111 protein-coding genes, 4 tRNA genes, 1 other RNA gene and 1 pseudogene (3 of these 117 only partly in view) are annotated in these 111568 nt (G+C 68.2%); 80 read left to right on the forward strand and 37 right to left on the reverse strand.

Going from position 1 to position 111568, the window contains the following annotated elements:
* Window positions 1-43 carry the final stretch of a PepSY-associated TM helix domain-containing protein gene (locus tag P7L68_RS08315; protein ID WP_372004105.1) on the forward strand. Its footprint begins 1412 nt before the window's first position, so the window shows 43 of its 1455 coding nt (coding positions 1413-1455); the start codon falls outside the window, past its left edge; its stop codon occupies window positions 41-43.
* On the opposite strand, the gene truA is transcribed toward P7L68_RS08315, so the two are convergent.
* The 3 genes in view from truA to def are tightly spaced (at most 39 nt apart) and all read right to left on the reverse strand, a layout consistent with a single transcriptional unit that may run on beyond the window.
* Window positions 1-774, reverse strand: the 5' portion of a protein-coding gene (gene truA / locus P7L68_RS08320) for a tRNA pseudouridine(38-40) synthase TruA (RefSeq protein ID WP_372004107.1). It extends 42 nt beyond the left edge of the window; the window shows 774 of its 816 coding nt (coding positions 1-774); it begins with the start codon at window positions 772-774; the stop codon falls past the left edge of the window. The genes P7L68_RS08315 and truA overlap by 85 nt on opposite strands.
* The gene (fmt, locus tag P7L68_RS08325) at window positions 774-1742 is read right to left on the reverse strand and encodes a methionyl-tRNA formyltransferase (RefSeq protein ID WP_372004109.1); all 969 of its coding nucleotides are present in this window, start codon (window positions 1740-1742) and stop codon (window positions 774-776) included. The genes truA and fmt overlap by 1 nt, the downstream gene beginning before the upstream one ends.
* Window positions 1743-1781: 39 nt before the next feature.
* Window positions 1782-2351, reverse strand: a complete 570-nt coding sequence (gene def, locus P7L68_RS08330) for a peptide deformylase (protein WP_372004111.1) — start codon at window positions 2349-2351, stop codon at window positions 1782-1784.
* 189 nt (window positions 2352-2540) lie between these two features.
* On the opposite strand from def, the gene P7L68_RS08335 reads away from it, so the two are divergent.
* The 3 genes from P7L68_RS08335 to P7L68_RS08345 all read left to right on the forward strand — a co-directional run bounded on the left by P7L68_RS08335 (window position 2541) and on the right by P7L68_RS08345 (window position 6960).
* Window positions 2541-3698: a DNA recombination protein RmuC gene (locus tag P7L68_RS08335; protein WP_372004113.1), complete on the forward strand. Its 1158-nt coding sequence runs from the start codon at window positions 2541-2543 to the stop codon at window positions 3696-3698.
* Between the two features lie 125 nt (window positions 3699-3823).
* Window positions 3824-5467, forward strand: a complete 1644-nt coding sequence (locus P7L68_RS08340; protein ID WP_372004115.1) for a hypothetical protein — start codon at window positions 3824-3826, stop codon at window positions 5465-5467.
* A gap of 362 nt (window positions 5468-5829) precedes the next feature.
* Window positions 5830-6960 carry a hypothetical protein gene (locus P7L68_RS08345; RefSeq protein ID WP_372004117.1) on the forward strand — a complete coding sequence of 377 codons (1131 nt, stop codon included), beginning with the start codon at window positions 5830-5832 and terminating at the stop codon, window positions 6958-6960.
* Between the two features lie 18 nt (window positions 6961-6978).
* Here the strand turns inward: P7L68_RS08345 and P7L68_RS08350 are convergent, their stop codons facing one another.
* Window positions 6979-8271 (reverse strand): glycosyltransferase, encoded by a 1293-nt coding sequence (locus P7L68_RS08350; RefSeq protein ID WP_372004118.1) that lies wholly within the window; start codon window positions 8269-8271, stop codon window positions 6979-6981.
* Window positions 8272-8287: 16 nt separating this feature from the next.
* On the reverse strand, window positions 8288-8887 hold the full coding sequence (recR, locus tag P7L68_RS08355; RefSeq protein WP_372004120.1) for a recombination mediator RecR: 600 nt from the start codon (window positions 8885-8887) through the stop codon (window positions 8288-8290).
* 135 nt (window positions 8888-9022) lie between these two features.
* On the opposite strand from recR, the gene P7L68_RS08360 reads away from it, so the two are divergent.
* Complete coding sequence (locus tag P7L68_RS08360) at window positions 9023-9556, forward strand: DUF4269 domain-containing protein (RefSeq protein ID WP_372004122.1); 534 nt, start codon at window positions 9023-9025, stop codon at window positions 9554-9556.
* Between the two features lie 7 nt (window positions 9557-9563).
* Here the strand turns inward: P7L68_RS08360 and P7L68_RS08365 are convergent, their stop codons facing one another.
* The 7 genes from P7L68_RS08365 to ffs all read right to left on the reverse strand — a co-directional run bounded on the left by P7L68_RS08365 (window position 9564) and on the right by ffs (window position 15474).
* Window positions 9564-10067: a Dps family protein gene (locus P7L68_RS08365; protein ID WP_014746206.1), complete on the reverse strand. Its 504-nt coding sequence runs from the start codon at window positions 10065-10067 to the stop codon at window positions 9564-9566.
* Between the two features lie 180 nt (window positions 10068-10247).
* Window positions 10248-11387 (reverse strand): AAA family ATPase, encoded by a 1140-nt coding sequence (locus P7L68_RS08370; RefSeq protein WP_372004124.1) that lies wholly within the window; start codon window positions 11385-11387, stop codon window positions 10248-10250.
* An 80-nt stretch (window positions 11388-11467) separates the two neighbouring features.
* Complete coding sequence (locus P7L68_RS08375) at window positions 11468-11869, reverse strand: VOC family protein (protein ID WP_372004126.1); 402 nt, start codon at window positions 11867-11869, stop codon at window positions 11468-11470.
* A gap of 27 nt (window positions 11870-11896) precedes the next feature.
* Complete coding sequence (locus P7L68_RS08380) at window positions 11897-12703, reverse strand: helix-turn-helix domain-containing protein (RefSeq protein ID WP_372004128.1); 807 nt, start codon at window positions 12701-12703, stop codon at window positions 11897-11899.
* Window positions 12704-12719: 16 nt separating this feature from the next.
* Window positions 12720-13043, reverse strand: coding sequence for a YbaB/EbfC family nucleoid-associated protein (locus tag P7L68_RS08385; protein WP_014746202.1), 324 nt, complete (start codon window positions 13041-13043; stop codon window positions 12720-12722).
* 98 nt (window positions 13044-13141) lie between these two features.
* Window positions 13142-15274, reverse strand: coding sequence for a DNA polymerase III subunit gamma/tau (locus tag P7L68_RS08390; protein WP_372004130.1), 2133 nt, complete (start codon window positions 15272-15274; stop codon window positions 13142-13144).
* 101 nt (window positions 15275-15375) lie between these two features.
* Window positions 15376-15474, reverse strand: an RNA gene (gene ffs, locus P7L68_RS08395) — signal recognition particle sRNA small type.
* 179 nt (window positions 15475-15653) lie between these two features.
* Between ffs and nudC the strand changes: the two genes are divergently transcribed.
* The 6 genes from nudC to P7L68_RS08425 all read left to right on the forward strand — a co-directional run bounded on the left by nudC (window position 15654) and on the right by P7L68_RS08425 (window position 21849).
* Entirely contained in the window at window positions 15654-16619 is a 966-nt protein-coding gene (gene nudC / locus P7L68_RS08400) for an NAD(+) diphosphatase (RefSeq protein WP_372004132.1), read from the forward strand.
* A gap of 50 nt (window positions 16620-16669) precedes the next feature.
* Complete coding sequence (locus P7L68_RS08405; RefSeq protein ID WP_372004134.1) at window positions 16670-17362, forward strand: response regulator; 693 nt, start codon at window positions 16670-16672, stop codon at window positions 17360-17362.
* A complete protein-coding gene (locus P7L68_RS08410; protein WP_372004136.1) occupies window positions 17349-18818 on the forward strand; it encodes a sensor histidine kinase in 1470 nt (489 codons plus the stop codon). The genes P7L68_RS08405 and P7L68_RS08410 overlap by 14 nt, the downstream gene beginning before the upstream one ends.
* A gap of 105 nt (window positions 18819-18923) precedes the next feature.
* Entirely contained in the window at window positions 18924-19853 is a 930-nt protein-coding gene (locus P7L68_RS08415) for a glycosyltransferase (RefSeq protein ID WP_372004138.1), read from the forward strand.
* Window positions 19850-20194, forward strand: coding sequence for a lipid-A-disaccharide synthase N-terminal domain-containing protein (locus P7L68_RS08420; protein ID WP_372004140.1), 345 nt, complete (start codon window positions 19850-19852; stop codon window positions 20192-20194). Before P7L68_RS08415 ends, P7L68_RS08420 begins: the two co-directional genes overlap by 4 nt.
* Window positions 20191-21849 carry an ArnT family glycosyltransferase gene (locus P7L68_RS08425; protein ID WP_372004142.1) on the forward strand — a complete coding sequence of 553 codons (1659 nt, stop codon included), beginning with the start codon at window positions 20191-20193 and terminating at the stop codon, window positions 21847-21849. The genes P7L68_RS08420 and P7L68_RS08425 overlap by 4 nt, the downstream gene beginning before the upstream one ends.
* A gap of 7 nt (window positions 21850-21856) precedes the next feature.
* Here the strand turns inward: P7L68_RS08425 and P7L68_RS08430 are convergent, their stop codons facing one another.
* The 7 genes from P7L68_RS08430 to P7L68_RS08460 all read right to left on the reverse strand — a co-directional run bounded on the left by P7L68_RS08430 (window position 21857) and on the right by P7L68_RS08460 (window position 29203).
* Window positions 21857-23047 carry a PA0069 family radical SAM protein gene (locus tag P7L68_RS08430; RefSeq protein WP_372004144.1) on the reverse strand — a complete coding sequence of 397 codons (1191 nt, stop codon included), beginning with the start codon at window positions 23045-23047 and terminating at the stop codon, window positions 21857-21859.
* Window positions 23048-23122: 75 nt separating this feature from the next.
* Window positions 23123-23662, reverse strand: coding sequence for a molybdenum cofactor biosynthesis protein B (gene moaB, locus P7L68_RS08435; RefSeq protein WP_372004146.1), 540 nt, complete (start codon window positions 23660-23662; stop codon window positions 23123-23125).
* Between the two features lie 111 nt (window positions 23663-23773).
* A complete protein-coding gene (locus P7L68_RS08440) occupies window positions 23774-24613 on the reverse strand; it encodes an energy transducer TonB (protein ID WP_372004148.1) in 840 nt (279 codons plus the stop codon).
* A complete protein-coding gene (gene exbD, locus P7L68_RS08445) occupies window positions 24610-25068 on the reverse strand; it encodes a TonB system transport protein ExbD (RefSeq protein WP_372004150.1) in 459 nt (152 codons plus the stop codon). The genes P7L68_RS08440 and exbD overlap by 4 nt, the downstream gene beginning before the upstream one ends.
* Window positions 25069-25072: 4 nt before the next feature.
* Complete coding sequence (exbB, locus tag P7L68_RS08450; RefSeq protein ID WP_372004152.1) at window positions 25073-26056, reverse strand: tonB-system energizer ExbB; 984 nt, start codon at window positions 26054-26056, stop codon at window positions 25073-25075.
* Window positions 26057-26300: 244 nt separating this feature from the next.
* Complete coding sequence (locus P7L68_RS08455; protein ID WP_372004154.1) at window positions 26301-28049, reverse strand: transglycosylase SLT domain-containing protein; 1749 nt, start codon at window positions 28047-28049, stop codon at window positions 26301-26303.
* A 260-nt stretch (window positions 28050-28309) separates the two neighbouring features.
* Window positions 28310-29203, reverse strand: coding sequence for a uracil-DNA glycosylase family protein (locus tag P7L68_RS08460; protein WP_372004155.1), 894 nt, complete (start codon window positions 29201-29203; stop codon window positions 28310-28312).
* A gap of 219 nt (window positions 29204-29422) precedes the next feature.
* Here P7L68_RS08460 and P7L68_RS08465 point away from each other — a divergent pair, with 219 nt between their 5' ends.
* From P7L68_RS08465 to P7L68_RS08475, 3 genes are all read left to right on the forward strand, one after another.
* A complete protein-coding gene (locus tag P7L68_RS08465) occupies window positions 29423-31051 on the forward strand; it encodes an electron transfer flavoprotein-ubiquinone oxidoreductase (protein WP_372004157.1) in 1629 nt (542 codons plus the stop codon).
* A 205-nt stretch (window positions 31052-31256) separates the two neighbouring features.
* Complete coding sequence (locus P7L68_RS08470; RefSeq protein WP_062762008.1) at window positions 31257-31592, forward strand: helix-turn-helix transcriptional regulator; 336 nt, start codon at window positions 31257-31259, stop codon at window positions 31590-31592.
* Window positions 31582-32871, forward strand: coding sequence for a type II toxin-antitoxin system HipA family toxin (locus P7L68_RS08475; protein ID WP_372004159.1), 1290 nt, complete (start codon window positions 31582-31584; stop codon window positions 32869-32871). Before P7L68_RS08470 ends, P7L68_RS08475 begins: the two co-directional genes overlap by 11 nt.
* Window positions 32872-32879: 8 nt before the next feature.
* Here the strand turns inward: P7L68_RS08475 and P7L68_RS08480 are convergent, their stop codons facing one another.
* The 5 genes and pseudogenes from P7L68_RS08480 to P7L68_RS08500 all read right to left on the reverse strand — a co-directional run bounded on the left by P7L68_RS08480 (window position 32880) and on the right by P7L68_RS08500 (window position 36664).
* Window positions 32880-33248 carry a winged helix-turn-helix transcriptional regulator gene (locus P7L68_RS08480; protein ID WP_372004161.1) on the reverse strand — a complete coding sequence of 123 codons (369 nt, stop codon included), beginning with the start codon at window positions 33246-33248 and terminating at the stop codon, window positions 32880-32882.
* 68 nt (window positions 33249-33316) lie between these two features.
* Window positions 33317-34064: pseudogene (locus P7L68_RS08485) on the reverse strand (IS5 family transposase).
* Between the two features lie 73 nt (window positions 34065-34137).
* Window positions 34138-35175 (reverse strand): nucleotidyl transferase AbiEii/AbiGii toxin family protein, encoded by a 1038-nt coding sequence (locus P7L68_RS08490; RefSeq protein ID WP_372004163.1) that lies wholly within the window; start codon window positions 35173-35175, stop codon window positions 34138-34140.
* Window positions 35168-35761 carry a DUF6088 family protein gene (locus P7L68_RS08495; protein WP_372006800.1) on the reverse strand — a complete coding sequence of 198 codons (594 nt, stop codon included), beginning with the start codon at window positions 35759-35761 and terminating at the stop codon, window positions 35168-35170. Before P7L68_RS08495 ends, P7L68_RS08490 begins: the two co-directional genes overlap by 8 nt.
* Before the next feature lie 207 nt (window positions 35762-35968).
* Window positions 35969-36664: a TetR family transcriptional regulator gene (locus P7L68_RS08500; RefSeq protein ID WP_372004165.1), complete on the reverse strand. Its 696-nt coding sequence runs from the start codon at window positions 36662-36664 to the stop codon at window positions 35969-35971.
* Between the two features lie 283 nt (window positions 36665-36947).
* On the opposite strand from P7L68_RS08500, the gene P7L68_RS08505 reads away from it, so the two are divergent.
* The 6 genes from P7L68_RS08505 to P7L68_RS08530 all read left to right on the forward strand — a co-directional run bounded on the left by P7L68_RS08505 (window position 36948) and on the right by P7L68_RS08530 (window position 45793).
* Window positions 36948-38144 (forward strand): efflux RND transporter periplasmic adaptor subunit, encoded by a 1197-nt coding sequence (locus P7L68_RS08505; RefSeq protein ID WP_372004167.1) that lies wholly within the window; start codon window positions 36948-36950, stop codon window positions 38142-38144.
* Window positions 38141-41293: an efflux RND transporter permease subunit gene (locus P7L68_RS08510; RefSeq protein ID WP_372004169.1), complete on the forward strand. Its 3153-nt coding sequence runs from the start codon at window positions 38141-38143 to the stop codon at window positions 41291-41293. The genes P7L68_RS08505 and P7L68_RS08510 overlap by 4 nt, the downstream gene beginning before the upstream one ends.
* The gene (locus P7L68_RS08515) at window positions 41280-42821 is read left to right on the forward strand and encodes an efflux transporter outer membrane subunit (protein WP_372004171.1); all 1542 of its coding nucleotides are present in this window, start codon (window positions 41280-41282) and stop codon (window positions 42819-42821) included. Before P7L68_RS08510 ends, P7L68_RS08515 begins: the two co-directional genes overlap by 14 nt.
* Window positions 42822-42983: 162 nt before the next feature.
* Window positions 42984-43739 carry an SDR family NAD(P)-dependent oxidoreductase gene (locus P7L68_RS08520; protein WP_372004173.1) on the forward strand — a complete coding sequence of 252 codons (756 nt, stop codon included), beginning with the start codon at window positions 42984-42986 and terminating at the stop codon, window positions 43737-43739.
* A gap of 6 nt (window positions 43740-43745) precedes the next feature.
* The gene (locus P7L68_RS08525) at window positions 43746-45356 is read left to right on the forward strand and encodes a cryptochrome/photolyase family protein (RefSeq protein WP_372004175.1); all 1611 of its coding nucleotides are present in this window, start codon (window positions 43746-43748) and stop codon (window positions 45354-45356) included.
* Window positions 45353-45793, forward strand: a complete 441-nt coding sequence (locus P7L68_RS08530; protein ID WP_372004176.1) for a nuclear transport factor 2 family protein — start codon at window positions 45353-45355, stop codon at window positions 45791-45793. Before P7L68_RS08525 ends, P7L68_RS08530 begins: the two co-directional genes overlap by 4 nt.
* 19 nt (window positions 45794-45812) lie before the next feature.
* Here the strand turns inward: P7L68_RS08530 and P7L68_RS08535 are convergent, their stop codons facing one another.
* The 11 genes from P7L68_RS08535 to P7L68_RS08585 all read right to left on the reverse strand — a co-directional run bounded on the left by P7L68_RS08535 (window position 45813) and on the right by P7L68_RS08585 (window position 58728).
* A complete protein-coding gene (locus P7L68_RS08535; RefSeq protein WP_372004178.1) occupies window positions 45813-46613 on the reverse strand; it encodes an SDR family NAD(P)-dependent oxidoreductase in 801 nt (266 codons plus the stop codon).
* Window positions 46603-47853: a class I SAM-dependent methyltransferase gene (locus P7L68_RS08540; protein ID WP_372004180.1), complete on the reverse strand. Its 1251-nt coding sequence runs from the start codon at window positions 47851-47853 to the stop codon at window positions 46603-46605. Before P7L68_RS08540 ends, P7L68_RS08535 begins: the two co-directional genes overlap by 11 nt.
* Window positions 47850-48617: a DUF1365 domain-containing protein gene (locus tag P7L68_RS08545; RefSeq protein ID WP_372004182.1), complete on the reverse strand. Its 768-nt coding sequence runs from the start codon at window positions 48615-48617 to the stop codon at window positions 47850-47852. Before P7L68_RS08545 ends, P7L68_RS08540 begins: the two co-directional genes overlap by 4 nt.
* Window positions 48618-48712: 95 nt before the next feature.
* A complete protein-coding gene (locus P7L68_RS08550; protein ID WP_372004184.1) occupies window positions 48713-50119 on the reverse strand; it encodes an NAD(P)/FAD-dependent oxidoreductase in 1407 nt (468 codons plus the stop codon).
* Window positions 50120-50124: 5 nt separating this feature from the next.
* A complete protein-coding gene (locus tag P7L68_RS08555) occupies window positions 50125-51594 on the reverse strand; it encodes a deoxyribodipyrimidine photo-lyase (protein ID WP_372004185.1) in 1470 nt (489 codons plus the stop codon).
* Between the two features lie 114 nt (window positions 51595-51708).
* Window positions 51709-52653 (reverse strand): DMT family transporter, encoded by a 945-nt coding sequence (locus tag P7L68_RS08560; RefSeq protein ID WP_372004187.1) that lies wholly within the window; start codon window positions 52651-52653, stop codon window positions 51709-51711.
* 200 nt (window positions 52654-52853) lie between these two features.
* Complete coding sequence (locus tag P7L68_RS08565; RefSeq protein ID WP_372004189.1) at window positions 52854-53030, reverse strand: RSP_7527 family protein; 177 nt, start codon at window positions 53028-53030, stop codon at window positions 52854-52856.
* A gap of 167 nt (window positions 53031-53197) precedes the next feature.
* Entirely contained in the window at window positions 53198-53785 is a 588-nt protein-coding gene (locus tag P7L68_RS08570) for a hypothetical protein (protein WP_372004191.1), read from the reverse strand.
* Window positions 53782-55686: an ABC transporter ATP-binding protein/permease gene (locus tag P7L68_RS08575; protein ID WP_372004193.1), complete on the reverse strand. Its 1905-nt coding sequence runs from the start codon at window positions 55684-55686 to the stop codon at window positions 53782-53784. The genes P7L68_RS08570 and P7L68_RS08575 overlap by 4 nt, the downstream gene beginning before the upstream one ends.
* On the reverse strand, window positions 55683-58106 hold the full coding sequence (locus P7L68_RS08580; protein ID WP_372004195.1) for a molybdopterin-dependent oxidoreductase: 2424 nt from the start codon (window positions 58104-58106) through the stop codon (window positions 55683-55685). The genes P7L68_RS08575 and P7L68_RS08580 overlap by 4 nt, the downstream gene beginning before the upstream one ends.
* Before the next feature lie 546 nt (window positions 58107-58652).
* A tRNA-Thr gene (locus P7L68_RS08585) sits at window positions 58653-58728 on the reverse strand.
* 267 nt (window positions 58729-58995) lie between these two features.
* Between P7L68_RS08585 and P7L68_RS08590 the strand changes: the two genes are divergently transcribed.
* The 3 genes from P7L68_RS08590 (at window position 58996) to P7L68_RS08600 (ending at window position 63005) form a co-directional block, all read left to right on the forward strand.
* Complete coding sequence (locus P7L68_RS08590) at window positions 58996-60552, forward strand: DegQ family serine endoprotease (RefSeq protein WP_372004197.1); 1557 nt, start codon at window positions 58996-58998, stop codon at window positions 60550-60552.
* A 232-nt stretch (window positions 60553-60784) separates the two neighbouring features.
* The gene (locus P7L68_RS08595) at window positions 60785-61507 is read left to right on the forward strand and encodes a winged helix-turn-helix domain-containing protein (RefSeq protein WP_372004199.1); all 723 of its coding nucleotides are present in this window, start codon (window positions 60785-60787) and stop codon (window positions 61505-61507) included.
* Window positions 61497-63005 (forward strand): ATP-binding protein, encoded by a 1509-nt coding sequence (locus P7L68_RS08600; protein WP_372004201.1) that lies wholly within the window; start codon window positions 61497-61499, stop codon window positions 63003-63005. The genes P7L68_RS08595 and P7L68_RS08600 overlap by 11 nt, the downstream gene beginning before the upstream one ends.
* Here the strand turns inward: P7L68_RS08600 and rlmB are convergent.
* Window positions 62951-63820: a 23S rRNA (guanosine(2251)-2'-O)-methyltransferase RlmB gene (rlmB, locus tag P7L68_RS08605; RefSeq protein WP_372004203.1), complete on the reverse strand. Its 870-nt coding sequence runs from the start codon at window positions 63818-63820 to the stop codon at window positions 62951-62953. The two genes, P7L68_RS08600 and rlmB, sit on opposite strands and share 55 nt — an antisense overlap.
* A 225-nt stretch (window positions 63821-64045) precedes the next feature.
* Between rlmB and P7L68_RS08610 the strand changes: the two genes are divergently transcribed.
* The 57 genes from P7L68_RS08610 to P7L68_RS08890 all read left to right on the forward strand — a co-directional run bounded on the left by P7L68_RS08610 (window position 64046) and on the right by P7L68_RS08890 (window position 111157).
* Window positions 64046-64131 (forward strand) — tRNA-Tyr (locus P7L68_RS08610).
* 82 nt (window positions 64132-64213) lie between these two features.
* A tRNA-Gly gene (locus P7L68_RS08615) sits at window positions 64214-64287 on the forward strand.
* A gap of 90 nt (window positions 64288-64377) precedes the next feature.
* The gene (tuf, locus tag P7L68_RS08620) at window positions 64378-65568 is read left to right on the forward strand and encodes an elongation factor Tu (RefSeq protein ID WP_372004205.1); all 1191 of its coding nucleotides are present in this window, start codon (window positions 64378-64380) and stop codon (window positions 65566-65568) included.
* A gap of 345 nt (window positions 65569-65913) precedes the next feature.
* Window positions 65914-65988 (forward strand) — tRNA-Trp (locus P7L68_RS08625).
* 77 nt (window positions 65989-66065) lie between these two features.
* Window positions 66066-66263, forward strand: a complete 198-nt coding sequence (gene secE, locus P7L68_RS08630) for a preprotein translocase subunit SecE (RefSeq protein ID WP_014746161.1) — start codon at window positions 66066-66068, stop codon at window positions 66261-66263.
* Window positions 66264-66284: 21 nt separating this feature from the next.
* A complete protein-coding gene (nusG, locus tag P7L68_RS08635) occupies window positions 66285-66818 on the forward strand; it encodes a transcription termination/antitermination protein NusG (RefSeq protein ID WP_014746160.1) in 534 nt (177 codons plus the stop codon).
* A 189-nt stretch (window positions 66819-67007) separates the two neighbouring features.
* Window positions 67008-67436, forward strand: a complete 429-nt coding sequence (gene rplK / locus P7L68_RS08640) for a 50S ribosomal protein L11 (RefSeq protein WP_372004208.1) — start codon at window positions 67008-67010, stop codon at window positions 67434-67436.
* 4 nt (window positions 67437-67440) lie between these two features.
* The gene (gene rplA, locus P7L68_RS08645) at window positions 67441-68160 is read left to right on the forward strand and encodes a 50S ribosomal protein L1 (RefSeq protein ID WP_372004210.1); all 720 of its coding nucleotides are present in this window, start codon (window positions 67441-67443) and stop codon (window positions 68158-68160) included.
* A gap of 331 nt (window positions 68161-68491) precedes the next feature.
* Window positions 68492-69010 carry a 50S ribosomal protein L10 gene (gene rplJ / locus P7L68_RS08650; protein WP_372006801.1) on the forward strand — a complete coding sequence of 173 codons (519 nt, stop codon included), beginning with the start codon at window positions 68492-68494 and terminating at the stop codon, window positions 69008-69010.
* Between the two features lie 141 nt (window positions 69011-69151).
* Window positions 69152-69529: a 50S ribosomal protein L7/L12 gene (gene rplL, locus P7L68_RS08655; protein WP_372004212.1), complete on the forward strand. Its 378-nt coding sequence runs from the start codon at window positions 69152-69154 to the stop codon at window positions 69527-69529.
* Window positions 69530-69960: 431 nt separating this feature from the next.
* Window positions 69961-70146, forward strand: a complete 186-nt coding sequence (locus P7L68_RS08660; RefSeq protein ID WP_372004213.1) for a hypothetical protein — start codon at window positions 69961-69963, stop codon at window positions 70144-70146.
* Between the two features lie 118 nt (window positions 70147-70264).
* The gene (rpoB, locus tag P7L68_RS08665; RefSeq protein ID WP_372004215.1) at window positions 70265-74353 is read left to right on the forward strand and encodes a DNA-directed RNA polymerase subunit beta; all 4089 of its coding nucleotides are present in this window, start codon (window positions 70265-70267) and stop codon (window positions 74351-74353) included.
* Window positions 74354-74472: 119 nt separating this feature from the next.
* On the forward strand, window positions 74473-78714 hold the full coding sequence (gene rpoC / locus P7L68_RS08670; protein WP_372004217.1) for a DNA-directed RNA polymerase subunit beta': 4242 nt from the start codon (window positions 74473-74475) through the stop codon (window positions 78712-78714).
* A 518-nt stretch (window positions 78715-79232) separates the two neighbouring features.
* The gene (gene rpsL, locus P7L68_RS08675; protein ID WP_014746152.1) at window positions 79233-79604 is read left to right on the forward strand and encodes a 30S ribosomal protein S12; all 372 of its coding nucleotides are present in this window, start codon (window positions 79233-79235) and stop codon (window positions 79602-79604) included.
* A gap of 26 nt (window positions 79605-79630) precedes the next feature.
* Entirely contained in the window at window positions 79631-80101 is a 471-nt protein-coding gene (gene rpsG / locus P7L68_RS08680; protein ID WP_014746151.1) for a 30S ribosomal protein S7, read from the forward strand.
* A gap of 44 nt (window positions 80102-80145) precedes the next feature.
* On the forward strand, window positions 80146-82227 hold the full coding sequence (fusA, locus tag P7L68_RS08685; RefSeq protein ID WP_372004219.1) for an elongation factor G: 2082 nt from the start codon (window positions 80146-80148) through the stop codon (window positions 82225-82227).
* Window positions 82228-82281: 54 nt separating this feature from the next.
* Window positions 82282-83472 (forward strand): elongation factor Tu, encoded by a 1191-nt coding sequence (tuf, locus tag P7L68_RS08690; protein ID WP_372004221.1) that lies wholly within the window; start codon window positions 82282-82284, stop codon window positions 83470-83472.
* A 191-nt stretch (window positions 83473-83663) separates the two neighbouring features.
* Complete coding sequence (gene rpsJ / locus P7L68_RS08695) at window positions 83664-83972, forward strand: 30S ribosomal protein S10 (RefSeq protein ID WP_041606294.1); 309 nt, start codon at window positions 83664-83666, stop codon at window positions 83970-83972.
* 14 nt (window positions 83973-83986) lie between these two features.
* Window positions 83987-84697 carry a 50S ribosomal protein L3 gene (gene rplC / locus P7L68_RS08700; protein ID WP_372004223.1) on the forward strand — a complete coding sequence of 237 codons (711 nt, stop codon included), beginning with the start codon at window positions 83987-83989 and terminating at the stop codon, window positions 84695-84697.
* A 10-nt stretch (window positions 84698-84707) separates the two neighbouring features.
* The gene (gene rplD / locus P7L68_RS08705) at window positions 84708-85331 is read left to right on the forward strand and encodes a 50S ribosomal protein L4 (protein ID WP_372004224.1); all 624 of its coding nucleotides are present in this window, start codon (window positions 84708-84710) and stop codon (window positions 85329-85331) included.
* Window positions 85328-85621 (forward strand): 50S ribosomal protein L23, encoded by a 294-nt coding sequence (locus P7L68_RS08710; protein WP_014746145.1) that lies wholly within the window; start codon window positions 85328-85330, stop codon window positions 85619-85621. Before rplD ends, P7L68_RS08710 begins: the two co-directional genes overlap by 4 nt.
* A gap of 4 nt (window positions 85622-85625) precedes the next feature.
* The gene (gene rplB, locus P7L68_RS08715; RefSeq protein ID WP_372004226.1) at window positions 85626-86450 is read left to right on the forward strand and encodes a 50S ribosomal protein L2; all 825 of its coding nucleotides are present in this window, start codon (window positions 85626-85628) and stop codon (window positions 86448-86450) included.
* Window positions 86451-86468: 18 nt separating this feature from the next.
* The gene (gene rpsS / locus P7L68_RS08720) at window positions 86469-86747 is read left to right on the forward strand and encodes a 30S ribosomal protein S19 (RefSeq protein WP_014746143.1); all 279 of its coding nucleotides are present in this window, start codon (window positions 86469-86471) and stop codon (window positions 86745-86747) included.
* 2 nt (window positions 86748-86749) lie between these two features.
* Window positions 86750-87130, forward strand: coding sequence for a 50S ribosomal protein L22 (gene rplV / locus P7L68_RS08725; RefSeq protein ID WP_014746142.1), 381 nt, complete (start codon window positions 86750-86752; stop codon window positions 87128-87130).
* Window positions 87130-87807, forward strand: a complete 678-nt coding sequence (gene rpsC / locus P7L68_RS08730; protein WP_014746141.1) for a 30S ribosomal protein S3 — start codon at window positions 87130-87132, stop codon at window positions 87805-87807. The genes rplV and rpsC overlap by 1 nt, the downstream gene beginning before the upstream one ends.
* A 38-nt stretch (window positions 87808-87845) precedes the next feature.
* Window positions 87846-88265 carry a 50S ribosomal protein L16 gene (gene rplP / locus P7L68_RS08735; RefSeq protein WP_372004229.1) on the forward strand — a complete coding sequence of 140 codons (420 nt, stop codon included), beginning with the start codon at window positions 87846-87848 and terminating at the stop codon, window positions 88263-88265.
* A gap of 4 nt (window positions 88266-88269) precedes the next feature.
* A complete protein-coding gene (rpmC, locus tag P7L68_RS08740) occupies window positions 88270-88473 on the forward strand; it encodes a 50S ribosomal protein L29 (protein ID WP_014746139.1) in 204 nt (67 codons plus the stop codon).
* Window positions 88474-88477: 4 nt separating this feature from the next.
* The gene (gene rpsQ / locus P7L68_RS08745) at window positions 88478-88714 is read left to right on the forward strand and encodes a 30S ribosomal protein S17 (protein ID WP_014746138.1); all 237 of its coding nucleotides are present in this window, start codon (window positions 88478-88480) and stop codon (window positions 88712-88714) included.
* A gap of 32 nt (window positions 88715-88746) precedes the next feature.
* On the forward strand, window positions 88747-89115 hold the full coding sequence (gene rplN / locus P7L68_RS08750; RefSeq protein ID WP_014746137.1) for a 50S ribosomal protein L14: 369 nt from the start codon (window positions 88747-88749) through the stop codon (window positions 89113-89115).
* The gene (gene rplX / locus P7L68_RS08755; RefSeq protein WP_228382325.1) at window positions 89112-89432 is read left to right on the forward strand and encodes a 50S ribosomal protein L24; all 321 of its coding nucleotides are present in this window, start codon (window positions 89112-89114) and stop codon (window positions 89430-89432) included. The genes rplN and rplX overlap by 4 nt, the downstream gene beginning before the upstream one ends.
* Before the next feature lie 17 nt (window positions 89433-89449).
* On the forward strand, window positions 89450-89989 hold the full coding sequence (gene rplE / locus P7L68_RS08760; RefSeq protein ID WP_372004231.1) for a 50S ribosomal protein L5: 540 nt from the start codon (window positions 89450-89452) through the stop codon (window positions 89987-89989).
* A 21-nt stretch (window positions 89990-90010) separates the two neighbouring features.
* Window positions 90011-90316: a 30S ribosomal protein S14 gene (rpsN, locus tag P7L68_RS08765; protein ID WP_296714401.1), complete on the forward strand. Its 306-nt coding sequence runs from the start codon at window positions 90011-90013 to the stop codon at window positions 90314-90316.
* A gap of 16 nt (window positions 90317-90332) precedes the next feature.
* Window positions 90333-90731, forward strand: coding sequence for a 30S ribosomal protein S8 (rpsH, locus tag P7L68_RS08770; protein ID WP_014746133.1), 399 nt, complete (start codon window positions 90333-90335; stop codon window positions 90729-90731).
* An 11-nt stretch (window positions 90732-90742) separates the two neighbouring features.
* Window positions 90743-91276: a 50S ribosomal protein L6 gene (rplF, locus tag P7L68_RS08775; RefSeq protein WP_372004234.1), complete on the forward strand. Its 534-nt coding sequence runs from the start codon at window positions 90743-90745 to the stop codon at window positions 91274-91276.
* A gap of 14 nt (window positions 91277-91290) precedes the next feature.
* Window positions 91291-91650 carry a 50S ribosomal protein L18 gene (gene rplR / locus P7L68_RS08780; protein ID WP_062762260.1) on the forward strand — a complete coding sequence of 120 codons (360 nt, stop codon included), beginning with the start codon at window positions 91291-91293 and terminating at the stop codon, window positions 91648-91650.
* A gap of 13 nt (window positions 91651-91663) precedes the next feature.
* Entirely contained in the window at window positions 91664-92227 is a 564-nt protein-coding gene (gene rpsE, locus P7L68_RS08785; protein ID WP_014746130.1) for a 30S ribosomal protein S5, read from the forward strand.
* A 5-nt stretch (window positions 92228-92232) separates the two neighbouring features.
* Window positions 92233-92427 carry a 50S ribosomal protein L30 gene (rpmD, locus tag P7L68_RS08790; RefSeq protein ID WP_014746129.1) on the forward strand — a complete coding sequence of 65 codons (195 nt, stop codon included), beginning with the start codon at window positions 92233-92235 and terminating at the stop codon, window positions 92425-92427.
* Between the two features lie 56 nt (window positions 92428-92483).
* Complete coding sequence (rplO, locus tag P7L68_RS08795) at window positions 92484-92966, forward strand: 50S ribosomal protein L15 (protein WP_372004237.1); 483 nt, start codon at window positions 92484-92486, stop codon at window positions 92964-92966.
* A 229-nt stretch (window positions 92967-93195) separates the two neighbouring features.
* The gene (gene secY / locus P7L68_RS08800; protein WP_372004239.1) at window positions 93196-94542 is read left to right on the forward strand and encodes a preprotein translocase subunit SecY; all 1347 of its coding nucleotides are present in this window, start codon (window positions 93196-93198) and stop codon (window positions 94540-94542) included.
* Window positions 94539-95192 carry an adenylate kinase gene (locus tag P7L68_RS08805; protein WP_372004241.1) on the forward strand — a complete coding sequence of 218 codons (654 nt, stop codon included), beginning with the start codon at window positions 94539-94541 and terminating at the stop codon, window positions 95190-95192. The genes secY and P7L68_RS08805 overlap by 4 nt, the downstream gene beginning before the upstream one ends.
* 104 nt (window positions 95193-95296) lie before the next feature.
* On the forward strand, window positions 95297-95665 hold the full coding sequence (gene rpsM / locus P7L68_RS08810; protein WP_062762257.1) for a 30S ribosomal protein S13: 369 nt from the start codon (window positions 95297-95299) through the stop codon (window positions 95663-95665).
* Window positions 95666-95674: 9 nt separating this feature from the next.
* Window positions 95675-96067 carry a 30S ribosomal protein S11 gene (gene rpsK / locus P7L68_RS08815; RefSeq protein ID WP_014746124.1) on the forward strand — a complete coding sequence of 131 codons (393 nt, stop codon included), beginning with the start codon at window positions 95675-95677 and terminating at the stop codon, window positions 96065-96067.
* Window positions 96068-96262: 195 nt separating this feature from the next.
* Window positions 96263-97279 carry a DNA-directed RNA polymerase subunit alpha gene (locus P7L68_RS08820; protein WP_372004244.1) on the forward strand — a complete coding sequence of 339 codons (1017 nt, stop codon included), beginning with the start codon at window positions 96263-96265 and terminating at the stop codon, window positions 97277-97279.
* A gap of 159 nt (window positions 97280-97438) precedes the next feature.
* Entirely contained in the window at window positions 97439-97858 is a 420-nt protein-coding gene (gene rplQ, locus P7L68_RS08825; protein ID WP_062767756.1) for a 50S ribosomal protein L17, read from the forward strand.
* A gap of 192 nt (window positions 97859-98050) precedes the next feature.
* Window positions 98051-99523: a DegQ family serine endoprotease gene (locus tag P7L68_RS08830; RefSeq protein ID WP_372004246.1), complete on the forward strand. Its 1473-nt coding sequence runs from the start codon at window positions 98051-98053 to the stop codon at window positions 99521-99523.
* Window positions 99524-99569: 46 nt separating this feature from the next.
* The gene (locus tag P7L68_RS08835) at window positions 99570-100907 is read left to right on the forward strand and encodes a replication-associated recombination protein A (protein WP_372004247.1); all 1338 of its coding nucleotides are present in this window, start codon (window positions 99570-99572) and stop codon (window positions 100905-100907) included.
* A complete protein-coding gene (crcB, locus tag P7L68_RS08840; protein WP_372004249.1) occupies window positions 100904-101299 on the forward strand; it encodes a fluoride efflux transporter CrcB in 396 nt (131 codons plus the stop codon). The genes P7L68_RS08835 and crcB overlap by 4 nt, the downstream gene beginning before the upstream one ends.
* Complete coding sequence (locus tag P7L68_RS08845; protein ID WP_372004251.1) at window positions 101296-102276, forward strand: RluA family pseudouridine synthase; 981 nt, start codon at window positions 101296-101298, stop codon at window positions 102274-102276. The genes crcB and P7L68_RS08845 overlap by 4 nt, the downstream gene beginning before the upstream one ends.
* Entirely contained in the window at window positions 102273-102989 is a 717-nt protein-coding gene (locus P7L68_RS08850) for an HAD-IA family hydrolase (RefSeq protein ID WP_372004253.1), read from the forward strand. The genes P7L68_RS08845 and P7L68_RS08850 overlap by 4 nt, the downstream gene beginning before the upstream one ends.
* Window positions 102986-103723: an ATP12 family chaperone protein gene (locus P7L68_RS08855; RefSeq protein ID WP_372004255.1), complete on the forward strand. Its 738-nt coding sequence runs from the start codon at window positions 102986-102988 to the stop codon at window positions 103721-103723. The genes P7L68_RS08850 and P7L68_RS08855 overlap by 4 nt, the downstream gene beginning before the upstream one ends.
* Window positions 103724-103998: 275 nt before the next feature.
* Window positions 103999-105531, forward strand: coding sequence for an acyl-CoA carboxylase subunit beta (locus P7L68_RS08860; RefSeq protein WP_372004257.1), 1533 nt, complete (start codon window positions 103999-104001; stop codon window positions 105529-105531).
* 40 nt (window positions 105532-105571) lie between these two features.
* Entirely contained in the window at window positions 105572-105838 is a 267-nt protein-coding gene (locus P7L68_RS08865) for a hypothetical protein (RefSeq protein WP_372004258.1), read from the forward strand.
* A gap of 22 nt (window positions 105839-105860) precedes the next feature.
* The gene (locus tag P7L68_RS08870; protein ID WP_372004260.1) at window positions 105861-107843 is read left to right on the forward strand and encodes an acetyl-CoA carboxylase biotin carboxylase subunit; all 1983 of its coding nucleotides are present in this window, start codon (window positions 105861-105863) and stop codon (window positions 107841-107843) included.
* Window positions 107844-108067: 224 nt separating this feature from the next.
* Window positions 108068-109507, forward strand: coding sequence for an FAD-binding oxidoreductase (locus P7L68_RS08875; RefSeq protein WP_372004262.1), 1440 nt, complete (start codon window positions 108068-108070; stop codon window positions 109505-109507).
* A 174-nt stretch (window positions 109508-109681) separates the two neighbouring features.
* The gene (locus P7L68_RS08880) at window positions 109682-109948 is read left to right on the forward strand and encodes an acylphosphatase (protein ID WP_372006802.1); all 267 of its coding nucleotides are present in this window, start codon (window positions 109682-109684) and stop codon (window positions 109946-109948) included.
* Between the two features lie 38 nt (window positions 109949-109986).
* Window positions 109987-110463 (forward strand): DUF2937 family protein, encoded by a 477-nt coding sequence (locus P7L68_RS08885; protein ID WP_372004264.1) that lies wholly within the window; start codon window positions 109987-109989, stop codon window positions 110461-110463.
* A 145-nt stretch (window positions 110464-110608) separates the two neighbouring features.
* Window positions 110609-111157: a biotin transporter BioY gene (locus P7L68_RS08890; RefSeq protein ID WP_372004266.1), complete on the forward strand. Its 549-nt coding sequence runs from the start codon at window positions 110609-110611 to the stop codon at window positions 111155-111157.
* On the opposite strand, the gene lipB is transcribed toward P7L68_RS08890, so the two are convergent.
* On the reverse strand, window positions 111158-111568 hold the 3' portion of the coding sequence (lipB, locus tag P7L68_RS08895) for a lipoyl(octanoyl) transferase LipB (protein WP_372004268.1). 285 nt of this gene lie beyond the right edge of the window; the window shows 411 of its 696 coding nt (coding positions 286-696); the start codon falls outside the window, past its right edge — the gene reads right to left on this strand; it ends in the stop codon at window positions 111158-111160. It lies immediately after the preceding gene.

Below are 111568 nucleotides of genomic sequence, written 5' to 3' on the forward strand. Positions count from 1 at the left end.
GCGGCGCGCGGCCATTTCCGCCCAAAGCTCCGGCGGCGGATAGGCGACCAGATCCAGGCACAGCCCCTGGGGCGGGGCGGTCTGGCCGGCAGCGGCGCGGTTTCGGGCTTCCAGCGCCCGGGTGACGTCGTCGGGCGTCCAGCGGCCGCGGCCGACCATGGCCAGCGTGCCGACCATGATCCGCACCTGGTTGTGCAGGAAGGCCTGGGCCCGGGTGCGGATCAGCACCTCGTCGCCTTCGCGCCGGATGGTCAGCTCGTCGAGCGTGCGCATCGGCGATTTCGCCTGGCAGTCGGTCGATCGGAAGCTGGAGAAATCGTGATGACCCAGCAGCCGGGCGGCGGCGGCGGTCATCGCCTCCAGATCCAGCGGCCAGGGCACGTGCCACAGCCGGTTGCGGTCCAGCGCCGGCTGTGCCCGGCGGTTCAGGATCCGGTAGGTGTAGCCGCGGCCGATGGCGGTGAAACGGGCATCGAAACTGTCCGGCACCGCTTCGGCATCCACCACCGCCACCGCTTCCGGCTTCAGGAAGTGGTTGATTGCCGACATGGTGGTGAAGGGGCTGTCGGCGCGGGGCAGATCCACATGCACCACCTGGGCCGAGGCATGGACGCCGGCATCGGTGCGCCCCGCCGCGCGGAGCGTGCAGGGGCTGCCTGTATAGGCTTCGATCGCCTCTTCCAGCACCTGCTGAACCGAAGGCAGGCCATCCTGGCGCTGCCAGCCGACATAGCCCGTGCCGTCATACTCGACGGTGAACTTCCAGCGCTGCATCAGCCGAGCCGGGCACCGGCGGCGAGCGCCGGGAAACCGCGGGCCAGATCATCCAGGGTCATCGGCTTGCGGCCGGCGCGCTGGGCGCGGATCAGCCGGAGCGCCCGGCCGTCGCCGCAGGCGACCGACCGGGCGTCGGCAAGCAATGTGCCGGGCAGGGTGCCGGCCGGCACCGGGAGATCCGAGGGGATGGCCTCGATCAGCCGCAGGCTCTCCCCCTCCAGTTCGAAAAAGGCGCCGGGCCAGGGGGTGAAGGCGCGCACCAGCCGGTCGATCCGTGCGGCATCGGCCGTCCAGTCGATCCGGCCTTCGGCCTTTTCCAGCTTTTTCGCATAGGTCACGCCGTCTTCCGGCTGCGGTTCGGCGGTGATGCTGCCGTCCAGAACCCCCGGCAGGGTGCGGGCCAGAAGGGCCGCGCCATCGGCCGCCAGCCGGTCGTGCAGCTCCTGCGCCGTCATCCGCGGGCCGATCGGCACCCGGCAGGTGGCGAGCATCGGCCCGGTATCGAGCCCGGCTTCCATCTGCATGATGGTGACGCCGGTTTCCGCATCGCCTTCCAGCAGCGCGCGGTGAATGGGCGCGGCACCGCGCCAGCGCGGCAGCAGAGAGGCATGGACGTTGATGCAGCCATGGGCCGGCGCATCCAGCACCGGCCGTGGCAGGATCAGCCCATAGGCGGCGACCACCGCGACATCGGCGCCAAGATCGGCGAAAGCGGCCCGGTCGGCCGGATCGCGCAGCGTTGCCGGCGTGCGCACCGGAATGCCCAGCGCCTCCGCCCGGGCTGCCACGGGGGTGGGCTGCAGCTTCTGGCCGCGCCCGGCCGGCCGGGCCGGCTGGGTATAGACGCAGATCACGTCATGCCCGGCGGTAACCAGTGCGTCGAGCGAGGGGACGGCGAAATCGGGCGTGCCCATGAAGACGACGCGCGCCCGATGCGGGGCGCGGGCGGGGGTGTCGGTGCTCATCGGGCGCGCAGATCCGGTTCGGTGAGAGAGGTGGTGTTCTCAGACGGCGGCGGCGGCCGGCGTCTTTTCGGGCTTGGTCTTCTCGGGCTTGTCGTTGCCCAGGCGGCGGGCCTTCAGCAGCTTGCGCAGGATCATATTGCGCTTGATCGACGACAGATGGTCGACGAACAGCACCCCGTCCAGATGGTCGATCTCGTGCTGGACGCAGACCGCCAGCAGGCCGTCATCCTCGATTTCCTGCACAGTGCCGTCGCGGTCCAGATAGCGCACCCGCACGGCGGCCGGCCGGACCACATCGGCATAATGGCTGGGCAGCGACAGGCAGCCCTCTTCATAGGTCTTGTCCTCGTCCGAGACCCAGACGATCTCGGGGTTGGCCATGAAGAGCGGCGTCGGCTCCTTGCCCTCGCGGCCCCAGCAGACATCGATCACGATCACCCGCTGCAGCACGCCCACCTGCGGCGCCGCGAGCCCGATCCCCTCGGCGGCATACATGGTTTCGAGCATGTCGTCCATCAGCCGGCGCACGTCGTCGTCGACGCGCGCGACCGGGGTCGCGGTCTTGGTCAGGCGCGGATCGGGCGCGGTGAGGATGGGCATGATGGCCATGAGAGGTCACGACTCCAATTCTGTTCAAGGGTTAGGTATTACGGCGACATCGCGGGGTCAAGATCGCCCGGCGCCTGCCAGCCCTGCACGGGAGACGGCGCATCGCTTGTGCCGGTGGCCGTGCCGGCGCATGATCCCCGCCCCCGGCGACCCGTCCGGGCCCTGTTTCACCCGGGAGACGACCCGCCGATGCCTGATTTCGCCAGCCTCGATCCCGTTCCGCTCGCTATTGCGGCCCTGCTGCTGGTGGTGCTGGTCGCCGGCGGCTGGGTTGCGGCGGCGGCCGCCCGCCGGGCGCGTGCAGCCGAGGATGCCGCTCTCGACCAGGCGGAGATCCTGGAACGGCTGGCAGGGGATCTGGCCCGTGCCCAGGCCCAGCAGGCGGGGCGGATGGAACAGGTGGTGGCGGCCCTTGCCGCCCAGCAGGCGCAGGTGGATGCCCGGCTTCAGACCCAGGAGCGGATGATCGCCGAAACGGTAGATGCCCGCCTGACCACGCTTTCGGCCCGGCTGGAGCATCGCTTCGATCTGGAAGGCACCCGTGCCGCCCAGGCGGCGGCGGATCTGCGCGCCCGGCTGGCGGTGATCGATCAGGCCCAGCGCAACATCGCCGATCTGGGACAGAAGGTGGTCGGGTTGCAGGACATCCTGGCCAACAAACAGGCCCGCGGCGCCTTCGGCGAGGTCCAGCTTGCCGATCTGGTCGGCCAGATGCTGCCGCCCGGCGCCTATGCGATGCAGGCCACCCTGTCCAACGGCCGCCGTGCCGACTGCCTGATCCATCTGCCGCATCCGCCGGGGCCGATCGTCGTCGACGCCAAATTTCCGCTGGAAAGCTTCCATCTGCTCCGCCAGGCCGATAGCGATGCCCGGCGGACCGAGGCGGCGCGCGCCTTCCGCACGGCGGTCATGGCCCATGTGAAGGCGATTTCGGACCGCTATCTGATCCCCGGCGAAACGGCGGACGGCGCGGTGATGTTCCTGCCCTCGGAAGCCGTCTATGCCGAGCTGCACGGCAATTTTCAGGACGTGGTGGAAAAGGCCTTCCGCGCCCGGGTCTGGATCGTTTCTCCCACCACGCTGATGGCGACGCTGACCACCATCCGGGCGGTGCTCAAGGATGTGCGGGTGCGCGAGCAGGCGGCCGAGATCCGTGCCCAGGTCACCGCCCTGCTCGACGATCTCGCCCGGCTCGACGACCGGGCGGCGAAGCTGGTCCGCCATTTCGAACAGGCGGCAGAGGATCTGCGCGGCGTCCGTCTGTCGGCCGACCGGGCCGCCCGCCGGGCGGAGCGCATCGACGCCCTGCAGCTGGGCGACCGGGGCACGGAGGACGAGGCCGGCTGAGGGCGCGCCGGTCTGTTGCAACATGCTGCAACAGAAGACGAATCGGGAAGGCGGACGCCGCTTGCCATGCGGGGCGATGCCGAAGGTGCCGACGGGGCGCCTTCCATCCCAGGACCAAGAGGCCCATGGCCATCTTCACCTATCAGACCGTCGCCGCGATGCAGCAGCCGCCTGTGGGGGCCCTGCCGAGCCCGGGCGACACGGCGATCGTCGCCGGCTACCACATCTACGACGATGATGGCGGCGGTACCTTCCGTCTTGAAGTTCCGACCGGCCCGTATGCCGACAGGATCGACGAGGGCATGGTCCTCGACTGCGTCCGGTCCGACACCAACACGCGGATCGGGGTCTGGCGCCGGATCGATCAGGGGCCGGTGCGGACGGCCTGGTACGGCATCGGCAATGTCAGGGCGAATGGCGCCACGACGGTGACGGTCTCACAAACGGCGGCGCAGATCGAGCGGGCGATCAATGCCGCGGGATTCGGTGGTGTCGTCGTCTTCAGCGGGACGATCACGCTGGACCGGACCGTTCACATCCCGACAACCACGCAGCTGAAGGGGGAAGGCGAGGGTTGGGACCGGCCGCTGATCAAGGCGGGGGAGAATCTCAAGGTCATGTTCACCCGCGCGTCATCCACGCGCATCTGGGTCACGGGCATCAGTTTCGAAGGCTGGATCGATGGCAATGCGTCTCTGCCTGGCGACATCACGACCTCGGTGAACGGCTATGGGGCGCGGACCATCGGTTTCCTGCTCTACAACACCACTGGTCGGGCAGATCTGGACAGCGAGTTCGCCTTCTGTCGCTTCTACAATATGCGCATGGGCATTGTCGGCTTCGGCCGCAACTTTCTTGTGACCCGGACGCATTTCAGTTCGTGCCGCTACGGGATCGTGATTCATCGCGCGGCGAATTCGACGACCACCGATGTCACGATCCGCGGGTTCAATTTCATCGCCAACCGTTTCCACGGATGTGGCGGTCCCCGGCAGCAGGTCGACGTGGTGCTGAGGTCGTCGGTGACGGCCCAGAACACGGGGCTCGGTGCGTTCGAGGTGGGGGACATCGTCGTCTACCGGGCCGGAACTGCCCCAACCGGTCTTCGTGATAATATGCTCTACGTTGTCGGGGCGGACGGGGGTCTCTATGACCGTGCGGCACCAGGCCTGTATCATGAGCCGGCGACCGTCGCAGAGTGTGAGGCAATCAGCCCCACCAGCTGGGGCGCAACTGCTCAGACGGTTCAAAGGGTAAATGGTGGCGGGCTTTTCGACCGTTCGTCGACCTGCATCATGGTTGCAGGGCTGTCCAGCGCCCTGAAGGGCGGGCTGATCGCCGACTGCTATGTTGACGATTGCGGCCGCTTCTATCACGGCCCGATGGGCGATATGCGCATCACCGGCGTCACCGGCTACCGAGGCTATGAAACGCTCGTGGAAGCCGTGCCCGAGGGCGTGTCCCCGGAAGGCGAGGCGGTCAACGGCGCGATCACCAACTGCCAGTGGACCTGCGATCTCGCCAGCGCCACCACCTACAGACAGGGTCCGGCCATGCTGATCCACGGCGCCGGGGTGCAGGTTTCGAACAACCTGATCAGTGATGCCGTGACCGAGGGCATCCAGGTGCGGGCCGATCATTGCCTGATCACCGGCAACGTCGTTCGCAGGTCGGGTGCGCCTCAGGGGATCACTGTGTCGAGTAAGCACTGCCTCATCGAAGGCAACCTCGTCGAATCTTCGGCATCGGACGGCCTCCTTGTGATCTGACCAACAATACGGTCGGGACCAACGGCGTGACGATCGTCTAGTGAGGCTGGGCCGATCGATGACATTCCCATTACGGTTGCACATGATAATTATGATTCTTTTATGAGTTGAATGGGTCCGTCTCCCATGAAACCATGAAGTCGACCGGATGGATGGGGTCCTCCGGTCTCTCAACCAAGGGAGACGTATCATGCAGAACCGTAAGAAGAACGCCGACTATCTCGGCAGCCTGCTGGGCTGATCCAGCGGCCTTCTCATCCGTTGATTGACGGATGCGGGGTGGCGTGGTGCGCGCACGCAGCGTGTCGCACCACGCCACTTGATGAAAACTTGCGTGTCATGTGATCAGGCAAGAGGTGGCAATGGACCGGATCATCATCGACCCGACCGCAATGCGGCAGTTCGGCGACCCGGAGGGCGCCACCTTCGTTTTCGTCACCAACCGGTCGGCAGCCGATCGCTTCGAGGTCCGGCTGGGGCGGGGGGGCGGCGGCTATGCCGGTGACATGACGCTGTTCTACGAGAAGGGGCAGTCCTTCTCCGAGATTCTGGACCAGATGCCCGAGACGGCGCATATCCTGGTCATTTCTCCCGACGTCTATTACAAGTCGCCGCCGGCCGGTACGATCGGCGCCCGGCGCAAGCTTCTGGCGCTGGCCTGCAATTCGACGCCGACCGACATGGACAAGCTGGCCCATGGCATCCGGATGATCGAGGCGACGGACCCGGCCGCCCAGCAGGAGCTGGTCGATCAGTTCTTCGCGACGGCCGAGCAGTCGGCGTTCATGGAGATCGTCGATCCGCGCTACGGCACCCGTGCCCGCTTCGACCACATGTCCGACAAGTATGTCTGGAACGAACAGGCCGGTTTCCTCGGCTGGGGAGAGCAGCAGCTGGCGCCGTCGGGTGAAGTCAGCGCTCTGCCGCTGGATGTCTACGACTACAGCGCCGATCTCTCGCTCGGCATCGACGGGCAGATGGTGATCGAGGGCTATCCGATCCTGCACAACGGCGCGCCCAGCTATCATCCGGCCGATCAGGCGCGGATCCACAGCCGGTTGGCGGCCATGCAGCGCGGGCCGATGCTCGCCACCATCGAACGCGGCCATATCGTCCGGCTCGAAGCCCTGACGCCCGAAGCGGCGCCGGCGGTGGATATGCTGGAGCGGATGTTCGATGTCGACAGCCGCTACCGGATCATGTGGGAGTTCGGCTTCGCGGTGAACTGCACGCTGGAACTCTACGATGCCAACACCGCGATCAACGAACTCTATGGTGGTCGGACCGGCACCATTCATATCGGCCTGGGGCTGACGCCGCACACCCAGTATCATCTGGACATCGTCTGCCCGGCGACCACGATTCTGGGCGATCGCGGCCAGCATATCTTCGGGCCGCGTGCGGAAGAGATCATCGCAGGCACGGCCGCCACCGGCCGCGCGGGCTCTCTGGTCCGCATCCGCAGCGCCGCCTGCGGCTGCGTCGCCGCCTGACGGGCGACGCGTTCACGATCACCCGCCGCGCAACATGTCCTCGATCGCCAGCATGGCCGCATGCGCGCCGTCTTCGGCGCGCAGCCTGCGGCCGATCCGGCGGGCGGTGTCGGTCAGCGGGCCGTGGCGGAGCGCGCGGCGGATCGTGCGGCCCAGCCGGTCGCCGGTGCCGAGGCCGCCCGCCGCCAGCTGGCGCAGCCCCGGGCCCCGCAGGCCATAGCCGCCCGCCACGGCCCGGGCGGCCCAGAAGGGCTGGTCGGCGCCCCAGGGGCAGATCACCGCGGCGCGGCCGGCCATCAGCCCGGTCGCCAGCGTGCCCACCCCGCCGTGATGAACCACCAGATCGACATGCGGGAAGACCCGGGCATGGGGCATGCGGTCCAGCACCAGCACCCGGTCGCCGGCCAGGCGGTCCAGCGCCCGGCCGTCGATGCCGCCCCAGCCGGTGGTGACCAGCGCCGCCACATCGGCGCGCTCGATCGCGCGGGCCAGCGAACGTGCGACGCCGTTGCCGTCCACCCCGCTCATGCTGCCGAACCCGATATGGATCAGCGGTCGCCTGCGGGCGGTTGCGCGGGTGGCGAAGGCCGCCGCCTCGATCGGCAGGCCGGTATCGGCCGTCTCGTCGTCTTCAGCGCGCCAGAAGCCGGTGGTTGCGACCTCGGGCCCCCAGTCGTCGATGCGTGGCAACAGGGCGGTTGAAAAGGCGTTGAGCACCAGCCGCGCCGCAGGGGGCGGCGCCTTGCGACGTGGTGGCAGACCCAGGATTTCCGCGCGCCAGCGATCGGTGCGGCCGGCCAGCGGTCGGGCGAGCAGGGGGGTGAGGCAATAGCTCGCCCGGTTCGCCCAGGGGCCCATATCGCGGGCGAACAGGGCGGCATTCGGCACCACGGCCGTGGGGGCGATGCAGGGCAGCAGCGCCACCTGCGCCCAGGGCACGTGCAGTGCCTGGGCCAGATCGGCGGCACCGGTGTATTTCGGATGGGCGATGATCGCATCGGGCCGGAAGCTGCGTCCGCGGGCGGTGGTCTCGAACAGCGCGTCGGCGACGCGGGTCAGCGTGCCGGCCCGGGCCAGCCGGTCGATCAGCCCGGGCAGGCCGGCGGCATGGGCTTGCCCCTGCCGGGCCATGTCGCGGAAATCGATGGCGAGTTTCAGATGCCGGGCGCCGCTTTCGGCGACCATTCCCGCATCGCCTGCGGGGGCGGCCAGCCCCACCTCGTGACCGCGTGCCACCAGCCGCGCCGCCAGATTGACGAAGGGGCGGACATCCCCCTCGGTACCGGCGGTGAGCAGCAGCAGGCGGGCCATCGGCGGGGGCGTTCCCTCAGACCGGCCGCCGCGCCTTGAGCGCGGCCTGAATGGTACCGTCATCCATATAGTCGAGCGCGCCGCCCACCGGCATGCCATGGGCGAGGCGGGTGATATTGGCCTCGGGTGCCGCCTCTGTCAGGCGGTCGGCGATGTAATGGGCGGTGGTCTGGCCGTCGACGGTGGCGGGCAGGGCCATCACCACTTCGGTGATGCCGCCTTCCGCCACCCGCGCCGCCAGTTTCGGGATGCCCAGCTCGTCGGGGCCGATGCCGTCGAGGGCCGAGAGCGTGCCGCCCAGCACGTGATAGCGGCCCCGGAAGGCGCCGGCCCGCTCCATCGCCCAGAGATCCGCCACCTGTTCCACCACGCAGAGCTGGGCGGGGTCGCGCCGCTCGTCCGCGCAGACCCCGCAAGGGTCGCGGGCGTCCAGATTGCCGCAGATCGTGCAGCTTTTGACCTCGGCCGCCGCCTTGGCCAGTGCGTCCGCCAGCGGCATCATCAGCGCCTCGCGCCGTCTCAACAGGGTCAGTGCCGCGCGCCTGGCCGAGCGCGGGCCCAGACCCGGCAGGCGGGCGAGCAGGGTCACGAGCTTCTCGATCTCGGGTGCGGCCATGGGGTCTCGTGGTCCGGAATGGGCTTGGTGCGGGCAGACGGATGCCGACTATAGGTCAGTCGCCCGTCGCTTCCTAGGCCTGGGGCAGTGCGGCGATGCTGGACGGCGGCAGTGAAGGGTTGCAGGATCAGGGGCATGACCCCACGCGTGCCCTACCAGGAAGCCCTGCGCCGGATCGGTTATCCCGGGCGGCTTGCGGGTTTCGATCCGCATCCGGCCGGCACGCCGCCGCTCGGTCTCGACCGGCCGGAGAGCGATATCGACCTGCTGTGCCATGCCCCCGATCCCGAGGCGCTGGCGGCGGTGGCCTGGGCCGATTTCCGCTACCTGCCCGGCTTTTCGATGCATCGCTGGTGTGGCGACGGCCGGCCGGTGGTGGTGCGCTTCGTCTCGGCCGGCTGGCCGGTCGAAATCTTCGGCAGCCCGCTGCCGGTGGCGGAGCAGCCGGGCTGGCGCCATTTCGAGGTCGAGCGCCGGCTGCTCGCCCTCGGCGGGCCGGGCCTGCGACGGCAGGTGATCGCTGCGCGCGACCGGGGCCTCAAGACCGAGCCCGCCTTCGCGGCGGTGCTCGGTCTGGACGGCGACCCTTATGCGGCGATGCTGGCGGTGGCGGATCTGGACGATGACGGGCTCCGCCGCCTGCTCCGGCGGGCGAAGGTCAGCGTCTGAGCCGGGCTCAGCCCTCGCGCGCGGCCTCGAACAGGAACCAGGCGCGCTGCTCGGCAAGATCGGTCCACTCGTCCAGGATGCCGGAGGTGGCGTTGTCCTTCGCCTCGTCGACGATCTCCTTGGCCTCGCGCAGCTGCTTCACCAGGGCCAGATTGTCCTCGCGCAGCTCCGTCAGCATGTCGCGGGCCGACACGAACTCGGCGTCGTTGTCCTTGATCGACTGCAGTTTCGAGATGTGGCCGATCGAGCGCAGCGTGGTGTGGCCGATCTTGCGGACCCGCTCGGCGATCTGGTCGGTGGTGCCCAGGATCTGGGTCGCCTGCTCGTCGAGCAGCAGGTGATAGTCCCGGAAATGCGGGCCCGACACGTGCCAGTGGAAATTCTTGGTCTTGAGGTAGAGCGCGAAGCTGTCGGCCAGAATGGCGTTCAGCACCTCGGCCACTCCGCGGGCATTCTTGCCGCCGAGATCGGACGGGGTGGCGAGGTCGGCGGCGGGCGTTTTCTTCGGCATGATGCTCGGGCTCCGTGTTCCGGGTCTGGAGGGGAAATCCGCCGGGACATGGGCCGGTTCCGGCCTGTCCCGCCCCTGACATGTCGGGCGGCCACGGCTGCCGTACAAGCCCGGAGGATGAATGGCTGGGCGGCATGAATGTCATGACACGGGGCCGGCGGTATATGCATCTGCCACCGGTCAGCGCAGCACGACCGCGACCTCATGAGCTTCCGTCTGGTCCGGCACCTCCCACCGGCCGATCATCCGGTCGATCACGGCATCAGGTACCCGGGCTGCCCGCTTGCGGTTGCCGTGGCGCAGGCCGGGTTCGTCGGTCTCGACATAGACGATGCGGACCCGGGCGCCATAGGCGCGGAACATGCCGATCCACTGGCTGCGCGATTCGCGGCCGAGATTGGTGCCGCTCCAGGCAAAGTCGGTGCCGGCCCGCAGATGGGCCTTGGCCCGCGCCTTGGCCTCCTGAAGGACCCGGCCCTCGATCTCACCATGCCCTACGCCGAAGCTGGTGCGGATCTCGTCCAATCCCACAACCGGAAGTTCAGGTTGCGCTGTCTTCAGCCAGCTGGTCTTGCCCGCGCCGGGCAGGCCTGCAAGCATCGTGACGGTGAGGCGGGTATCGTCGTGCTGAGGATGGGCAGGATCAGTACGCCGGGTTTCAAAGAAGCGCATCCGGCTGTGATCGTCCGGGAAGTTGAAGGCGGTGTCGAAACAGTCTGCTTCCGCACAGAGGTCGCGGAACAGCTCGATATTGTCGAGCAGGCGTTGCGGATTGTCGCAGATCCGGCCCCGGGCATCGGCTTCGGCCAGCATCGCCAGCAGATGATTGGGGGCGCCAAGGCTGATCTCGATCGCCCGCCGCCGCGCTTCGATCGGATCCTTCTCGATCAGGAAAAGCGGGATCTGGTGGTGCAGGATCAGGGTGCAGATCCGCTCGCGGAGTGCAAAAGGTATGCCCATCCGCCAGAGGATTGCCCGCGCCATGATGGCGCCCTTGCGGGAGTGGCCCGGCTGCGACACGCGGCCGTCGGCAGTGATGCGCGTGGTCGCAGGCTTGGCGACATCGTGGAGCAGAGCGGCAGCGAAGACGCAGAGACGATCCGCTTCCGGCAGCCGCATCCAGGCCTCGGATGCGGTCAGCGCCTCCACCACCATACGGGTATGAACCAGAACATCGCCCTCGGCATGGTGTACGGGGTCGTGCGGGCAACCGGCGAGGTCGTTCAGCCACGGCAGTTCGGACTCAAGCGCGATCCAGTCCGGCGCGGCGGCGGGCGCAGGCATGAGGTCGATCAATGACGCATTCGCCGCGGCAGGCATGACACAGGCTCCAGAAAACGGGCAGCCCATCAGAATACAGGTTTCAGTACGTCTTTGTCATGCCTGTTCGCGCAGATGGTTCACCCGCCCACCGGGCCGCAGACCTCGATCAGCAGGCCGTCGGGGTCGTGGAGGAAGGCGACCAGCTGGCCCCAGGGCTGGCGGACGGGGGCGACGGCGAGTGTGGCGCCGGACGAGACGGCGCGGGCGACGGTGGCCTCGACCTCGGCATCGGGGACCACGAAGGCCAGTTCGGTGCCGAAGGGCGGGGTCTGGCCCGCGGTGCCGGGGTCGACGCCCAACTCGCGGATCAGCCCGGGGGTTGCGAAGGCGAGGGTGGTGGTGCCGGTGTCGAGTTCGATATAGCTGCCGCTTTCATGGATCAGCCGGGCCGTGAGGCCGAAGACGGCTTCGTAGAAGCGGGCGCTGCGGGCGACGTCGGGGACGTGGCGGATGACATAGCCGAGCGTGGCGGGGGTCATGGTCTCTCTCCGGGGTTGGATACCGGATCAGTCTGCCCCCCGGACGGGGTCGGCGTCTTGAAGCTTTCGGACACCCAGCTCCGCCAGCAGCCGGCCGGTGGAGAGGCCGGTGAGGGCACGGGTCTCGCGGGTCATGTGCGGCTGGTCGGCGAAATTAGCCGAAACGGCTAATTCGGCGAGAGAAATAGCCGGATCGGCTACTACGGTGGCGAGCAGCCGCTGCAGCCGGAAGATCCGGGCGAGGTGGCGGGGGGAGAGGCCGGTGGCGCGGCGGATGGCGCGGTCGAAGCGGCGCTGCCCGAAGCCATGGGCGGCTGCGGTCTTGCCGACCAGTGCCGGCGCGTCAAGAGCCGCCAGTGCGGCCGCAAGCGCCGGGTCGGGCAGATGGCGGCGGCGGGTTTCGGCCAGGCCCGCGAGTGCTGCGGCGAGTGCCTGGCGGGACCGGGCATCCCGGGGCCGGTCGAGCAGGCGCCGGGCGGCGTCGCGCAGGGGCTGCGGCAGCAATGGGGCCGCATCGGGCGACTGGCCGAGAAGATCGCGGGGGGTACAGTCGATCAGGGCGCCGAGACAGCCGGGGCGGAAGCGCAGGCCCAGGCGCTGCCGGCCGGGCCGGTGGTCCACCATCCGGGCGACGGGATCGGTGCCGGCCAGGATGAGTTCGGGATCGGCACCGCCACCCCAGGCCAGGATCAGATCCATGCAGCCATCAGGCAGAACCAGGAACGGGGCCGCGGGCCCGGCGGCGGCCCGCGACGACCACACCGCCCGAACCAGCCCGCCAAGGGCCGGGGGCGGCGGGGTCTCGACATAGGCGGCCCCGCCGGTATCGGTCATGGGACTGCCGACGGGATCAGAAGGGCAGGTTGCCCATGCCGGGGATGTTCAGCCCGCCGGTCATCTTCTGCATCTCGTCGTTGACATAGGTCTCGACCTTCTTCTTCGCGTCGTTCACCGCCGCGACGATCAGGTCTTCCAGCATCTCGACCTCTTCCGGATCGACCAGCTTGGGGTCGATCTTCAGGCTGCGCAGCTCGGACTTGCCGGTCATCACCGCAGTGACCATGCCGCCGCCCGACTGGCCGGAGATCTCGACCTTGGCGAGCTGCTCCTGCATCTCGGCCATCTTCGACTGCATCTTCTGGGCCTGCTTCATCAACTGGCCGATGTTGCGCATCACAAGGGCTCCTCGGGTCGGGATCGGATGTTGGCTGCTATATAAAGGCGGGGGGCGGCCGGCGCCAGCCCTGCACCGCCCCGGCGGGCGATGCGCGGTCAGAAATCCGCAAACCGCGCATCGTAATCGGCCCCGGCGGCATCCTCGTCGCCGGCACCATAGGCCTCTTCGTCGAAGATGCCGTCGAACATCTCGGCATCCAGCCGCTCGATCTCGGTCTGGCCGCCGCCTTGTTCGGCAGCAGTGCCGGCGGCGAAGATCGGGGTGACGGCTTCGAGCGTCGCCCCGGGGAAGGCCGCGAACACGGCCTCGACCATCGGATGGCGGCGGGCCAGCGCCAGCATGCGCCGGTTGCGCATCTCGTCGTACTGCACCAGCGTCGGCGTCGCCCGTGCGGCGGCGGCCAGCGCCGGATCGTTGAGGGCGCCGGCCGCCAGCACCTGCCAGGGGGCGTCGTCGATCCGGCTCAGCAGATCCTGAAGCTTCGTGGCGAGCCCGCCATCGGTCCCCGGCTCGAAGGCCAGCACCAGCCGGCGTTCGGCAGCCGTAACCGTAATTTCGGCGACATGGGCCGCGGCGCGCAGTTCCGGCACGATCCGGATCTCCCGATGCCGGCGCAGCAGGTCGATGATCTCGCGCCAGCGATCGAGCCTGGTGCGGATCTCGTCGGGCAGCAGCTGCTCGGGTTCGGCGGCCGGTTCGGGCCTGGTTGTCGGCTCGGATCTGGTTGTCGGCCCGGATTTTGGGGCCGGCACGGGTTTGGGGGCCGCGGGTGCAGGCTTCGGGGCCTCGACCGGACGTGATGTCTCGATCTGACGTGATATCTCGACGGGGCGCGGGGCCTCGATCGGACGTGGAGAAGGGGCCGCGCGGGGCGGTTCGAGGGGGCGCCGGTTTGGCGCCGCCGGGGTCGGCGCTTGAGACGCCCCGGCGGCCGGGCTAGGGCGGGGCGGGGGCCCTCCGGAGCCACCACCCGCAGGGCCGCCCGTCCCGGCATCCTTCAGCATCCGGGCAAGCTCGGCCGGGTCGGGCAGGTCGGCGGCATGGGCCAGACGGATCACCACCATCTCGGCCGCAGCCTGGGGCACGGGGGCGAGGCGCACCTCTCCCAGACCCTTGAGCAGCATCTGCCAGGCGCGGCCCAGATGGGCCATGCCAAGGCGCTGGGCGATGCGATGGGCGGCATCGCGCTCGGCCGCGGTCAACACCGGGCCCTTGCCCTCGGCACCGGCCAGCTTGACGCGGGTCATCAGGTGCACCAGCGCCAGCATGTCTTCCACGATCACCGCCGGATCGGCACCGGCACGGGCCTGATCATCCATGATCGCGAGCGCAGCGGCGACATCGCCCGACAATGTCCGGTCCAAGAGGTCGACCACGATCGCACGGTCCGCGAGGCCCAGCATGTCGCGGACCTGATGTTCGGTGACGCGGCCGGCGCCATGGGCGATGGCCTGGTCGAGCAAAGAGAGGCCGTCGCGCACCGACCCGTCGGCGGCCCGCGCGATCAGCGCCATGGCCGCATCGTCGATCTCTGCCCCCTCGATCCCGGCAATGCGGGAGAAATGGGCGGAGAGCACCTCGGGCTCGACCCGTTTCAGATCGAAGCGCTGGCAGCGCGACAGCACCGTCACCGGCACCTTGCGCAGTTCGGTGGTGGCGAAGATGAACTTCACATGCGCCGGCGGTTCCTCAAGCGTCTTGAGCAGCGCGTTGAACGCGCTGGTCGAGAGCATGTGGACCTCGTCGATGATGTAGATCTTGAACCGCGCACCGACCGGGCGATAGCGCACGCCCTCGATGATCTCGCGGATGTCGTTGACGCCGGTGCGGCTGGCCGCGTCCATCTCCAGCACGTCGACATGGCGGTCCTCGACGATCATGCGGCAGTTCTCGCACACCCCGCAGGGCGCGGGTGTCGGCCCGCCGGTGCCGTCGGGGCCGGTGCAGTTCAGCGCCCGGGCGATGATACGGGCGGTCGAGGTCTTGCCCACGCCGCGCACGCCGGTCAGCAGGAAGGCATGGGCCAGGCGGCCGGTCTCGATCGCATTGGTCAGCGTGCGGACCAGCGCATCCTGGCCGATCAGCTCAGCGAAGGTGCGGGGGCGGTATTTGCGGGCGAGAACGCGGTATTCGACGGGCGTCCCCGTTGCGGCTGATCCCGTCGCCGTGGCGCCGCCGGCCGCATCTGCGGTCGGGGCTGGCTCTGCGGCGATGTCGGATGCGGTCATGCCGGGTTCCGGTCGGGATCTCTGGGAAGAGGGCGGCGCGGCCCGGAAGAGGGATCGAGGCAGGCAGGCGAGGACAAGTGAGGTGGAAGGCTGGCAAATGAGGTGGAAGGCTGGACAGCGACCCGGATCGCAACTCGTTACGGCTGCTGCCTTCCGGCCCTGACCGGGTTGGCGAGGCTCTCCGTCCGCGCCAGCCTTCCGCGGGTCACTATGGGGATGAGGCCCCCGGTTTGCAAGCCCGCTGTGCAGCCTCCGCGGGAGGCGGGCCGGCGGATGCGGCGGCGTGCCGGCGGCGGGACAGCCCCGGGCGATGGTGCTATCGTTCCCGCCATTGCCGTGAAGAGCCGCGAAGTTCCGCCAAAGTCCGAGGACGACCCCGATGTACGACCCGCATGATCCCGACCGCCCCAATGTGCTCGCCGGCCTGCGCATCGATCGCGCCGGACGCCACCGCCGGGATCCGGACTGGATCGCCGCCCGCGCCGCCGCCCCGGAAGCGCGCAGCGTGCTGATCTGGCGCGATCAGACGATCGTGGCCCCCACGGCCGGCGGTATGACCATGGCGCTGCTGGCGGAACTTGGCCGGCTGATCGATGCCGCCGGCGACCTGCTGGAGGATCCGCCGGTCTTTCTGGGCGATATGGACGGCCGGCCGGTCTTTGCCGTGGACGTCACCCGCGTCGAGGATCTGCCCGGGCTGATCGGCCGCCTGCCCATGGACGATCCCGCCATGGAGGCGGCCGCCGCGATCCCGATCGATCTGCGCCAGGCGGCCGCGACGCTGGACCCGCAGCAGGCATCCCTGGTCGCCTATGGCAGGGCGATGGCCTATTGGCACAGCCGCCACCGGTTCTGCGGCGTCTGCGGCGCACCCACCCGGTCGGAGCAGGGGGGACATGTCCGCCGCTGCACCGGCTGCGGTGCCGACCATTTCCCGCGCACCGACCCGGCGGTGATCATGCTGGCGCACAAGGACGACTGGTGCGTGCTGGGCCGCCAGCCGCGCTTTCCGGCCGGCATGTATTCCACGCTGGCGGGGTTCGTGGAGCCGGGCGAGAGCCTTGAGGAATGCGTCCGCCGGGAAATCGCCGAGGAGGTCGGCCTCAAGATCGGCAAGGTGACCTATCGCCACAGTCAGCCCTGGCCCTTCCCCGCCTCGCTGATGGTCGGCTTCCGGGCCGAAATCCTGGAAGGCGGGCCGCTGGATGTCGATCGCCACGAGCTGGAAGACGCGATCTGGGTGCAGCGCGACGAGTTGAAGGATCCGGAACTGTCGCCGGTCAGCCTGCCCAACCGGATCTCGATCGCCCGCCGGCTGATCGATGAATGGCTGGCCGAAGGCTGACGGCGCAGGGGGCGGAAGGAGGCGGGAACGGGGAGGCGACGGGAACCGCCATGCGGGTGCTGCTGGTCGAGGATGACGATCGCCTGTCGGAAGGCGTGGTGATGGGCCTGACCTCGGCCGGATTCGCGGTCGACCGGGTCGAGGACGGCGAGGGGGCCGAGGCGGCCCTCGCCGTCGCCGGCTTCGATGTGGTGGTGCTGGATCTGGGCCTGCCGGATGTCGACGGGCTGGAGCTGGTCCGCCGCTGGCGGGGGCGGGGGCTGACCGTGCCGGTGCTGATCCTGACCGCCCGCGACGGCATCAGAGACCGTGTGGCGGGGCTGGATGGCGGGGCGGACGACTATCTGCCCAAGCCCTTCGCCATGCCCGAACTGGTGGCACGGGTTCGGGCGCTGATGCGCAGGCCGGGCGGGGCGCTGGGCCTGACGATCACCTGCGGCGACCTTACCTTCGACACGGTCGGGCGCGAAACCAGGGTCGGCGGGCGGCTGGTGCCGCTGGGCCGGCGCGAGACCGCGCTGCTGGAGGTGCTGCTGCGCCGGCAGGGCCGGGTGGTGCCGAAGGATTCGGCCGAAGCCGCGGTCTATGGCTTCGACGATGCCGCAAGCGCCAACACGCTGGAGGTGCTGGTCCACCGGCTGCGCAAGCGGCTGGAGGGCGCCGGCTCGGCCGTGCGCATCCATACGCTGCGTGGTCTGGGCTATCTGCTGGACGGCGGCGAGGGCGTCGATGGCGGGGCCTGAAGCGTATGATCGGGGGCGGCATGATCGCGGCTGGTCGCTGAGCCGGAGGGTTGCGGTTCGCGCGGTGCTGGCGGCCCTGTTGGTTCTGGCGGCCATGCTGACGGCGCTGGTGCTGGAACTGCAGGATGTCCGGGGTGATCTGGACGACCAGTCGCTTCAGACCCAGGCCCGCCAGGTGCTGCGCCATCTGACCATCGGCGCGGGAGGAGACCCGGTCTTCGATCCGCCGGCCGCGATCGCGGCGCTTTATGCCGATCCGGCGGGGAACGAGGCCTTCGCGCTGCTCGACGAGGCCGGAGGTTTCCTGCTGGGCTCAGCCGGGGTCCGCGGACCGCTGAGCGAGCTGCTGCCGGCCGCAGGCAGCCGCACCGCCGCCGATGCCGACCCGCACGGGCTGGGTGATCTGGGACACCCCTTCCGCGGCGAGGCCGCCGGGCGCCCGGTCACCGGCACCGGCTTCCGGGTGCAGGTCGACGGCCGGCCGCTGATCCTGCAGGTGGGCCAGGGAGATGACCATCCGGATGTGCTGGCCGACAGCCTGATCGAGGAATTCCTGGAGACGGCCGCCTGGTGGGTGATCGGATCCTTCACCATGCTGATCGGGGTGACGTTGTGGACGATCCGCGCGGGTCTGGCGCCGTTGCGGCGGCTTTCCGCCAGCGCAGCCCGGATCGGACCCGCAACCAGCGGCGTGCGCCTGGGCCGCGGGCCGGAGGGCGGCAACCTGCCGCGGGAGGTGGTACCGCTGGTCGCCGCCATCGATGGTGCGCTCGACCGGCTGGACGGGGCGCTGGAGAACCAGCGGGTGTTCGTGGCCGATGCGGCGCATGAGCTGCGCACCCCGATCGCCGCGCTGAGGGCGCGGATCGAGGCGACCCTGCCGCCGGATCAGGCCGCGCGGGTCACACCGGATTTCGACCGGCTGTCGCGGCTTGCCGACCAGCTGTTGCGGCTGGCCGAGGTCGACACACTGGCGGTGACGCCGGCGGATCGGGCCGATCTGGCCGCGGTGGCGCGTGACGTGCTGGCCGAACTGGCGCCACTTGCCGTGCAGCATGGCCGCAGCCTGGCGCTGGACGGCGCCGAGCGGCCGGTACCGGTGCAGGGGCGGGCCGAACCGCTGGCCCGCCTGCTGCGCAATCTGGTGGAAAACGCCCTGGCCCACAGTCCTGAAGGCGGCACCGTGGCCGTCCGGCTGGTGCCGGCGCCGGCCGGCGGTGCCGAGGGGCCGGAGTTGCTGGTGGACGATAACGGCCCCGGCATTCCGCCCGATCGCCGGGCCCGGATCTTCGAGCGGTTCTGGCGGGCCGACCGCCGGCGTGGCGACGGCGCCGGTCTGGGGCTTGCGATCGTGCAGCGGATCGCCGATGCCCATGGGGCGGGGATCACCGTCGAGGATGCGCCCGAAGGCGGGGCGCGCTTCCGCCTGCGCTTTCCGCCGCCGGTGCGGGGATGAGGCGGGGGCCGGCGTAAGCGACGGGTAAGGCCGCGGGCCTAGGGTCATGCGGACCAGGATGCCGTGCCGGCATCGATCCGAACCCATAGCGAGCGAGGCCCTGCCATGCTCTCCACGCTTTCCACCCGTGATCCGGTTTCTGCCGATCCGCTGATCAGCGTGGTGATGCCGGTCCGCGACGAGGCGGCCGCGATCCTGCCCCTGATCGCCGAGATCCATCGGGCGTTCACCATGCCGGACATCCTGGCCGGCGGCTACGAGATCATCGCCGTCGACGATGGCAGCAGCGACGGATCCGACCGCCTGCTGGCCGCGGCGGCCCTGGCCGATCCGCGGCTGGTTGCGATCGCCCATGATCGCGGTCGCGGCCAGAGTGCGGCGATGACCACCGGCTTCCGGGCGGCGCGCGGGCGGGTGATCGCCACGCTGGATGCCGACGGCCAGAACGACCCGGCCGATCTTGCCCGGCTGATCCGGCGCTGGATGATCGAGGCGGGCGGGCCCGCGCGCGGCGTGATGGTGGCCGGCCATCGCCGGGGCCGGGCCGACGGCGCCTGGCGCAAGCTGGTGTCGCGGGTCGCCAACGGCATCCGCAGCCGGGTGCTGCAGGACGGCACCCCCGACAGCGGCTGCGGGCTGCGCGTGATCGCCCGCGACGACCTGCTGGCGCTGCCGCTGTTCGACCATGCCCATCGCTTCATGCCGAGCCTGGTGACCGCCGCCGGCGGCCGGGTGGTGTCGGTGGAGGTGACGGATCGCCGCCGCCGGGGTGGGCGATCGAAATACCGCACCCTGACCCGCGCCCTGCAGGGCATCGTGGATCTGGCCGGGGTCGCCTGGCTGCAGCACCGGCTGCGGCCGCTGGACCCGATCGGCTGCGCGCTGGCCATGCCCGCCCCCTCTGCCATGCCAGCCCCCTCTGCCATGCCAGCCCTGTCTGCCGGGCCGGCCGGATTTGCCCTTCAGAAGCCGTCTGCGGCCGCCGGACCGGCGGCATCCCGGGCGGCGATCAGCAGCGGAGAAGCCGCAGCATGACCCTGTTTGGCGCAATCCTTGATGCCATCACCCCTTCGGATGACCGGCTCGACCTGTGGCTGATCCTGGGCTTTGCCGGCCAGGCGCTGTTTTCCGCCCGGTTCGTCGTTCAGTGGGTGGCGAGTGAACGCCGCCGGCGCAGCTATATCCCGGTGCTGTTCTGGTATTTCAGCCTGGGCGGCGGCGCGCTGCTGTTCGTTTATGCGGTGAAGCGGGGCGACCCGGTGTTCATCGCCGGCCAGGGCATGGGGCTGCTTGTCTATCTGCGCAATCTGGCGCTGATCCGGAAAGAAGCGGCGGCGTCGCGCCGGCCGGCCGATATCGCGGTATCTGCCGGATGACCACCACCACGACGGGACATGCCGCCCGCCCGGGCCTGGCCCGCACGGCTGCGGCCGATCTTGTGCTTGCAGCGGCCATGCTGCTGGTGCTGGGCGTGACCGCCATTCTGTTCCGCCCGCCGCTGCCGGTGGACGAGACCCGCTATCTGAGCGTGGCCTGGGACATGGCCCGCGCCGGCAACCTGCTGGTGCCGCATCTGGATGGCCAGGGCTATACCCATAAGCCGCCGCTGCTGTTCTGGGCGATCCGCCTGGTCTGGGCGGTGGCGGGCGTTTCGGAAACCGCCGCACGCCTGGTGCCGGTGGGGTTTACCGCCGGTCTGCTGTGGGCGACCCACGCGCTTGGCCGCCGGCTGTGGCCCGACCGGCCCGGGGTGGCGTCGCTTGCCCTGCCGCTGCTGGTGGGCATGGGGCCGGTCACGCTGTTCGCCACCATGGTGATGTTCGACGTACCGGTGGCGCTGGGGGTGACGATCGCGCTGATCGGCCTGCATGATCTGGCCCGTCGCGGCCGGCCGCGGGATATGGTGGTGGCCGGCCTGGGGCTGGGTATCGGCCTGCTGGCCAAGGGGCCGGTGGCGGCGGTGTTCGTGCTGCCGGCGCTGATCGCGGCCCCGCTCTGGGCGGGCCGGGTGCCGCCCGGGGGGTGGACGCGCTTCGCCCTCAAAGGGCTGGGGGCCGTGGCGATCGGCATCGCCATGATCCTGGGCTGGGCCCTGCCGGCGGCGCTGGCGGGCGGGCCCGAATTCGCCCGGATGCTGCTCTGGGGCCAGACCGCCGGCCGGGTGGTGCAGGCCTTCGACCATGCCCGGCCCTGGTGGTTCTATCCGGCCATCCTGCCCGCGATGCTGCTACCCTTCCTGGTGGTGCCCGCCTTCTGGCTGCGGCTGCGCGACAGCCTCTCCGGCCGGCCCGATGCGGGCAGCCGCTTCTGTCTGGTCGTCGCCGGTGGTGCCTTTCTGGTGATGAGCTTCGTCAGCGCCAAACAGATCCACTACCTGCTGCCGGCGCTGGGGCCGGTGGCGCTGCTGCTGGCCCGCATGGCCGACGGTGCGCCGATGCCGCCGCTGAGCTGCCGGCTGCGCCGGATCTGGCTGCTGCCGGCGGCACTGGTGGCGGTGGCGGGCATCGTCGCCGCCCTGCCGCCGCTGGTCGGGCGGCTGCCCGGCATGTCCGGGACGTTCATCGCCTGGGGGCCGCTGGTGGTGGCGCTGGTGGCGGGGTTTCTGGTGGTGGTGGCCGCGATCCATGCCTCGCCGGATCTCGACCCGGCCGCGGCCTTCAAGCGCGCGGCGCTGGCCTGGGTGGCGGTGCTGGTGATGCTGAACCTCTATGGCGGGTCCGGCCTCTTCCGGGCCTTCGACATCCGGCCCGCGGGGCGCGAGGTCGCCCGGCTGGTGGCGGCGGATGGCGGGCCGGTGGTGTTCGTCGGCGGCAGCCATGACGGCCTGCTCGATTTCCAGGGCCGGCTGACGGCACCGGTGGCGGAATTCCCGGCCGGAGCCGACATCACCCGCTGGGCGTCGGACAACCCCGGCGGCATCATCGCCGGACGCATCGATGCCTGGGGTGTGCCCGACTGGCCCCCCGCCTGTGTCCAGCCTTTCCGCGGCCGCCGGATGGCGGTCTGGCGGGCGGCGGACCGACCGCAGTGACGGGGAGTTACCCCCGCCCGAACAGATCCATCTGGCCCGCACGCTCCGCTCTTGTGGGGCGGGCCGGCGGGGTGAACAGGGACGTGGTGAGCTTGTATGAGCGCTCGTTCAGGCCAAGCCTGCGGCAGGCGAGGCGGAAGCGGTCGGCGATCAGCTTCGCCTCGGTGCCGGTGCCGGTCATCCGCCGGCCGAAGCCGCTGTCGTAGAGCGCGCCGCCGCGGGTGGCGCGCACGGCGGCCAGAACCCGCTCGGCCCGGGCCGGGCGTTCCAGGCGCAGCCATTCCTCGAACAGGCCGGCGATTTCCCGCGGCAGGCGTAGCATGATCCAGCCGGCGCGCACCGCGCCCGCCTCTGCCGCGGCGGCGAGAATGCCCTCCAATTCGTGATCGGTGAGGCCGGGCACCAGCGGGGCCGCCATCACCGTCACCGGCACGCCGGCCGCGGCCAGGCCGCGGATCGCCTCAATCCGGCGGGCGGGGGTGGCGGCGCGGGGTTCCATGGCGCGGGCAAGGCCGGCATCCAGCGTCGTGACCGAGACGGCCACCTGGGCGAGGCCGGCGGCGGCGGCCGGCGCGATCAGATCCAGGTCGCGGAGCACCAGGGCCGATTTGGTGATGATCGCGAAGGGGTGGCGATGGCGGGTCAGCACCTCGATCGCGGCCCGGGTCAGCCCTTCGGTCTTTTCGGCCGGCTGATAGGGATCGGTATTGCCGCCGATGGTGATGGTGGAGGGGACATAGCCGGGCTTCGACAGGTCGCGGATCAGCGCCTCGGCCAGGCCGCGCTTCACCTCGATCACCGTTTCGAAATCGAGCCCCGGCGACAGGCCGAGATAGGCGTGGCTCGGCCGGGCATAGCAGTAGATGCAGCCATGCTCGCAGCCCCGATAGGGGTTGATCGAGGCGTCGAAGGGGATGTCGGGGCTGTCGTTGCGGGCCAGCGCCGTGCGGGCGGCGACGCTGCGCAGCTCGGTTCTGCGGCGCGCCCCGGCCGGCGCGGCGGACGCCGCCTCGGCCTCGGCCTGGCCCCAGCCGTCATCGGCGGCCTGATGGCGGAAGCGTTCGAACCGGCCGTCGCGATTGCTGACCGCACCCCGGCCGCGATGCGGGTCGAGACCGAGCCGTGCCGCGGCGGCCGCACGATCGGCCTCGGCCTGGCGCTGGCCGGGCCGTCGGGTCAGGGGCTTGAAGGGATCCATGGGCGACCTCCCCGCGAACATAACGGGAACATCGCCGCACTATACGGGGTCGTGGCCCGGCTGTGAAGCCCGCGATCAGGCTTCGTGTTCGCGCAGCCGGGGCATCAGTTCGACGAAATTGCACGGGCGGTGACGGTTGTCGAGCTGCAGGACCAGGATCTCGTCCCAGGCATCGCGGCAGGCCGACGTCGAGCCGGGCACGGCGAAGAAATAGGTGCCCTTCGCCACGCCGGCGAGGGCGCGGGACTGGACGGTGGAGGTGCCGATCTTGGCGAAGGACAGCCAGCGGAACAGCTCGCCGAAGCCCTCGATCGGCTTCTCGATCACCCGGCGCAGGGCTTCCGGGGTGACGTCGCGGCCGGTGACGCCGGTGCCGCCCGTTGAGATGACGACGTCGATTTCGGGATGGTCGGCCCAGGCTGCGAATTGCGCGGCCAGCTGGTCTTCGTCGTCGGGCAGGATCAGCCGGGCGGCGAGATTATGGCCGGCTGCGGCGATGCGGCCGGCGAGCAGGTCGCCGGAGGTATCGGTCTCGGGCGTGCGGCTGTCGGAAACCGTCAGCAGGGCGATGTTGACGGCCAGAAACGGGCGGCTCTCGTCGATGCGGCCGGGCATGGGGGATCCTCCGCCGGTGGTCGGGTGGGGCTGAAGGCTAGCCCGACCGGGGGCGGAGGTCCAGGACGGCGAGGGTGCGGCCGCCCCCTCAGCGCAGCGAGAAGATGAGTCTCAGCGCAGCGAGAAGATGACGGGGACCACGAAGGTGAGTTCCGTCGACGGGATGTCGGCCGGCGGCGGCGGCAGCGGATCGGCGCGCTTCATCATGGCCAGCGTCTCGCGGTCGAAGAGCGCATTGCCCGACGGCCGCTCGATCGACGAGGCGAGCACATGGCCCTCGCGGTCGATGCTGAAGCGCAGCGTCACCTGGCCCTGCTGGTTGCGCAGCTGGGCCTGGCGCGGATAGCGGCGATGGCGTTCCAGATGGGCGAACATCTCCGCCTGCCAGCTGCGCGCGGCATCGGTGGTCATGTAGGAGGCGGGCGCCGAGGGCGCGGGCGGACCGGCCGGGGCCGAGGACTGTGTCGGTGCGGCGGGGGCGCCCGATGCCTGGGCGGTCGCGTTCTCGGGCACCGTCTCCGGCGGCTGTTCGACCGGCTTCTGCACCTTGGGCGGCACGGGCCTGGGCGGCGTGCGGACCTGCACCTTGGGCGGCGCCGGCGGCTTGGGTTTCGGCTTCGGCGCCACCTGCAGGGGCTCCGGGTCCGGCACCGGCACGGGCGGCGGTGGCGGCAGATCGGGCAGGTCGGGCTCCACCACCTCGGGCTCGGGGGCCGGTGCCGGGTCGGGCGCGGCTTCCTGGGGCGGGGTGGGCGCGGGCGAGGGCGGTGCGGCCGGCAGCGGGGCGAGGTCGATCATCACCGCCGCTTCCGGCAGCGGCGGCGGCGGGGTCATCTCCCAGGGCGCCGCTGCGACGAGCAGCGCGCCGCCGTGCAGCGCCAGGATCACCAGCCCGGCAGCCCCCCAGCGAACGGCGCCGGGGGTGCGCAGCATGTCGGCGCCGGCGCTCATCTGGCGGCGGCCTGCTGCTGCCCGGCGGCCGCGGCCGCCGCGGTGGCGGATTCAAGGCCGACCAGGCCGATCTTGAGATAGCCGGCCGTCCGGAGCTCGTTCATCACCCCCATCAACTGGCCGTAATCGACGCTCTGATCCGCGCGGAGCAGGATGCGCTCATCGGGATTGTTCTGCGTCGCCTTGTCCAGCGCCGCCCTCAGCTGGTCGCGCGGCACCGCCTCTTCGCCGAGCGCCAGGCTCAGATCCTGTTTGATGGTCAGGAAGACCGGCTTGGCGGGGCGCGGCTGGGGCGTGGCGGTGGAGGTGGGCAGGTTGACCGGCACATCGACGGTGGCGAGCGGGGCTGCGACCATGAAGATGATCAGCAGCACCAGCATCACGTCGATGAAGGGGGTGACGTTGATTTCGTGCGATTCGGTCAGATCGTCGCCGTCGTCGAGCCTGGCTGCCATGGGATCAGCCTCCGATCGTCTGGGCGGGGACGACCGCGATGCCGCCGCGGTCCAGATCGCGTGAGACGAGACGTGCGACCGCTGCCGAGGCATCGGCCAGCTCGGCGCGGTAGCCGGTGATGGCGCGGGCGAAGATGTTGTAGATGATCACCGCCGGGATCGCGGCGACCAGGCCGATGGCGGTGGCGAGCAGCGCCTCGGCGATGCCGGGGGCGACCACGGCCAGATTGGTGGTCTGGCTTTCGCTGATGCCGATGAAGCTGTTCATGATGCCCCAGACCGTGCCGAACAGGCCGACGAAGGGGGCGGTGGAACCGATGGTCGCCAGGATGCCGGTGCCGCGGGCGATCATCCGCCCGGCGCGCGCCTCGATCCGCGCCAGGCGCGAGGCCACGCGGGATTCAAGGCCGGCACCGGATGCCGGCGGCCGGCCGGCGGTCACCTCGCGGGTGATGCGGGTCTCGGCCACGGCCGCGCGGACCAGGGCGGCGGCGGGGCCGCGCTGGCCGTCCATCTCGGCCACGGCTTCGGCCAGGCTGCGGACCTCGTCGAGCGTCGCCAGATCGCGGCGGACCCGGCGGCGGGCGGCGGCAAGTTCCAGGCTCTTCACCAGCCAGACCGTCCAGGTTGCGACCGAGGCGAGGGCAAGACCGGTCATCACCGCCTTCACCACGATGTCGGCGGCCATGAACATGCCGATCGGCGACAGGTCGTGGGGCAGGGTGCCGGTCATGGCCTCATCATCGGTCATGGCCTCATCATCGGCCATGTCCTCGGCGTCCGCGGCTGCGGCCGCTGCCTGATCGTTGGTTGCGTCGGCCGGCAGGACTTCACCGCCCGCGGGCTGCGAGGGCGTGGCCGCCGGGCGGGCCGCCCCGGCTGTCGCCGGGGCGGCCGTGATCGTCGGGCTTTGGGCCATCGCCGGGGCCGCAACCGTCATCGCAAGCAGGATGGCGGCGGTGAGGTGTCTGAAAGCCGTGTGGCGCATCGGGTGGGCACTGCCTCGAGCAGGGGACCGGCACACATGGAGGCATGTGAGATCGGCCGCTTGTTGTTTGCAATTGCGAGTCGTTTGCAAACTACGCCTGCGATGGCCGGGAAGGCAAGTGCGATGCCTGCAAGGCGGTTCTCCGCAAATTGCGGCACCGCCAATGAAAAACCGGGATCATCCGCCTGAACGACCCCGGCTTCAGGCTTCGCACCACCCCTGTCGGGGGCGGCGGGCCGGCTGGTCAGCGGCGCGAGGCGATGGCGGCGTTGTCGCTGCCGACATTGCCGTCGATCGTCTCGTAGGACGGCCAGTCGCCCTCTGCCAGGGCTGCGAGCGACGGCGAGGTCTGGCCCAGCCGGCTGCGGTAGATCCAGAGATTGGTCAGCACCTGCTCAAGGAAATCGCGGGTCTCGGCAACCGGAATGGTCTCGACGAAGAACAGCGGATCCTCGTCGGCGGAGATGCCGCGGCTTTCCTGCCAGCGGCGCAGATTGCCCGGGCCGGCGTTATAGGCGACCAGCACGTTGACCAGGTTGTTGCCGATATAGGATTCGTCCATCAGCCGGCGGAGATAGGCCTGGCCCAGCTGAAGGTTCACGTCCGGACGGCTGAGCGACAGCCCCCCGCCCAGCCCCAGGCTGTTGGCCACCAGCTGCGCCGTGCCCGGCATCAGCTGCATCAGGCCGCGGGCCCCGGCAGGGCTGACGGCATGCGGGTTGAAGTTGCTTTCCTTGCGGGCCAGCGCATAGAGCAGGGCCCGGTCGACCGAAAAGCCGCCGCGTGGGGTGTAATCGGGCACCGGGAAGATCGAGGCGACATCCGGCATGCCCGAGGCCGCGGCGACCTTGCGGCCGATGACGATGGCGGCTTCGGGCGCGTTCACCTGTTCGGCCAGTTCGACCACCGCCGGCGCCTCTTCGGGGGAGGCGGCAGCCGCCACCAGTTCCACCTCTCCGGCGGCGCGATCATATTCGCCGATCTGGCCGAGCGCCAGGGCGCGGCGGGCGGCTTCGCTCTGCAGCAGCGCCCGGCGCTGGCCCGGGGTCACCCCACCGGAAAGCGAGGGCTGCCAGACGTCGCCGGTCGGCGCCCCGACCATGGCGCGCGCGATCTGGCCATAGAAGGTGAGCGGCTGACGGGCGGCGCGGTCGAGCCAGGTCTGCGCGGTGTCGAAATCACCCAGCGCCATATTGGCCCGCGCTGCCCAGAAGGCACCGGCCGCCTCGTTCCAGGCCGAGAGGCCGGCCGTGCGGGCGAAGAGTTCGAAGTGGCGGCGGGCGGTTTCCGCCCGGCCGAGCTTCCAGGCGGCGAGGCCTGCGGTCCAGTGGCCATAGGGCACGATCGCGGCCGACCGGTCGGCCGCGGGGCCGGCAAGTTCATAGGCCCGGGCGATCTGCCCCTGGACGAGATGCAGCGCGGCGACGCGGATCCGGGCCTGATCGAGGGCCGGTCGGTCGAAAAGCTTCTGGACCTCGGCCGAGTTGACCAGCTTCTCGGCGGCATCGGCCTCACCCTTGCGGATGCGGGCGGCGATCTGGGCTTCGAGGGCCCGTGCCCGCCTGGCCTGGGCGCCCTTCAGCCCGTCGGCGGCCGAGTAGCTGTCCAGCTGATCGACGGTGCTGGGCTGGCGGCTGGCAACGGGGATCACCGTCTCCTCGGGCCGCTCCGGCTCGCGCGGGCGGGCCTCGTTGCCCGGGCGGCGCTTCATCGCCAGCGCATAGATCCGTTCGGCATCGGGGTGATCGCCATAGAACGCCATCCAGTCCCGCAGCTCGTCATAGCTTGCGGTATAGGCGGTCGGATGCATCAGTCGCTGTTCGGTCACATGGCCCATCAGCAGCCGGTCGCCAAGGCGCGCGATCAGCCTGTCCGCCTCGTCGAAGCGGCCATCCGACTGCAGTGCAAAAATCCGGGCATAGCGCTCGGCATCCGCATCAGAGAGGACCTGAGGCCACTCTTCGAACGAATCGACCAGACCGAATCCCGCCATTCCGAAGTCGGCGTCCTCCGCCGTCTCCAGGCCGGTCGGCAGGGAGGTCTCTGCATGCGCTCGCGTGACAAATGCACCCGAAGCGACAGGACCGCCGAGCAAGAGGGCCAGCGTCACCGCAGGCACCACGATCGCACGCGCGAAGCTACGTGCCGACCGCGATTGGTGACGCGCGTCGTTGCTTTCCGAAGCCATGATGGCAACGTTTATAGGGGAGGATGTGGTGTCCCGGCAAGCCCCAGCTGCACGACACGACATTGTCACGGAACCGGGGATGATTGCTTTTCAAGGATTTCCGCGATTCTGAGCCAGTCGCCCCAGGCCAGACGCTTCTGCGCCGGCTGGCGGAGAAGATAGGCGGGATGGAAGGTCGCAAAGACCGGCAGCGGCCCCGCCAGCCCCGGAAGATCGAGGGTTGCGGAGCGTCCGCGCAGTCGGGTGATGCCCTCGGGGCGGTCGAGCAGAGCCTTGGCGGAAACCCCGCCCACGGCCACGACCAGCTTCGGGCGGACCAGAGCGATATGCCGCAGGGCAAAGGGCAGGCAGGCGGCAATCTCCGCCGGGGTGGGCGTGCGGTTGCCCGGCGGGCGCCAGGGCAGCACATTGGTGATATAGACACTGCCGCGATCGCGGCCGATCGCCTTCAGCATGCGGTCGAGCAGACGGCCCGACTGGCCGACGAAGGGCAGGCCGCGCCGGTCCTCTTCGGCGCCCGGCGCCTCGCCCACCAGCATGAGATCGGCTTCGGGGTTGCCGTCGGCGAAGACGGTGTTCGACGCGGTGGCCTTGAGAGCGCAGCCGTCGAAAGCGCGGATCGCCTGTTCCAGCTCGGCCAGGCTTCGGGCGGCACCCGCATGGCTGCGGGCAAGGGCCGCGGCGCTTTCGGGCGAGAGCGGGTCGACGGCGGCCGGATCCGCCCGCGGCACGGCCGGCGCCGGCGCCCTGGCGCCGCGCATGCGTGCCCCTTCGCCCGCCGGGGCGGGGGCGCCATCGGCTGCCCTGGGCCGGTCGCGCAGCAGCCTGTCCCGGGCGGCCGCGGCGGCGGCATACCAGTCGGCCGGGCTATCGGTGGTGGCGGTCTCTACCCCCCACTCCATATACCACGTGGCGAGTGCGGAGATGGCCGCTGCCGGTGTCGGATCGATCGTCGTCATGGCCTGGACTGTAGCAATTTCACGGCGGCGCTGATAGATAACCTTACTGAATCGCGATTCGCGTCTCGTATCAGGCGACCCCTGTAACGGGCACGGATCGGGTCCATATCCGAGGAGCGAGGGCCGAACGTAGCGAGGGGGACGCGAGCGGCGCCGCGTGACGAGCGAGAACGAGATCACCCGGCCGCACTGCAGGACGAGGCGGCTTGAGGAGGGGTCATGGAACGGGAAGTGATGGAATTTGACGTGGTCATCGTTGGCGCCGGCCCTGCCGGCCTGTCGGCGGCGATCCGTCTGAAACAGCTCGCCGCCGAGAACGACCACGACGTCTCCGTCTGCGTCATCGAAAAAGGGTCGGAGGTCGGCGCGCATATCCTGGCCGGCGCCTGCTTCGAGCCGCGGGCGCTCAACGAACTGATCCCCGACTGGAAGGAGAAGGGCGCGCCCCTGAACCAGCCGGCCGACGAGGATCGGTTCCTGCTGCTGACGGAGTCCAACCACATCCGGCTGCCGACGCCGCCGCAGATGAACAATCACGGCAACTACGTCATCAGCCTGGGCAATCTGGCCCGCTGGCTGGCGGAGCAGGCCGAGGCGCTGGAGGTCGAGGTCTATCCCGGCTTCGCGGCGGCCGAGGTGCTCTATGACGAGCAGGGCCGGGTGAAGGGCGTCGCCACCGGCGATCTGGGCATCGGCCGCGACGGCGAGCAGAAGTCGGGCTATACCCCGGGTGTCGAGCTGCATGCGAAATACACCCTGTTCGCCGAAGGCGCCCGCGGCTCGCTGACCCGCATGCTGACCGACAAGTTCGGCCTGCGCGACAATTGCGACCCGCAGACCTATGGCATCGGCATCAAGGAGCTGTGGGAGATCGATCCGGCCAAGCACAAGCCGGGCCTGGTCATCCACACCATCGGCTGGCCGCTGGACACCAAGACCTATTCGGGGTCGTTCCTCTATCACATGGAGAACAACCAGGTCGCCGTGGGCCTGGTGATCGGCCTCGACTATCAGAACCCGCATATCTCGCCCTTCGACGAGTTCCAGCGGCTGAAGCAGCATCCGGCGCTGCGCGACTATTTCGAGGGCGCCAAGCGCATCGCCTATGGCGCCCGCGCACTGACCGAGGGCGGCTTCCAGTCGGTCCCGCAGCTGGCCTTCCCGGGCGGCGTGCTGATCGGCTGCACGGCGGGCTTCATGAACGTGCCCAAGGTCAAGGGCAGCCACACGGCGATGAAGACCGGCATGCTGGCCGCCGAAGCCGCCTTCGAGGCGCTGAAGGACGGCCGGGCGAACGACGTGCTCGACGCCTATCCGGCGCTCTATGAACAGAGCTGGGTGTATCAGGAACTGAAGAAGGTGCGGAACATCCGCCCCTCCTTCAACAAAGGCCTGCTGGCCGGCCTCGCCTATTCGGCGCTGGACACCTATCTGTTCCGCGGCAATGCGCCCTGGACCTTCCACCACCACGAAGACCACAAGTCGCTGAAGCCGGCCTCGGCCTGCAAGAAGATCGTCTATCCCAAGCCCGACGGAAAGATCAGCTTCGACAAGCTGTCCTCGGTGTTCCTGTCGAACACCAATCACGAGGAGGATCAGCCGATCCATCTGCGGCTGAAGGATCCGTCGGTGCCGGTGACGGTGAACCTGCCCACATATGACGCCCCCGAGCAGCGCTATTGCCCGGCCGGCGTGTACGAGATCGTGCAGGAAGACGCCGGCCCGCGGCTGCAGATCAACGCGCAGAACTGCGTGCACTGCAAGACCTGCGACATCAAGGACCCGACCCAGAACATCGTCTGGACGGTGCCCGAGGGCGCGGGCGGCCCCAACTATCCCAACATGTGACGACGGCAACGCCCGCCCCGATCAGGGGCGGGCGGCCTGACGACCGGGAGGCGGCATCTCTGAGAGGGGGGCCGCCTTTTGCGTGTCTGCGGCCAGCCGGCACCGGTGGTGGATTGACATCCGGGTGCGCCGGCACGATATGACCGTTTTAACGAGCGTAAAAGCCCTTTGCGACCGGCATGCACGCCAAAATCGGGAGGACGACATGGCGGCGCATCTGCGTACCTATTCGCGGGCGACCCGGGATGCGCTCACCCTGATGGGCGGACAGATCCGGCTTGCCCGCAAGCAGCGCCGACTGTCGGAAGCAGAGCTTGCCGCCCGCATCGGCATCGCGCGCAGCACCCTGCAACTGATCGAGAAGGGCCATCCGAAGGCCGAAATCGGCCTGGTCTTCGAAGCTGCCCATCTGGTCGGCATTCCGCTGTTCGTGGCCGACCCGTCGGACCTGCCCGACCGCATCGCCCGCGTCGAGGACAAGCTCGCCCTGCTGCCGCGGTCGATCCGGCAGCGGCGGACGGAGGTGGTCGATGACTTCTGATCCCGGAGAGGCTGCGCCCGGCATGCCGATGGAGGCCTATGTCTGGATCTGGCTGCCCGGACGCACGGAGCCCGTTGTCGCCGGCCGCCTGGCCCGTGACGGCAGCGGTCATGTCTTCAACTATGGCCGATCCTATCTCGATCGGCCGGATGCCATCCCGATCTATCTGCCGGAACTGCCGCTGAGGCGGGGTGCGATCCGCCCTGCCCCCCCACTGGAGATGGCGGGAGCCCTGCGTGACGGTGCGCCCGATGCCTGGGGGCGTCGGGTCATCATCAATCGTCTGACCGGCCTGAAAGGGATGGCGGCCGGTGCGGTGGATCTCGACGACCTCACCTTCATGCTGAATGCCGGCTCCGACCGGATCGGCGCGCTCGACTTTCAGGCGGCGCCGGACCGGTATCGGCCCCGCGAGGCGGATCAGACGGTGACGATCGAGGATCTGCACGCCGCTGCCGGACATGTGGAACGTGGGGAGCCTGTGCCGCCGGCCCTGGACAAGGCGCTCTTCCATGGCAGTTCCATCGGCGGCGCCCGCCCGAAGGCCCTGATCGACGACGGCCGGACGAAGCTGATCGCCAAGTTTTCGGCCACGAACGATACCTATGCGGTGGTGAAGGCGGAGTACGTCGCGATGCGACTTGCCCGGGATGCGGCCGGTCTTGATGTTGCGCCGGTCCGGCTCGCCAGAGCGAATGGCAAGGATGTGCTTCTGGTCGAGCGTTTTGATCGGGTGTGGACGGAGCGCGGCTGGACACGGCGTGCCATGGTGTCCGCACTGACCATGCTTGGCCTGCACGAAATGGAGGCGCGCTATGCCAGTTACCGGGATCTTGCCGACCTCGTTCGGGCGCGCTTCACCCGGCCGCGGGAGACATTGAGGGAACTGTTCGGACGGGTGGTCTTCAACGTCCTGTCAGGCAATACCGACGATCACGCCCGCAATCATGCCGCCTTCTGGGACGGCGCCTCGCTGACCCTGACGCCCGCCTATGACATCTGCCCGCAGCTTCGCAGCGGCCGGGACGCCAATCAGGCGATGCTGATCGGGGAGACCGACCGCCGCAGCCGTCTTGAAACCTGCCGCATGGCCGCCCACGCCTTTCTGCTCGGCGATGCGGAGGCGCGTGCCATCATTGCGGCGCAGATCGCAGGCATTCGCGCGCACTGGGCACGCATATGCGATGAGGCGGAGCTGAGCGCGACCGACCGCGCCCTGCTGTGGCGGCGCCAGTTTCTGAACGACTATGCCTTCGAGGATTTTGACGACAGAGACTGAATGAACGGCTACTCGGGATTCACCCGAGCATCGTATTGAAGACGATTATCCTGGATGATCTTTTGATGAGCAGTCGCCCATTCGGCCAGCTGCTTCACACTGTGCGCCAACGAGTGCCCCAACGGCGTCAATGCATATTCGACTCGAGGTGGCGTGTCGGGATGCACCGTCCTCTCGACCATTCCGTCGCGTTCCAGGGCCTTGAGCGTCCTGGTCAGCATCTGCTGGGAAATGCCACTGACGTGCCTCTTGATCGCATTGAAACGCTGGGGAGCGTGCCGGAGCGCTACGATTACCTGAATGGTCCACTTGTCACCGATCCGACCGAGAACCTCACTGACGCCCTGGCAACTGTCACCCGCAGCAGTCCTATCCATATGACCTGCTCCCCAAAATATGCTTTTGACGGTCGATCGTCGGTCAAATAACCAGGCTCCAGACTCAATCACACCCAGAATGCGATGATGGCCGCAAGGGCCACGGCTGATAGGAAATTGGCTGCGAGCTTGTCATAGCGTGTCGCAACACGCCTGAAGTCCTTGAGGCGACAGAAAGCGTTCTCAACGACGATTGCGATAACGCTTCCGGTCATACGCAACCTTCCGTTTTCGGTTGGTCCGCCCCGGGATCACCGGAACGGTACCGCGGTCGCGCAGGGACGCGCGGAGCCTGTCGGCGTCATAGCTCTTGTCCGCGATGAGGTAACGAGTTTTCGGAATCCTGGACAGCAACAGATCCGCTCCTGTCATGTCGGACGCATTTCCAGGCCTGAGCACGAGCGTATGAGGTCGTCCAAGAGTATCCGTCAGGAGGTGGACTTTGGTTGTCTGCCCGCCGCGCGATTTGCCGATCGCCTGAGAGTTCGCCCCCCTTTCCCCATGTGCTGACCGATGGGCTTTCACATAGGTGGAGTCGATCGCCATTGACTTCGTCACGGCTCCGGATGCTACCAAAGCCTCCACTAGGCCCGTCCAGAAACGACGCCCGGACCATCGGTGGAAGCGGTTGTAGATGGTTGTCGACGGCCCGTATTCCGCGGGGCAGTCACACCATCGACATCCGGTCCGCAGCACATGGATGATCCCGGAAATCACTCATCGGTCATCCACACGCCGGGCACCCGGCTGGTTCTTGGGCAGGTGCGGCTCAAGCTGAGCCCACTGTTCGTCCGACAACCAGAAAAGCTGAGACATCGTGTTCCTCGTGGTTACAGACCACTGGAATTACAGAATGATCTCATTATCAAGAGGTTGGTTGGGTTTGACCCTAGCTATTAATGGCGTCTTGGAGCGCAGCAACTTTTTCTAGTATATCGCCGAACGGCGGCGGTGTCTGGTCGAACATCATCGGCGCCATCGCCCGATAATCCGCTTTCAGGTCTTTGACGCGCGCGTCGTCCGGTGTCAGCCGGAGCGTGCCTGGCCGGGCCGTATCGTAGCTGGCCCAGCTTGAACGGAAGAAGGTGGCTTTGTGTCTTGCCACCTGCGCCAGCAAGTTAAGGTCGGCGATGGCGGCCTGGCCCTCGTCCGTGTCGAGAAGCATGGCGAGGTCGTAGTAGTGCCGAGAAAAATACTGCGGCGTCGGTGACGCCGCCGGGCGATGCGCCTCCGCATGGAGCGCGGTCGCCTTCTCCCAGAAGGTGCGCCGCGCTGACAGCACCGTCACGCGGGTGTCGGGATCGGCGAAGTAGTTCGGATAGTCGTCGGCGGCGTAGGGACGGATGACCTTCTCTTCGGTCGGCCAGGGATCGCCGCGCGCGCCCAGTTCGAATTTCACGCGCGGGGTGATGTAGGCCATGCCCTCGTATCCGGTGGCAGGTAGCGCGGTCGGATAGTGGAAGTTGATCGTTTGGGCGTCGCCGGCATCTGTCTCCAGCGACCACGCGCCGTTGGTCGGTTCGCCGAGTTGTTCGACGATCGCGGCGCGAAGCGCCGGGAGAAGTTTCCCGGCGATGTGCCGCTCGACGTCGCTGACCAGATCGTCGATAAGCCGGGCTGCCTGCTTCCTGCTGATCCCTTCCTTCTCGGGATCGCGCTCGTCGGTGTATCCAAGTTCGGCCCGGTTGAACGACAGGTCGATGTCCTCGGAGAACCGGCGGATGGCATTGAACGCCTTGGAAAGCGAGGTGCCGCCCTTAAAGACGAGGGTGGTCGTGGTGCCCTTGGGGAGACCGAACAGGCGCCGCAGGCTCCAGCAGACCCAAAAGTCCTTTTCGATGATCGTGTCGGCGACGCCCCGGCCGGCGCCAGCCTCCCCGAAGAGAGCTGCGCGATCGCGAGCGGGGAGGCGGGCGACATCATCCATCGTTATCGGCCGCGGCTGCGTTGGCGATCGAAACGAGTGTGGGCCGCATCCAGGCAGGCGCGTGACGCGCGGTTGACGCCAGCCTTTTCTTGTCGTTGGCCGAAAGCTGGCGCGCCGCGATCTGCGCGACGTCAGCCGCCCGAACGGGGCCGACATGGCGAAGGGCCTGAAACACCGTTCCGGCGGGGCTGCCCGGCGCGATCAGATGTTTGGGCGAGGCGTGACGAAGATCCACGACGCGCTTTCCCAGCACGACGCGCCGCGACGGACCATCGGTGAGATAGGTGCTTTGCGCCGGGACCTGCGTCGAAAGGCCGAGCGCGTTCGCTGCCCGTGCGCCGGCGATCTGCACCCGCGAGCCGGTCTCCCGGGCCAGCGCCTGAGCGACTTCGTCGGGAGCGGGCGACAGCGCCCCGAGCTTCGGGTGCAGCTTGGGAAAGTCGTAGAGCCCGCGTGCCAGCCGACGAAGCTGCCCGCTTTTCACCAGCCGGGAGAGGGCCTGATCGACAGACGGGCGAGCGGCAACCGTGAGGAAGTCGCTGGGCGTAAAGACGCTGCCGCGTCCGCGGGCGCGGACGCGCTTCATGATCCGGTCGGGAACAGAGGCGGCAATCGTCGTCATGCGTCAGAAAATAGGCGGTCTTTTTCTGACGTTCAAGGGCGGCCTCCCGGTGGCGCGGCCGGTCGGATTACGTCCCACCCCGTGGTGTGGCCGCGGCAGTTGCCGGGTCAGGTCATTCCAGCCGGCGACGCCCGGTGTCAGACGGGCAACGCGCCCCTCAGCGGCTGGGGATCACCCCTCATCCACCGGCAGCGCCGGCCGCAGCAGGCAGCCCTGGCCGCCGTTGAGGCCGGGGTCGTAGCGGCTGCCGAGGGCGTGCATCAGAGTGTCGACGGCGTCGAGGTAGAAGGTGAGTTCGCCGACGACCTTTGCTTCGTCGAGCACCAGCAGGTCGGACACCGCGCCGTGGAACATGGCGTGGGTGACCCGCATCGCCGTTTCGGGCGTCCAGCCGGGGGCGAGGTGATCTGCGGCGGCGGCCCGGGCCATGATCTGGCGGACCAGCGTCATGAAATGCGCCCGGTCCGCCTGCTGGCGTTCATGCAGCGGCGAGCGGTCATGGGCCTGATCGATGCGGGTGAAGATGATCCGGAAAATCAGGCGCCGGCGCTCGTCGTTGACGATCATGCTGAGGGCGTCGCGGCTCGATTCATGGAAGAGGTCGAGCGGCCGCCGGTCGGTGATCCGGCCGGCGGCCAGATCTTCCATCACCTGTTCCTGAGGCAGGCGCACCCGTTCGAGCATGGCGTCGAGCAGGTCGGACTTGTTCTTGAAATGCCAGTAGATCGCCCCGCGGGTGACGCCGGCCAGACGTGCCACATGTTCCAGGGCACAGGCCGCGACACCTTCGGCATCGAAGGCGGCAGCCGCAGCATCCAGGATCTGCTGGCGGGTCTTTTCGGCATCTTCCTTGGTGCGTCTGGCCACGATCGGTCTCGGTTCCCTCAGGCAGGGGGTGATTCAGGGGCGCCCCGGCTCGCCCCGAGCGGTTTGCGCCCCGGGTGCATATAACACGTTCCCGCAAAAATAACGGATCCCGCGGCGAATGCCGTGATGGACGTCACTTTACATACATTCATGCACGTATATTACTTGTGCAGTGCACTCGCCTCCACCCCCTTCGTGACGGCGTTAGATCCACGCCGCGGCGGCAGCCCACCCTCCGGGGGAGCGGCAGGCGGCGGGTCTCGACAGGAATTGAGGAAGATCCATGGTCCGGTACCGTTTCGGGCGGCGCGACAGACGCGCCGGCCCCGCTGTCGTTCTGTCGACGATCGCCGCTCTCGCCCTTGCTGCGTGTGATGCGGCGGAGTCGAATGCGCCCGCACAGCAGCAGGGCGGGCAGATGCCGCCGGCACAGGTGAGTGTCGTCGAGGCGACGCCGCGCAATCTGCCGCTGTCTTATGAATATGCCGGCCGGGTCGCCGGTTCGAAGTCGGTCGAGGTGCGCGCCCGGGTCCAGGGGATCCTGCTTGAGCGGACCTATGTGGAAGGCGCGCGCGTCGAAGCGGGCGACCTGCTGTTCCGCATCGACCCCGATACCTACAAGGCGGCGGTTGCCGAAGCCGAGGCTTCGGTGGCCGAATCGAGGGCCAGCCTCGCCAAGGCCGATCGCGACTGGGCGCGCGGAGCGAAGCTGTTCCAGCAGAACGCGATCAGCGCGTCGGAACGCGACCAGCTGCTTTCGGCCCGCGATCTTGCCCGGGCATCTCTGGCCTCGGCGGAAGCGCGGCTCGACACCGCCAAGATCAACCTGGCCTATACCGAAGTGCGCGCACCGATCGCCGGCGTGACCAGCATCGAGGAAGTGTCCGAAGGCAGCCTGGTCGGCACCGGTTCGACCGACAGCCTGCTGACCACGATCACCCGGCTCGACCCGGTCTATATCAACTTCTCGGTGCCCGACAGCGAACGTCAGCGTCAGCTTCGGCTGGTTGCGGCGACGCCGGGCAAGGAGCAGAAGCTCGACGTTGCGGTGAAGGTCGAGGGGCGTGACGAGGTGGTGCGCGGCCAGGTGAACTTTGCCGACAGCACCATCGACCCCTCCACCGGCACCGTGCGGCTGCGCGCCGAGGTCTCTAATCCGGACGAGGCGCTGATGCCCGGCCAGTTCGTGCGGGTGTCGCTGCAGGGCCTGACCCTGCCCAATGCCATCGCGGTGCCGCAGGAAGCCGTGCAGCAGGGGCCGAACGGCACCTTCGTCTATGTCGTGGAAGAGGGCGGCAAGGCCGGCGTGCGGCCGGTGGTGCTGGGCCCGACGGTCGGCAAGGAGTGGGTGGTCGAGCAGGGCCTGGCATCGGGCGACGACGTGATCGTCGGCGGTACGATCAAGGTCCGCCCGGGCGCCCCGGTGCAGGTTGCCAAGGGCGGTGATGCCGCCCCGGCACGCCCGGAGGGTGGTGCATGATCTCGCGCTTCTTCATCGACCGCCCGGTTTTTGCGGCGGTCATCTCGATCGTGATCGTGCTGGCCGGTTTCATGGCCATGCGCGCCCTGCCGATCGAGCAGTATCCCGAAATCGTCCCGCCCCAGGTGGTGGTGAGCGCGAGCTATCCGGGCGCCAGCCCGGAGGTGCTGGCGGAATCGGTGGCCTCCCCCATCGAGCAGGAGATCAACGGCGTCGAGGGCATGCTCTACATGACCTCCAACGCCTCGGCCGCGGGCTCGCTTGAGATCACCGTCACCTTCGAGATCGGCACCGACCCCGATCAGGCGACCATCAACATCAACAACCGCGTGCAGGCGGCCGAACCGCTGTTGCCCGAGACGGTGCGCCAGCAGGGCGTGCGCGTGGAAAAGCGGTCGTCTTCGATCCTGCAGGTGGTGACCATGCAGGCCCCGGTCGACCGCTACGACCCGATCTATGTCAGCAACTACGCGCTGCTGAACGTGATCGACGAGCTGAAGCGGGTGCCCGGCGTGGGCGACGCCTCGCTGTTCGGCGCCAAGGACTATTCGATGCGCATCTGGCTGAAGCCGGATGAGCTGGCGCGCTATGATATGACCCCCTCGGATGTGGCCGGCGCCATCGAGGAGCAGAACGACAATTTCGCGGCCGGCAAATTCGGCCAGGAGCCGGATGCCGGCGGCCAGGCCTTCACCTATACCGTCCAGACCCCGGGCCGGCTGCCCGATGCCGAAGCCTTCGGCAACATCATCCTGCGCTCTGATTCCAACGGTGCCGTGCTGAGGCTGCGCGACGTGGCGCGGGTGGAGCTGGGGGCCAAGGACTATGCCTTCCAGTCCTATTACAACGGCCAGCCCTCGGTCGCGATCGGCATCTATCTGCAGCCGGGCGCCAATGCGCTGTCGACCGCCCAGGCGATCAGCACGCGGATGAGCGAGCTTTCGCAGCGCTTCCCCGAAGGCATCTCTTACGCGCTGCCCTATGACACGACCAAATTCGTCCAGGTGTCGATCGAGGAGGTGATCAAGACCTTCGCCGAGGCGATCGCGCTGGTGATCGTGGTGGTGTTCCTGTTCCTGCAGAGCTTCCGTGCGACGCTGATCCCGATCATCGCGGTGCCGGTGTCGCTGGTCGGCACCTTTGCCGGCATGTATCTGCTGGGCTTCTCGATCAACCTGCTTACACTCTTCGGCATGGTGCTGGCCATCGGCATCGTGGTCGACGACGCCATCGTCGTGCTGGAGAATGTGGAACGCGTGATGCGCGAAAAGGGCCTGCATCCGCGCGAAGCCGCCATTCAGGCCATGGAGGAAGTGTCGGGCGCGGTCATCGCGATCGTGCTGGTGCTGTGCGCGGTGTTCGTGCCCGTGGGCTTCCTGGGCGGCCTGACCGGCCAGATGTACAAGCAGTTCGCGATCACCATCGCGATGTCGGTGTTCATTTCCGGCATCGTGGCGCTGACCCTGTCGCCGGCGCTGTGTGCGCTGATGCTGAAAGAGGGCGAGCACAAGCCCTGGGCCTTCTTCCGCTGGTTCAACCGCAATTTCGATCGCCTGACCCGCGGCTATGTCTATGGCGTGTCGGTGATCGTGAAGCGGGCTTTCCTGGCCATTCTGGTTCTGGCGGCGGTCGGCTTCGCGTCCTGGACGCTGTTCCAGAAGATCCCGGGCTCCCTGCTGCCGAACGAGGACCAGGGCTATATCATCGCCCAGACCTATCTGCCGCCGGCCGCGTCGCTGTCGCGGACCGAGGACAGTGCGCTGGGCCTGACCGAGAAGTTCATGCAGCATCCGGCCGTGAACGAGGTGGTGACGCTGTCGGGCTTCGACCTTCTGTCCTCGGCGCAGAAGACCAATGCCGCCGCCTATTTCCTGCCGCTGAAGGACTGGAGCGAGCGCAGCGATCCGTCGCTGGATGCCCGCAACCTGCCCGGCCCGATGATGGGCATCGGCATGAGCGACCCGAACTCGTTCACGCTGGCCTTCAACCCGCCGCCCATTCAGGGCATCAGCATGACCGGCGGTTTCGAGGCCTATGTCCAGGACCGCACCGGCGGCACCGTCACCGATCTTCAGGCTGCCGTGCAGAGCCTGATCCAGGCGGCGTCGCAGCGGCCGGAACTGACCGGGCTGTCGACCACCTTCTCGGCCGCGGTGCCGCAGTATGACGTGTCGGTCGACCGCGAGAAGGCCAAGGCGCTGGGCGTACCCATCGCGGATGTCTACACCACCATGCAGGCGACCTTCGGGTCGGTCTATGTCAACGACTTCACCCTGTTCGGCCGCACCTTCCAGGTGAACCTGCAGTCGGAAGGCGACTTCCGCCGCACGCCGGACGATATGCGCTATGTCTTCGTGCGCTCCAATTCGGGCGAGATGATCCCGCTCGACGTGCTGGTGACGGCGAAGCGCATCGTCGGCCCCGATATGCTGGAACGCTTCAACCTGTTCACCGGCGCCAAGATCATGGGCCAGCCCGCCCCGGGCTTCAGCTCGGGTCAGGCGCTCTCGGTCATGGAGCAGGTGGCGGCGGAAACCCTGCCCGAGGGTTATACGCTGAGCTGGACCGGGTCGGCCTATCAGGAAAAGGCGGCCGCCGGATCGAGCATGCTGGCCTTCGGCTTCGGCATCGTGATGGTGGTGCTGATCCTGGCCGCACAGTATGAACGCTGGACGATGCCGCTGGCGGTGGTGGCCGCCGTGCCCTTCGCGGTTCTGGGCGCGCTGCTCGCAATCTGGCTGCGCGGCATCGAGAACGACGTGTATTTCCAGATCGGTCTGGTTACCCTGATCGGCCTGTCGGCGAAAAACGCCATCCTGATCGTGGAGTTCGCCATGCAGCAGCGCCGGGCGGGGCGGAGCATCATCGATGCGGCGGACGAGGCGGCACGCCTCCGCTTCCGTCCGATCGTGATGACCTCGCTCGCCTTCATCCTGGGCGTCGTGCCGCTGGCGATCAGCACCGGTGCCGGCTCTGCCAGCCGTCACTCGATCGGGACCGGCGTCATCGGCGGCATGCTGGCGGCCACTTTCATCGCGATGTTCTTCGTGCCGGCCTTCTATACACTGGCGGCGAAGCTGTCGCGGAAGGACCGCCACCAGGCATCAGCCCCGACCGAAACTGCGGAGAGTGCCCATGTCCGTAGCTGACCCGAGCCTCGCGGCACCCGTGATCCGGGGTGATCTGCCCCGCCGCGCGGCCCGGCCCCTCGTTGCCGTTCTTGCCGCGGCCCTGATGTCCGCCTGTGCACTGGCCCCGGCCGGGGATCCCCCGGCCACCCGGACCGGTGCCAGCTGGGGCGAACGCGGCCAGGCCGCTGCCGAGGCGCGCGCGGCCGAACTGCCGGCCGCCCGGGTCGACGCGACCTGGTGGCGCAATTTCGGCGACCCGGCCCTCACCCGCCTGGTCGAGGAAGCGCTGGTCGCCAATGACGACCTGTTGCTGGCGGTGGAGCGGGTGAACGAGGCGCGGGCGCTGGCCCGCGGTACCTCGGCCGACCGGCTGCCGTCGCTGAATGCCAATGGCAGCGCCGAGCGCAACCAGGCGTCGGGTTTCGGCGCGTCTGGCGGGCAGCTGGCCAATACCTTCTCCGCCTCGGCGGCGCTATCCTACGAACTGGATCTCTGGGACCGGCTCAGCAATACCGATCGGGCTCAGCGCGCCCAGTTGCTGCAGACGGTGGCCAATCGCGATGCGGTGCGCCTGACGGTCGCTGCCGATACCGCCAACGCCTATCTCCAGCTGCGGGCGCTGGACCTGCAGCTGGAGATCGCGCGCCGCACGCTGGCCGCGCGCGAACAGACCCTTGAGCTGCAGCGCGCCCAGTATGACGCGGGCACGATCGATGCGCTCGACCTGGCCCAGGCGCGGTCGGAACGGGAATCGACCCGCGCCCGGATTCCCGAGCTGGAAGGTTCCCGCGATCAGGCCGCCAATGCGTTGGGCGTGCTGCTGGGCCGCACCCCGGCGGAGCTGATCGGCAAGGATGTCGAGCGTGGTGTGGCCCTGGACGTCCTGCCGGATGCGCCGGTGCCGCCGCTGGGCCTGCCGTCGGAACTGCTGCTGCGCCGCCCTGACGTGGCGGTGGCCGAACAGCAGATCGCGGCTGCGGCGGCGAATGTCGGCGTCGCCCGGGCGGGTTACTTCCCGCAGATCAGCCTGACGGCTTCTGCCGGCCGGCAGAGCACGCAGCTGGCCGATTTCCTGTCGAACGGCGCCGGCATCTGGGGCCTCGCCCTGGCGCTGACCGGCCCGATCTTCGATTTCGGGCGCACCGATGCCGAGGTCGAGGCGGCGAAATCGCGCTATGAACAGACGGCGATCAGCTACCGCCAGACGGTGCGTACCGCCTTCCAGGATGTCCTGGATGCGCTGGCGTCCCGCACGGCGGCCATGGGCCAGCTGGAAGCCCAGGATGCCCAGGTGGCAGAGCTGCAGAGGACGGTGGAGCTGGCGCGGCTGCGCTACGACGCCGGCTATGCCGCCTATCTGGACGTGCTGGATGCCGAACGCAGCCTGCTCGACGTCGAGCTGTCGCGGGTGACCACCCGCCAGAACCTCTATGTCGCCTCGGTGAACCTGTACAAGGCGCTGGGCGGCGGTTGGGAGGGCCTGCCCCAGGGGGCGGACGATCCCGGCCCGGTGCTGGCCGACCCCTATGGCGGGCTGTCGGACTGATCTGACGGATCGGCCATAGCTCCACGCCCAAGACGGCCCGCACCGCAAGGTGCGGGCCGTCTGCGTCTTCCGGGCCGGTTTCGGGGCCGGCGCACCCTTTCCGGACGGGCGGCGCGATCTAGCTTGCCTGTCGTGATGACGAGGTCCGGCGGGAGCGTTTCGATGACGGATATTCTTGATGCAGATGCGGCCCCGGTGCTGATTTACGGTGCCACGGGCGGTGTGGGATCGGCCCTGGCCCGAATGCTCGCCGCAGAGGGGCGGGCGCTGATCCTGTCGGGCCGGGACGAGGATCGCCTGGCGCGGCTGGGGCGCGAGCTGGGCGTCCGGACGGTGCCGGCCGACGTGACCGGGGCCGGCGCTGCAGCCGGGGCGGCGAAGGCCGCAGCGGAACTGGCCGGCGGCCGGCTGGGCGGGCTTGCCTATTGCGTGGGCTCCATCGCGCTGAAGCCGGTGCACCGGGCAAGCGCCGCGGATTTCATCGAGGCCTTCCGGCTGAACGTGGTGGGTGCCGCCGAAGCGGTGTCGGGCGCCCTGCCGGCGCTGAAGGCGGCCGGCGGGTCCGTGGTGCTGGTGTCGACGGTGGCGGTGGCGCACGGCTTCCCGAACCATGCGGTGATCGCGGCCGCCAAGGGCGGGGTGGAGGGGCTGACACGGTCGCTTGCGGCCGAACTTGCGCCCCGGGTGCGGGTGAACGCGGTGGCGCCGAGCCTGATCCGCACGCCGATGTCGGAGGCGATCACCCGCAACGAGGCCATGGCCGAGGCCCTGGCCGGCCTGCACCCCATGCGCCGGCTGGGCGAGGCTGAGGATGTGGCGGCGATGATGGCCCTGCTGCTTTCCTCTCGCGCCGGCTGGATCACCGGCCAGGTGATCGCGATCGACGGCGGGCGCGGCGCCCTGCATGTGAAGAGCTGACGCGGCATGGCCGGCACGCTTCGCCTGGTGCTGGGCGACCAGCTGACCCGTGGCCTGACCGCGCTCGACGGCGCGGTGCCGGGCGCCGACGAGGTCGTGCTGATGGCCGAGGTTGCGGAAGAGGCGACCCATGTGCCGTCCAGCCGGGTGCGGATCGCGCTCTTCCTCTCGGCCATGCGCCATTTCGCCGGGGATCTGGCGGCGGAGGGGCTGGCCGTCGACTATGTGGCACTGGATGATCCCGCAAACACCGGCAGCCTGGCGGGAGAGCTTGCCCGCGCCATTGCCCGTCATGCACCCCGGCGGGTGGTGATGACGGAAGCCGGCGACTGGCGGGTGGAACAGGCGCTGATCCGGGCGGCCGCGGGCGTGGATCTGGACATCCGCCCCGACACCCGTTTCCTGTGCAGCCGGAACGATTTCCGCGACTGGGCGGGCGGGCGCCGCCAGCTGCGGATGGAGCATTTCTACCGGATGATGCGCCGCCGGACCGGGCTGCTGATGGCGGAAGACGGCGACAGCCCGGCCGGCGACCGCTGGAATTTCGATGCCGAGAACCGCAAGCCCTTCGATGCGACGGCGGCGGGCGGGCGGCCGCCGACGCCGGCGGGCTTTCCACCCGATGACGTCACCCGGGCGGTGATCGGGCTGGTCGATGCGCGGTTCGGGGCCCATGTCGGCGACACGGCGGGTTTCGACTGGCCGGTGACCCGTGCCGATGCGCTGATGGCGCTGGAGGATTTCATCACCCGACGCCTGGCCCGTTTCGGGGATTATCAGGATGCGATGGCGGCGGGGGAGGAGGTGCTGTTCCATGCCCGGATCTCGCCCGCACTCAATCTGGGCCTGCTGGAACCGCTGGAGGTCTGCCGGCGGGCCGAGACCGCATGGGCGGAGGGGCGGGCGCCGCTCGCCGCGGTCGAGGGCTTCATCCGCCAGATCCTGGGCTGGCGGGAATATGTCCGCGGGATCTACTGGCTGGAGATGCCGGGCTATGCGGCGACCAATGCGCTTGATGCCCACCGCCCGTTGCCCTGGATGTACTGGTCGGGCGAGACCGACATGGCCTGCATGGCGGCGGCCCTGAGCCAGACGCTCCGCACCGGCTATGCCCATCATATTCAGCGGCTGATGGTGACGGGCAATTTTGCCCTGCTGACCGGCGCCCGGCCGGGCGAGGTCGCCGCCTGGTATCTGGCGGTCTATGCCGATGCGGTGGACTGGGTGGAGCTGCCCAATGTCCAGGGCATGGCGCTTCATGCCGATGGCGGGCGGATGGCGAGCAAGCCCTATGCGGCGGGGGCCGGCTATATCTCGCGCATGTCGGACCATTGCAGCGGCTGCCGCTATGATCCGAAGCGGCCGACCGGTGATGGCGCCTGCCCGTTCAATGCGCTCTACTGGGATTTCCTGATCCGCAACCGTCGGGTGCTGGGCGGCAATCCGCGGCTGGCGCTGGCCTATCGCTCGCTCGACCGGATGGCGCCGGCGCGCGTGGCTGCGCTGGGCCGCCAGGCCGCGGATTTCCTGGCCCATCTGGACCGGCACGGCAGCGACCGGGGCTTCGGCCGGCCGACGGGCGCCCCGACGGATACCACAGGGGATCTTTTCGCATGACCGACCGGATGGATGCCGGGCTGGACGCGTGGTGCAGCTTTTTCGAGACCCTGTCGCCTGAAAACCTGAACCGGATCGGGGATCTGGCGGTGGCGGAACTGCGCTTCGCCGACCCGTTCAACGACGTGACCGGGCGCGACCGGGTGCGGGCGTTGCTGGCCCATATGTTCGAGACGCTGGAGGCGCCGCGCTTCGAGGTGACGGCGCGTGCCCGCGACGGGGCCCGGGGCCTGCTCCGCTGGCGGTTCACCGCCCGGCGCAAGGGCGGCACGCAGCCCTTCACCCTGGAGGGTATGAGCGAGGTGACGCTGGCGGAAGACGGGCGGGTGGCGGCCCATATCGACCATTGGGACCCGGCGGCGCAGCTTTACGAGCGGGTGCCGGTGCTGGGGGCGGTGCTGCGGATGATCCGGCGCCGGCTGGCGGCCCCCGTCTGATCAGCCCCTCACCGCCCGATCACCCCTTCACCATGCGGGCCGAGAGCGCCAGCCACCAGCGGCTGGGCAGGATCCGGGCGGCGACCAGAAGGCCGGTGAAGCGTTTCGGGAAATGGATGTGGAAGCGGCGCGAGGCCAGGCCGTCGCGCATCGCCCGGGCGGCGGCTTCGGGCTCGATCATCGCCGGCATGCGGAAATCGTTCATGTCGGTCAGCCGGGTGCGGACGAAGCCGGGATTGACCACCCGGACGTCGATGCCGCGCGGTGCCAGTTCCACCGCCAGGGTTTCGGCCAGATTGCAGAGCCCTGCCTTGGAGGCGCCGTAACCGATCGCCCGCGGCAGGCCGCGATAGGCGGAGGCGCTGGCGGTGAGGGCAAGCTGTGGTGCGTTGCCGCGTTCGAGCAGGGGCAGGGCGGCGGCGGTGACCCTGAGACCGCCGGTCAGGTTGACCTCGATCATCTTCGCGGCCTTTTCGACATCGAATGTGTCGATGCCCATCGGCCAGTAGATGCCGGCGGTATAGATCACATGGTCGACGGCGCCCCAGGCGGCCTCCAGACGGGCGGCGGCGGCCGTGAGGGCGGCCTGATCGGTGGCATCCACCGGCAGGGCCAGCGCCTCGGGGCCAAGTTCGCGGGCCAGGGCCTCGATCTCGTCCGCGCGGCGGGCGCTGACCGCGAGCCTCGCACCATCGGCGGCAAGCAGGCGGGCCAGCTCGCGGCCGATGCCGTCGCTGGCGCCGATCAGCCAGACCCGGCGGCCCTGCCAGCTTTCCAGCCGGCGGAGCAGGGGGGCGGTGCCTCGTCGGTCATCGGCCATGGGCCATCTCCACCTGGACCACATCGATGCGGCCGGTTTCGAAACCGGCGGCGCAGTAGGCGAGGTAGTACCGCCAGAGCCGGATGAAGCGGGTGTCGAAACCCGCCGCCAGCACCCGGGCGCGGGCGGCATCGAAGCGGGCCAGCCAGGCGACCAGCGTGCGCGCGTAGTCGTGGCCGAAGGCGAACTCGTCGGTCACCCTGAGCCCGACGGCGGCGGCCTGGGCACGAATGACGGTGCGGGTCGGCAGCATGCCGCCGGGGAAGACATAGCGCTGGATGAAATCGGCCCCACGGCGGTAGCGCTGGTAGTGCCGCTCGTCGATGGTGATCGCCTGGACCAGCGCCCGGCCGCCCGGGGCCAGGCGGTCGGCCAGCGTGCGGAAATAGGTCGGCCACCAGCGCTCGCCCACCGCCTCGATCATCTCGATCGAAACGATGTGGTCGTAGCGGCCCTGAAGGTCGCGATAGTCCCGGAATTCCAGATGCGCCCGATCATCCCAGCCGCCGGCCCGGGCCCGGGCCCGGGCATGCTCCAGCTGGGCGCGGCTGATGGTGATGCCGTGGACCTGATGGCCGCGGGCGGCGGCGCGCTCGGCAAAGCCGCCCCAGCCGCAGCCGATCTCCAGCACCCGGCCGGGGCTGTCGCGCCCTGCTTCCGCCAGGGCGATCCGGTCGAGCAGGCGATCGTATTTGGCGGCCTGGGCGGCCGCCAGATCACCGGTTCCCTCTGGCCCGTAAATGCCGGAGGAATAGGTCATGCTCTCGTCGAGCCAGAGGGCGTAGAAGCTGTTGCCCAGGTCGTAATGGGCGTGGATGTTGCGCTTCGAGCCGCGCCGGCTGTTGCGGCGGAACAGGGCATGGGCCATCCAGCCCAGCAGGCGGGCGGTGCGCCCGCCCGAGAAGCCGCGGGCGATCGCCTCTTCATTGCGGGCGAGCAGGGTGAGCAGGGCGACCAGATCGTCGGTGTCGACCGCGCCGTCCATATAGGCCTCGGCAAAGCCCACCGCGCCGCGCTTCAGGCAACGGCGGACCACCGACCAGTCGGTAAGGCGCAGCACCGCGTGTTCACCGGGCGTGGCACCGCGGGCGGTGACCTTGTGCCCGTCCGGCAGGATGACCGTCAGCTCGCCCACGGCCCAGCGCCCCAGGATGCCGCTGAAGAAGCCCGGCAGATCCAGACCGGCGAGGCCGGCGGGGCCTGCGAAACCGCTTCCCGGGGACAGGCTGTCCGTGCTCATCGGGTCGTCTCCTCCATCGGTGGGGCCGGGCGGCGGTGAAATCTGGTGCCGCGCAGCCAGAGCCTGAGCGCCTGCCAGTGGATCCGCGCCACCACCGACAGCGTCATCACCGGCATCGAGGCCAGCAGCCGGGCGGCATTGGCGAGATCCAGCGGTCGGCGCGTCAGGGTGACGGCGGTCAGCAGCAGCGGGCCGGCCGCATCATGATAATCGATGGCCGCCGAGATCACTTTGTCTTCCATCCGGAAGCGGAAGACGTAATGGCCCTCGACGGCGCAGAAAGGTGAAACGTGGAACACCTTGCGGGCCTGGATCCGGTCGTGCGCGTCGATCGGCCGGCCGTCGTCATGGGCCACGAGATAATTGTGCCGGTCGCCGAAGGTGTTGTTGACCTCGGCCAGCACCGCCCGTAAACGGCCGTCGCCATCCCGGACGAACCAGAAGCTGACCGGGTTGAAGACATGGCCGAAGACCCGGGGATGGGTCATCAGCAGCACGTCGTCCGTGCCCAGATGGCCCAGATCGAACCGGTTCAGAATGTCCTGAAGCCAGGGCCGCCAGGGGCTGCCGTCGCGGGGGCCGTGATCGCGGGTGAGCAGGGCGAGCGGGCGCAGACGGTCCACGCCGAACAGGGCGTTGCCGGCCCGGTCGATCTGGTCCAGGGGCAGGGCGACGTAGAAAGCCGGATAGACGAAGGCGTTCTCCCGCGGCCGTAGCCGCCGGTGCATGACCTTCGCCGATCCGAGCCCGCCTTCGATCCTCATGCGGCCTCCGGTGGCAGCGGCGAATGAACCGTCACGGGTTCAGGATGGGGATGGTGCGGAAACAAATCCAGCGTCCGGGCGACAGAAGCTTGGGATCATTCCGCAGCCAGGGCCCAGCGGTGGCTCGACGCCTCGATCCGCGCGGGCAGGGCGCTCAGGGCCGGCAGGCGGCGCATGGTCGCCTCGCCCAGCAGTTCCGGCCAGGGCAGATCGGCACCGGCCATCACCGCCGCCGCAAGGCCGCTGGCACAGGCATCCTCGTGGAAGCCGAAGCCGAAATGCGCCCCGGCGAACCAGACCCCGCCATCCCCCTGGATCCCGGCCAGGGCCGGCTGGGCCGCGATGGCGGCGGCATCGAACACCGGATGGGCATAGGTGATGTCGGCGATCACCTCGCGCGGCTCCACCGGGGGGTTCAGGGTCACGAAGATGTCGGTGCCGGTTGCAAGCGGCTGCAGGCGGTTCATCCAGTAGCTGACCGCCAGCTGTTCGGTGCCGCTGCCGTCGGCATGCCCCAGATAGTTCCAGGACGCCCAGGCCCGGCGCCGGCGGGGCATCAGCCGGGGGTCACGGTGCAGCACCGCGCGGTTGGGCTGATAGCCGAAGGCCCCCAGAACCCGACGCTCGGCAGCATCCGGCCGGTCGAGCAGGGCCAGCGCCTCGTCGGCATGGGTGGCGAGGATGACGGCCGAGTAGGTCTCGGCCATGCGGCCGCGGCATTTCACCATCGGCCCCGCAGGGCTGCGGATCACCGCTTCCACACCGGCCGAGGTTTCGAGCGTGATGAGAGGATGGGCCAGGATCTGATCGGCATAGCTGCGCGTGCCGCCGGCGACCGTGCGCCAGACCGGCCGGCCGCGATAGTCGAGCAGGGCATGGTTGCGGAAGAAGCGCACGAAGCTTTCGGCGGGAAAGTCCAGCAGGGTCGCGATCGGCGCCGACCAGATCGCCGCGCCCATCGGCAGCAGATAGCGGCGGGCGAAATCGGTCGAGAAACCGTTGCGGTCCAGGAACCGCCCCAGGCTTTCGGTGCCGTCGACGGCCAGAGCCGGGGCCTGACGGTTGAAGCGGTGCATGTCGCGCAGCATCCGCCAATGGCCCATGTCGATCAGGTTGCGGCGGGCGGCGAACAGACCGGCGGCACTGCCGCGATATTCATAGGCGCCACCCGCGAGGCTGACCGAGAACGACATGTCGCTGGCCGCGGTGGTGGTGCCGAGGGCGTCGAACAGCCGGACCAGGTTCGGATAGTTGCGCTCGTTATAGACGATGAAGCCGGTATCGACCGGCACCGGATGGGGGCTGCCCAGCGCCGGGCCGACATCGATGGTGTTGATATGGCCGCCGGCGCGGGGCTCGCGCTCCATCAGGACGACCGGACGGCCGGAGCGGGCCAGCGCCCAGGCGGCGGCGAGCCCGGCTCCGCCGGCGCCGATCACCGCCACCGGCCGGAGGCGTTCGGCGGTCCCGCCCGCCTGCTCGATCTCGTTCAGACCGTACATCCGGTTCACTCCTTGCGGGTCTGCGCATAACCCGCGAGCGCACGCTCACGGGCCTGATCGTGATCGACGATCGGGGCGGGATAGGTATGGCCGGGTTTGATGCCGGCGGCGACGAGGACGGAGGCAGGGGCCGTCCAGGGTTTGTGGAGATAGCGGTCGGGCAGTTTTGCAATCTCGGGCACCCAGCGGCGGACATAGGCGCCCTCGCCGTCGAACCGCTCGCCCTGAAGCACCGGGTTGAAGATCCGGAAATAGGGGGCGGCATCGGCGCCGGTGCCGGCCGACCATTGCCAGCTGGCGGTGTTGCTGGCCGGATCGGCATCGACCAGCGTGTCCCAGAACCACGCCTCGCCCGGCTTCCACCAGATCATCAGATGCTTGACCAGGAAGGAGGCGACCACCATCCGCACCCGGTTGTGCATCCAGCCCGTGTGCCAGAGCTGGCGCATGCCGGCATCGACGATCGGATAGCCGGTCCGGCCGCGCTGCCAGGCATCAAGGGCTGCCGCATCCTCGCGCCAGGGAAAGCCCGCCAGCTGGTCCTTGAGATCGCGCGCCGGCAGGTGCGGGAAATGATGCAGCAGGTGATAGCTGAATTCGCGCCAGCCCAGTTCGGTGAGGAAGGTTTCGGCCGAGGCCCGGGCCGGACCGGTAAGGCCGTGCGCCTCGATGGCGTGATGCACCGCATGCCAGACCGTGCGCGGACCGATCTCGCCGAAGCGCAGATGCGGCGACAGTCGCGAGGTCGTCTCTCCCGCCGGCAGGTCGCGATCGGGCTTGTAGCCGGTGAGCGCCTTGTCCAGGAAGCGGGCCAGACGGTCGCGGGCACCGGCCGATCCGGGTGTCCAGCTGGCGGCGATGCCGCCCGCCCAGCCGGTCCGCGGCAGCAGGTTCAGAGAGGCGAGCGGCACGCCTTCCGGCGCGTCTTCAACCAGGTCCAGCCGGTCGGGTGCGGGCAGAGGCGGCGGGATTTCACCCGCCTCGCGCGCTGCGCGCCAGAAGGGGGTGAAGACCTGATAGGGGCCGCCGGTCTTCGTCGCGATCGTCCAGGGTTCGTGAAGCAGCAGGGCGTTGTGGCCGGCCATATGAACGCCGTCGGCCTTGAGGCGACCGGCGATCGCCCGGTCGCGGGCGGCACCTTCGGGATCATAGACCCGGTTGACCAGCACGGCCCCGGCACCGATCCGGCGGGCGAGCGCCGGGATCTCGCGCGCCGCCGGCCCTTTCAGCAGCAGCAGCCGCCCCCCGATCGCCCGCAGATCGCCATCGAGTGCAGCCAGTGACCCGTGCAGCCACCAGCGGGCGGCCCCCCCGAGCGGGCGCGGCGCCGGCACATCGTCATGGGCCGGGTCGTCGTCTTCATGGACATAGACGCAGACCAGCCGGTTACCGCTCCGGGCGCCGCGATGAAGCGCCGGATTGTCGGCGATGCGCAGATCCTGGCGGAACCAGACGATCAGGGGACGATCGGTCATCGGGCCTCGGCGGACAGGGACATGTCGGGCATGCCGGCGCGCCGGCATGGTTCATGTCACTATACGGCCCGGCTCCGGTGCCGGATCACCCAATTCGGCGGCAGGGCGCCCCGGTCAGCGGCGGGCGGCCCGGGGCGCCCGGGTGGTGAGCACCAGCCCGGCGAGGATTGCGATGCCGCCGGCCAGATGATGGGGCCCCAGCCTTTCGCCCAGGAACAGCATGCTCCAGATCGGCGTCAGGATCGGCATCAGATGCATGAACAGACCCGCCCGGTTCGGGCCGATCTTCGCCACCGCGCCGTTCCAGAGAATATAGGCGATGATCGAGGGGAAGATCGCGACATAGGCGACCGCCGCGATGGTGGTGGCCGAGACGACCGGCAGCCGGCCGTCGGCCACCTCGGTCAGCGCCAGCGGCAGAAGGGCGAGCATGCCGATCAGCATATTGGCCCAGAGCAGCGAGAAGGGGTGCAGCCAGGCCGGCTTGAAGCGCAGCGCCACCGAATAGACACCCCAGGAAAGCGTGGCCCCCAGGATCCAGAGATCACCCGCACCGATCTGCAGATGCAGCAGGGCCATGGGGTCGCCACCCGCCACGATATAGGCCACGCCGCAGAACGAGACGATGATCCCCGCCAGCTGATGGCGGCCCAGCCGGTCGACGCCGGCCAGTGCCGCCATCACCGCGATCGCGATCGGCATGGTGGCGTTCAGCAGCACCGCATTGATGGCGGTGGTCCGTTCCAGCGCCAGATAGACGAAGGTGTTGTAGCCGGCAACCGAGGTCAGCCCCATCAGCAGCAGCTTGGGCCAGGCGCGAAGCAGGCCCGCGCGATCGCGCAGCACATGCGGCCAGGCGATCAGGCTGAACAGCAGGAAGGCGAAGAACCAGCGCAGGAAAGAGAGCGTGAGCGGCGGCACCTGCCCGGCCACCGCCCGGCCGACCACGAAATTGAACGACCAGAAGGTCACGGTCAGCACCAGCGCCGCCATGGCGCGACGGCGGGCGGAGGCGTCGACCACGGTGTCGGTCGCGGGGCGGGGGGTATCCGATGCCACCTTGAGGATCTTCCCGAAACACTGTGGCGCCGGCTGCCGGGGCGCCTGAACGACATGAGGCGCCGAACCTTAACGGGTCGGCGCCTCATGGTCGAGACCGGGCTGTGGCAAGTCCCCGAACCGACGGCACGACGTCCGGGATATGCTGCACTGCAGCACGGGCTGTGCGGGGGATGGGAACTGCCGGAACGGAGATCCGTTCAGCGGGCGGCGAGACCGCCATTGGTGCCCTGGTGGCCGCCGAACAGGCGGCCGATGCGGGCAATGAGGTTGTCGATCGACCGGGCGAAGGCGCGGGCGCGCATCTGGCGGGCTTCGCGGATCAGCGCGTCGATTTCGTCCTGAGAGGGGATCTGGGCAATCTTGGTGGCGGCCATGGGAGGCACTCCGGTTTCAGTCGGCTCCGGGGCGTCCGTGACTGTCGGGCGCCGCACCGGAGCGGTCGTGTTCGATGACTGAAAGGTAGGCCCGCAGGGCCGGTTTGCCCAATGCGCCTTTTGCAATGCAGCACATACTTCCGGACGTATCCTGGGGTGCCTCCGCCTCAGCGCTTGCTGCCGCCCGGAGCGATGCCGGCGGCGGCGAGCGCCGCCGGTACATGCCGCTGCATGATCATCGCGATGACCTTTTCGCGCCCGCCGGCAAAGATGTTGGGCAGGGCGATATCGACCTCGACCCGGCCGTCATCCAGCCGGCGCCCGCCGGAGCCGAACAGCCGGGCGGGCCCCGGGCGGCCGGTATGGATGGTGGGGTCGATCCTGACCGCGAGCACGATGCCCATGAACCAGGCGCCGAGGGCCGAGCGGCGCATCTGGACATCGGCCCAGGGGATCGGGCGGTCGCTGCCGAGGAAGGGCGCGATCAGCCCGTCGGGGGCCAGCACCATCACCGGCCCCGGTCGGCGGACGAGATCGATCACCGTCCAGACCAGCATGCCGGCGATGCCGGCGAGCAGGGCCGAGAACACCAGCAGCGCCGCCGGATCCTCGATCGCGCCGCTGAGCCCCTGGACCGCGAACCAGGCGCAGGCGGCGATCCAGACCAGGCCGACCACCAGCAGGGTGGCGATGCGCATCGGGCTTTTGGCCACGGCGACCTCGGGAAAAGGCGCGGTCTTTGCGCGTCGGGTCATGATGCCGCCTCTTCGGATGTGCCTGCTTCTTTCGACGACCCTGCCTCTTTCGACGATCCTGCCCCGGCCGTCTCGGGCTCGGCACTCTGCTGCGCCCAGAGCCGGGCATAAAGCCCGCCTGCGGCGACCAGCTCGTCGTGCCGGCCCTGTTCGACCGCCCGGCCGTCTTCCATCACCACGATCAGATCGGCATCGACGATGGTCGACAGGCGGTGGGCGATGACCAGCATGGTGCGGCCGCGTCCGGCCAGCGCCAGCCCGTCGCGGATGGCGGCTTCGGTGCGGGTGTCGAGGGCGGAGGTCGCCTCGTCGAAGATCAGGATCGGCGGATCCTTGAGCAGCGCGCGGGCGATCGCCACCCGCTGCTTCTCTCCGCCCGAAAGTTTGAGCCCGCGTTCACCCACCCGCGTCTCCAGCCCGTCGGGCAGGCTGGCGAGCAGAGGGCCCAGCGCCGCGCGGTCGAGCACGGCGCGGATCTCGTCGGGCCTGGCCTCGGGGCGGCCATAGGCGACGTTGTAGCCGAGGGTGTCGTTGAACAGCACGGGATCCTGCGGAACCATGCCGATCGCGGCGCGCAGGCTTTCCTGGGCGACCGCCCCGATCTCCTGCCCGTCGACCAGGATCCGGCCGGAACCGGGGTCGAAGAAGCGGAACATCAGCCGCGAGACGGTCGACTTGCCGGCGCCCGAGGGCCCGACGATGGCGACGGTGCTGCCGGCGCGGGCGGTGAAGCTCAACCCTTTCAGGATCGGCCGGCGCGGATCATAGCCGAAGACGACGTCTTCGAACCGGATCTCGCCACCGGTGACCCGAAGCGGCGGGGCGTCCGGGCGATCGGCGACCTCTGGCGCCACCGCCGCCAGCGAGAACATGGTTTCCATATCGGTCAGCGACTGGCGCAGCTGCCTGTAGACGAAACCCAGCACGTTGAGCGGCACGTAAAGCTGGATCAGATAGGCGTTGACCGCCACGAAGTCGCCGATGGTCATGCTGCCGTCGGCGATGCCGCTGGCCGCCAGAAGCATGATCGCGACCAGGCCGGAGGCGATGATCAGCCCCTGGCCGACATTGAGACCCGAGAGCGAGAGCTGGGCGCGCACCGCCGCGGTTTCATAGGCGGCGAGCGCTCGGTCGTAGCGCTCGGCCTCGCGGGTTTCGGCCCCGAAATACTTCACCGTCTCGTAGTTGAGCAGGCTGTCCATCGCCCGGCCGCCGGCTTCCTGGTCGCGTTCGTTCATCACCCGGCGATGGACGACTCGCAGTTCCGAGACCCGGATGGTGAAGGCGACATAGATGCCGACGGTGGCGAGCGTCACCGCCGCGAATCGCCAGTCATAGAGCCGCCAGAGCACCACCGCGACCAGGCAGAGTTCGATCAGCGTCGGCACGATGCTGAACAGCACGGTGGAGAGCAGGAACTGGATACCCTGAACACCGCGTTCGATGGCGCGGGCCAGCGCCCCGGTGCGCCGTTCCAGATGAAAGCGCAGGCTCAGGCGGTGAAGATGGCGGAAAACGTCGAGCCCGGCGGCGCGGGTCGCGTTCTGCGCGACGCGGGCGAAAACCGCATCGCGGACATCGCCCAGCGCCTGGCCGGCCAGACGCGCCACGCCATAGGCCACGATCAGCATCACCGGCACGGTGACCGCGGTTGCGGCCGTGCCGGCCCCGGTGCCCAGCGCATCGACCGCCTGTTTGTAGAACAGCGGCACGGTCAGCATCGCCGCCTTGGCGCCGACCAGCGCCAGCAGGGCGAGCACCACGCGCATCTTCATGTCGGTGCGGCCGCGCGGCCAGAGATAGGGCAGCAGGTCGCGGGCGGCGGCGAATTGCGGTCGTTCTACCGGTGCCGGCGGCAGATCGGCGGGCAGACCCCCGCCGCGGCGCATGCCACGGCTCATGCCGCGGGTCCGGCGTGGGGGCTGGTGGTCGTCAGGGTGTCTCGATCTGCGAACATCGGGCCTTCATGGGGGCTGGGGCGTTCCGCGGCGGCGGTGGCGGGATCGAGGCGCCGGATCTGCACCAGACAGGTCTGGGCGGCCGGCGCCTGGGCGATCGGCGAAGAGCCGGCATCGCGGGTCAGCAGGTTGGGATTGCCGTGGCGGCAGACCGGCCGGCCGGCGGCATCCTTCAGGGTGGGGGAGGGATCATACCAGGCACCGGTCGGCAGGGCCGCGACACCGGGCATGATGTCGGTGGACAGGAGGGCGGCGGCAAGGCAGGCGCCGCGATCATTCCAGATCATCACGCAGTCGCCCTCGGCAATGCCGCGGGCGGCGGCATCGTCGGGATGCAGCATCACCCGCTCGCGCCCGTCATGCTTGGCCGCAAGCGAGTGGGCGGCGTGATCGAGCTGGCCATGCAGCCGCGTCGCCGGCTGGGGCGAGAGCAGATGCAGGGGGAAACGGGCGGTGAGGTCGCTGCCCGCCCATTCCGCCGGCGGCTGCCAGCAGGGATGGGCCGGAAGCCCCATGGCTGCGATCGCCTCTGACGCCAGTTCGATGCGCCCCGAGGGTGTCGGCAGCTTCCCGGCCTCGGGGTCGGCACGGAAGTGGGCGAGCCTTCCGGCGCGCTGTCGGGCTGCATCGGGCAGGGGCGCGGGGTCGATCCGCCCCAGGGCGCGCAGCCCGGCCAGATCGGGCAGGTCGGCCAGATCGGGCAGGTTGGGGGCGCCATTGCGGGCGCGATCCCAGAGCCGCGCGAGCCAGGCTTCGGCGTCGAGCCCGTCGTCGAAAGCGGCCCGGCAGCCCAGCCGGTCGGCGATCGCGGCCAGAATGGCATGATCGTCACGGGCCTCGCCCACCGGCGGCACCAGCGCATCGGCGGCGATGATCGTGGGGCCCTGCAGGCCGCCCGCGATATCGGCGCGTTCCAGCGGCCCGGTGGCGGGCAGGACCAGATCGGCGCGGCGCGCCGTCTGGGTCCAGACCATGTCCTGCACGATGATGGTCCGCGGCACCGCCCAGGCCCGGATCAGCCGGTTCAGATCCTGGTGATGGTGGAAGGGGTTGCCGCCCGCCCACCAGACCAGCCGGATATCGGGGGCGGTGATCCGGCGGCCGTCGTGATGGATGGTGGCGCCGGGGGCGAGCAGGATGTCGGCGAAGCGCGAGACCGGCACCTCCATGCCCTGAGGGTTGGGCAGCGCCCCGATCAGCCCGGGGCGACGGCCGGTCTGGGGCAGGCCGAAGCCGCCGCCGGCGCCATAGCCGATGCCGACGCCACCGCCGGGCAGGCCGATCTGGCCCAGGGCTGCCGCCAGGGCATGGGCGGCCCAGACCGCCATCTCGCCGTTCTGGTGGCGCTGAACGCCCCAGGCCATGGCGATCAGCGCCCGGCGGCCCGCGAGCCTTCTGGCAAGGGCGGTGATGGCGGCATCCGGGATGCCGGTGATGCCGGCGGCCCAGGCCGGGGTTTTGGGCGCAGTGCCGTCGCGGCCCAGGATATGGGCTTCCAGCACCGGCCAGCCATGGGTGAGGCGGTCGAGCGCCGGGCGATCGATCAGCCCGTCGGTGATCAGCGCATGGAGCAGGGCCAGGATCAGCGCCACATCGGTACCGGGGCGGATCCGGACCCAGTCGGCACGGCCGGCCGCGGCGGCATCATCGGCGATCGGCGCCACGGTCACCATGTCGAGCCCGCGATCGAGCGCGCGGGCGAGTGCCGCGCCCACCCGATGGCCCGGGATGCCGCCCCAGTCGAGCTGGGTGTTGCGCAGCGGGATGCCGCCGAAGCTGACCAGAATGTCGGTCGCGGTCGCGATCTCGTCCCAATCGGGGGCGGCGGCACCGGCGGCGGCGAAATCCAGCCCCAGAACATGCGGGATCATCCGCTCTGCCGCGCCGTGGGAATAGGTGCCGACCCCCATGGTGAAGCCGCCGGCGGCGGCCAGCAGCCGGTGCAGCTGGGCCCGGGCACGGTGGAACCAGCCGGCGGAGCCCCAGCCATAGCTGCCGCCATAGATGGCGGTGGGCCCGTGATCGCGATGGATGCGGGCGAGTTCCGCAGCCGCCAGATCCAGCGCCTCGTCCCAGGGCAGTTCCACGAAGGGCGCCGCGCCGCGCCCACTCCCTTCCGGATCGCGGCCCGCTTCCACCGCCGCAAGCCAGGTGCTGCGGGCGGCGGGGCGGCGGATGCGCAGCCGGTGATCGACCTCTGCCAGCGCCAGGCCGAGCGGCGTCGGCGCCGGATCCGCGGGATCGGGCGCAAGCTGCGGCCGGCCGGCCGCGTCCAGGCCGGCCTGATAGGGCCCGTAATGGGTCATCAGCCAGCGGGTCGGGTGTGCACCGGCGGGGTCCGGTTCGATGGAACGATCACTCATCCCCTCAGACTAGCTGCGGCTGCGGTCTGCTGGAAGCCTCCAGCTTTTCCCCCGTTCTGGTGGAGAAGTCTGTGGACAACGAGTCCAAACCCCTGACTCCATCCGAGTCGTTCAGGGGCTGCCTAAGAATCGGGCAGGTTGTGCCGGCTGTGGATCGGGCCGCCCGCCCGCGGTGCACAACATGCTGTTGCATCGCGATGAAGCGCTGATGAGGCCCGGCGCCGTGGGCTGTGGTACCGGGACAAAAAGAAAGCCCCGCTAGGCACGCGAACGCGCCGGGCGGGGCTCAAGTCAAGCATCAGCACCAATCGGGTAGGGTCCATCCGGGCACGGGCGCCAGAATGGACGGGATGCCGGGGAGTGGGAGCTGCCGCCGGCATCACGGCTACGACGGGCACTATAGGAAACGACGGGCACACGCGAAGTGACGGGCATCACAGCTGAAGTGACGTTCCCGAAAAGGCTGTGTAAAGCCGGTAACCGAAGCGTTGGGGAGGTGGTCGCGGCGTGCGCCGGGCAGGGCATCTGACCGGGGGCGGGCCGCGCTGGTGCCGGATGGGGGACTTGAACCCACAACCTTCCGCTTACAAGGCGGGTGCTCTGCCAATTGAGCTAATCCGGCAGCCGGCGCCGCATCGGGCCCGGGGCGCGTCCCGGCCGGAGCCGGGTACAGCCTGTGCGCGACGGCACCCGCACTACATACCGCGTGACGGTGACCGGGACAAGGCTACGAAGGTCGGAAAGATGAACGGGCGTTCATGTTCCTGACACCCGGCGGTGAGGGCGCGGCTGCTTGAATGATCCTCGACGACGCAGCCGAAACGCCTCCTTCTCCCCTCCGTTCTTCCCCCCAGGGGGGCCGGCTGTCCTGACCCGAGGATCTGACGCCATGACCGAACAGCTTCCCCAGCCGGCCGCGATCCGCCCCCGCGACTTCGCAGCCCGCCGCCACACCAACCGTCTGCGCCGCTATGGCGCCGGGCTGATGGCCGGCGTGGCACTTGCCCTGCCGCTGGCCGCCGTCGGCGGCACGGTGGTTGCGCCGACCCCCGCCAGCGCCGCCTCGCTGCCCGAAAGCTTCGCTCCGCTGGCCGAGAAGGTGATGCCGGCGGTGGTCAACATCTCCACCACCCAGGAAATCCAGCAGCCGAGCGGGCCCGAGCAGATGCTGCCCTTCGACCTGCCCGAGAACTCCCCCTTCCGCCGCTTCTTCGAGCCCTTCATGCAGGGCCAGCAGCCGACCCACCCCCAGGTCGTCAATGCGCTGGGATCGGGCTTCATCATCGATCCCTCGGGCTATGTCGTGACCAACAACCACGTCATCGACGGTGCCACCGAGATCAAGGTCACGCTGGAGGACAAGAGCCAGTACACCGCCACGCTGGTGGGCCGCGACCCGCTGACCGACCTTGCCCTGCTGAAGATCGAGGCCGGCCACGACCTGCCGGCGGTTCAGTTCGGCGACAGCGACGCCGCCCGCGTGGGCGACTGGGTGCTGGCGGTCGGCAATCCGTTCGGCCTGGGTGGCACGGTGACCGCGGGCATCGTCTCTGCCCGCAACCGCGACATCAATGCCGGCCCCTATGACGACTTCCTGCAGATCGATGCCGCGATCAATCGCGGCAACAGCGGCGGCCCGGTCTTCGACGAAAGCGGCAGGGTGATCGGCATCAACACCGCCATTTACAGCCCGAATGGCGGGTCGGTGGGCATCGGCTTCTCGATCCCGGCCAATATCGCGACCAAGGTGATTGCACAGCTGAAGGAAAGCGGCAGCATCTCCCGCGGTTGGCTGGGCGTGGAAATCCAGCCGCTGACGCCCGAGATCGCCGAGGCGCTGGGCATGGACAAGCCGGAAGGCGCCCTGATCGCCCGGGTGCTGCCCGGCAGCCCGGCGGGCGATGCCGGGCTGGAACGCGGGGATGTGGTGGTGCAGATCGACGGCCAGCCGGTGAAGGATGCCCGTGACCTGACCCGCAAGGTGGGCGATCTGCAGCCGGGCGACCGGGTCGGCCTGACCGTCCGCCGCCAGGGCGACCAGAAGGATATCCGCATCCGTCTGGGCGAGCGCCCGCAGGATCTGGCGGCCAACCAGCAGGGCGATCATGCCGATCCGGGCGCCGGTGTCGCGGTGGATGCGCTGGGCGTGCGCCTGGCCCCGATCGATGACGGGCTGCGCCAGCGGCTGGGCATCGACGACGGCGTCAAGGGTGTGGCGGTGGTCGACATTCTGCCGCCCAAAGGCGACGACAAGCGGCCCCGCCCGGGTCCCGGCCCGGAACTGCGCCCCGGTGACGTGATCGAGCAGGTGGCGGGCACGGCGGTCGATCGCCCCTCTCAGGTGACGGCCCTGATCGACGAGGCCCGTGCCCGCAAGCGCGACCACATCCTGCTGCTGGTCGCCCGCGGCAATGAGAGCCGCTTCGTCGCGGTCCAGATCAAGTGATCGCCAGCTGACCGGTTGACGTCGTCCGGGTCGCGCACCGGCCCGGCCGACGCCCCCCGGAGCGGCTGACCCTCCCTCCTGGTCGCTCCGGATCCTCGACCCGCAGGCAGCGCAGGGCAGATGCGATGCTTGCGGGCAGACGCGGGCGGGTGCCACCATCCCCGGGGGCACCCGCCCGCGTCGCGTCTTTCCACAACCCGCTCCTGCCCACCGCTTCAGGACATGCCGGCCGATGAAGATCCTGATCATCGAGGATGACGACCGTACCGCCCAGCAGGCGACGCGCGCGCTCACCGAGGCGGGACATGTGGTCGATCGGGCGCCCGACGGGCGCGAGGGGCTGTTTCTCGCCACCGGCGGCGGCTATGACGTCATCGTGCTCGACCGGATGCTGCCGGGGCTGGACGGGCTGGCGGTGCTGGGGGCGCTGCGCGGCGCCGGACAGGGCGTCCCGGTGCTGATCCTCTCGGCCCTTGCCCATGTCGATGAACGGGTGCGGGGGCTGAAGGCCGGCGGCGACGACTATCTCTCCAAACCCTTCGCCGCGGTCGAACTTGTCGCCCGGGTCGAGGCGCTGGGCCGCCGCCCGGTGCAGGCCACGGCCACCGACCGGCTGGTGGTGGCGGATCTGGAGGTCGATCTGCGCACGAGGCGGGTGACCCGCGCCGGCCGCGCCATCGACCTCAGGCCGCAGGAATACCGGCTGCTCGAATTCCTGATGCGCCATGAAGGCCAGGTGGTGACCCGGGCCATGCTGTATGAAGGGGTCTGGGACTTCCATTTCGAGCCGCAGACCAATGTGGTCGAGGTGCATGTCAGCCGGCTGCGTCAGAAGATCGACCGGGGCTTCGGCCGGCCGCTGATCCGCACCCATCGCGGCGGCGGCTATTCGCTGGGGATGGAGGACATCGCCCAGGGGGGCAGTGCCGGCGCCGGAGACGACGATGACCGCTGATGCGGCCGGGCTGTTCCGGCATCTGCGCCGCACCTCCGCTGCCCGGATCGTCGCCATGTATCTGGCGGTTTTCGTGGCCTCGACCGGCCTGGTGCTGGGGGCGGTGACCTGGGCGGCGCTGACCCTGATCGACCAGCAGATCGACCAGACGCTGGATGCCGAGGTCCGCGGCCTGGCCGAACAGTACCGGATCGAAGGGCTGGGCCGGCTGATCGAGGTGGTGCGCGCCCGCTCCGGCGCGCCGCGCGGCCGGCCCGGGCCCAATCCGGGGGCCACACCCGGCATGGGGCTGGGCGGCATCTATCTGCTGGCGGCACCCGACGGTGTGCCCATCGAGGGCACGCTGGATGCCTGGCCGCGGACGGCGGAGGTGACGGCGGATGGTGCCATCGATGCCGAACTGGCCGATGGCCGCACGGCCCGGGTCCGGGTCTATCAGCTGGCGGGCGGTTTCCGGCTGCTGGTCGGCCGGGATCTGGCCGAGCGCGCCCGGTTCCGCGAGCTGGTGACCGAGGCCTCGGCCTGGTCGATGGGGCTGGTGCTGCTGCTGGGCCTATACGGCGGCTGGATCCTCGCCCGGCGATCGCTGGCCCGGGTGGATGCCATGGCCCAGGCCGCCCGCCGGATCATGGCCGGCGACATGGAAAAACGGCTGCCGGTGGCCGGCAGCGGAGACGAATACGACCGCCTGGCGGATGCCGTGAATGCAATGCTCGACGAGATCGCCCGGCTGATGACCGCAAGCCGGCTCGCCTCGGACGCCATGGCCCACGACCTGCGCGGGCCGCTGGCCCGGGCGCGGGTGTCGGCGGAAGAGGCGGCGGCCGCCATCGGACACGGCGACGGCGAGGCGGCGCGCGCGGGGCTCGACGAGGCGGTGGCTGAAATCGACCGGGTGATCCAGACCTTCGAGGCGCTGACCACCATCGCCCGGGCCGAAAGCGGTGCCGGCCGCACCGCCTGGGCGCTGGTGGATCTGACCGCCCTGGTGGCGGAACTGGCCGAGATCTACGAACTGCCGTTCGAGGACGAGGGCCGCCCGGTCACGAGCGTGCTCGACCCCGACATCACGCGGCCGGGCGACCGGGCGCTGCTGCAGCGCGCGGTGGCCAATCTGCTTGAGAACAGCCTGAAACACGGCGCCGGGCCGGTGGCGATCCGGCTCGCCGCCGAGGCGAACGGGGCCTGGATCGTGATCAGGGTCGAGGATCGCGGGGCGGGGGTTCCGGTGGCGGAACGCGCGCGGGTGGTGGAGCGCTATGCCCGGCTCGATCCGGCCCGCAGCCGGCCCGGAAGCGGGCTGGGGCTTGCACTTGCCGATGCCGTGGCCCGGCTGCACGGCGGCCGGCTGGTGCTGGCCGATACGGCACCCGGCGAGCCCATGCCCGGGCTCGCCGTGGAGTTGAGGCTGCCGCGAGACGGTGCTGCGCCCCGGGCTCTGGATCAGGCCTCCGAACCGCCCCTCTCTGCGCCGCTCCGGCCCGGGCCCAGCGCATAAAGGGCGACGGCGGTCGCCGTGGCGACGTTCAGGCTTTCCACCCGGTCCGAGATCGGCAGGCGCAGCAGCAGGTCGCAGGTCTCGCGGGTGAGCCGGCGCAGCCCCGGGCCCTCTGCACCCATGACCAGGACCAGGCGGTCGGGCAGGCCGGCGGCGCGGACATCCTGCGTCGCATGGCCGTCGAGGCCCACACACCACCAGCCCAGCCGCTTCAGCTCGTCGAGTGCGCGGGCGAGGTTGCCGATCTGAACCAGCGGCACGAGTTCGAGCGTGCCCGAAGCGGCCTTGGCGAGCACGGCGCTTTCCGGAGCCGCCCGCCGTTCGGTCGTGATCACCGCGGCGGCGCCGAAGGCGGCGGCGGCGCGCAGGATCGCGCCCACATTATGCGGGTCGGTCACCTGGTCCAGCACCACGATCAGGGCCGGGCCTTCCGGCACGGCGGCCAGGGTGGCTTCAAGGTCCCGCTCGGGCAGGGGGGCGAGCTGAAGCGCGATGCCCTGATGCACGGCATCCTCGCCGAACCGCCGGTCGATCTCGGCGCGGGCGACGGTCTCGATCTGCAGGTTGCGCTTGCGGGCGAGGGCGGAGAGTTTCGGATCGCTCGCCGCCTCGGAGCGTTCGGCGACCAGCAGCCGGTGCAGGCTGCGCGCCGGATTGGCGAGCGCCGCCTCGACCGGGTGGCGGCCATAGAACCAGAGCCCGCCGCCGGTGTCGCGGCCGCCCTGGTCGCCCCGTCCCCGGCTGCGGCCGGCCCGTGCCTGATCACGATGTGCTGAATCACGATTTGACGGTCGACGGCGATCTTGGTTTGACATCGGTCCTCGGTTTCGTTACGAACGCGCTACACCGCGTTCGACGCGGCCGGTTCCGGCCTCTTCATGGGGCAGGGAACAAGGCTTCGTCAAGCGGACCCGTACCCAGGTACCGGTTCGCAATCGTGGGACAAGGTCTTCGAATGCGTGCCCAGCAACATTCTCGTTGACTTCTTCCCGCGAATTTCCATAGTGCCGTCGCCAAGGCGCGGTGCAGGAAGCACCCATGGAGGGGTGGCCGAGCGGTCAATGGCAGCAGACTGTAAATCTGCCGGGTTTTCCCTACGTTGGTTCAAATCCAACCCCCTCCACCACTTTCCCTGCAGCGCAGCCTGGTCGCGGATGCAGGCGTGACCGGCCTTCCTCACACGGGGGTGGCCTTCTGGTCGCGCGGGCGCGGGTGTAGCTCAATGGTAGAGCTCCAGCCTTCCAAGCTGGCTATGCGGGTTCGATTCCCGTCACCCGCTCCAGATCCCGGAAATGCTACCCTCGCGGGCCCGAAATCTTTGGGCAGCCGCGTTTTCTCCGTCGGTACAGCTCTCTAGTCGGGTTTGAGCAGGATGGGTAAGGAAAAGTTCGAGCGCAGCAAGCCGCACGTGAACATCGGCACGATCGGTCACGTGGACCATGGCAAGACGACGCTGACGGCTGCGATCACGAAGGTTCTGGCCGAGACGGGCGGAGCGACCTATACGTCGTACGACTCGATCGACAAGGCTCCTGAAGAGAAGGAGCGCGGCATCACCATCAACACGGCGCATGTCGAGTACCAGACGGAAGCCCGTCACTATGCGCATGTTGATTGCCCCGGCCATGCCGACTACGTGAAGAACATGATCACGGGTGCGGCGCAGATGGACGGCGCGATCCTGGTCGTGTCGGCGGCGGACGGTCCGATGCCGCAGACCCGCGAGCATATCCTGCTTGCGCGTCAGGTCGGCGTTCCGGCGCTTGTCGTGTTCATGAACAAGGTCGACATGGTCGACGACGAGGAGCTGCTGGAGCTCGTCGAGATGGAAGTGCGGGAGCTGCTCGCCAGCTACGACTTCCCGGGCGACGACATTCCGGTGATCAAGGGCTCGGCTCTGGCTGCGATCGAGGGCACGAACCCGTCGATCGGCGCCGAGCGGATCCTTGAGCTGATGCGTGCGGTTGACGAGTACATCCCGACCCCGGATCGTCCGAAGGACCAGCCGTTCCTGATGCCGATCGAAGACGTGTTCTCGATCTCGGGCCGCGGCACGGTTGTGACCGGGCGTATCGAGCGCGGCGTGATCAAGGTCGGCGAGGAAGTGGCGATCGTGGGTCTGCGCGACACCACGAAGACCACGGTGACCGGCGTCGAGATGTTCCGCAAGCTGCTGGATCAGGGCGAGGCCGGCGACAATGTCGGCGTGCTGCTGCGCGGCACGAAGCGCGAGGACGTGGAGCGTGGTCAGGTGCTGGCGAAGCCGGGCACCATCACCCCGCACACCAAGTTCGCCGCCGAGGCGTATATCCTGACCAAGGAAGAGGGCGGCCGTCACACCCCCTTCTTCACCAACTATCGTCCGCAGTTCTACTTCCGGACCACGGACGTGACCGGTGTCATCACCCTGCCGGAAGGCACGGAGATGGTCATGCCGGGTGACAACGTGTCGGTCACCGTCGAGCTGATCTCGCCGATCGCCATGGACGAAGGCCTGCGCTTCGCGATCCGCGAAGGCGGCCGTACCGTCGGCGCCGGCGTCGTCGCCAAGGTCGTGGCCTGACCTTCCTCCGAAGGCTGCCGGAACCCTGGTTCCGGCAGCCTTCGGACCCGCTTTGCGGCCCCTGCCGGACCCCCGTCCGGCAGGGGCCGCGGCGTTTTCTCCGCGGTGCCGGGTGGTGCGGTGGAGGCTTCGCCAAGAACTGCGCGCAGGGCGTCGAAAGTGTCTCGACAAGTCGGACATGACGCGCTAGAAGGATGGCCCGTCCGCACCTGCGGGCGACGGCGATCCTTGTCTGCCGAACCGGGCCTTCTGCGATACGCATCGTGTGAAAGCTTTGAGGAAGGTGGGCCGTGATCTTTGAAGGGCACGTCGCATCGGCCGGTCCGGTGTGTCGTGCGGCGGTGGAGGAGTGTAGCTCAATGGTAGAGCACCGGTCTCCAAAACCGGGGGCTGGGGGTTCGAGTCCCTCCACTCCTGCCAACCTCTCCGCCGCGCGTTCGTGACCCCGACCCAGAGCCGCCCGGGCTGACCGGCGGCAGATCCGGAACAGAGTAGCCATGGCCAAGACTTCCCCCGGCGAGTTCGTGCGGCAGGTTCGTCAGGAGGCGCGCCGCGTCACCTGGCCGACCCGCAAGGAAACGCTGATCACCACCGCCACCGTGTTCGTGATGGCGTTCGTTGCGGCGATCTTCTTCTTCGTCGCCGACCAGGTGATCGCCTGGGGCGTTCGGCTGATCCTCGGCCTCGGCGCCTGACCTGAACGAGGAGCCGGCACCATGATCAGCAACTGGTACATCATCCACGTTTACTCGGGCTTCGAGAAGAAGGTGGCGCAGTCGATCCGCGAACAGGCCGCCCGCAAGGGCATGGAAGGCCTGATCGAAGAGGTCCTGGTGCCGTCCGAAGACGTGGTCGAGGTCCGGCGCGGCGTGAAGGTGAACACCGAGCGCAAGTTCTTCCCCGGCTATGTGCTGGTGAAGATGCAGCTGACCGACGACACCTGGCATCTGGTCAAGGACACGCCGAAGGTCACCGGCTTCCTGGGCGGCGGCGGGTCGCGCCCCGTGCCGATCACCCAGGCCGAAGCCGATCGGATCATCAATCAGGTGAAGGAAGGCGTCGAGCGCCCCAAGCCGTCGATCAGCTTCGAGATCGGCGAGCAGGTGCGTGTGGCCGACGGTCCGTTCACCTCGTTCAACGGTGTGGTCGAGGATGTCGACGACGAGCGGGCCCGCCTGAAGGTGGCCGTTTCGATCTTCGGCCGCTCGACCCCGGTCGAACTGGAATTCTCTCAGGTCGAGAAGGTCTGAGACATCAAGGCTTCGGGCGAAGCCGGCCTCATCAGGGGCCGGCTTCGCCCGCATCCGTTCCGGCATCCGCCGGGCGGATGCAGCCCGCAGATCCGGCGCCGGTGACGGCACGGAGGCCTGCGGGTGGTGCCGGCGGGAGGCCTGGCCAGGGCCGTCACCGCCGCCCCGTCTGAATGGAAGGGTCTGAACATGGCAAAGAAGATTACCGGCTATATCCGGCTTCAGGTGCCGGCCGGTAAGGCGAACCCGTCGCCGCCGATCGGTCCCGCGCTCGGTCAGCGCGGCCTGAACATCATGGAGTTCTGCAAGTCGTTCAACGCGCAGACCCAGGGTATGGAACCCGGCATGCCGATCCCGGTGGTCATCACGGCCTACCAGGACCGCAGCTTCACCTTCATCATGAAGAAGCCGCCGGTCTCCTACTACATCAAGAAGGCCGCCGGCATCTCCAAGGGCGGTGCCACCCCCGGCAAGGCCCAGGCCGGTTCCATCACCCTTGAGCAGATCGCCAAGATCGCCGAGGACAAGATGGTCGATCTGAACGCGAACGACCTGGACGGCGCGATTCAGATGGTGAAGGGCTCGGCCCGGTCCATGGGCCTCGTGGTGGTGGAGTAATCGGATGGCGTTCCACGGCAAGCGACTGAAGCAGGCCCGCGCGACCGTCGATCGCGAAAAGCTCTACGGCCTTGACGAGGCGGTGGCGCTGGTGAAGGCCAATGCCGGCGCGAAGTTCGACGAGACCGTCGAAATCTCGGTCGGCCTGGGTGTCGATCCGCGTCATGCCGACCAGATGGTCCGTGGCGTGGTGCAGCTGCCCAACGGCACCGGCAAGAGCGTGCGCGTGGCGGTCTTCGCCCGCGGCGACAAGGCCGAAGAGGCCCGTGCGGCCGGCGCCGAAGTGGTGGGTGCGGAAGATCTGGCCGAAGAGATCCTCGGCGGCAAGATCGATTTCGAGCGCGCCATCGCGACCCCGGACCTCATGCCGGTGGTGGGTCGTCTGGGCCGCGTGCTCGGCCCCCGCGGCCTGATGCCGAACCCGAAGCTCGGCACCGTCACCCCGAACGTCGCCGATGCGGTCAAGGCCGCCAAGGCCGGCCAGGTTGAGTTCCGCGTCGAAAAGGCCGGCATCATCCATGGTGGCGTCGGCAAGGCGAGCTTCTCGGAGACCGCCCTGATCGAGAACATCCGCGCCTTCGTGGATGCGCTGGTCAAGGCGAAGCCGTCGGGTGCCAAGGGCACCTACCTGAAGAAGCTGGCGCTCAGCTCGACCATGGGTCCGGGCGTGCGCGTCGACATTGCCGAGATCACCCAGCCGGGTGGCCAGGGCAACGCGGCCTGATATCAGACTTTCATCCGGCCTGCGGACTCCGCAGGCCGGATGAGTGAAGACCGTCCTGTCCGAGACGGCAGGTGTGCCGGCCCCCGGTTCCGACCGGAGCGCCCGGCATTTAATGGATCCCCCGGGATCCGCCTGTCCAGACGGCGAGCAATCGATCCGGTACGGCGCCTTGCCGGTCCGGACGGTTCGCAGACTCGCGGCAGGTGCGGACGGCACCCCGACGGTTCCCGGCCCGGCCGGAAACCAGAAACGGTGCCACCGAGCCGCGATGCGACGTCCCCCCTGCGGGGAGCCGGCGCATCGCATGGTAACCCACACGCGGAGACGAACCGTGGATCGTGCAAGCAAGGAAGAGCTGGTCGCAGAACTGCGCCAGTCCTTCACGTCCGCGGGCGTCGTGGTGGTGACCCATTACCGGGGTCTGACGGTGGCCGAGTCCACCCAGCTCCGGATCGGGATGCGCGACGTTGGCGCGTCCTTCAAGGTCACCAAGAACACGCTCGCCCGTCTGGCACTCCAGGGGACGGCTTTCGAGGGGATCATCCCGCTGTTCAACGGCCCGACCGCCATTGCGGTGTCGTCGGATCCGGTGGCGGCGGCCAAGGCGGTGATGAAGTTCGCCAAGACCAACGAAAAGCTCGTTGTTCTGGGCGGCGGCATCATCGGTCAGACCCTCGACGCCAACGGCATCAAGGCCCTTGCGGACCTGCCGTCGCTCGACGAACTGCGCGGCAAGCTCATCGGCGTCCTTCAGGCGCCCGCGAGCCGCATCGTCGGCGTGCTGCAGGCCCCCGGCGGTCAGCTGGCCCGTGTCCTCAAGGCCTATGCCGAGAAGGACCAGGCCGCCTGACCCCAGGCTGCCCACCCCTCGGACCAAACCCATCATCGAAGGCCCGCCCGAATCAGGGCGCCGGTCGGTGGCACGGCGGATGCCGGCCCATGACCGGGTCCCGTGCGGGCCGAACCGGATCGAAGTTCAGGAGCTACTACAATGGCCGATCTCGCCCGCCTGGTTGACGAGCTGTCCGCCCTTACCGTTATCGAGGCCGCCGAGCTCTCGAAGATGCTCGAAGAGAAGTGGGGCGTCTCCGCCGCCGCTCCGGTCGCCGTGGCTGCCGTCGGTGGCGCCGCCGAGGCTGCCGCCCCGGTCGAGGAGAAGACCGAGTTCGACGTGATCCTCGTCGACGCCGGCGACAAGAAGATCAACGTCATTAAGGAAGTCCGTGCGATCACCGGCCTTGGCCTGAAGGAAGCCAAGGACCTGGTCGAGGGCGCGCCGAAGCCGGTGAAGGAAGGCGTGACCAAGGACGAAGCCGAGGCGATGAAGAAGAAGCTGGAAGAGGCCGGTGCGAAGGTCGAGGTGAAGTAATTCACGAACGACACGCATCGCTCGACCGAGCGATCCGCCGCGACGCCTGTGGGTGTCGCGGCAGCTGCGCCGCCCGACTCCGGTTCGTCCGGGGGCGGGCGGCGTCGCCTTGCCGGGATGGCCCTCTGGCGGCAGCAGCCCCGCGGACCGGACGGAAAACAGGGCGGTGTGACCGGCGGGCCGGGATCATTGCGTGCCGCCAGGATGGGGCAGCCAGATGCTGCAACAAAAATCTTCCCATCCCGGATGCTTTGCGATATGGTCACAGGCTCGCAAGTGGTGATGGGCAGCTTTGGCTCCGCGACAGGCTGGACACACGCAACTACTTACGGGTTTCATCGGGCGTCATGCAGGATCCGGCATGGCGCCGCAACCGCATGTGTATGTGGCTGGATCGGGCATGTCTTCGGATATGTGGATTTCAGGCGGATATGCAGGCGATCGTTCCTCGGCGGAAGGATGCGATCCCGTCATGGACGGGCACGCAGCAGGACGTGAACGACGGATGGCTGGTCGGCTCATCGCAGCGCGCGAGGCGCGCGGGCGGAGTGCCGGCCGTTTTCGTCGAAATGTCCGACTTCACCGGCGCGTCGGCAGCCGGTGGCCTGGGACGGTGAGTGCGGGATCGACTGTCTGAGGACCGGGGCCGGTGAATGCCGGGGGTCCTGCAGGCGGGGCGGGCGCATGAATTGACGGCGCCGACGCCGTTAGAAAAACGGTTCGAGAGGAACGACGATGGCATACTCGTTTACGGGTCGCAAGCGCGTTCGGAAGAGCTTCGGTCGCATCCCCGAAGTCACGACGCTGCCGAACCTGATCGAGGTCCAGAAGAAGTCGTACGATCAGTTCCTTCAGCTCGACGCCGATCCGGCCCAGCGCCCGGATAGCGGTCTGCAGGGCGTGTTCAAGTCGGTTTTTCCGATCAAGGACTTTTCCGACCGCGCGACTCTCGAGTTCGTGCGCTATGAACTCGAGACCCCGAAGTTCGACGTCGAGGAATGCCAGCAGCGCGGCATGACCTTCGCCGCGCCGCTGAAGGTCACGCTGCGTCTGGTCGTGTGGGACATCGACGAAGACACCGGCGCCCGGTCGATCCGCGACATCAAGGAGCAGGATGTCTACATGGGCGACATGCCGCTCATGACGGACAAGGGCACCTTCATCGTCAACGGCACCGAGCGCGTCATCGTCAGCCAGATGCACCGCTCGCCGGGCGTCTTCTTCGACCATGACCGCGGCAAGACCCATGCCTCGGGCAAGCTGCTCTACGCGGCCCGGATCATTCCGTATCGCGGCTCGTGGCTCGATTTCGAGTTCGACGCGAAGGATCTGGTCTATGTGCGCATCGACCGTCGCCGCAAGCTGCCGGCGACGACGCTGCTGCGCGCGCTCGGCTATGACAACGAGCAGATCCTCTCCACCTTCTACGCCACGATCACCTACGAGCGGAACGACAAGGGCTGGCAGACCCCCTTCGTTGAAGAGCGCCTGCGCGGCATCAAGCTGGCCCGCGACCTGATCGACGCCGATACCGGCGAGGTCGTCGCCGAGGCCGGCAAGAAGCTCGCCCCGCGTGTGATCCGCAAACTGGTCGAAAGCGGCCTGCGCGCCTTCGTGGTGGCGCCGGAAGACCTGATCGGCGCCTATGCCGGTGAGGACGTGATCGACGAGACCACCGGCGAAGTCCTGATCGAGGCCGGTGATGAGATCACCGCCGAGCATCTGGTGAAGCTGGAGGAGCTGGGCATCACCCGGCTGCCGACGCTGGCGATCGACCACATCAATGTGGGCGCCTATATGCGCAACACGCTGATGCTGGATCGTACCGACACCCGCGACGAAGCGCTCATGAACATCTACCGGGTGATGCGCCCGGGTGAGCCGCCGACCCCTGAGACCGCCGAAGCCCTGTTCGAGAGCCTGTTCTTCGACAGCGAGCGCTACGACCTTTCGGCCGTCGGTCGCGTGAAGATGAACATGCGTCTCGGCCTCGACACCGACGACAGCGTGCGGGTTCTGCGCCGCGAGGACATCCTCTCGGTCATCAAGACCCTGGTCGACCTGAAGGACGGCAAGGGCGAGATCGACGACATCGACCATCTCGGCAACCGCCGTGTCCGGTCGGTCGGTGAGCTGATGGAGAATCAGTACCGCATCGGCCTTCTGCGCATGGAACGCGCGATCAAGGAGCGTATGGGTTCGGTCGACATCGAGTCGGTCATGCCCCACGACCTGATCAACGCGAAGCCGGCGGCGGCCGCGGTCCGCGAGTTCTTCGGCTCGTCGCAGCTGTCGCAGTTCATGGACCAGACCAACCCGCTGTCGGAAATCACCCACAAGCGTCGTCTTTCGGCGCTTGGCCCGGGCGGTCTGACCCGTGAGCGGGCGGGCTTCGAGGTCCGCGACATCCATCCCACGCATTACGGCCGCATCTGCCCGATCGAGACGCCGGAAGGCCCGAACATCGGTCTGATCAACAGCCTGGCCACCTATGCGCGGGTGAACAAATACGGCTTCATCGAAAGCCCCTATCGCAAGGTGGTCGACGGCCGCGTCACCGACGAGGTCGTGTACCTCTCGGCGATGGAAGAGGGCCGCTACACCATCGCGCAGGCCAATGCCGATCTCGATGCCGAAGGCCGCTTCGTCAACGAGCTGGTGACCTGCCGCGAGATGGGCGAGTTCGTGATGTCGCCGCGCGAGCAGATCACCCATATCGACGTCTCGCCGAAGCAGCTGGTTTCGGTTGCGGCCTCGCTGATCCCGTTCCTTGAGAACGACGACGCGAACCGCGCGCTGATGGGCTCGAACATGCAGCGTCAGGCGGTGCCGCTGGTCCGTGCCGAGGCGCCGCTGGTCGGCACCGGCATCGAGCCGGTGGTGGCGCGCGACTCGGGCGTGGCGCTGGCCGCAAAGCGTGGCGGCGTGGTCGACCAGGTCGATGCGACCCGTATCGTGATCCGCGTGACCGACGGCGACGGCGCCACCAACGGCGTCGACATCTACAAGCTGTCGAAGTTCCAGCGGTCGAACCAGAACACCTGCATCAACCAGCGTCCGCTGGTGAAGGTGGGTGACCGGATCCAGACCGGCGACATCATCGCCGACGGCCCCTCGACCGAGCTTGGCGATCTCGCCCTCGGCCGGAACGTGCTCGTCGCCTTCATGCCGTGGATGGGCTACAACTTCGAGGACTCGATCCTCATCTCGGAGCGCATCGTCTCGGACGATGTTTTCACCTCGATCCATATCGAGGAATTCGAGGTGATGGCCCGTGACACGAAGCTGGGGCCCGAGGAAATCACCCGCGACATCCCGAATGTCGGTGAGGAAGGCCTCCGCAATCTCGACGAGGCCGGCATCACCTATATCGGTGCCGAGGTGAAGGCGGGCGACATTCTGGTCGGCAAGGTCACGCCGAAGGGCGAAAGCCCGATGACGCCGGAAGAGAAGCTGCTCCGCGCCATCTTCGGCGAGAAGGCCGCGAATGTTCGCGACACCTCGCTGCGCGTGCCGCCGGGCGTCACCGGAACCGTCGTCGAGGTGCGGGTGTTCTCGCGCCGTGGCGTCGACAAGGACCAGCGTGCGCTTGCGATCGAGCGGGAAGAGATCGACCGTCTGGCCAAGGACCGCGACGACGAGCGCGCGATCCTGGAGCGCAACGCCTACCGCCAGCTCCGCGACCTGCTCGACGGTCAGAAGATCGTCGGCGGCCCGCGCGGCATCAAGGCGGGCGAGCTGGTGACCGACGAGGTGCTCTCGTCCTTCACCCGCGGTCAGTGGTGGCAGATCGCCATCGCCGACGAGGCGCGCATGGCCGATATCGAGGCGGTGAAGAAGCAGCTCGACCAGCGGGTCGACCAGCTTCAGAAGCGCTTCGAGAACAAGGTCGAGAAGCTGCAGCGCGGCGACGAGCTGCCGCCCGGCGTGCTCAAGATGGTCAAGGTCTTCATCGCCGTGAAGCGCAAGCTTCAGCCGGGCGATAAGATGGCCGGCCGTCACGGCAACAAGGGCGTCATCTCGCGGATCATGCCGATCGAGGACATGCCGTATCTGGAAGACGGCGGCAATGTCGACATCGTGCTGAACCCGCTGGGCGTGCCGAGCCGCATGAATGTCGGGCAGATCCTTGAGACGCATCTGGGCTGGGCCTCGGCCGGTCTCGGCCGCAAGATCGGCAAGATCGTCGAGGAGCTGGACCGCGGCAAGACCATGGACGACCTGCGCGCCTATCTGCGCCACGTCTATGAGCGGGAAGACGATTGCCGCGAAATCGACGGCATGTCGGATGCCGAGGTGCTGGAGCTGGCGCGCAACCTGAAGCGCGGCGTGCCGATGGCGACCCCGGTCTTCGACGGTGCCAACGAAGGCGACGTCGTGCGCATGCTGGAGGAAGCGGGGCTCGACCATTCCGGTCAGGTCCAGCTGATCGACGGCCGCACGGGTGAGCCCTTCGACCGCAAGGTGACCGTGGGCTACATCTACATGCTGAAGCTCCACCACCTGGTCGACGACAAGATCCACGCCCGGTCCATCGGCCCCTACAGCCTGGTCACCCAGCAGCCGCTGGGCGGTAAGGCGCATTTCGGCGGCCAGCGTTTCGGTGAAATGGAGGTGTGGGCGCTCCAGGCCTATGGTGCCGCCTACACGCTGCAGGAAATGCTGACGGTGAAGTCCGACGACGTGTCGGGCCGGACCAAGATCTACGAGGCCATCGTCAAGGGCGACGATACCTTCGAGGCCGGTATCCCCGAGAGCTTCAACGTTCTCGTGAAGGAAATCCAGGCACTCGGCCTCGACGTCGAACTGGTCCGTAACGACTGACGCCATCGGCCCGGCCGATCTCCGGCGCGGCGGATGGATATGGCTGCCATATCCGTCCGCCGCGCCGTCCGCACTCCGCAGACCTTGCGGAAGACGCGCTAAGGGAGAGCGACTTTCCCATGAACAACGACGTGCTCAATCTGTTCGGCTTCGGCTCGGGGGCGCAGTCCTTCGATGCGATCCGCATCTCCATCGCGAGCCCGGAGAAGATCCGGTCCTGGTCGTATGGCGAGGTCAAGAAGCCCGAGACGATCAACTACCGCACGTTCAAGCCGGAGCGCGACGGCCTGTTCTGCGCACGCATTTTCGGTCCGATCAAGGACTACGAATGCCTGTGCGGCAAGTACAAGCGCATGAAGCATCGCGGCATCGTCTGCGAGAAGTGCGGCGTCGAGGTCATTCAGGCCAAGGTGCGTCGTGAACGCATGGGCCATATCGAACTGGCCTCGCCGGTCGCGCATATCTGGTTCCTGAAGTCGCTGCCCTCGCGCATCGGCCTTCTGCTCGACATGACGCTGAAGGACATCGAGCGGGTTCTCTATTTCGAGAACTACGTGGTGATGGAGCCCGGCCTGACCCCGCTCAAGCAGCACCAGCTGCTGACGGAAGAGCAGTTCATGCGTGCGCAGGAGGAATACGGCCCGGACGCCTTCCAGGCGGGTATCGGCGCCGAAGCCATCCGCGACATGCTGAAGCAGCTCGACCTCGATCGCGAGAGCGAGGAGATGCGCACCGAGCTGGTCGAGACCTCCTCGGAAGCCAAGCGCAAGAAGCTGGTCAAGCGGCTGAAGCTGCTCGAATCCTTCATCGAGTCCGAGAACCGTCCCGAGTGGATGATCCTGGAAGTCGTTCCCGTCATCCCGCCGGATCTGCGCCCGCTGGTGCCGCTGGATGGTGGGCGCTTCGCGACCTCGGACCTGAACGATCTCTATCGCCGCGTCATCAACCGCAACAACCGCCTGAAGCGTCTGCTTGAGCTGCGTGCGCCCGACATCATCGTGCGCAACGAGAAGCGCATGCTGCAGGAGGCGGTGGATGCGCTGTTCGACAATGGCCGTCGCGGCCGCGTCATCACCGGCGCCAACAAGCGCCCGCTGAAGTCGCTGTCCGACATGCTGAAGGGCAAGCAGGGCCGGTTCCGTCAGAACCTGCTCGGCAAGCGCGTCGACTATTCGGGTCGTTCGGTCATCGTGGTGGGCCCGGAGCTGAAGCTCCATCAGTGCGGCCTGCCGAAGAAGATGGCGCTCGAACTCTTCAAGCCGTTCATCTATTCGAAGCTCGAACTCTATGGCCTCGCCACCACCATCAAGGCGGCGAAGCGCATGGTGGAGAAAGAGCGCCCCGAGGTCTGGGACGTGCTCGACGAGGTCATCCGCGAGCATCCGGTGTTCCTGAACCGCGCGCCGACCCTGCATCGCCTCGGCATCCAGGCCTTCGAGCCGGTGCTGATCGAGGGCAAGGCGATCCAGCTGCATCCGCTGGTCTGCGCGGCCTTCAACGCCGACTTCGACGGCGACCAGATGGCGGTGCATGTGCCGCTGTCGATCGAGGCGCAGCTCGAAGCCCGCGTGCTCATGATGTCGACCAACAACATCCTGAGCCCGGCGAACGGCAAGCCGATCATCGTGCCGTCGCAGGACATCGTCCTCGGCCTCTACTACCAGACCCAGATCGGCGAGAACGAGCTGGGCGAGGGCATGGTGTTCTCGGATGTGGGCGAGATCGACCAGGCGCTGGACGCCGGCGTCGTCAGCCTGCATGCCAAGATCCGCTGCCGCTACCGCACGGTGGATGACGACAACAACCCGATCACGGTGATGGTGGATGCGACCCCGGGCCGCATGCTGCTCTCCGAGATCCTGCCGCGGAACCCCAAGATCAAGTTCGATCTGATCAACCGGGTTCTGACCAAGAAAGAGATCACCAACGTCATCGACGCCGTCTACCGCCACTGCGGTCAGAAGGAGACGGTGATCTTCTGCGACCGGCTGATGGCGCTCGGCTTCCGCCGTGCGGCGCGTGCCGGCATCTCGTTCGGCAAGGACGACATGATCGTCCCCGACGAGAAGGCGGAACTGGTGGCCGTCACCACCGAAGAGGTGAAGCAGTACGAGACCCAGTACCAGGAGGGTCTCATCACCAAGGGTGAGAAGTACAACAAGGTCGTCGACGCCTGGGCGAAGTGCACCGACCAGGTCGCGGATGCCATGATGCGCGTCATCTCGGGTCAGGGTCAGGCGGGCATGGCCAAGAGCCCCCGCCACATGAACTCGATCTATATGATGGCCCATTCCGGCGCCCGTGGTTCGGCGGCGCAGATGAAGCAGCTCGCGGGCATGCGCGGCCTGATGGCCAAGCCCTCGGGTGAGATCATCGAGACGCCGATCATCTCGAACTTCAAGGAAGGCCTGTCGGTGCTCGAGTACTTCAACTCGACGCACGGTGCCCGTAAGGGCCTGGCCGACACGGCGCTCAAGACCGCGAACTCGGGTTACCTCACCCGCCGTCTCGTCGACGTGGCGCAGGACTGCGTCATCACCGAGGAGGATTGCGGGACCGAGCAGGGCCTGATGACCCGCGCCGTCATCGACGGCGGCGTGGTGATCGAGACCCTGGCCGATCGTATCCTGGGCCGGACCGCCGCCGAGGCGGTGACCCATCCCACGACCGGCGAGGTCGTGGTGGCTGCCGGTGAACTGATCGACGAGGCGGTGGTCGAGCGGGTCGACGAGGCCGGTGTCGAGGCCATCCGCATCCGCTCGGTGCTGACCTGCGAGAGCGGCCACGGCGTCTGCGCGGCCTGCTATGGTCGCGACCTGGCGCGCGGCACGCGGGTGAATATCGGCGAAGCGGTCGGCGTCATCGCGGCGCAGTCGATCGGCGAGCCGGGCACCCAGCTGACCATGCGGACCTTCCATATCGGCGGTGCGGCGCAGCGCGGCGCGGTCGTCTCCAGCATCGAGGCCAATTATGAAGGCCGCGTCCAGCTGGTGAACCGCAACGTGGTGCGCGACAGCCAGGGTGCCCTGGTCGTCATGTCCCGCAATCTCGAAGTCGTCCTCCTCGCGGAGGATGGCCGCGAGAAGGCACGGCACAAGGTGCCCTATGGTGGTCGTCTGTTCGTGGACGAGGGCCAGATGGTCACCGCCGGCCAGCGCCTGGCGGACTGGGACCCGTATACGGTGCCGATCATCACCGAAACCAGCGGTGTGGCGCATTACGTCGACCTGGTCGACGGCATCTCGCTGCTGGAACGGATGGACGAGGCCACCGGTATCGCCAACAAGGTCGTCATCGACTGGCGTCAGCAGCCCCGTGGTGCGGATCTGCGCCCGCGGATCACGCTGCGCGACAGCCAGGGTGAGGTCCTGACCCTGCCCAACGGCATGGAAGCCCGCTATTTCATGAGCGTGGATGCCGTGCTGTCGGTGGAGAACGGCCAGCAGGTGAACGCCGGTGACGTTCTGGCGCGTATCCCGCGCGAGAGCAGCAAGACCCGCGACATCACCGGTGGTCTGCCGCGCGTCGCGGAACTGTTCGAGGCCCGCAAGCCCAAGGATCATGCGGTCATCGCCGAGATCCAGGGCAAGGTCGAGTTCGGCCGCGACTACAAGAGCAAGCGCCGCATCCTGATCGTGCCGGACGAGGCGGATCAGGAGCCGCGCGAGTACCTGGTCCCGAAGGGCAAGCACCTGACGGTCCAGGAGGGCGATTACGTCCGCCGCGGCGACCTGCTGATGGACGGCAATCCGGTGCCCCACGACATCCTGCGCGTGCTGGGTGTCGAGGAGCTGGCCTCCTACCTGATCAACGAGATCCAGGAGGTCTACCGGCTGCAGGGCGTGAAGATCAACGACAAGCACATCGAGGTGATCGTTCGCCAGATGCTGCAGAAGGTCGAGATCCTGGATCCGGGCGACACCACCTTCCTGCTCGGCGAGCAGGTCGACCGGTTCGAGTTCGACCAGGTCAACGCCAAGGTCCGGCAGCGCAATGCCGAGCGTCTGGCGTCGGAAGGCGGCGAGCGGCAGCCCGACATGCGCGAGGCGAAGGCCGAGCCGGTGCTCCAGGGCATCACCAAGGCCTCGCTGCTGACCCGGTCGTTCATCTCGGCGGCATCGTTCCAGGAGACCACCCGCGTGCTCACCGAGGCGGCGACCGCCGGCAAGATGGACACGCTGGACGGCCTCAAGGAGAACGTCATCGTCGGCCGGCTGATCCCGGCCGGCACCGGTGCCGCGGTCAACCGGCTGAAGTCGATCGCGGCCAACCGCGACAAGGCCCTGCTCGGCAACGAGGATGGCGACGAGGCCGGGGCGGTGCTGGCAGGCTCCGCCGACGTGCCGGGCGCCGCGGAGTAACGCTCCCGGCGTCTGCGGCCCGGCATCCCCGACGACGCATCCCCGACGACGTTCGCGGCCCTGCTGCTGCCCTTCAAGGGGCGGCAGCAGGGCCGTCGGCGTCTGGGGGGGCGGCCGGGGCATGCAGATGATGCAGGTCCGCTACCCGCTCCGCCCGGCGGGGCGTCGCTCGTTACGGGAATCGCGCAGGATTCCGCAGAGTCCCGCGGGATTCCCCGACGGGCCGGAAACCCTTGCATGTCAAGCCTTTTGGGGTTGACGGGGGGAGGGGCCACAACTAGTATGCGCGCTCACTTCGGGGGCTGGTGTGCGGACCCCCATGGACGGGCGCGTCCATGCCGCACGGACATCCGGTCCCCTCCATGCCGTAGGGGCCGGCGAAAACAGCCCCCGGAAGGTAAAGCCTTTCCCGAGCCGGCATTTGTGCCGTTGGCGGGAAAGGGGCTTTGCCCTCCGACGGTTTTTGTGTGGACGCAGGGTCGCAAGCCCTGCAGCCCAAGTTTGACGGGATCGATTGGATGCCCACGATCAATCAGCTGATCCGCAAGCCGCGCCTCGCGCCGGTGGATCGCAACAAGGTGCCGGCCCTCGAGGCGTGCCCCCAGAAGCGTGGTGTCTGCACCCGCGTGTACACGACCACCCCGAAGAAGCCGAACTCGGCGCTTCGTAAGGTCGCCCGCGTGCGTCTGACCAACAGCTTCGAAGTCACCAGCTACATTCCGGGCGAAGGTCACAACCTTCAGGAGCACTCGGTGGTGCTGATCCGTGGCGGCCGCGTGAAGGACCTTCCGGGCGTGCGCTACCACATCCTCCGCGGCACGCTGGACACCCAGGGCGTCAAGAACCGTCGTCAGCGTCGTTCGAAGTACGGCGCCAAGCGGCCGAAGTGATCCGGCCGTCAAGGAGAGGTTGATCCATGTCCCGTCGTCATGCCGCTGAAAAGCGCCAGGTTCTCCCGGATCCGAAGTTCGGCGATGCCGTCGTCAGCAAGTTCATGAACGTGCTGATGTATGATGGCAAGAAGTCGGTCGCGGAAGCGATCGTCTACGGCGCCTTCGATCTGATCGAGCAGAAGACCCGTCAGGAAGGCCTCCGCGTCTTCCACGAGGCGCTCGAGAACGTGCGCCCGGCGGTCGAGGTGAAGAGCCGCCGCGTCGGTGGCGCCACCTATCAGGTCCCGGTCGAGGTCCGCCCCGATCGCGCCCAGGCCCTGGCCATCCGCTGGCTGATCACTGCCGCCCGGAACCGTTCCGAGAACACGGCGGTGGAGCGTCTGGCCGGTGAACTGCTCGATGCCGCGCAGAGCCGTGGCACCGCAATCAAGAAGCGTGAAGACACCCACCGCATGGCGGACGCCAACAAGGCGTTCTCGCACTATCGCTGGTAACGGGTCGGCCGTCTCTTAGAAACCCCAGCTTCCTGGACGCGAACATGGCACGCACGACGCCCATCGAGGCCTACCGCAACATCGGCATCATGGCGCACATCGATGCCGGTAAGACGACGACGACCGAGCGCATCCTCTATTACACCGGCCGGTCCCACAAGATCGGTGAGGTGCACGAGGGTGCGGCCACGATGGACTGGATGGAGCAGGAGCAGGAGCGCGGCATCACCATCACGTCGGCCGCGACGACCTGCTTCTGGAACAACCACCGCATCAACATCATCGACACCCCGGGCCACGTCGACTTCACCATCGAGGTGGAGCGTTCGCTCCGTGTTCTCGACGGCGCGGTCGCGGTGTTCGACAGTGTCGCGGGCGTCGAGCCCCAGTCGGAGACGGTGTGGCGCCAGGCGGACAAGTACCGCGTGCCGCGCATCTGCTTCGTCAACAAGATGGACCGCATGGGCGCCAACTTCTACCGCTGCGTCGACATGATGGTCGACCGGCTGGGCGCCAACCCGCTGGTTCTGAGCCTGCCGATCGGCTCCGAGTCGGAATATGTCGGCATCGTCGACCTGGTGAAGATGAAGGCGGTCGTCTGGAAGGACGAAAGCCTCGGCGCCGAGTTCGAAGAGCGCGACATTCCGGCCGATCTCGCCGACCGCGCCGAAGAGTATCGCCAGAAGCTGGTCGAGACGGCCGTCGAGGCCGACGACGAGGTGATGGAAGCCTATCTCGAAGGCAACGAGCCGGACGTCGCCACCCTGAAGCGCTGCATCCGCAAGGGCACGCTGGCGCGTCAGTTCGTTCCCGTGATCAACGGTTCGGCGTTCAAGAACAAGGGCGTGCAGCCCCTGCTCGACGCCGTGATCGACTTCCTGCCCTCGCCGGTCGACGTGCCGGCCGTTCACGGCACCGCCGTGGATGACCCGGAGACCACGCTGGTCCGCGAGAGCAAGGACGAGGCGCCCTTCTCGGCGCTGGCGTTCAAGATCATGTCGGACCCCTTCGTCGGCTCGCTGACCTACATCCGCGTCTATTCGGGTGTCATCGAGAGCGGCTCCTACGTGCTCAACACCGTCAAGGGTGATCGCGAGCGCGTCGGCCGCATGCTGCAGATGCACGCGAACAGCCGTGAGGACGTCAAGGAAGCCCGCGCTGGCGATATCGTGGCGCTCTGCGGCATGAAGGGCACCACCACCGGTGACACCCTCTGCGCCTCGGATGCCAAGATCATCCTGGAGCGCATGGAGTTCCCGGAGCCGGTGATCGAGGTCGCGGTCGAGCCGAAGACCAAGAGCGACCAGGAGAAGATGGGCCTCGCCCTGTCGCGTCTGGCGCAGGAGGATCCGTCCTTCCGCGTGTCGACCGACGAGGAAAGCGGCCAGACCGTGATCAAGGGCATGGGCGAGCTCCATCTCGAGATCATCGTCGATCGCATGCGCCGCGAATTCAAGGTCGAGGCGAATGTCGGTCAGCCGCAGGTGGCCTATCGCGAGCGCTTCGGTCAGCCGGTCGAGGTCGATTACACCCACAAGAAGCAGACCGGCGGTTCGGGCCAGTTCGCGCGCGTGAAGCTGAAGTTCGAGCCCTTCGAGGGCGAGGACGGCTTCGTGTTCGAGAACAAGGTCGTCGGCGGCTCGGTTCCGCGCGAATACGTCCCCGGCGTCCAGAAGGGCATCGAGTCCTGCCTGGGCAACGGCGTGATCGCCGGCTTCCCGGTGGTCAACCTCAAGGCCGAACTGATCGACGGCGCCTATCATGACGTCGACAGCTCGGTGCTCGCCTTCGAAATCGCGTCGCGTGCTGCGTTCCGCGAGGCCATGGGCAAGAGCCGCCCGGTGCTCCTCGAGCCGATCATGAAGGTCGAGGTCGTCACCCCGGACGAGTACATGGGCGACATCATCGGCGACCTGAACAGCCGCCGTGGTCAGGTGAGCAGCATGGACAGCCGCGGCAATGCCCGCGTCGTCAACGCCATGGTGCCGCTGGCCAGCATGTTCGGCTACGTCAACCAGCTGCGCTCGATGTCCCAGGGCCGCGCCCAGTACACGATGCAGTTCGACCATTACGAGCCGGTTCCGCAGCATCTGGCGGATGAGGTCAAGGCGAAGTACGCGGGCTGATCCGCGGATCGATGACCGGTTTGAAAAACGTTTGGAAAGACGGAGGCGAGAGCCATGGGTAAGGAAAAGTTCGAGCGCAGCAAGCCGCACGTGAACATCGGCACGATCGGTCACGTGGACCATGGCAAGACGACGCTGACGGCTGCGATCACGAAGGTTCTGGCCGAGACGGGCGGAGCGACCTATACGTCGTACGACTCGATCGACAAGGCTCCTGAAGAGAAGGAGCGCGGCATCACCATCAACACGGCGCATGTCGAGTACCAGACGGAAGCCCGTCACTATGCGCATGTTGATTGCCCCGGCCATGCCGACTACGTGAAGAACATGATCACGGGTGCGGCGCAGATGGACGGCGCGATCCTGGTCGTGTCGGCGGCGGACGGTCCGATGCCGCAGACCCGCGAGCATATCCTGCTTGCGCGTCAGGTCGGCGTTCCGGCGCTTGTCGTGTTCATGAACAAGGTCGACATGGTCGACGACGAGGAGCTGCTGGAGCTCGTCGAGATGGAAGTGCGGGAGCTGCTCGCCAGCTACGACTTCCCGGGCGACGACATTCCGGTGATCAAGGGCTCGGCTCTGGCTGCGATCGAGGGCACGAACCCGTCGATCGGCGCCGAGCGGATCCTTGAGCTGATGCGTGCGGTTGACGAGTACATCCCGACCCCGGATCGTCCGAAGGACCAGCCGTTCCTGATGCCGATCGAAGACGTGTTCTCGATCTCGGGCCGCGGCACGGTTGTGACCGGGCGTATCGAGCGCGGCGTGATCAAGGTCGGCGAGGAAGTGGCGATCGTGGGTCTGCGCGACACCACGAAGACCACGGTGACCGGCGTCGAGATGTTCCGCAAGCTGCTGGATCAGGGCGAGGCCGGTGACAATGTCGGCGTGCTGCTGCGCGGCACGAAGCGCGAGGACGTGGAGCGTGGTCAGGTGCTGGCGAAGCCGGGCACCATCACCCCGCACACCAAGTTCGCCGCCGAGGCGTATATCCTGACCAAGGAAGAGGGCGGCCGTCACACCCCCTTCTTCACCAACTATCGTCCGCAGTTCTACTTCCGGACCACGGACGTGACCGGTGTCATCACCCTGCCGGAAGGCACGGAGATGGTCATGCCGGGTGACAACGTGTCGGTCACCGTCGAGCTGATCTCGCCGATCGCCATGGACGAAGGCCTGCGCTTCGCGATCCGCGAAGGCGGCCGTACCGTCGGCGCCGGCGTCGTCGCCAAGGTGATGGCCTGATCGACGGACGACGGCAGCGGATGCGCCGGGCGGGTTGATCCCGCAGGGCGCATCCGCCGCCTGGTTTCCTGACGCCACGAGCGCCCGGCCGGTCCGCCCGGCGGGCCGGTCTCATGCAAGGACGCGCGGCGCTGCGGCACCCCGGACTCATCCGGCAGGTCGCACCGCCGAGGCCAAGGTAGAAGCCCATGATGGAAGGCCAGAACATTCGCATCCGCCTGAAGGCGTTCGATCATCGCGTGCTCGATCAGTCGACCCGCGAGATCGTGAACACCGCCAAGCGGACCGGCGCCAGCGTGCGGGGCCCGATCCCGCTGCCGACCGAGATCGAGCGCTTCACGGTGCTCCGTTCGCCGCACATCGACAAGAAGTCGCGCGAACAGTTCGAGATCCGGACGCACAAGCGCCTCCTCGACATTGTCGAGCCCACCCCGCAGACCGTCGACGCGCTGATGAAGCTCGACCTCGCGGCCGGCGTCGACGTCGAGATCAAGCTCTGAGGGGGTAACGCCAGATGCGTACTGGAGTCATCACCCGCAAGCTCGGGATGACCCGCATTTTCGATTCGGCCGGTATTCACATCCCCGTGACCGTGCTGAAGGTCGACAATGTGCAGGTCGTCGCCCACCGCACCGACGAGACCGACGGTTACACCGCGGTTCAGGTCGGCTACGGCGCGGCCAAGGTGAAGAACGTGTCGAAGGCCCAGCGCGGCCACTTCGCCAAGGCGAAGGTGGAGCCCAAGGCGAAGCTCGCGGAGTTCCGCGTGACCGCCGATGCGCTGCCTGAGATCGGAGCCGAGATCGGTGCCAACCACTTCGTCGTCGGCCAGTTCGTCGACGTCGTCGGCACCTCGATCGGTAAGGGTTTCGCCGGCGCCATGAAGCGCCACAACTTCGGCGGTCTTCGTGCCACCCACGGCGTGTCGGTCTCGCACCGCTCGCATGGTTCGACCGGTAACCGTCAGGATCCGGGCCGTACCTTCAAGGGCAAGAAGATGGCTGGCCACATGGGTGCCCGCCGCGTGACCGTGCAGAACCTGCGCGTGACCGTGGTCGATGCCGACCGTGGCCTGCTGCTCGTCGAGGGCGCCATCCCGGGTGCCGCCGGTTCGTACGTTCTTGTGCGCGACGCCGTGAAGAAGGCGCTGCCAGAGAGCGTGCCGTTCCCGGCCGGCCTCAAGGCGCAGGTGGCCGTGGCGGCCGCCGAGACCACGGAAGGCTGAGGGCCGAGCGATGGATGTGAAGGTCATTACCCTCGACAACGAGGATGCCGGCACGATCGCGCTGGCTGACGAGGTGTTCGGTCTCCCGGCCCGCGTCGACATCCTGCACCGGATGGTGCGCTACCAGCTCGCCAAGCGGCGCGCCGGTACGCACAAGGTGAAGACGATCTCCGAGATCGCCGGTTCGACCGCGAAGATCTACCGCCAGAAGGGCACGGGCCGCGCGCGGCACGGCGCCAAGCGGGCGAACATCTTCCGCGGCGGTGCCACGGTCCACGGTCCCGTGGTCCGCAGCCATGCCCATGATCTGCCCAAGAAGGTGCGTCGCCTGGCGCTGAAGACCGCGCTGTCGGTCAAGGCTCAGGGCGGCAAGCTGGTGGTGGTCGACGATCTGAAGGCCGACGACGCCAAGACCAAGGCGCTGGTGGCCCGTCTCGAGAAGGCCGGTCTCGGCCGCTCGACGCTGTTCATCGGCGGCACCGAGGTCGACCAGGGCTTCCGCCTCGCCGCCCGCAACCTGATCGGCATCGACGTTCTGCCGAGCCAGGGCGCCAATGTTTACGACATCCTGCGCCGCGACACCCTGGTGCTGTCGCGCGCCGCGGTCGAGAGCCTGGAGGCGCGGCTGAAATGAACCCGGAGCGGATGTACGACATCATCCTGAGCCCGGTCGTCACCGAAAAGTCGACGATGGGTTCGGAGAATGACCAGGTCACCTTCAAGGTGACGCTGGACGCGACCAAGCCCGAGATCAAACAGGCCGTCGAGAAGCTCTTCGGCGTGAAGGTCAAGGCGGTGAACACCCTGGTGCAGGCCGGCAAGACCAAGCGCTTCCGTGGCCGCCCCGGGCGTCGCTCGGACTTCAAGAAGGCGATCGTGACCCTGGCCGAAGGCCAGCAGATCGATCTGACGGCGGGGATCTGAACCGATGGCTTTGAAGGCATACAAGCCGACTTCGCCCGGCCGGCGTCAGCTGGTTCTGGTCGATCGCTCGGAGCTCTGGAAGGGCAAGCCGGTCAAGTCCCTGACCGAAGGCCTGACCAAGTCGGGTGGCCGCAACAACCTGGGCCGCGTGACCGCGTTCCAGGTGGGCGGCGGTCACAAGCGCCGCTATCGTCTGGTCGACTTCAAGCGCCGCAAGTGGGACGTGGAAGCCTCGGTCGTGCGCCTTGAGTACGATCCGAACCGCACCGCGTTCATCGCGCTGATCGAGTACACCGACGGCGAGCAGGCCTATATCCTGGCCCCGCAGCGCCTGAAGGCCGGCGACAAGGTCGTCGCCGGTGCGAAGGTCGACGTGCGGCCCGGCAATGCCATGCCGCTGTCGGCCATCCCGGTCGGCACGATCGTCCACAATGTCGAGCTGAAGCCCGGCAAGGGTGGTCAGATCGCGCGGTCGGCCGGCACCTATGTTCAGGTGGTCGGCAAGGACGGCAACTACGTCATGCTGCGCATGGCCTCCGGCGAGCAGCGTATGGTGCGCGCCGAATGCATGGCCACCATCGGTGCGGTGTCGAACCCCGACCACCAGAACGTCAGCCTGGGCAAGGCCGGCCGTTCGCGGTGGATGGGCCGTCGCCCGGTCGTCCGTGGTGTGGCGATGAACCCGGTCGATCACCCGCATGGCGGCGGTGAAGGCCGCACCTCGGGCGGTCGTCATCCGGTTACTCCGTGGGGCAAGCCGACCAAGGGCAAGCGCACCCGCAATAACAAGGCTACGGACAAGTTTATCGTCCGTCGCCGCAAGCCCTAAGGTCTGAAGGAGGACACCGTGCCCCGTTCGGTTTGGAAAGGCCCGTTTGTCGACGGGTACCTGCTGAAGAAGGCCGACGCGCTGCACACCTCCGGCCGCAAGGAGGTGATTCGCACCTGGTCGCGTCGTTCGACCATCCTGCCCCAGTTTGTGGGCTTGACCTTTGGGGTCTATAACGGGCACAAGTTCCTGCCCGTGCTTGTCTCCGAGGACATGGTCGGGCATAAGTTCGGCGAGTTCGCGCCCACCCGCACGTTCTACGGCCACGCCGCGGACAAGAAGGCCAAGAGGAAATAACCATGGGCAAGCCTAGTGCCGAGCGGCGGGTTGCCGAAAACGAGGCGCGCGCGGTTTCGACGATGCTGCGCGTGAGCCCGCGCAAGCTTAACACCGTCGCCGAGCTGATCCGTGGTCGGAGCGTCGAGTCGGCGCTGGCTGCGCTGACCTTCTCGCGCCGCCGGATCTCGAACGACGTGAAGAAGACCCTGCAGTCGGCGATCGCCAATGCGGAAAACAACCACGAGCTGGACGTCGACCGTCTGTTCGTGGCCGAGGCCTTTGTCGGCAAGGCGCTGGTCATGAAGCGGTTCAGCGCCCGCGCCCGTGGCCGTGTTGGTCGCGTGGAGAAGCCTTTCAGCCAGCTGACCGTGGTGGTCCGCGAGCGTGAGGAGCAGGACTAATGGGTCATAAGGTCAATCCCATCGGGCTCCGGCTCGGGATCATCCGTACCTGGGACAGCCGCTGGTACGCGGATGACAATTACGGCGACCTGCTTCAGGAAGACCTGCGCCTGCGCAAGTACCTGAAGGGCCGCCTGAAGAACGCCGGCGTGTCGGGCATCGTGATCGAGCGTGCTGCGCAGAAGGTGCGCATCACGCTGAACAGCGCGCGTCCCGGCGTGATCATCGGCAAGAAGGGCGCCGACATCGACAAGCTGAAGGCTGATGTCGGCAAGCTGGTCAAGGGCGAGGTTCATCTGAACATCGCCGAGGTCCGCAAGCCCGAACTCGACGCCACCCTGGTGGCCGAGAACATCGCCCAGCAGCTGGAGCGCCGCGTGGCGTTCCGTCGGGCGATGAAGCGTGCCGTGCAGTCGGCGATGCGCCTGGGTGCCGAAGGCATCCGCATCACCTGCAGCGGCCGTCTGGGCGGCGCCGAAATCGCCCGTACGGAATGGTACCGTGAAGGTCGCGTGCCGCTGCATACGCTGCGCGCCGACATCGACTATGGCCAGGCGACCGCCTTTACCACCTATGGCACCTGCGGTGTCAAGGTCTGGGTGTTCAAGGGCGAAGTGCTGAGCCGCGATCCGCTGGCAGCGGAAGCCGAGCGTCGTGAGACGCGGGCTTCGCGCTGATCCGGCGGCGATCAGCTTAGTGAGAAAGGCTGGAACTTATGCTGAGTCCGAAGCGGACGAAATATCGCAAGGCGCATAAGGGCCGCATCCACGGTGATGCCAAGGGTGGTACGGCGCTGAATTTCGGCGCCTACGGCCTGAAGGCGATGGAACCCGGCCGGTTGACGGCGCGGCAGATCGAGGCGACCCGTCGCGCGATCACCCGCCACATCCGCCGTGTCGGCCGCGTGTGGGTGCGTATCTTCCCGGACGTGCCGGTTTCGAAGAAGCCGGCCGAAGTGCGCATGGGTAAGGGCAAGGGCTCTCCGGAATTCTGGATGGCCCGCGTGAAGCCCGGTCGCGTGATGTTCGAACTGGATGGTGTCCCCGCCGATGTGGCCCGCGAGGCCTTCGAGCGTGGCGCCGCCAAGCTGCCGATCCGCACCCGCGTGATCCAGCGCATCGGTGTGGAGGGCTGAAGCCATGAAGGCTGAAGAACTGCGCGCGAAGTCGGCGACCGAGCTGAACACCATGCTGCTCCAGCTGAAGAAGGAGCAGTTCAACCTGCGCTTCCAGCAGGCCGGCGGCCAGCTCGAAAACACCGCGCGTGTGCGCGAGGTGCGGCGCGACATCGCCCGGATCAAGACCGTGATCGGCCAGTCGGCCGGCGCCGCGGCGAAGGAGTGATCAGATGCCCAAGCGTATCCTTCAGGGCGTCGTGGTGAGCGACAAGGGCGACAAGACGATCATCGTCAAGGTCGAACGTCGCTTCCAGCACCCGATCTACAAGAAGTTCATTCGCCGCAGCAAGAAGTATGCCGCGCATGATGAGGACAACCGGTTCAAGGCCGGCGACATCGTCCGCATCATTGAATCGGCTCCGATCTCCAAGCGCAAGCGCTGGACGGTCGTCGCTGACGGCGAATGAAGCCCGGCCCCTGCTGATTAAGGAACGGTCCCGTGATCCAGACCGAAACCAATCTGGAAGTGGCGGACAACAGCGGCGCCCGGCGTGTGATGTGCATCCGCGTTCTCGGCGGTTCGCGTCGCCGCGTCGCGCGTGTCGGCGACGTGATCGTCGTCTCCGTGAAGGAGGCGATTCCGCGTGGTAAGGTGAAGAAGGGCGACGTCCACCGTGCGGTGGTCGTTCGTACCGCCAAGGAGCTGCGTCGTCCGGACGGCACTGCCATCCGTTTCGACCGCAATGCCGCCGTGCTGATCAACAAGCATGGCGAGCCGATCGGTACCCGTATCTTCGGGCCGGTCACCCGCGAGCTCCGCGGCAAGAAGTTCATGAAGATCATCTCTCTGGCCCCCGAGGTCCTCTGATGGCAGCCAAGATCAAGAAAGGCGACAACGTCGTCGTTTTGACCGGGCGTGACAAGGGCAAGGCCGGGACGGTTGCGCAGGTTCTCCCCAAGGAGAACCGCGTCGTCGTTCAGGGCGTAAACCTCGTCAAGCGGCACACCGCTCCCAAGCCGGGCAATCCCGGCGGTATCGTGGAGAAGGAAGCGTCGCTGCACCTGTCGAACGTCGCGATCGCCGACCCCAAGGACGGCAAGCCGACCCGCGTCGGTTTTACCACGCTCGAAGATGGCCGTAAGGTGCGCGTCGCCAAGCGGTCCGGCGAGCAGATCGATCGTTGACGGCGGAGCAGCCCAAAATGGCACGCTTGTACGAGTACTACGTTAACGAGGTTCGCCCGCAGCTGCGCGAGCAGTTCAGCTATGCGAACGTCATGGAGATCCCCCGTCTCGAAAAGATCGTCCTGAATGTGGGCGTCGGCGAGGCGGTCGGTGATCAGAAGAAGATCAACGGCGTCGTGACCGATCTGGCCAAGATCACCGGCCAGAAGCCCGTCGTGACCCGCGCCTCGAAGTCGATCGCCGGCTTCAAGCTGCGCGAGGGCATGGCGATCGGCGTCAAGGTGACGCTGCGCCGCGACCGGATGTACGAGTTCCTGGATCGTCTCGTCACCATCGCTCTGCCGCGTGTCCGCGACTTCCGCGGGCTGAACGGCAAGTCGTTCGACGGGCGTGGCAACTATGCCATGGGCCTCAAAGAGCAGATCGTCTTCCCCGAGATCGAGTACGACAAGGTCGATACCGTCCGGGGCATGGACATCGTCTTCGCGACGACGGCCAAGACGGATGCCGAGGCGAAGGCGCTTCTTGCCGCCTTCAAGATGCCCTTCGTGAACTGAGCAACGGCAAGCGAGGCGATTATGGCCAAGACCAGTGCCGTCCAGAAGAACAAGCACCGCGAGCAGCTGGTGGCGCGTTTTGCGAACAAGCGCGCTGCCCTGAAGGCGGTGGTTGACGATCGTGAGCTGTCGCCCGAGGAGCGTTTCGCGGCGACCCTGAAGCTCGCCGCCCTCCCGCGCAACGGCTCGAAGACCCGCATCCGGAACCGGTGCGAGCTGACCGGCCGCCCCCGTGCGGTGTACCGCAAGCTGAAGCTGTGCCGTGTGGCGCTCCGCGACCTGGCGTCGCAGGGGCAGATCCCCGGCATGACGAAGTCGAGCTGGTAAGAGAGGAGGACCGGATATGTCCATGACCGATCCCCTCGGCGATATGATCACCCGTATCCGCAACGCTCAGCTGGCGCGCAAGTCGACGACTCTGTGCCCCGCCTCGAAGCTGCGCGGTTGGGTGCTCGACGTGCTGACCCGCGAGGGCTACATCCGTGGCTACGAGCGCAGCGAGTCGTCTGAAGGCAAGCCGGTGTTCGAGATCGCGCTGAAGTATGTGGACGGCGAGCCCGCCATCCGCGAAATCGGCCGCGTTTCCCGCCCCGGTCGCCGCGTCTATTCGTCGATCAAGGCGCTGCCGAAGCACTATAACGGCCTCGGCATCCAGATCCTCTCGACCCCCCGTGGCGTCATGTCCGACGCGGAGGCCCGCACCGCCAATGTCGGCGGTGAGGTTCTCTGCAAGGTGTTCTGAGGAGACGTCCCATGTCGCGTATCGGTAAGAATCCGGTTGCGGTGCCCCAGGGCGTCGAGGTGGCCGTCGACGGCAACACGGTCCGCGTGAAGGGCAAGCTCGGCGCGCTCGAGCGGACCCTGCCGTCGGACGTGAACGTCGCGCTCGAAGACGGCAAGGTCGTCGTCGCGCCGGCCAACGACGAACGCCGCGGCCGCGCCATGTGGGGCCTGTCCCGCACGCTCGTCGCCAATATGGTGAAGGGTGTGTCGGAAGGCTTCACCGTGAAGCTCGACATCAACGGCGTCGGTTACCGCGCCGCTGTTGACGGCAAGCTGCTGACCCTGCAGCTCGGCTACAGCCACGACATCAAGTACGCCGTTCCGGCGGACATCGAGATTAAGGCTGAGAAGCCGACCGCGCTTGCCATCTCTGGCATCGACAAGCAGCGCGTCGGTCAGATTGCCGCCGAGATCCGGTCCTTCCGGTCGCCTGAACCCTATAAGGGCAAGGGCGTCAAGTACGAGGGCGAGGTCATCGTCCGCAAGGAAGGCAAGAAGAAGTAAGGAGCCGCAGGGGCATGAACGCGAATTCGCTCTTCGAGCGGCGCAAGCGGCGTGTGCGTACGCAGCTGCGCAAGAAGTCGCACGGCCGTCCGCGGCTGAGCGTCTACCGCTCCAATCTGAACATCTACGCCCAGATCATCGACGATGTGCAGGGCGTGACCCTGGCTTCGGCCTCCACCCTCGACGGCGAGCTCAAGGGCCAGCTGAAGAATGGTGCAGGCATCGAAGCCGCCAAGGCGGTCGGCAAGCTGATCGCCTCGCGCGCTGCGGCAAGCGGCGTGACCGAGGTGGTGTTCGATCGCGGTGGCTACATCTATCATGGCCGCGTGAAGGCGCTGGCCGACGCCGCCCGCGAGGGCGGGCTGTCGTTCTGAGGGGGCCGAACGCATGGCACGCACGGAAAACGAGCGCAAGCCTCGCGAGGAAGATGGCGAGTTCATCGACAAGCTCGTCACCATCAATCGCGTCGCGAAGGTGGTGAAGGGCGGTCGCCGGTTCGGCTTTGCCGCGCTGGTGGTTGTCGGTGACGGTCGTGGCCGGGTCGGTTTCGGCCAGGGCAAGGCCCGCGAGGTCCCCGAGGCAATCCGCAAGGCCACCGAGAAGGCGAAGCGCGGCATGATCCGCGTTCCGCTTCGCGAGGGCCGCACGCTCCACCACGACATCGACGGGCATTTCGGTGCCGGCCGGATCCTGATGCGCGCTGCCCCTCCGGGCACCGGCATCATCGCCGGCGGCCCGATGCGCGCGGTGCTGGAGAGCCTGGGTGTCGCGGACGTCGTGGCGAAGAGCCACGGCACCTCGAACCCCTACAATCTCATCAAGGCGACGTTCGACGGCCTGAAGGCCGTTCAGTCGCCGCGTGAGGTTGCCCGCCGCCGCGGCCGCAAGGTCAGCGACATCATCGGGCGCCGCGACGGCCAGGCCGCCGCTGCTGCCGCGGGCAAGGAGTGAGATCCATGTCCGAGGCGAAGAAGCAGGTGAAGGTGACCCAGATCGGCAGCCCGATCGGTCGTCCCGACTACCAGCGCCAGACGCTGATCGGTCTGGGCCTCAACAAGCGGCATCGCAGCCGGGTGCTCGAGGATACCCCCTCGGTGCGCGGCATGATCGCCAAGGTGGCCCATCTCGTGGTGGTGGAGGAGGTGGCCTGAGGGGATGACCCCGGGCCTCCTTCCCCAGACACACGATTTCAAGGAACAGCCGTGTCATGAAGCTCAACGAGCTCAGGGACAATCCCGGCGCGACCAAGGACCGCAAGCGCATCGGTCGCGGCCCCGGCTCCGGCACCGGCAAGACTGCCGGCAAGGGCCACAAGGGTGCGAAGGCGCGCAGCGGCGTGGCGATCAAGGGCTTCGAGGGCGGTCAGATGCCGCTGCATCGTCGCCTTCCGCGTCGTGGTTTCACGAATGCGCCCTTCCGTAACGATTTCGTCCATGTCAATCTGGGTCGCATCCAGAAGGCGATCGATGCCGGCAAGCTCGGCACCGAGATCACCGAAGCGGCCCTGATCGAGGCGGGTCTCGTGCGTCGCGTCCGCGACGGCGTGCGTCTCCTCGCCAAGGGTGAGATCACCTCGGCCGTCACCATCCACGTCACCGGCGCCTCCGAGGCGGCTGTGGCGGCGGTGGAGAAGGCCGGCGGCAAGGTCGAGCTGCCGGCGGCGCCGGCGGCCGACGAGGCCCAGGCCTGATCCAGGCCGGGGCTTGCGTCGAGCAGGCTTGACGGGTGACCGTCCGCCGGTCCTGACCGGGGGATGGTTGCCCGCGCTCGCATTCCCGGACCGCGGCATCCGCGGCCCTGGAATGCAAGCGGCCCGGACGACGTGACGGACCACTCGACGACCTGTGTGTCCGCGTGCGGGGGACGACCCCGACCGCGACATTCCTGATCCCCATCTTCAAGCCGGGAGCGCATCCGCGATGGCGTCCTCCGCCGACCAACTTGCGGGCAGCCTGAATTTCGCGGCCTTCGGCAAGGCCACGGAACTGAAGAAGCGGCTCTGGTTCACCCTGGGCGCGCTGCTGGTCTATCGCCTGGGCACTTACATCCCGGTACCGGGGATCAATCCCGCCGTGCTGGCCGAGGTGTTCAATCAGAACGCCGGCGGCATTCTCGGCATGTTCAACGTCTTCGCCGGCGGCGCGCTCGGTCGCATGACCATCTTCGCGCTCACCGTGATGCCCTACATCTCGGCCTCGATCATCGTGCAGCTGCTGACCGCGGTTCTGCCGAGCTTCGCGGCCTTGAAGAAGGAGGGCGAGAGCGGGCGCAAGCTGCTGAACCAGTACACCCGCTACGGCACGGTGGCCCTGGCGATCGTGCAGGCCTACGGCATCTCGGTCGGCCTTGAGGGGCTTCAGGCCGGCGGCATGTCCGCCGTGGCCGACCCCGGCGCCTATTTCCGTGCGGCGACCGTGATCACCCTGGTCGGCGGCACGATGTTCCTGATGTGGCTGGGCGAGCAGATCACCGCCCGTGGCGTCGGCAACGGCATCTCGCTGATCATCTTCACCGGCATCGTCGCCGAGCTGCCGGGCGCACTGGCCCGGATGCTGGAGCTGGGCCGGACCGGTGCGCTGTCGACCGGCTTCATCCTGATGCTGCTGATCATGGCCATCGCCGTGATCACCTTCATCGTGTTCATGGAGCGGGCCCAGCGGCGGATCGTGGTGCAGTACCCGAAGCGCCAGGTCGGCAACCGGATCTATGGCGGCGAGAGCTCGCATCTGCCGCTGAAGCTCAACACCGCCGGCGTGATTCCGCCGATCTTCGCCAGCTCGATCCTGCTGCTGCCGACCACCATCGCCAGCTTCAACGCCACCGGCGGCGGCCCGGAATGGCTGACCTGGCTCACGGCCAATCTGGCCCATGGCCAGCCGCTCTATCTGGCGCTCTATGTCGGCGCGATCCTGTTCTTCTGCTTCTTCTACACCGCCATCGTCTTCAACCCGGAAGAAACGGCCGACAACCTGCGCAAGCATGGCGGCTTCATTCCGGGCATCCGGCCGGGCAAGAACACCGCAGATTACCTCGATCACGTCCTCACCCGTCTGACCGTGATCGGTGCGGCCTATATCGCAGCGGTCTGCGCGCTCCCCGAAATTCTGATCAGTGAGTACTCGGTCCCGTTCTATTTCGGCGGCACCAGCCTGCTGATCGTGGTCAACGTCACCATCGACACCGTGGCCCAGATCCAGTCCCACCTGCTGGCACACCAGTATGAAGGGCTGATCAAGAAGGCCCGACTCAAAGGACGGCGGTCGTGATCCTGATCCTCCTCGGACCTCCCGGTGCCGGCAAGGGCACCCAGTCGCAGCGTCTGGTCGACGCCTACGGCATCGTGCAGCTGTCCACCGGCGACATGCTCCGCGCCGAAGTGAAGTCGGGCAGTGCGCTCGGCAACCGCGTCAAGGCGATCATGGATGCCGGCCAGCTGGTGCCGGACCAGGCGATCATCGACATGATCGCCGGCCGTATCGGCCAGGACGATTGCCGCAACGGCTTCATCCTCGACGGCTTCCCGCGCACCGTGGCCCAGGCCGAGGCGCTGGACGGGATGCTCGCCTCTCAGGGGCTGAAGCTCGACCATGTGATCGAGATGAAGGTCGATGACGGTGCGCTGGTCGAGCGCATCACCGGCCGTTTCGCCTGCGCAAAATGCGGCGCCGGCTATCATGACAGTTTCCAGAAGCCCAAGGTCGAGGGCGTCTGCGACGTGTGCGGGTCGACTGAGTTCACCCGCCGTAAGGACGACAATGCCGAGACGGTGAAGAGCCGGCTCGAGGCGTATCACGCCCAGACCGCGCCGCTGCTGCCCTATTACGAAGCGAAGGGGCTGCTGCGGACGGTGGACGGCATGGCAGACATCGATGACGTGACCCTGGCGCTGAAGGCCATTTTGGACGCCGGATCCTGACATCAGAGTGTTGACTTGAGCGACGGTCATCCTATAATCGCGCCCCTCCGCGCCGAGTGGGCGCGTGCGGGCGCAGACCGTCGGTCGACGAAGGAGAATCAAGCGTGGCGCGTATTGCAGGTGTGAATATCCCGACCGCGAAGCGGGTCGAGATCGCGCTGACCTACATTCACGGCATCGGCCGGGCGAAGTCGCAGGAGATCTGCGGCAAGGTCGGAATCCCCGCCGAGCGGCGTGTGAACGAGCTGTCGGATGCCGAAGTCATCCGCATCCGTGAAGTGATCGACAGCGACTATACGGTCGAGGGTGACCTCCGCCGCGAAGTCGCGATGAACATCAAGCGCCTGATGGACCTCGGCTGCTATCGCGGCCTGCGCCATCGTCGTGGCCTGCCGGTGCGCGGCCAGCGCACCCACACCAATGCGCGGACCCGCAAGGGCCCGGCGAAGCCGATTGCGGGCAAGAAGAAGTAAGGACGCACCATGGCTAAGGATACGGGTGCGCGTCTGCGCCGCCGCGACCGGAAGAACATCACCTCCGGTGTCGCGCACGTGAACGCGAGCTTCAACAACACCATGATCACCATCACCGACGTTCAGGGGAACACCATCTCCTGGTCGTCGTCGGGGACCATGGGCTTCAAGGGCTCGCGCAAGTCGACCCCCTACGCGGCGCAGGTCGCTGCCGAAGACGCCGGCCGCAAGGCCGCCGAACACGGCATGCGCACCCTCGACGTCGAGGTGAAGGGCCCGGGTTCGGGCCGCGAGTCGGCTCTGCGCGCCCTTCAGGCGGCCGGCTTCGCGATCACGTCCATCCGCGACGTGACCCCCATCCCGCACAACGGCTGCCGCCCGCCCAAGCGGCGCCGCGTCTGACGTCCAGGACCGCACGCGCCCCCGCCGGTCGGACGCGCCAGCCCCGATGAGCGGGGTGCGCACCGGCCGGCGTAAGCCTGTCTGGTTCCGCGTCACCGGCACGGCGGGTGCCATATGCCCGCCGTATCACCGCAACGCCGGATCCCCGCAACGACCGGCATCCACTTGCGGCGCGAGCAACGAGAGGTCGTTCACGTGATCCATAAGAATTGGCAGGACCTGATTAAGCCGAACAAGCTCGAGATCGAGCCCGGCGCCAATCCGTCCCGTCAGGCGACCGTGGTTGCCGAGCCGCTTGAGCGCGGCTTCGGCATGACGCTCGGCAATGCCCTCCGCCGGGTGCTGCTGTCGTCGCTCCAGGGCGCCGCTGTGACCGCCATCAAGATCGACGGCGTTCTGCATGAGTTCTCGTCCGTCCCCGGCGTGCGCGAGGACGTGACCGACATCGTGCTGAACGTGAAGACCATGGCGCTGACCATGCATGCCGATGGCCCCAAGCGCATGGCGCTGAAGGCGACCGGCCCCTGCGAGGTGAAGGCGTCGATGATCCAGACCGGGCCCGATATCGGGATCCTGGATCCGGATCTGGTGCTCTGCACCCTCGACGAGGGCGCGGTGCTGAACATGGAATTCGTCGTCAACACGGGTAAGGGCTACGTCCCGGCCTCGGCCAACCGGCCCGAGGACGCGCCGATCGGTCTGATCCCCGTCGACGCCCTGTTCAGCCCGATCAAGAAGGTGTCGTACAAGGTCGAGAACAGCCGCGTCGGTTCCTACACCGACTACGACCGTCTCTCGCTCTATGTCGAGACCAACGGCGCCATCACGCCGGAAGACTCGATCGCGCTGGCCGCGCGCATCCTGCAGGACCAGTTCCAGCTCTTCATCAACTTCGAAGAGCCGGAAATGCCGACGGAGCGCGAGGAGCAGGACGAACTGCCGTTCAACCCCAACCTCCTCCGCAAGGTCGAGGAGCTGGAGCTGTCGGTGCGTTCGGCGAATTGCCTGAAGAACGACAACATCGTCTACATCGGCGACCTGGTCCAGAAGACCGAGGCCGAGATGCTCCGGACGCCGAATTTTGGTCGCAAGTCGCTGAACGAGATCAAGGAGGTTCTGTCCTCCATGGGTCTCAAGCTCGGCATGCAGATCAGCAACTGGCCGCCGGAGAACATCGAAGAGCTGGCGAAGAAGCTCGAAGAGCCGTACTGAGCCTCTTCGGGCGCCCTCGCGGCACCGGACGACATCCCAGGGGGCGGGTAGTGCCTGCGCACGTCCGCCCCGTCCAGAACAGCATCACGGCCCGGAGACCGGGCCCCGCACGGCGGATGGCCCCCGCATGCGGATGATGCCCAGGCAGGAGTACCCCTCATGCGTCATGGCATGAACCAGCGCAAGCTGAACCGCACCACCGCCCACCGCAAGGCGATGCTCGCGAACATGGCGGTCGCGCTGCTGAAGCACGAGCAGATCAAGACCACGCTGCCGAAGGCGAAGGAACTGCGCCCGGTGGTGGAGCGTCTGATCACCCTCGGCAAGCGCGGCGACCTTCACGCCCGCCGTCAGGCCGCGTCGCGCCTGCCCGACGGCGTGATCGTGCAGAAGCTGTTCGGCGAGCTGGCCGAGCGCTACCAGGCCCGCGCCGGCGGTTACACCCGGGTGCTGAAGGCCGGCTTCCGCTATGGCGATGCGGCCCCGATGGCGATCATCGAGCTGGTCGACCGCAACCTCGCCGCCAAGGGTCAGGATTCGGGCCCGAAGCAGGTTGCCGAGGACGACGCCGAGGATTGATCCGGGCGGCGGTGCCGGCATCGGCATCGCGATGGGACCTTGAGAACGGGCGGTGCGCCGAAAGGTGCATCGCCCGTTCTGCGTTTGGAGCATGTTACGTCGGGCAGGTGGACGGCTCTGGTCACTTGTGGTCCGGGCCGCGGGCACTATGCTGTCGGACCTGGACGAGACAACCGGGCGGGAATGAGAGTGATGAACCGACTGCCTGAACGGGGTGCAGACCTGGCCGCGGCGATCCGCGGCGGCCTGCGGTCGAGGATGCTGGCGCTGGTGCTGGCCCTGGCAGCATTGCAGGTGCCGCCGGCGGTGGCGGCGGATACCGAACGCCGGGTGCCTGAAAGCCGCACCGAGATGCAGCTGTCCTTCGCCCCCGTGGTGCGCCAGGCGGCGCCGGCGGTGGTGAACATCTACACCCGCCGTACGGTGGTGGTGCAGCAGCGATCCCCCTTCTTCGACGACCCGTTCTTCCGCCGCTTCTTCGGCGACCGGATGGGCATCGGCAGACCGTCGGAGCGGGTGCAGAACGCGCTCGGATCGGGCGTGATCGTCGACGGCCGTGGCTATATCGTCACCAACAATCATGTGATCGACGGCGCCGATCAGATCACCGTGGTGCTGAACGACCGGCGTGAATTCGCCGCCGAAGTGGTGCGGCTGGACCCGCAGACCGATCTGGCCGTGCTGAAGATCGATACCGAAGGCCAGACCCTGCCGGCGCTGAGCTTCGGCGACAGCGACTCGATCGAGGTCGGCGATCTTGTGCTGGCGATCGGCAATCCCTTCGGCGTCGGGCAGACGGTGACCAGCGGCATCGTCTCGGCACTGGCCCGCACCATGGTCGGTGTGTCGGACTTCCAGTCCTTCATCCAGACCGATGCCGCGATCAACCCCGGCAATTCGGGCGGCGCGCTGGTGACGGTGAACGGCGAGCTGATCGGCGTCAACACCGCGATCTTCAGCCGCTCGGGCGGATCCAACGGCATCGGCTTCGCGATCCCCGCCACATTGGTGAAGACGGTGGTCCAGGCGGCGATCGAGGGCCGGCCCGTGGCCCGCGCCTGGCTGGGCGCCCGCGGCCAGCCGGTGACGCAGGACATCGCCGAAAGTCTCGGCATGCCGCGCCCGACCGGCGTGCTGGTGAGCGATGTGCATTCCGACGGCCCCGCCAGTGGCGTGTTGAGGCGCGGCGACGTGATCCTTGAGATCGGCGGCAAGCCGGTCGACGATCCGCGCGCCCTGCGCTTCCGCCTGGCGGCTGCCGGCATCGGCGGCGAGACCGCGATCACCATCTGGCGCGAGGGCCGCCGTCAGACCGTGTCGCTGCCGCTGATCGCCGCGCCCGAAACCGTGGCCCGTGACGAGCGGGAAATTTCCGGCAGCAACCCGCTTGCCGGCGCCCGGATCGCCAACCTCTCGCCGGCTCTGGCCGAGGAGCTGGGGCTTGACGGCTTCGAAGAGGGGGTGATCGTGGTCGACATCACGCGGAATTCCGCCGCGGCGTCGATCGGGCTCAAGCCCGGCGACATGGTCCTGGCGGTGAACGGCCGGCGCATGGCCCGCACCGCGGATGTCGAGACGACGCTGAAGCAGATGCAGGGCCAGCGCCGCTGGCAGCTGACCTTGCGCCGCGAGGGCCGCGAACTCACCTTGGATCTGATGGGCTGACCGGCCGTCATCCCGCCCCCACCTCTCCGGAGCCCGCCCGACCCCTATGGCCACGCTGTTCGATGCCGCCGCCCCGCGCCCGCTCGCCGACCGGCTCCGCCCGGGCCGGATCGGTGAGATCGTGGGCCAGGACCATCTGTTCGGCCCCGACGGGCCGGTGACGCGGATGGTTCAGGCGAAGCGGCTGGCCTCGCTGATCCTGTGGGGGCCGCCGGGGACCGGCAAGACCACGCTGGCGCGGCTGCTGGCCGAGGCGACGGGCATGCGTTTTGCCGCACTCTCGGCCGTGTTCTCCACCGTCGCCGATCTGCGCAAGGCCTTCGCCGAGGCGGCGGCCTTGCGCGATACCGGCCGGCAGACCCTGCTGTTCGTGGACGAGATCCACCGCTTCAACCGTGCGCAGCAGGACAGTTTCCTGCCCTATGTCGAGGACGGCACGGTCACGCTGATCGGCGCCACGACCGAAAACCCGTCTTTCGAGCTGAACGGCGCACTTCTGTCGCGGACCCAGGTGCTGGTACTGAGGCGCCTGGACGAAGCGGCGCTGGGCGAACTGTTGATCCGCGCCGAGGCGGCAGAGGGCCGGCCGCTGCCGGTGGATGACGAGGCGCGCGCGGTGCTGGTGGGCATGGCCGATGGAGATGGCCGCTTCCTGCTGAACCTGGCCGATACGCTCTATGCCCTGCCCGAGGGCGAGCGGCTGGACACGGTGCGGCTGGGGCAGCTGCTGCAAAGACGGCTGCCGCTCTACGACAAGGCCCAGGAAGGCCATTACAACCTGATCAGCGCGCTGCACAAATCGCTGCGTGGCTCCGACGTGGATGCGGCACTCTACTGGTTCGCGCGCATGCTGGATGGCGGTGAGGATCCGCTTTATGTCGTCCGCCGGCTGATCCGCTTCGCGGTCGAGGATATCGGCATGGCCGATCCGCGGGCGGTCGAACAGGCACTGGCCGCCCAGCGCGCCTACGAGACCCTGGGCAGCCCCGAAGGCGAACTCGCCATCGCCCAGGCCGTCGTCTATCTTGCGACCGCGCCCAAGTCGAACGGGGTCTATATGGCCTATAAGACCGCGCGCCGGCTCGCCAAGGAAACCGGCTCGCTGATGCCGCCGATGCACATTCTGAACGCGCCGACGAAACTGATGAAGCAGCTGGGCTATGGCCATGGCTATGACTACGACCATGACGCGCCCGATGCGTTTTCGGGCCGCGACTACTGGCCCGAGGGCATGGGCGCGCGGGTGATCTATGAACCCCGGCCGCGCGGCTTCGAGCGTGACATCGCCAAACGGCTGGAATATTGGTCGAAGTTGAGAGCCGAGCGTCAGGCGGAGATGCGCGCTGCCGCCCGCAGATCCAGGGACAAAGAGGGAGAGGCATGACCGCATTCGCACCGGCGACGCTGGCGGTGATCGCCATCGGCGGGGCCGCGGGGGCGTTGGCCCGTCACGGCGTCAACACCTGGAGTGCGGCAGCCTTCGGCCTGGGCTTTCCCTGGGGCACGGTGATCGTGAACATCCTGGGCTCGTTCCTGATGGGCGTGATCGCAGGTGCCGCCGCCCATGGACTGCCGATGTTCCCCCATGCCCGCACCCTGATCGCCACCGGATTTCTGGGCGCGTTCACCACCTTTTCCACCTTCTCGCTGGATGCGGTCTCTCTCTGGCAACGCGGGGAGACCACGGCCGCGGCGCTTTACGTGCTGGGGTCGGTGGTGGCGGGCGCGCTCGCCCTGCTGGCCGGGCTTGCGAGCGTCAGGATGATCGCCGGATGAGTGCCGATCCGCTGCATATGGAAGTCGCACCCGACGAGGACGGCCAGCGGCTGGACCGCTGGCTGCGCCGGCATCTGCCGGCGCTGAGCTTCGGCGAGGCCCAGCGCTGGGCCCGCACCGGCCAGGTGCGGATCGACGGCAAGCGTGCCAAGGCCGATCAGCGGCTGGCGGCCGGCGCCGTGATCCGCCTGCCGCCGCTGGCCCTGCCGATGCTGGAGGCGAAGGCCGAGGGCCGGCCGGGCGCCCGCCAGACCACGGCCGAGGAGGCGGAATTCCTGCGCAGTCGCGTGCTGCTGGAAACCCCCGACCTGATCCTGATCGACAAGCCGTCGGGGCTGGCGGTGCAGGGCGGCAGCGGCACCGACCGGCATCTGGACGGCATGCTGGACGCCCTGAAGCACCATCCCGACGACGAGCGGCCGCGGCTGGTCCACCGGCTGGATCGCGATACCTCGGGCGTGCTGGCGCTGGCGCGCAACGCCCGGGCCGCCGCCTGGGCGGCCCGGGCCTTCCGCGAACGCACCACGACCAAGATCTATTGGGCGGTGACGCTGGGCGTGCCACGGCCGGCGCGGGGCGTGATCGACCTGCCGCTGGCCAAGCGTCAGGTGGAACGCGGCGGCGAACGCATGGTGGCGGTGGACGAGGGCGATGGCCAGACGGCGATCACCGAATACGAGGTGCTGGCCGTGGACGGCCCCTGCGCCCTGGTGGCGTTGAAGCCGCTGACCGGCCGCACCCATCAGATCCGCGCCCATCTGGCGGCGATCGGCACGCCGATCGTGGGCGATCTGAAATATGGCGGCCAGGCCGTGGATCTGAGGGGCGAGGGTCTGCCGCGGCGGCTGCATCTGCATGCCCGGCGCCTGACACTGGACGGGCCGGACGGGCGGCGGATTTCGGTCCGGGCCGCACTTCCGCCCCATATGGCACAGAGTTTCGACCGGCTGGGCTTCGATCCGGAGATGGATGCATGACGATGGGGGCGGACGGTATCGGACTGGTGGTGTTCGATTGCGACGGCACGCTGGTCGACAGCGCCGGGCATATCGCCGACACCATGGCGGATTGTTTCGTCGCCGCCGGTATCGCGGCCCCGACACCGGCCGAGGTGGCGCGGATCATCGGCCTGTCGCTGCCGATCGCGATCGGCCGGCTGCTGCCGCATCTGGACGATGTCGCCTGCCATGATCTGGCCGAGGGCTATCGCGACGCCTATCGCCGCCGGCTGGCGGCCGGGCTGATGGGCGACGAGCGGCTGTTCGACGGCGTGGAGGCGGCGCTGAAGCGGCTGGACGGGGCGGGCTATGTGCTTGGCATGGCGACCGGCAAGTCGATCCGCGGCGTGGAGCGCACGGTCGCCCGTTTCGGCTTCGAGCGGCTGTTCGTGACCATACAGACGGCCGATACCCATCCGAGCAAGCCGCATCCGGCGATGATGCTGGCGGCGATGGACGAAACCGGGGCCGATCCGGCACGCAGCGTGCTGATCGGCGATACCAGCTACGACATGGAAATGGCGCGGGCGGCGGGTGCCAGAGCGATCGGGGTGGCCTGGGGCTGCCACGACCGCCGGGATCTGCTGGATGCGGGAGCCGATCTGGTGGTGACGGCGGCGGCCGAGCTGGATGCCGCGATTGCGACCGTGATCGGGGCGCCGCCGGCGCCGGAACGGAGGATCGGGGCATGAGCGACGCCGTCACGCGCCGCAAGCGTTTCTACAAGGCGGTCGAGGCCGCACCATCGGCAGGGGAGGGGGCCGCTGGCGGCGGCTGGACCGTGCTGCTCGACGGTCGCGGCCTGCGCACGCCGGCCAAGGCGCCGCTGGCCGTGCCCTGCCGGGCGCTGGCGCAGCTGATCGCGGATGAATGGGCGGCACAGGAGACCCATATCGCGCCCGAGACCATGCCGGCGACGAAGCTCGCCAATGTGGTGATCGACCGGGTGGTGCCGCACCGGGCGCAGATCGCGGCGGAACTCGCGGGCTATATCGGCACGGATCTGGTGTGCTACCGCGCCGACAACCCCAAGGAACTGGCAGCCATTCAGGCCCGGCACTGGGATCCCCTGGTCGATTGGGCCCGCACCCGCTATGACATACATCTGGTGACCACCACCGGCCTTCTGGCCGTGGATCAGCCACCCGCGACGGTGGAACGGCTGAGCCGCGCGATCGAGGCCGCCGATCCCTGGCGGCTGGCGGTGCTCCACGGGGCCGTGACCACCGCCGGATCGGTGGTGATCGGCCTGGCGCTGGCGGAAGCATGGATCGATGCGTCGGCGGCATATGATGCCGCCTTCGCCGACGAACATTTCCAGATCACCCGCTGGGGGGAGGATTCCGAACAGGCCGAGCGTCTGGCGCTGCTGCGCCGGGATCTTGATGATCTGGCGAGGATCCGCGACGCACTCAACGCGGGGTAGCGTCGGTATAATTCCGCAGCCGCAGATGGCCGTTGCGCAAAGTTGCGCAACCCTGCGTGCGATTTTGCACACCTTTCGCATATGCGGCAAGAATTTGCCAAAGCCTTGCCGCAAAAGCCCTGTTCACGGCAAAGGGTGTGGCGCGGCCCGGTTCGTCATGCTATCAGCACAGGCGAACAAGGAAACGCCGTGTAGGGCGTTTTGCGTGCCGCATCCGGTCCGGGGGGGCCGTCGGCGGACGGTGCCCTACCATTCGAGGATGAAGAAGACCGGAGATGCAGGCGATACTCGAAGAGCTTGAGAAGCGTCGTCAGGCTGCCCGGATGGGTGGTGGCGAGCGCCGTATCGACGCCCAGCACGCCAAGGGCAAGCTGACCGCCCGCGAGCGCATCGAACTGCTGCTCGATGCGGGGTCGTTCGAAGAATACGACATGTTCGTCGAACACCGCTGCACCGAATTCGGGATGGAAGGCACCAAGATCCCGGGCGACGGCGTCGTCACCGGCCGCGGCACGATCAACGGCCGCCTGGTCTTCGTGTTCAGCCAGGACTTCACCGTGTTCGGCGGCGCATTGTCGGAAGCGCATGCAGAAAAGATCTGCAAGATCATGGATCAGGCGGTCCAGGTCGGCGCGCCGGTCATCGGCCTCAACGATTCGGGCGGCGCCCGCATCCAGGAGGGCGTGGCCTCGCTCGCAGGCTATGCCGACGTGTTCCTGCGCAATGTCGAAGCCTCGGGCGTGGTGCCGCAGATCTCGATGATCATGGGCCCCTGCGCCGGCGGTGCGGTGTATTCACCGGCGATGACCGACTTCATCTTCATGGTGAAGGACACGTCCTACATGTTCGTGACGGGTCCTGACGTCGTGAAGACCGTGACCCACGAGGTGGTGACGGCCGAGGAGCTGGGTGGTGCGGTGACGCATACCACGAAGTCTTCGGTTGCCGACGTCGCCTTCGAGAACGATGTCGACGCGCTGCTGCAGCTGCGCCGCTTCTTCGACTTCCTGCCGCTGTCGAACCGCGAGCCGGCGCCGCTGCGCGAGACGCACGACCCGGTCGCGCGTCAGGAGCCGTCGCTCGATACCCTGGTCCCGCCGAACCCGAACAAGCCCTACGACATGAAGGAGCTGATCGAGAAGGTGGTCGACGAGGGCGACTTCTTCGAGATCCAGCCCGAATTCGCGAAGAACATCCTGGTCGGCTTCGCGCGCATGGACGGCCAGACCGTCGGCATCGTCGCCAATCAGCCGATGGTGCTGGCCGGCTGCCTGGACATCGACAGCTCGCGCAAGGCCGCCCGTTTCGTGCGCTTCTGCGACTGCTTCAACATTCCGATCGTCACCTTCGTGGACGTGCCGGGCTTCCTGCCGGGCACCAGCCAGGAATTCGGCGGCATCATCAAGCACGGCGCCAAGCTGCTCTATGCCTATGCCGAGGCGACGGTGCCGAAAGTCACGGTCATCACCCGCAAGGCCTATGGCGGCGCCTATGACGTGATGAGCTCCAAGCATCTGCGTGGCGACGTGAACTATGCCTGGCCCTCGGCCGAGATCGCGGTCATGGGCCCCAAGGGCGCGGTGGAGATCATCTTCCGCCAGGATATCGGCGACGCGGAGAAGATCGCGGCGCGGACCGAGGAATATCGCGGCCGCTTCGCCAACCCCTTCGTCGCGGCCTCCCGCGGCTTCATCGACGACGTGATCCGTCCGCACAACACCCGCGCCCGCATCTGCGGCGCGCTGGACATGCTGCGGAACAAGCGCCGCGAGAAGCCGTGGAAGAAGCACGGCAACATTCCGCTGTGACCGGGCAGCCGTGAGCGGGCCGGAGCAGGAGACGGATCTGGTGAAGGCGGCGCATGCACGACGCGCGCGGCGCCTGACCGGCTTCTATCTCCACGGCTTCGGCTTCGCGGCGGCGAACGGCCTGATCGCCCTGCTGACGCAGCTGCTGAAGATCGACGACCCCGAAGGTCGGATCGGCTTCGCGCTCGCGATCTGGGCAGGTGCGGTGGTCCTCCACGGCCTCTGGGCCTACGGCGTGCTGTCGTGGGGCCGGGGGCGGAGGGGGACCGGCGCCGAACCGCCGCAACCGCCGTCATCCTCTTCCTGATTTCCAGTCGAGACGCGCTCCCATGTTCGAGAAGATCCTCATCGCCAATCGCGGCGAGATCGCCTGCCGGGTGATCCGGACCGCCCGCCGTATGGGCATCAAGACGGTGGCGGTGTATTCGGACGCCGATGCCGACGCCCTTCATGTCCGCATGGCCGACGAGGCCGTGCATATCGGCCCCAGCCCCAGCAATCAGAGCTATCTGATCGCCGACCGCATCGTCGAGGCCTGCAAGGCCACCGGCGCCCAGGCGGTGCATCCGGGCTATGGCTTCCTGTCCGAGAACCAGAGCTTCGCCAGGGCGCTGGACGCCGCCGGCATTGCCTTCATCGGCCCGAATGTCGAGGCCATCTATGCGATGGGCGACAAGATCGAGTCGAAGAAGCTGGCGAAGTCGGCCGGTGTCTCGACCGTCCCCGGCTATGTGGGCGAGATCAAGGACGCCGACGAGGCGGTGAAGATCGCCGACGAGATCGGCTATCCGGTCATGATCAAGGCGTCGGCCGGCGGCGGCGGCAAGGGCATGCGCCTGGCCCATGACGCGAAGGAGGCCCGCGAAGGCTTCCGCTCGGCAACCTCGGAAGCGAAGTCGAGCTTCGGCGACGACCGCGTCTTCATCGAGAAGTTCATCGAGCAGCCGCGCCATATCGAGATCCAGATCATCGCCGACGCCCATGGCAACATCTGCTATCTGGGCGAGCGCGAATGCTCCATCCAGCGCCGTCACCAGAAGGTGATCGAGGAGGCCCCGAGCCCCTTCCTGGACGAGGCGACCCGCAAGGCGATGGGCGAGCAGGCGGTCGCACTGGCGCGCGCGGTGAACTATCGTTCGGCTGGTACGGTCGAGTTCATCGTCGGCCCCGATCGCAGCTTCTACTTCCTTGAGATGAACACCCGCCTGCAGGTCGAGCATCCGGTGACCGAGCTGGTCACCGGCTATGACCTGGTCGAGCTGATGATCCGGGTGGCGGCGGGCGAGCATCTGCCCTTCTCGCAGGCGGATGTGACGCTGACCGGCTGGGCCATGGAAGCCCGCGTCTATGCCGAGGATCCGTATCGCGGCTTCCTGCCGTCGATCGGCCGTCTGGCGCGCTATGTCGAGCCCAAGGGCCCGGGTGTGCGCGTGGACAGCGGCGTCTACGAAGGCGCCGAGATCAGCATGTTCTACGACCCGATGGTCGCCAAGCTGGTGACCTATGGCGAGACCCGCGCCCAGGCGGCCGAGCGGATGAGCGACGCGCTCGACGCCTATTACATCCGCGGCATCACCCACAACATCCCCTTCCTGACCGCGCTGATGAAGCATCCGCGCTTCCTGGAAGGCCGGCTGTCGACCGGCTTCATCGCCGAAGAATATCCGGATGGTTTCCACGGCGCGCCGCTTGACGCCGAGGCCCGCCGGGCGCTGGCGGCGATCGCCGTCATGGCCGATCTGGCCGACCGGGCGCGCCAGGGCCGGATCACCGGCCAGATGCGCGGCTATGTCCATCATGTCCCCGACGAGCTGGTGGTCATGCTGGATGACGAGCAGGTCGAGGTGAAGGTGGTGCAGCATGCGCCCGCCCTGGTGCTCGACATGGGCGGCAAGCCGGTGACGCTGGACTGCGACTGGAAGCTGGGCGACCGGCTGCTGTCGGCCACCGTCGACGACCGCACGCGGGTGGTGCAGATCGAGCGCGTGGCCGCAGGCTGGAAGCTGACCCATGGCGGCTCGGTGCTGGTGGCCCGGGTCTATACCCGCCAGGGTGCCGCCTATGCCGCGATGATGCCGGTCAAGCAGGCCCCGGATATGAGCCGGTTCCTGCTCTCGCCGATGCCGGGCCTGGTGCTGTCGGTGGCGGTCCAGGTCGGCCAGGAGGTCCAGGCCGGCGAGGAGCTGGCGGTGATCGAGGCCATGAAGATGGAAAACGTGCTGCGCGCCGAGCGCAATTGCACGGTGAAGGAGATCAAGGCCGGCGCCGGTTCCAGCGTCGCCGCCGATCAGGTGATCATCGAATTCGAGTGATCGCCGGCCTCTCCGGCCATCTGTCAGGAAACCCCGCCGGGCCGCGTGCCCGGCGGGGTTTCTTTTTAAGGCCCGCCCGCGCGGGGCCGGGCGGACCGCAGCCCGTGCATGGCTGCCCCGCCGCCCATGGCCGTTGTCGTGATCGCGAACCGGCGACAGAATCCCCGTCACTCTCGCCCTGAGAGATCCCCGACAGATCCCATCCCGTCCGACCGGAGTGCCGCATGACCCGTCGTCCGCCGTCCGCAGCCGATCTGGAACGCCATGTCGAACAGCTCGGCAGCCTGGTCGACACGGCCGGACTGATCACGGATCCGGCACAGACGGCGGCCTATGAGCGCGACTGGATGGGCAAGTTCCAGGGCCGCGCTTTCGCGGTGCTGCGCCCGCGTGACACGGCTGCCGTCTCGCGGCTACTGTCCTATCTGAACACACACCGCCTGCCGGTGGTGCCCCAGGCGGGCAATACCGGCCTGGTCGGCGGTTCGGTGCCCGATGCCGCCGGCGCCTTCGTGCTCAGCGTGGAGCGCATGACCCGGATCCGCGAGGTCGACACGGTCGGTGCCAGCATCACCATGGATGCGGGCGTGGTACTTGAGACTGCCCAGGCGGCGGCGCGCGAGGCGGGGTTGATGCTGGCGCTGGATCTGGGATCCAAGGGATCCTGCCGGATCGGCGGCAATATCTCGACCAATGCCGGCGGGCTGAAGGTGCTGCGCTACGGCCATATCCGCGAGCAGGTGCTGGGGCTGGAAGTGGTGCTGGCCGACGGCACGGTGCTCGACGGGCTGACGACGCTGCGCAAGAACAACACCGGCTACGACCTGAAGCAGGTCTTCATCGGTGCCGAGGGCACGCTGGGCGTTGTGACTGCGGCCAGTCTGAAGCTGCACCCGGCCGAGGCCGGGCGTGCGATCGCGATGGTTGCGGTCGATCGCTTCGACGACGTGACCCGCGTGCTGGGGGCGGTGCGTACCGCCTTTCCCGGCCGGCTGAATTCCGTGGAGCTGATGGGCGCCGATGCGGTGACGCTGGTCGCGTCTGCGCTCGATGGCGCCCGCAGCCCGTTTGCCGACACCCATACCTATACGGTGCTGATCGAGGTGGGCAGCGACGATGCCGCTGCCGCCGCCGAACGCGAGCGGCTGGAGGCGGTGATCGGCCGGCTGATCGAGGATGAGCGTGTGGCCGATGCGATCATCGCCCAGAGCGAGGCCCAGGCCCAGGCGCTCTGGCTGCTGCGCGAGGGCGTGCCAGAGGCGGTGGGGCGCACGGCGCCGGTGCACAAATACGACCTGACCTTCGCGGTCGGCGATATCGGCCATTTCATCGCCGATTGCGATCTGGCGCTGGCCCGGGTTGCCCGCGGGCTGCGGCCGATCTATTTCGGCCATGTCGCCGACGGCAATGTCCATGTCAACGTGATGGCGCCTCAGGGCATGTCGGCCGAGGGCTATCGGGCGCTGCAGGCGCCGATCGACGAGGCGGTGTTCGATCTGGTCGGCCAGTATCGGGGCTCGATTTCCGCCGAGCACGGCATCGGCCAGGTGAAGCGGGCCTATCTGGACCGCAACCGCTCTGCCGCAGAGATCCGGACCATGCAGATGCTGAAGGCGGTGCTGGACCCGCACGGCATTCTGAATCCGGGCCGGCTGCTGCCCTGAACCGCTTCCGTGCGGCCGGCGGCTGGGCTAGGCTTAAGACCGGCCCACGGCACATATGGACGCGCCATGACCGACGACCGAACCCCTGACGAGGATGCCTCGGCCCCCGCTGCCCGGGATGTGTCTGCACCGGCCGCCGGACCGGTGGCACGCGGCGCAGGCGACAGGGTGACCATGGCGCTTGCCATCACCGGCCGGGTGCAGGGGGTGGGCTATCGCTGGTGGTTCGAGGGCCAGGCCCGCCGCTACGGGCTGGATGGCTGGGTGCGCAACCGCCGTGACGGATCGGTGGAGGCACTGGTGTCGGGGCCGCGTGCGGCCGTGCAGGCCGTCATCCGCCGGGCCCATGACGGGCCGCCGGCCGCAAGGGTCGAGGCCGTGCGGAGCAGCCAGGCCGAGGCACCCGAGGCGCCCGGCTTCCGCCGTAAGCCAACCATCTGAACGGGGCCGACCGTCTGAAACACGAGGCATCGCCATCCATGGGACGCTGGCTTCTGGGCCGCATCGACCGCCTGGCCGGCAGCATCTGCGCCCTGGTTCTGGGGCTTGGCGCGGCACAGGCACAGGGCTTCGCGCTGGCCTATCTGCAGCGCCTGGGCGGCCATCTGGACGAGGCCCGCCGGCTGCTGGATCAGATCCGCATCGGCGTGGCCCCCTATGACCAGGTGGCACAGCCGGCCCGGGCGGCGCTGGAATCCGCCGCCGCGGCGCGGGTGGACGCGCTTGCCGTCGCGCGCGATGCCGTGGCCGCGGCCGACCCTTTCCTCAGGCCGCTGGAGCTGCTGCGGCGGGTCGATCCCGAGATCGCCCGGGCGACCTGGGCCGATTACGTGCCGACCCTGCCGGTGGAGCCGGCCAGCCTGACCTATGGCCTTTTGGGCATGGTGGTGGCCTGGCTGGTCTATGACGCGATCACCGGGCTGATCGCCTGGCCCTTCCGGCGTCGCGCCGGGTGATGCAGGCCAGATCGTGATGCGGGCCGGGCCGCCATGCCCGCGCCATGGGCGATTGACGCGGGGGTGAACATAACCGATAAGGGAGTCTGCGCCTTCGGCGCTCCCGTCCTGAAGAGGGGAGACCGGCGGCAGGAGGATCGACCCGATGCACGCCCGCGACGTGTTCCGCATTCTGTTCTTTACGGCGCTGACCGCCGTGCTGGGCCTGTTCCCGCCGCTGGACGTGCCGCTGATCGCCGTGCCGATCACGGCCCAGACACTGGGCGTGATGCTCTCGGGCCTGGTGCTGGGATCGTGGCGGGCGGCGCTTGCCCAGATGGTCTTCGTGGCGCTGGTGATGGCCGGCGTACCGCTGCTCGCCGGCGGCCGCGGCGGCATGGGCATCCTGACCGGGCCGACCGGCGGATTTCTGATCGGCTGGATTCCGGCCGCCTTCGTCACCGGGCTGCTGGCCGAGGCGGGGCGCCCTGGCTGGCGACGTTTCATCCTGGCGACGATCACGGGCGGCATCGGCGTTGTCTATCTGATCGGGGTACCCTGGGCTGCGATGGTGACCACGCTCTCGCCCTGGCAGGTGCTGACGGGCAGCATGGCCTTCCTGCCCGGGGACATGATCAAGGCGGTGACGGCGGCCGCGATCGCGGTCACCCTCAGAGACCGCGGCCGGTCGACCGCGATATCCTTCAGGCGATGATCAGCCGCCGCGCTCCGCGGTGACCTCGTCGGTGGTGGGACCGAAGACCTCCTCGAAGGCTTCGCGCAGCGCCATATCGGCCTCCACCATGCCCACCGGCCGGCCCAGCGCCACCAGCGAGGTGATGCCGTGGCCCTGCACGCCGCAGGGCACGATGCCGGCATAATGGCCGAGATCCGGCTCTACATTCAGCGAAATGCCGTGGAAGCTGACCCAGCGGCGCACCCGCACGCCGATGGCGGCGATCTTGTCGTCGAATCCGTCGCCGCGTTCCACCCAGACCCCTACTCGATCATCGCGGGTGAGGCCCTTGACGTTGAAGCGGTCCAGCGCCCGGATCACCCAGCTTTCCAGCCCGTGGACATAGGCCCGGATATCGGCGCCGCGGGCCTTGAGGTCGAGCATGACATA

It is taken from the genome of Tistrella mobilis (genome assembly GCF_041468085.1).
In the GTDB taxonomy this organism is placed as follows: Bacteria; Pseudomonadota; Alphaproteobacteria; order Tistrellales; family Tistrellaceae; genus Tistrella; species Tistrella mobilis_A.

What these genes read in the sequence shown, in the direction of transcription:
- fmt (WP_372004109.1), bottom strand. Translation starts at nt 1,742, where the DNA reads ATGAGCACCGACACCCCCGCCCGCGCCCCGCATCGGGCGCGCGTCGTC.
- def (WP_372004111.1), bottom strand. Translation starts at nt 2,351, where the DNA reads ATGGCCATCATGCCCATCCTCACCGCGCCCGATCCGCGCCTGACCAAG.
- P7L68_RS08335 (WP_372004113.1), top strand. Translation starts at nt 2,541, where the DNA reads ATGCCTGATTTCGCCAGCCTCGATCCCGTTCCGCTCGCTATTGCGGCC.
- P7L68_RS08340 (WP_372004115.1), top strand. Translation starts at nt 3,824, where the DNA reads ATGGCCATCTTCACCTATCAGACCGTCGCCGCGATGCAGCAGCCGCCT.
- P7L68_RS08345 (WP_372004117.1), top strand. Translation starts at nt 5,830, where the DNA reads ATGGACCGGATCATCATCGACCCGACCGCAATGCGGCAGTTCGGCGAC.
- P7L68_RS08350 (WP_372004118.1), bottom strand. Translation starts at nt 8,271, where the DNA reads ATGGCCCGCCTGCTGCTGCTCACCGCCGGTACCGAGGGGGATGTCCGC.
- recR (WP_372004120.1), bottom strand. Translation starts at nt 8,887, where the DNA reads ATGGCCGCACCCGAGATCGAGAAGCTCGTGACCCTGCTCGCCCGCCTG.
- P7L68_RS08360 (WP_372004122.1), top strand. Translation starts at nt 9,023, where the DNA reads ATGACCCCACGCGTGCCCTACCAGGAAGCCCTGCGCCGGATCGGTTAT.
- P7L68_RS08365 (WP_014746206.1), bottom strand. Translation starts at nt 10,067, where the DNA reads ATGCCGAAGAAAACGCCCGCCGCCGACCTCGCCACCCCGTCCGATCTC.
- P7L68_RS08370 (WP_372004124.1), bottom strand. Translation starts at nt 11,387, where the DNA reads ATGCCTGCCGCGGCGAATGCGTCATTGATCGACCTCATGCCTGCGCCC.
- P7L68_RS08375 (WP_372004126.1), bottom strand. Translation starts at nt 11,869, where the DNA reads ATGACCCCCGCCACGCTCGGCTATGTCATCCGCCACGTCCCCGACGTC.
- P7L68_RS08380 (WP_372004128.1), bottom strand. Translation starts at nt 12,703, where the DNA reads ATGACCGATACCGGCGGGGCCGCCTATGTCGAGACCCCGCCGCCCCCG.
- P7L68_RS08385 (WP_014746202.1), bottom strand. Translation starts at nt 13,043, where the DNA reads ATGCGCAACATCGGCCAGTTGATGAAGCAGGCCCAGAAGATGCAGTCG.
- P7L68_RS08390 (WP_372004130.1), bottom strand. Translation starts at nt 15,274, where the DNA reads ATGACCGCATCCGACATCGCCGCAGAGCCAGCCCCGACCGCAGATGCG.
- nudC (WP_372004132.1), top strand. Translation starts at nt 15,654, where the DNA reads ATGTACGACCCGCATGATCCCGACCGCCCCAATGTGCTCGCCGGCCTG.
- P7L68_RS08405 (WP_372004134.1), top strand. Translation starts at nt 16,670, where the DNA reads ATGCGGGTGCTGCTGGTCGAGGATGACGATCGCCTGTCGGAAGGCGTG.
- P7L68_RS08410 (WP_372004136.1), top strand. Translation starts at nt 17,349, where the DNA reads ATGGCGGGGCCTGAAGCGTATGATCGGGGGCGGCATGATCGCGGCTGG.
- P7L68_RS08415 (WP_372004138.1), top strand. Translation starts at nt 18,924, where the DNA reads ATGCTCTCCACGCTTTCCACCCGTGATCCGGTTTCTGCCGATCCGCTG.
- P7L68_RS08420 (WP_372004140.1), top strand. Translation starts at nt 19,850, where the DNA reads ATGACCCTGTTTGGCGCAATCCTTGATGCCATCACCCCTTCGGATGAC.
- P7L68_RS08425 (WP_372004142.1), top strand. Translation starts at nt 20,191, where the DNA reads ATGACCACCACCACGACGGGACATGCCGCCCGCCCGGGCCTGGCCCGC.
- P7L68_RS08430 (WP_372004144.1), bottom strand. Translation starts at nt 23,047, where the DNA reads ATGGATCCCTTCAAGCCCCTGACCCGACGGCCCGGCCAGCGCCAGGCC.
- moaB (WP_372004146.1), bottom strand. Translation starts at nt 23,662, where the DNA reads ATGCCCGGCCGCATCGACGAGAGCCGCCCGTTTCTGGCCGTCAACATC.
- P7L68_RS08440 (WP_372004148.1), bottom strand. Translation starts at nt 24,613, where the DNA reads ATGAGCGCCGGCGCCGACATGCTGCGCACCCCCGGCGCCGTTCGCTGG.
- exbD (WP_372004150.1), bottom strand. Translation starts at nt 25,068, where the DNA reads ATGGCAGCCAGGCTCGACGACGGCGACGATCTGACCGAATCGCACGAA.
- exbB (WP_372004152.1), bottom strand. Translation starts at nt 26,056, where the DNA reads ATGCGCCACACGGCTTTCAGACACCTCACCGCCGCCATCCTGCTTGCG.
- P7L68_RS08455 (WP_372004154.1), bottom strand. Translation starts at nt 28,049, where the DNA reads ATGGCGGGATTCGGTCTGGTCGATTCGTTCGAAGAGTGGCCTCAGGTC.
- P7L68_RS08460 (WP_372004155.1), bottom strand. Translation starts at nt 29,203, where the DNA reads ATGACGACGATCGATCCGACACCGGCAGCGGCCATCTCCGCACTCGCC.
- P7L68_RS08465 (WP_372004157.1), top strand. Translation starts at nt 29,423, where the DNA reads ATGGAACGGGAAGTGATGGAATTTGACGTGGTCATCGTTGGCGCCGGC.
- P7L68_RS08470 (WP_062762008.1), top strand. Translation starts at nt 31,257, where the DNA reads ATGGCGGCGCATCTGCGTACCTATTCGCGGGCGACCCGGGATGCGCTC.
- P7L68_RS08475 (WP_372004159.1), top strand. Translation starts at nt 31,582, where the DNA reads ATGACTTCTGATCCCGGAGAGGCTGCGCCCGGCATGCCGATGGAGGCC.
- P7L68_RS08480 (WP_372004161.1), bottom strand. Translation starts at nt 33,248, where the DNA reads ATGGATAGGACTGCTGCGGGTGACAGTTGCCAGGGCGTCAGTGAGGTT.
- P7L68_RS08490 (WP_372004163.1), bottom strand. Translation starts at nt 35,175, where the DNA reads ATGGATGATGTCGCCCGCCTCCCCGCTCGCGATCGCGCAGCTCTCTTC.
- P7L68_RS08495 (WP_372006800.1), bottom strand. Translation starts at nt 35,761, where the DNA reads ATGAAGCGCGTCCGCGCCCGCGGACGCGGCAGCGTCTTTACGCCCAGC.
- P7L68_RS08505 (WP_372004167.1), top strand. Translation starts at nt 36,948, where the DNA reads ATGGTCCGGTACCGTTTCGGGCGGCGCGACAGACGCGCCGGCCCCGCT.
- P7L68_RS08510 (WP_372004169.1), top strand. Translation starts at nt 38,141, where the DNA reads ATGATCTCGCGCTTCTTCATCGACCGCCCGGTTTTTGCGGCGGTCATC.
- P7L68_RS08515 (WP_372004171.1), top strand. Translation starts at nt 41,280, where the DNA reads ATGTCCGTAGCTGACCCGAGCCTCGCGGCACCCGTGATCCGGGGTGAT.
- P7L68_RS08520 (WP_372004173.1), top strand. Translation starts at nt 42,984, where the DNA reads ATGACGGATATTCTTGATGCAGATGCGGCCCCGGTGCTGATTTACGGT.
- P7L68_RS08525 (WP_372004175.1), top strand. Translation starts at nt 43,746, where the DNA reads ATGGCCGGCACGCTTCGCCTGGTGCTGGGCGACCAGCTGACCCGTGGC.
- P7L68_RS08530 (WP_372004176.1), top strand. Translation starts at nt 45,353, where the DNA reads ATGACCGACCGGATGGATGCCGGGCTGGACGCGTGGTGCAGCTTTTTC.
- P7L68_RS08535 (WP_372004178.1), bottom strand. Translation starts at nt 46,613, where the DNA reads ATGGCCGATGACCGACGAGGCACCGCCCCCCTGCTCCGCCGGCTGGAA.
- P7L68_RS08540 (WP_372004180.1), bottom strand. Translation starts at nt 47,853, where the DNA reads ATGAGCACGGACAGCCTGTCCCCGGGAAGCGGTTTCGCAGGCCCCGCC.
- P7L68_RS08545 (WP_372004182.1), bottom strand. Translation starts at nt 48,617, where the DNA reads ATGAGGATCGAAGGCGGGCTCGGATCGGCGAAGGTCATGCACCGGCGG.
- P7L68_RS08550 (WP_372004184.1), bottom strand. Translation starts at nt 50,119, where the DNA reads ATGTACGGTCTGAACGAGATCGAGCAGGCGGGCGGGACCGCCGAACGC.
- P7L68_RS08555 (WP_372004185.1), bottom strand. Translation starts at nt 51,594, where the DNA reads ATGACCGATCGTCCCCTGATCGTCTGGTTCCGCCAGGATCTGCGCATC.
- P7L68_RS08565 (WP_372004189.1), bottom strand. Translation starts at nt 53,030, where the DNA reads ATGGCCGCCACCAAGATTGCCCAGATCCCCTCTCAGGACGAAATCGAC.
- P7L68_RS08570 (WP_372004191.1), bottom strand. Translation starts at nt 53,785, where the DNA reads ATGACCCGACGCGCAAAGACCGCGCCTTTTCCCGAGGTCGCCGTGGCC.
- P7L68_RS08575 (WP_372004193.1), bottom strand. Translation starts at nt 55,686, where the DNA reads ATGAGCCGTGGCATGCGCCGCGGCGGGGGTCTGCCCGCCGATCTGCCG.
- P7L68_RS08580 (WP_372004195.1), bottom strand. Translation starts at nt 58,106, where the DNA reads ATGAGTGATCGTTCCATCGAACCGGACCCCGCCGGTGCACACCCGACC.
- P7L68_RS08590 (WP_372004197.1), top strand. Translation starts at nt 58,996, where the DNA reads ATGACCGAACAGCTTCCCCAGCCGGCCGCGATCCGCCCCCGCGACTTC.
- P7L68_RS08595 (WP_372004199.1), top strand. Translation starts at nt 60,785, where the DNA reads ATGAAGATCCTGATCATCGAGGATGACGACCGTACCGCCCAGCAGGCG.
- P7L68_RS08600 (WP_372004201.1), top strand. Translation starts at nt 61,497, where the DNA reads ATGACCGCTGATGCGGCCGGGCTGTTCCGGCATCTGCGCCGCACCTCC.
- rlmB (WP_372004203.1), bottom strand. Translation starts at nt 63,820, where the DNA reads ATGTCAAACCAAGATCGCCGTCGACCGTCAAATCGTGATTCAGCACAT.
- tuf (WP_372004205.1), top strand. Translation starts at nt 64,378, where the DNA reads ATGGGTAAGGAAAAGTTCGAGCGCAGCAAGCCGCACGTGAACATCGGC.
- secE (WP_014746161.1), top strand. Translation starts at nt 66,066, where the DNA reads ATGGCCAAGACTTCCCCCGGCGAGTTCGTGCGGCAGGTTCGTCAGGAG.
- nusG (WP_014746160.1), top strand. Translation starts at nt 66,285, where the DNA reads ATGATCAGCAACTGGTACATCATCCACGTTTACTCGGGCTTCGAGAAG.
- rplK (WP_372004208.1), top strand. Translation starts at nt 67,008, where the DNA reads ATGGCAAAGAAGATTACCGGCTATATCCGGCTTCAGGTGCCGGCCGGT.
- rplA (WP_372004210.1), top strand. Translation starts at nt 67,441, where the DNA reads ATGGCGTTCCACGGCAAGCGACTGAAGCAGGCCCGCGCGACCGTCGAT.
- rplL (WP_372004212.1), top strand. Translation starts at nt 69,152, where the DNA reads ATGGCCGATCTCGCCCGCCTGGTTGACGAGCTGTCCGCCCTTACCGTT.
- P7L68_RS08660 (WP_372004213.1), top strand. Translation starts at nt 69,961, where the DNA reads ATGCAGGCGATCGTTCCTCGGCGGAAGGATGCGATCCCGTCATGGACG.
- rpoB (WP_372004215.1), top strand. Translation starts at nt 70,265, where the DNA reads ATGGCATACTCGTTTACGGGTCGCAAGCGCGTTCGGAAGAGCTTCGGT.
- rpoC (WP_372004217.1), top strand. Translation starts at nt 74,473, where the DNA reads ATGAACAACGACGTGCTCAATCTGTTCGGCTTCGGCTCGGGGGCGCAG.
- rpsL (WP_014746152.1), top strand. Translation starts at nt 79,233, where the DNA reads ATGCCCACGATCAATCAGCTGATCCGCAAGCCGCGCCTCGCGCCGGTG.
- rpsG (WP_014746151.1), top strand. Translation starts at nt 79,631, where the DNA reads ATGTCCCGTCGTCATGCCGCTGAAAAGCGCCAGGTTCTCCCGGATCCG.
- fusA (WP_372004219.1), top strand. Translation starts at nt 80,146, where the DNA reads ATGGCACGCACGACGCCCATCGAGGCCTACCGCAACATCGGCATCATG.
- tuf (WP_372004221.1), top strand. Translation starts at nt 82,282, where the DNA reads ATGGGTAAGGAAAAGTTCGAGCGCAGCAAGCCGCACGTGAACATCGGC.
- rpsJ (WP_041606294.1), top strand. Translation starts at nt 83,664, where the DNA reads ATGGAAGGCCAGAACATTCGCATCCGCCTGAAGGCGTTCGATCATCGC.
- rplC (WP_372004223.1), top strand. Translation starts at nt 83,987, where the DNA reads ATGCGTACTGGAGTCATCACCCGCAAGCTCGGGATGACCCGCATTTTC.
- rplD (WP_372004224.1), top strand. Translation starts at nt 84,708, where the DNA reads ATGGATGTGAAGGTCATTACCCTCGACAACGAGGATGCCGGCACGATC.
- P7L68_RS08710 (WP_014746145.1), top strand. Translation starts at nt 85,328, where the DNA reads ATGAACCCGGAGCGGATGTACGACATCATCCTGAGCCCGGTCGTCACC.
- rplB (WP_372004226.1), top strand. Translation starts at nt 85,626, where the DNA reads ATGGCTTTGAAGGCATACAAGCCGACTTCGCCCGGCCGGCGTCAGCTG.
- rplV (WP_014746142.1), top strand. Translation starts at nt 86,750, where the DNA reads ATGGGCAAGCCTAGTGCCGAGCGGCGGGTTGCCGAAAACGAGGCGCGC.
- rpsC (WP_014746141.1), top strand. Translation starts at nt 87,130, where the DNA reads ATGGGTCATAAGGTCAATCCCATCGGGCTCCGGCTCGGGATCATCCGT.
- rplP (WP_372004229.1), top strand. Translation starts at nt 87,846, where the DNA reads ATGCTGAGTCCGAAGCGGACGAAATATCGCAAGGCGCATAAGGGCCGC.
- rpmC (WP_014746139.1), top strand. Translation starts at nt 88,270, where the DNA reads ATGAAGGCTGAAGAACTGCGCGCGAAGTCGGCGACCGAGCTGAACACC.
- rpsQ (WP_014746138.1), top strand. Translation starts at nt 88,478, where the DNA reads ATGCCCAAGCGTATCCTTCAGGGCGTCGTGGTGAGCGACAAGGGCGAC.
- rplE (WP_372004231.1), top strand. Translation starts at nt 89,450, where the DNA reads ATGGCACGCTTGTACGAGTACTACGTTAACGAGGTTCGCCCGCAGCTG.
- rpsN (WP_296714401.1), top strand. Translation starts at nt 90,011, where the DNA reads ATGGCCAAGACCAGTGCCGTCCAGAAGAACAAGCACCGCGAGCAGCTG.
- rpsH (WP_014746133.1), top strand. Translation starts at nt 90,333, where the DNA reads ATGTCCATGACCGATCCCCTCGGCGATATGATCACCCGTATCCGCAAC.
- rplF (WP_372004234.1), top strand. Translation starts at nt 90,743, where the DNA reads ATGTCGCGTATCGGTAAGAATCCGGTTGCGGTGCCCCAGGGCGTCGAG.
- rplR (WP_062762260.1), top strand. Translation starts at nt 91,291, where the DNA reads ATGAACGCGAATTCGCTCTTCGAGCGGCGCAAGCGGCGTGTGCGTACG.
- rpsE (WP_014746130.1), top strand. Translation starts at nt 91,664, where the DNA reads ATGGCACGCACGGAAAACGAGCGCAAGCCTCGCGAGGAAGATGGCGAG.
- rpmD (WP_014746129.1), top strand. Translation starts at nt 92,233, where the DNA reads ATGTCCGAGGCGAAGAAGCAGGTGAAGGTGACCCAGATCGGCAGCCCG.
- rplO (WP_372004237.1), top strand. Translation starts at nt 92,484, where the DNA reads ATGAAGCTCAACGAGCTCAGGGACAATCCCGGCGCGACCAAGGACCGC.
- secY (WP_372004239.1), top strand. Translation starts at nt 93,196, where the DNA reads ATGGCGTCCTCCGCCGACCAACTTGCGGGCAGCCTGAATTTCGCGGCC.
- rpsK (WP_014746124.1), top strand. Translation starts at nt 95,675, where the DNA reads ATGGCTAAGGATACGGGTGCGCGTCTGCGCCGCCGCGACCGGAAGAAC.
- rplQ (WP_062767756.1), top strand. Translation starts at nt 97,439, where the DNA reads ATGCGTCATGGCATGAACCAGCGCAAGCTGAACCGCACCACCGCCCAC.
- P7L68_RS08830 (WP_372004246.1), top strand. Translation starts at nt 98,051, where the DNA reads ATGAACCGACTGCCTGAACGGGGTGCAGACCTGGCCGCGGCGATCCGC.
- P7L68_RS08835 (WP_372004247.1), top strand. Translation starts at nt 99,570, where the DNA reads ATGGCCACGCTGTTCGATGCCGCCGCCCCGCGCCCGCTCGCCGACCGG.
- crcB (WP_372004249.1), top strand. Translation starts at nt 100,904, where the DNA reads ATGACCGCATTCGCACCGGCGACGCTGGCGGTGATCGCCATCGGCGGG.
- P7L68_RS08845 (WP_372004251.1), top strand. Translation starts at nt 101,296, where the DNA reads ATGAGTGCCGATCCGCTGCATATGGAAGTCGCACCCGACGAGGACGGC.
- P7L68_RS08850 (WP_372004253.1), top strand. Translation starts at nt 102,273, where the DNA reads ATGACGATGGGGGCGGACGGTATCGGACTGGTGGTGTTCGATTGCGAC.
- P7L68_RS08855 (WP_372004255.1), top strand. Translation starts at nt 102,986, where the DNA reads ATGAGCGACGCCGTCACGCGCCGCAAGCGTTTCTACAAGGCGGTCGAG.
- P7L68_RS08860 (WP_372004257.1), top strand. Translation starts at nt 103,999, where the DNA reads ATGCAGGCGATACTCGAAGAGCTTGAGAAGCGTCGTCAGGCTGCCCGG.
- P7L68_RS08870 (WP_372004260.1), top strand. Translation starts at nt 105,861, where the DNA reads ATGTTCGAGAAGATCCTCATCGCCAATCGCGGCGAGATCGCCTGCCGG.
- P7L68_RS08875 (WP_372004262.1), top strand. Translation starts at nt 108,068, where the DNA reads ATGACCCGTCGTCCGCCGTCCGCAGCCGATCTGGAACGCCATGTCGAA.
- P7L68_RS08880 (WP_372006802.1), top strand. Translation starts at nt 109,682, where the DNA reads ATGGCGCTTGCCATCACCGGCCGGGTGCAGGGGGTGGGCTATCGCTGG.
- P7L68_RS08885 (WP_372004264.1), top strand. Translation starts at nt 109,987, where the DNA reads ATGGGACGCTGGCTTCTGGGCCGCATCGACCGCCTGGCCGGCAGCATC.
- P7L68_RS08890 (WP_372004266.1), top strand. Translation starts at nt 110,609, where the DNA reads ATGCACGCCCGCGACGTGTTCCGCATTCTGTTCTTTACGGCGCTGACC.